Genomic DNA, 107,784 nt, shown 5'->3' with positions numbered 1-107,784 from the left:
CACTCCCGGCATCCGCTCCGCCAGGAGCGGATGCCGGGAGTGCGCCTCTCCGTCTACGGCCATGTCGGGGACGGCAACCTGCACTACAACCTCGTGGTGCCGGCCGGCCGGGATCGCCTCGACTTCACCCGCGCGGTCGAGGCCGGCTTCGCCCATGAACTCTACGCCGCCGCGATCGGACTCGGGGGCAGCTTCAGCGCCGAGTACGGCATCGGCCGGTTCAAGCGCGACCTGCTGGTGCGCTATTCCGATCCCGAGCGCCTGCGCCTGATCGAGACGGTGAAGCGCGCCCTCGATCCCGACGGGATCATGAACGCGGGCGCGATGCTCTGACCGGCGCGCCGCCCTGGCGAAGCCGGGCTCAAGGTCGCTCCGGTGGCTGAGACGCCTCCGCCCGTGCGGCAGCCTCGGCCCGGTCGCGGCGGATGCCGCGCTTGAGGACGATCAGCTGCCAGATGGCCAGCCCCAGGGCGAGCGCGAAGACGAGGCCGATATCGAAGGCGGCGAACAGCCCGTCGCTCACGGATTCGCCGTTGCGGCGCCCTCGCGCTCGCGCAGGGCCTCGATCAATTCGAGAACGCGGACCGCCTGTCCGGCGACGTCCCACCAGGGCCGGGACGCGGGTACGGGGCGGTTCTGGACGGCTTCCACCAGGAAGGCCGTCTCGGCCAGCGGCGGGTCGGCGCGGCCAAGCCGCACCGGCGCGGGCACGAGGGCACGCCCCAGGAGCGCGGCCTTGCGGCGGCCAGCGACGCGGGCGCGGGTCGCCACGGGATCGAGGCCGCCGCGCTCGATCTCCCGGCCGATCTCGGCATAGATCAGGCGCGCCGCGCGGATCGCCGGCCGGCAATCCAGGGGCAGGCCGGACAGCCCGGCTTCCGAGCGGGCATAGAGCCCGTCCGCCACCGCGAGGAGGCGCGCCACAAGGCCCTGGAGGGCGGGGCCGGCGACGGGCTCGGCCAGGAACGCGGCCGGATCGATGCCGGCCTCCCGCGTCCAGGCTAGGGGCAGGTAGAGCCGCCCGGCCCGGGCATCCTCGCCGATGTCGCGGGCGATGTTGGTGAACTGCATGGCGACGCCGAGGTCGCAGGCACGGGCCAAGACGGCGGGGTCGCGCACGCCCATCAGCACCGTCATCATGGCGCCGACGCTGCCCGCTACCCGCGCCGCGTAGGCGGTGAGGTCCGACAAAGTCTCGTAGCGCCGCCCCTGCGCGTCCCAGGCCAGGCCCTCGATCAGGGCCGCCGGCAGGGCATGCGGCAGGTGGTGGGCGGTCACGAGGTCGGCCATGGCCCGGTCGGCGGGGGCGTCGCAGGGCGCGTCCTCGTAGATCCGGGCGAGCCGCGTCGCGAGGCGCGCCAGCGCGGCGGGCCGGTCGCGCCCGTCGACCTCGTCGATGGCGTCGTCCGAGAGGCGGCAGAAGGCGTAGAGCCCGTAGGCCGGGCGCCGGACCCGGGCCGGCAGCAGCGCGGAAGCCGCGAAGAAGCTGCGCGATCCGTGCCGGATCGCGGCGCGGCAGGCCGCGTGGTCGGCCGCGTCGGCATGGGCGATCGCCCAGAGCGGCGGCCGGCTGGAGTCAAGCATCGACGCGCGCATCCGGAACCACCGTATCGAGGACCTTGGCCGAGGAAAGCACGCCGGGCAGACCCGCGCCCGGATGGGTGCCGGCCCCGACGAGGTAGAGGTCGCGGACGACCGAGGATGCGTTGTGCGGCCGGAACCAGGCGGACTGGGTCAGCACCGGTTCCAAGCCGAAGCCCGAGCCGCGGAAGCTCAGGAAATCGGTCTCGAAATCCGCCGGTGTGGTGACCCGCGAGGTCACGATCGACCCCGACAGGCCGGGCATCACCGTGGCCTCCAGGTGATCTGCGATGGCCTGCCGGTAGGGCTCGGCGAGGCGCGACCAGTCCTGGCCGCCCGCGAGATTGGGGACGGGGGCGAGGACGTAGAAGCCGTCGCAGCCGGGCGGGGCCAGGAGCGGGTCGGTGGCGGTGGGCCGGTGCAGGTAGAGGCTGAAATCCGGTGCCAGCACCTTGCGCTCGAAGATGTCGGCGATGAGCTCGCGGTAGCGCGGCCCCATCAGGATGGTGTGGTGGGCGATATCGGGGAATTTGCGGTCGGTGCCGAAGTACCAGACGAACAGCCCCATGGAGGAGTGCGCGGCCTTCAGCTTGGCCCGGCGCCAGGCCGCTCCCTGCCCCGCCAGCAGGGTCAGGTAGGTGTGGGCGGAATCCGCATTCGAGACCACGATGTCGGCGGCAATCGGCGTTCCGTCCGTGAGATTCACGCCCGTGGCGCGCCCGTCCGCCACCTCGATGCGGGCGACTTCGGCGCCGCAGCGCACGGCACCCCCCTGGCCGGCGATCAGGCCGACGAGGCCCTCGACCAGTCGCCCGGTCCCGCCCATGGCGAAATGGACGCCCCAGCGCCGCTCCAGATGCGCGATCAGGCAGTAGATCGCGCTCGCCCGGAACGGCGAACCGCCGATCAGAAGCGGATGGAAGCTGAAGATGGTGCGCAGGCGCTCGTCACGGATGTAGCGGGCCACGAGGTCGTAGACCGAGCGGTGGCCGCCGAGCCGCAGCAGGGACGGCATGATCCGCAGCATGTCGGAGACCGAAGAAAACGCGACGTGCCCGAGTTCTTCGAAGCCGACCCGGCAGATTGCGGCGCTGCGCTCCATGAACTGCTCGTAGCCGGTCACATCCTCGGGCGAGAACCGGGCCACCTCGGCCCGCATCGCCTCCGGGTCGCCGCTGTAGTCGAAGGTCGCCCCATCGGAGAAGCGGATGCGGTAGAACGGCAGCATCGGCGCCAGGGTGACGTCGTCGGCCATGCGCCGCCCGCACAAAGCCCACAATTCCTCGAACAGGAACGGGGCCGTGACGATGGTGGGGCCGGCATCGAAGGTGAAGCCGTCCTGCCGGTGCACGCGGGCCCGGCCGCCGGGCTGCTCCAGTCGCTCCAGCACCGTCACCCGATAGCCGCGCGCGCCGAGTCGCACGGCCGCCGCAAGCCCTCCGAAACCGCTGCCGATCACCACCGCGTGCGGCCGGTCCGGCATCCTGGTCGCTTGGCTCGGCGCGTCGGCGAGTGTCAACATAAACTGACACTATCCAGTGAAACGTTGTTTGCGCAAGCTCGGAATCGCGGTGGGTTCAAACGAGAGGTAACGGCTCGGCCAGGGCCGCTTCGGCGGCTTCGAGGATGAGCGCTGCCACTCGCTCGGGGGCCTCCTCGTGCGCGAGATGCCCGAGGTTGCGCAGTAGGCTCACCCGGGCATTCGGCAGCCGGTCCGCCAGCGCGAAGGCCGTCTCGGGGGCGATCGCCTTGTCGTCACCGCCCACCACCAGCAGCATCGGAGCCCGCAAACCCCCGATGGCCCGGTCGAGGCTCGCCAAATCCCAGTTCGCCATCATGCCGAGCGCCCCCGCCACGTGGCCGGGACAGCGGAATAGGCGGCGATACAGCTCGAGGGCGCGGGCATCGAGGCGCGAGCCGGTGCCCCGGATCAGCCGCTCGACTGCGGGCCGGTCGGCGGTCCAGGCGAAGACGCGCGGGGTGATCGGATTGAGGAACAGCGCCCGGGCAAGCCCCGGGAACAGCACCGAGGCGAGGCCCGGAAATGGCGTGAGGGCGCCGTTCAGGGCCACGAGCAGGCGGGGATCCAGGCCGTCGAGGCAAAGTCGCGCGAGGATCGCCGCGCCGGCCGAATGCCCGACCACGAGGGCGGGCGCGGCGCCGAGGTGCGCCAGCAGGTCATGAATCGCCACCGCCATGCCGGCTAGGGACAGGCGACCGGCGGGGAGCGGATCGGTGAAGCCATGGCCGGGCAGGTCGGGCGCCACGATCCGGAAGCGCTCGGCGAGGCGCGGCGCGAGACCGGCCCAGGAATGGGTGGCCGCCCCGGTGCCGTGCAGAAGCAGCAGGACCGGCGCCTCCGGCGGCCCCATCTCCTGCACGTGCCAACGCAGGCCGGAGGCCTCGACGAAGCGGCTCGCTGCGCGGTTGGGCCAGTCGGCGCCATCGCGCTCCCACTGGGGTCGGTCGCTCGGCGCCGGCATGGTCGGTCCTCTACCCAACCGCGCGGATCGCGCGACTCATGGCCGTCGCGTCGGCGTAGGGAAGCGGAAGATAGCGCGCACCCATTGCCTCGGCGAGGCGGCGGGCTGAATCCTGAGGCCGCGCGGCGGTGTCGATGAGGATGCTGCGGATGGCGTGCGCCCTCAGTAGGGCCGCCGCGTCCAGGGCGTCGGCACCCGCCTGGGCGCGGCCCGGCGTGCCCGAGCGGGTTACGTTGGCGCGTCCGTCGGTGAGCACCACGACGGTCGCGGCGCCCCCCGCCCGGATGACGGTGCGCGCCAGATCCGCGGCGGCGTCGAGGCCCGACGCCAGGGGCGTGCCCCCGCCCCCCGGCAGCGCCGCGAGGTCACGCCGGGCCCGGGCGAGCGCCCGCGTCGGAGCCAGGACGATCTCGGCGGCGGTGCCACGGAAAGCCACCAGGGCGACCCGGTCGCGCCTGATGTAGGCTTCCGCGAGGAGGAGCTCGATGGCGCCCTTGGCCTCTGCAAGGCGCTCCAGGGCGGCCGAGCCGGAGGCGTCCACGGCGAAGATCGTGGTGGTTTCCCCCCGCTGGCGGAACCGGGTGATGCGGACGTCGCTCGCCCGCACCCGGAAGGCGGGGCCGGCCTCGCCCTCCGCACGACGCAGGCGCTGCCAGGGCGCGGCGGCCCGCAAGGTGTCGATGAGGGCAAGGCGCCCCGCGCGGGGATGGCCCGGACGCGTGCCGGCCGGGCGACCGGAGCGGACGGATTTCAAGAGGGCGCCGGCCTTGCCCGCGCGCGGCGGCGGCGTGCGCGCCCCGGCGGCGGCGAACCCGGCGAGGAGCCCGGCCGGAATCGCCGCCCGCGCGGCCTCAACCACGCTCTCGGCCTGCGCATCCATCCTGCCGCCGTCTTCGGCGGTGTTGCCGGCCTCGGCGGGATCGGGAGCCGCCTCGCCCGGGGCGGTCTCCGGCGGAGCCTCGCGGGTCTCCTCCGCGACCGGGGGCATCCGCATCGCCCGGGGCGCCAGGACGAGACGTGCCGCCTCGCGGACATCCGCCCCCGCGAGCGTCGCCCGCCCCGCCTCGGCCGCGAGACGGTGCGCCACCCGCATGGCCAGGAGGGGCGCGCGCAGGGAGAGGATGCCGAGTCCGGCGGCCGCCCGGCAGAGGTCTGCCACGGCAGCGTCCACCGCCCGGGCTTCGTCAACCTCGGACGGATCGTGGTCGTCGATCGCCGCGCGGGTCTCCCCCCAGGCGATTCCGGCGAGGTCGAGATGGAAGGCGAGGCGGTCCGCGAGGGCATCGGGCGCGCGCTCGTCGTCGCCCGTGCCCTCGTCGAGCAGGATCAGGCCGAAACGTGCGGGCGCGCCGCCGGGGACCCGGCCGGTATCCAGGGCTCCGGCGAGGCGTGCGGCGGTGCCGGGGGTCAGGCGCTCGGCCATCGGCACGACGAGGAGGCCGCCATCGGCCTCGGCCAGGAGCCCGGCCTCGGTCACGGGGCGGCCGGCCGCCAGGGTCGCGGCGAGGTCGATCCCGCCGAGGAGGCGGTCGTCCGGGATCCCGGCGGGCATGCGGCGCAGGGGCGTGCCGGGGCGAAGCCGCCCGCGCAGGTGGTCGAGCCAGAGGTCGCGCACCGGCCCCGCGCCGGCCCGGACCACCACGCCGCCGCAACCCCGAGGTTCGGCGGCGACGAGGTCCGCGACCCGCAGGGCACGGGACCAGGGCGTGCTCATCGCGCCAGGAGGTCCTCGACCGCACGGGCGACCCGCGCGGTGGAGCCGGATTCGTCGAGGGGGTTGCGGCGCAGGCGGTGGCGTAGGGCCGAGGGCGCGATGCGGGCGAGGTGGTCGAGGTCCACCGTCTCGGCGCCCTCGTAGGCGGCGAGCGCCCGGGCTGTACGCATCAGTGTGAGTTCCCCGCGCAGTCCGTCGGTGCCCAGCGCCAGACAGAGTCTGGCCGCGGCCTCCAGGGTGGCGTCGGGAACGCTCAGGGCGGGCAGACGCGCACGGGCGGCCGTGAGCGTCCGGCGGATGGCGCGGTCGGCCTCCGCATAGGCGGCGCAGAACCCGGCCGGGTCGCGCTCGTAGGCGTCGCGCCGGCGGACCACGTCGATGCGGGTCGGCAGATCGGTGGGGGTCGTCACCTCGACGGCGAGGCCGAAGCGGTCGAGGAGTTGGGGCCGCAATTCGCCCTCCTCCGGGTTGCCGCTGCCCACGAGCACGAAGCGCGCCGGGTGGCGCACGCTCAGGCCCTCCCGCTCCACGGTGTTGACGCCGGAGGCCGCCACGTCGAGGAGCAGGTCGACGAGGTGGTCGTCGAGAAGGTTGACCTCGTCGATGTAGAGGAAGCCGCGATTGGCCCGCGCCAGCAGGCCCGGCTCGAAGGCCTTCTCGCCCCGGGTCAGGGCCCGTTCGAGGTCGAGGGCGCCAACCACGCGGTCCTCCGTGGCGCCCAGCGGCAGGTCCACCACCGGCACCGGGATCGCATGGGCCTTACGCGCGCCGGATGCACCGGCGCAGTGCGGGCAGCGCCCCGGCGGCTCCGCCGGATCGCAGGCATACGGACAGCCCGCCACCGCCGCCATCGGCGGCAGGAGCGCGGCGAGGCCCCGGATGGCGGTGGACTTGCCGGTGCCGCGATCGCCGAACACCAGCACGCCGCCGACGGACGGATCGACGGCCGCGATGAGAAGCGCGCGGCGCATCTCGTCCTGGCCGACGATCGCGGAGAACGGGAAGGTCGGCGGGCCGTCGTCGGCGCGCGGGGCCTGCGCGTCGTGCGCCAGCGGCCCCGCGATCTCGATGCTCCTGCCCGCGGGACGGCGCGGCTTGCGCGCGCCCGGGCGCGCTTCCGGGGGCGGTGAGGCCATCGGTCGGATCGATCCGTTGATCGGCATGGGGCCTCCTCGGACAAGTCGGTTCGGCACGGACGGCGCCGCCCGGCCGCCGGCGTTACTCGGCGGCGGCGCGCTGCACGCCCATCCGGCCCCAGATGAGGCTGAGCGCGTCGACGAGGTGGGCGATGTCGTCGTCCGAGTGCAGCGGCGAGGGCGTGATGCGCAGGCGCTCGGTCCCGCGGGGCACGGTGGGGTAGTTGATCGGCTGGACGTAGATGCCGAACTCGTCGAGCAGGGTGTCGCTGATCGCCTTGCACAGCACCGGGTCGTAGACCATCACCGGCACGATGTGGCTCTCGTTGGACAGGTAGGGGATGCCGGCGGCATCGAGGCGGGCCCGCACCGAGGCCACCTGCTCCTGATGCCGGGCGCGCTCGGCGCCGCTGGCCTTGAGGTGGCGGATGCTGGCGGCGGCGCCCGCCGCCACGGCGGGTGGCAGCGAAGTCGTGAAGATGAAGCCCGAGGCGAAGCTGCGTACGAAGTCGCAGAGCTTGGCCGAACCGGTGATGTAGCCGCCGTGGACCCCGAAGGCCTTGCCGAGAGTGCCCTCGATGACGTCGAGGCGATGGGCAAGGCCATCGCGCTCCGAGATGCCGCCGCCGCGCGCGCCGTAAAGGCCGACGGCGTGGACCTCGTCGAGGTAGGTGAGCGCGCCGTGCGCCTCGGCGACGTCGCAGATCTCGGCGATCGGGGCGATGTCGCCGTCCATCGAGTAGACCGATTCGAAGGCCACGATCTTCGGACGGGCGGGATCGACGAGGCGCAGCTTGCGGTCGAGGTCTTCGGGGTCGTTGTGGCGGAAGATGTGGCGCTCGGCGCGGGCAGCCTTGATACCCTCGATCATCGAGGCGTGGTTGCCCGCGTCCGAGAAGATCGCGCAGCCGGGCATCTGCGACCCGAGGGTGCCGAGCGCTGCCCAATTCGAGACGTAGCCGGAGGTGAAGAGCAGCGCGGCCTCCTTGGCATGGAGGTCGGCGAGCTCGCGCTCCAGGAGCACGTGGTAGTGATTGGTGCCCGAGATGTTGCGGGTGCCCCCGGCCCCGGCGCCGCAGCGGTCCAGGGCCTCGTGCATGGTGGCGAGTACGCTCGGATGCTGGCCCATGCCGAGATAATCGTTGGAACACCAGACCGTGACGGGCCGCGTGCCGGCCGGCGTGTGGTGGGTGGCGTGCGGGAAGCGGCCCGCCTGCCGCTCGAGGTCGGTGAAGACGCGGTAGCGTCCCTCGCGATGCAGGCCGGCCAAAGCAGAGCCGAAGATCTCTTCGTAGTTCATGCCCGTCCCCTTCCCTCGTTGAACGGCGGACTTTTCGAGCCCGCTCGCGTAGTTTGCCGCGCCGGCGGCGTGGTTCGAGCCGATCCGCGGAGGCGGAGCGGTCATTCAGCGGCCCTCGGCGTCGCTTTGCGCCGCGACCCGCGATGGCACCGCGCCGCGATCGGAGATCTTCGGCAGGCTCCATTGCCAGAGCGCGGCCGAGGGCAGCGGCAGCATCAGGAAGCCGTGCTCCAGGGTTGCCAGCGCCATCAGGGTGGCGAGAATGCTGAGGCCCGCGACCTCGTGAGCCGTGATGCCCTCGGCGAGTGCAGCCAGCACCAGCGCGGCGGTGGCGAGGCCGGCCGCCGTCACCGAGACCGGGAACAGCGGGTTCATGGCGCGCACGCGCAGATAGCTGCCGAGATAGGCGAGATGCTCGGGCAGGAACTCGGCGTTGAGGTTGCGCACCCCGAGGAACAGGTTGAGACGGGCCGAGAGGTTCATTCCCCACAGGACGAGGTAGGTCCACAGGGCGAAGAGGTTCGGCTGGCCCCAGGTCAGGGCCAGGATCGCGAGGCCGCCCGCGACGATGGCCGCCTCGTGCCAGAGGCTGGTGGCCGCCGCCGCCCGGAAGCGCGCGAAGCCCTTGGCCCCGGGCGGGCAGGCCCGGGTGCGCGGGCCGGAGACGAAGCCCATGTAGTAGCTCATCTCCTGCCAGCCCCAGACCACCAAGGCCGCCGTGAAGGCGACGTAGGCGCTTCCCGCGCTCGCATCCCCGGCCGAGGCGCCGATAGCCCAGAGGGCCAGGGCGAGGACGCCCGTGCCCGCCGCCATGCTCACACCGTGTGTGGCGCGCGGCCGATGGTCGAGGAGCAGGATCAGGCCGGTGGAGAACCACCAGACCAGAACCGCATAAAGGGCGGGAAGCGCGTAGGCCGCCATCCTACCAGACCGGCTCGAGGCGGATCTGCGCCGGCATCGGGTTGTCGAGGGTCGGCAGGGCGTAGAGCCGGGCGAAGTTCACCGCCGAGGCGGCGATCCAGAACCCGTGCTTGAGCTTGCCGATCATCCCGCCCTGTGCCTTGGCGTCGGCGATCTTCTCCGAGCAGACCAGCAGGCGGTCCAGCGCCTGCTTGAAGCGCGGATTGTCGAGATCGAGGGTCAGGGGGAAAGTCTGCTTCGAGATCTCCGAGGTGATCCGGAAGACCTGGAAATCGTAGTCGGTCGGATCGACGCCGAGGGCCTCGTGGAAGGCCGGGCGGCAATGGTCGCGGACATACATCGTCGCAAAGACCGCGAGCAGGAAGAACTTGATCCAGTACCGGTTGACGCCCGAGGTCAGCTTCGGGTTGGCGCGCATGAGGAGCGCGAAGGCCTCGCCGTGGCGGAACTCATCGTTGCACCACTTCTCGAACCACTTGAAGATCGGGTGGAAGCGGCGATCCGGGTTGCGCTCCAGCTCGCGGAAGATGGTGATGTAGCGGGCGTAGCCGATCTTCTCCGAAAGATAGGTCGCGTAGAAGATGAACTTCGGCCGGAAGAAGGTGTACTTCTTCGACTTCGTCAGGAAGCCGAGGTCCACGCCGATGCCGAAATCCTTCAGCACGTCGTTGATGAAGCCGGCGTGTCGCGCCTCGTCGCGGCTCATAAAGCCGAACAGCTCGCGGATGTCGGGGTTCTTGGCGCGCTTGCGCATCTCGGCATAGAGCACGCACCCCGAGAACTCGGCGGTGATCGACGAGACAAGGAAGTCCATGAACTCCTTGCGCAGGGCCGGGTCGAGCCCGGACATGTCGAGGTCGAATTCCTCGTTGCGGGTGAAGTGACGCTTGTTGGGATCGGCGCGCAGCTCGGCGATGAGCTTGTTCCACTCGGCCCGAACGGGCTCAACGTCGGTGCGGTCGAGTTCCTCGAAATTCGTGGTGTAGAAGCGGGGGGAGAGGAATGTGGTCTCCTGCGCGGCCTTGGTCGCCTCGTTCATGGGAAGCTTCGGGATGGGCTGCTGGATCGCTGCGGTCACAGGCGCCTCCTCTCGGAAAAGCTGACTTCGTAGAGTTCGGTGAGTTCGAGATGGCCGGCGAGCTTCGTCCAGAGCCGTTCCAGGCGGCCCGCACGGGTCACGGTCGCGGTACGCTGGACGACGAGGCGCTCACCGTAGGGTACTGAGGTGGGGGCGTCGTGCACCTGCACGGCGTCGCCGGGCTCGATCTCGAAATTGGCGTCGAGGACCACGTGGGCGTGCAGACTTTCCGAGGTCTGCTCGATCTCGACGGTACAGGGGACGTCGACGGTGCGGCGTCCGTTCAGCCAGGCCATCATGGTGCGGCTCCCATCGCGCCCTTCGCCGAATTCCTTACCGGTTCGGCGTTCGTGGGCGCTGTGCCACAAGACCCCGGAATACCGCCCGCTGGCAAGGCGGTCCGGCACACATCCTGGGCGGGCATGGGTTCGGTGGACATGGATTCGGCGGGCATCAAGCGAGCGAAGGCGGCGTAGTTCGAGGGGCCGAAGGCTCCGAAATCGACGCTGCGGCCAGTGAGGGAATCGTCGAGCCGCAAGGAGCCGTCGTCGAAGCGCGTCAACCGGAACGGCACCTCACGGGAGAGGCCGGCGCGCAGGCGCCCCTGCGCGAAGCCGCGTAGAGTGGCGCGAATGAAATTGTCCTCCCCCGGCCGGACCGTGGCGACGAGGGCGCCCCGCTCCGCATCCCGCAGCGTGAGCGCGCCGTCCGCCGCGTCGTCCACCCGCAGGGCGAGGCTCTGGACCGGGCGCGCCGGCTTCATTTGCGTCAGGCCGACGCTCTCGACGCGGCCGACCGTGACGGCGAGGACCACGAAGCCGACGAGGACGCCGACTCCGACGACGAGGCCCCGCGAGGTGCGGCCGGCGGTGCGTGCGAGGGGATGCGGGTTCATCGGATCAGCTCGCCGTCGCGAGGCGGGGGCCAGCTGCCACGCGCGGCCGCAGCACGACGGGGCCGGCCACCTCCTCCGGCACCGCCCGGTGAGCCGCGAGCGCGCGGGCCAGGATTCTGGCCACCTCGTCGCCCTCGGCGACCGTGCGCAGCATCGGCTCGGGCCGGTTGACGTGCCAGGGCCGGGCATGGGGCCAGAGATGGAGATAGGCGATGCGATTGCCCGGGCGAAGGCGCAGCGGAAGGTCGGCGCTGCCGTCGCGGTAGAGGCGGCACCCGGCCGATTCCACCAGCGCGAAGGGCAGGTTCAGGGTCATCGGCAGGGCGATGCCGACCCGCATCACCACGCGGCGGTTGGTGATGGTGTAGGTGGTGGTGCGGGCCGAGAGCCAGCCGAGGAGGCCCAGGAGCAGCAGCGCGCCGGTGCCGATCGCCAGGGTGGGCAGGGCGAGCCAGACGGCCTCCAGGGCTTGGCCGGAGAGGGCCGCCGGCAGCGCCGCCCAGAGGGCGAGGCCGACGAACCAGACACCCACGAGGGTCAGGTGCAGCGCCCGGAAGGCGATGCCGAAACCGCAGGGGCGGCCCTGCCAGAGGATGTGCTCGCCAGCCGGCAGCGGCGCCGGCAGGCCGGGGGGGGCATCGAAGGCGTTGGCGGGCAGGTGGGGCCCGGAGCGTTTGGCGCGGGAGGGTTTGGCGAGACGGCTCACAGGATGGCCTCCTGGCGGGTCGGGGTCGCGTAGAGGGTGCCGCCGCCGAAGAAGGCCATGATCCGCTCCTCCTCGTTCAGGGTGACCGAATCCGGGTCCTTGGTGGTAGGCACGTCGGCGAACTGGTGGGCCAGCAGAGCTTCGCAGGTGACCCGCTGGGAGAAGCGGCCGGTCCGGCAGAAGGTGGCGGGCATCAGCACCCGGCGCCCGCCCGCCCCGAGTTCGACCTCGTAGTAGCGGACCATGGATTCACCCCGGTCGACCCAGAGGTCGCTCACCGTGCCGGCCACCTGCCGGTCGGCGCCGAAGACCGACATGCCGATGGGGTTCGGGCCGAGCTCGTGAACCACGAAGTGGTCGGCGACCCGCAGGGGCACGATGCGCTTCTCGCGGTCCCAGGTCTCGTCGTGGCTGTCCTCGCGGTCGGCGTAGGAGCCAGGGCCGATGGCGTCGTGCAGGCCGTCCGTGTCGGGCTCGAGGGGGGCGCCCGGCCAGACCTCGTGCTTGTGGCCGCGGTAGTTCCAGGGGGTCCGCTCGCCGCGCTGGGGGGCGTGCTTCACGTGGCCGTTGGAGAGCAGGAACTCCTTGGGCGACGGGATCAGGAACGGATCCGGCGGCATCGCCCGACCGCGGGCGGCCTCGGATTCGAGCGGGTAGCCCTCGCGGCGGTCCTCGCGGCGCAGGTAGAAGATTAGGCCGGCGAAGAAGAGCCAGAACGCGTAGAGGACGACCTGTGCGACGTCGACGTAGCCCGTGATTTCACCTCTCGGCATGGCCGGTCTCCTTCAGGCTGAGCGGGGCAGGGATCGAGGCAGATGCGTGCGGCTCTCGGCGCGGACGAGCGGGCCGATGGCCAGCAGCGTCGCGAACAGCAGCGCGATCTCGATGTGGTAGACGATGAGGTATCCGGTGGAGGGCAGGTTCAGAGCCTCGCCGAGATGTCCGGATTCGGCGAGATGCGCGCCGAGATCCCGCAGGATGCCGCTCGCCGCGATGGCAAGGCCGGCCGCGCTCGCCTGTACGGCGCCCCAGGCCCCGAGGGCGAGGCCCGTATCCTCCGGCCCGGCCTTGGCCATGGAGGCCGTCAGCGTGCCGTGGGCGAACAGGCCGCCGCCGAGGCCGATCAGGGCGACGCCGACCGCGAACAGCCGGGCGGAATCCAGCGGCGCGGCGAAGACCACCGCCGAGAAGGCCGCGATGCCCACGACCGCCCCGGAGGCCGCGACCCGGAAGGCGTCGCCACCCCGGTCGAGCCAGCGCGCCGCGACGAGGAGGCCGATGCCGCCGCCAGCCGCCAGCAGCGCGGTCAGCGCCGTCGTGGCGGCCACCGACAGGTGCAGGATCTGTCCGCCATAGGGCTCCAGCAGGATGTCCTGCATCGAGAAGGCGGCGGTGCCGAGCCCGGTGGCGACGAGGCGGCGGCGCGCCCGCCCCTTGCCGGCATAGAGCGCCCAGGATTCGGAGAAGGACTGACGGGGCAGGTCGCGGGCCGTGCGGCCGGGCGAACGCGGCTCCTGCTTCCACAGGGCGATGCCGTTGAGCACGACGGTGACGAGGGCCGCGCCCTGGATCACCTTGATCAGGCGCAGCGCCGAGAAGTCGGCCAGCAGCAGTCCGAAGACGACGGCGCTGATCACCATGCCGACGAGCAGCATGGCGCAGAGGAGCGCGACGACGCGGGGCCGGGCATGGGCGGGTGCGAGGTCGGTGGCGAGCGCCAGGCCCACGGTCTGGGTGGTGTGGAGGCCCGCACCCACCATCACGAAGGCGAGCGCGGCCGCCACGTGGCCGGGCCAGGCCGGGCCGGTGGTGTCGCCCGACAGGATCAGCAGGGCGAAGGGCATGATGGCGAGCCCGCCGAACTGCAGCAGCGTGCCGAACCAGATATAGGGCACCCGGCGCCAGCCCAGCACCGAGCGGTGTGTGTCCGAGCGGAAGCCGACGAGCGCCCGGAACGGCGCGAAGATCAGCGGCAGGGACAGCATCACGGCGACGATCCAGGCTGGGACCGCCAGTTCGACGATCATCACCCGGTTCAGGGTGCCGATGAGCAGCACGGCCGCCATGCCGACCGTGACCTGGAACAGGGCGAGCCGCAGCAGGCGCCCCATGGGCAGCTCGACCGTCGCCGCGTCGGCGAAGGGCAGCATGCCGGGGCCGACGCGCTGGAGAGCGCGGGCCATGGAGGCGCCGAGGCGGGTCATGAGGCCCGCCGGAGTTCGAAGGCCTGCGAGAGGTAGAACCCGCTGTTGACCCGGTGCGCGCGGCCGATGCGGACGCCCGACAGGGCCGGCTCGGCCGCCACCCGGCGGCGCAGGTCCGCCTCACCGACGGGGACGATGGCGGGCGCCCGATCGCTGCGCGGAAAGGCGCGGCCGGCGATGTGCATCAGGGTCAGGAGCGGCGTGCGGGGCGCCACCGTGAACAGAACTCCGCCATCGGTCCGCGCCGCCAGAGCCGCGAGCGCCTGCACGATGTCGGGGGTGGCGTAGTGGATCAGCGAATCCATCGCGACCACGTGGTCGAAGCGACCGAGGCTCGGGTCGAGCATGTCGCCGACCCGAAAGTCGATGCGCCCCGGGCCGGACAGGGTTGTGCGCTCCCGCGCGAGGCCGATGAGGGTCGGCGAGACGTCGATGGCAACGACCTCCGCGCCGCGCCGCGCCGCCTCCAGGCTGAGCGCCCCGGTCCCGCAGCCGGCATCGAGCAGGCGTTTGCCCGTGAGGTCGGCGGGCAGCCAGGACAGGAGGTTGGCCCGCATGGCGTCGCGCCCGGCCCGCACGGTGGCGCGGATCTTGGAGACCGGCGCGTCCGAGGTCAGCCGGGCCCAGGCCTCGACCGCGGTGCGGTCGAAATAGGTGGTGAGCTGCGAGCGGCGGGCGGCGTAGCTGTGCGAGGTCATGGTGGGGCGCCCGCTCAATCGAAACCAAGGAATTCGAACAGGTCGCGGTCCTTCATGGGGATCGCGTTCAGTGGCTTGCCCCCGGCCCAGAGATGGGCGGCGAGCCGCATATACTCGGTGGTGACGGCGAGGAGTTCGGGCGTCTCCTCCATCTCGAACAGCGTCGCCTTCTTCAGGCGCGAGCGCCGGACCACGTCGAGGTCGGGGAAGTGGGCGATCCGCTCCAGGCCGGTCGCCGCGTTGAAGCGGTCGATCTCGTCGGTCTTGGCCGAGCGGTTGGCGATGACCCCGCCGAGACGCACCGGATAGTTCTTCGCTTTGGCGTGGATCGCCGCCACGATCCGGTTCATGGCGAAAATCGAGTCGAAGTCGTTGGCGGTGACGATCAGGGCCTGGTCGGCGTGCTGGAGCGGCGAGGCGAAGCCGCCGCAGACCACGTCGCCGAGCACGTCGAAGATCACCACGTCGGTGTCCTCGAGAAGATGGTGCTCCTTCAGGAGCTTGACCGTCTGGCCGACGACGTAGCCGCCGCAGCCGGTGCCGGCGGGGGGCCCGCCGGCCTCGACGCACATGACGCCGTTGTAGCCCTCGGCCACGAAGTCCTCGACGCGCAGTTCCTCTGAGTGGAACTGCACGGCCTCCAGGGCATCGATCACGGTCGGGGCGAGGCGCTTCGTCAGCGTGAAGGTCGAATCGTGCTTCGGGTCGCAGCCGATCTGCAGCACACGCTTGCCGAGCTTGGAAAAGGCCACCGACAAGTTCGACGAGGTCGTCGACTTGCCGATGCCGCCCTTGCCGTAGACGGCGAACACCTTGGCGGTGCCGATCTTCAGGTTCGGGTCGAGTTCGACCTGGACGCTGCCTTCGGGCCGGCGCGCGGCGACCGGATTGCGGATGGCGATGTTCATGCGGCGACCCCTGCGGTGATGCCTTCGACGCGGTCTTCCAGTTCCTCCTCGGCGCGGTCGAGCGCGTCGCGCGTCTCGGCGTCGGGGGTCCAGAAGCCGCGCTGGTGCGCCTCGATCAGCCGGTGAGCCACCTTGGCCGAAGCGGTCGGGTTGAGGGCCGCCATGCGCTCGCGCATGGCGGGGTCAAGGACGTAGGTCTCGGTGATGCGCTGGTAGACCCAAGGGGCGACCCCGTTGGTGGTTGCCGACCAGCCGAGCGTGTTGGTCAGGTGCGCCTCGATCTGGCGCACGCCCTCGTAGCCGTGGCCGAGCATGCCCTCGGTCCATTTCGGGTTGAGCATCCGGGTGCGGGTCTCCAGGGAGACCTGCTCGGTGAGCGAGCGCACCACGCCCTCGCCGCGGGTCTGGTCGCTGATGAAGATCGGCACGGCCTCGCCGCGGGCCTTGGCGACGGCGCGGCCCATGCCGCCGAGGCCGTCGAAGTAATGGTCCACCGAGGTCACGCCGACCTCGACGGAATCAAGGTTCTGGTAGGCCAGATCCACTGTGGCGAGCACCGCCCCCATCAGGGCACGCTGGGGGCTCGCCACGCCGGTGCGGCCGTAGGCGAAGGACTTGCGCCGCGCGAAGGTCTCGGAGATCTCGTCGCCATCCTCCCAGCGGCCGGATTCGACGAGCTGGTTGACGTTGGCGCCGTAGGTGCCCTCGGCGTTGGAGAAGACCCGGAGCGCAGCGGTCTCGAGGTCGATGCCGTGCTCGGCCTGGAGCGCCAGGGCATGCTTGCGGACAAAGTTCCGCTCCACCGGCTCGTCGGCGGTGGCGGCGAGGTAGGACGCCTCCGCCAGGAGCCGGGTCTGCAGGGGCAGGAGATCGCGGAAGATTCCCGAGAGGGTGACGACAACGTCGATGCGCGGGCGGCCAAGGGTCTCCAGAGGGATCAGGGTGGCGCCGCTGAGGCGGCCGTAGCCGTCGAAGCGCGGGGCCGCGCCGATGAGTGCCAGCGCCTGGGCGATGGGGCCGCCCTCGCTCTTCAGGTTGTCGGTGCCCCAGAGCACGAGGGCGATGCTCTCGGGCAGCGCCGCGCCCTCGTCGCGATAGCGGGCCAGCAGGCGCGCGGCCTGCCGCGTGCCGTCGGCGAGCGCGAAGGCGGAGGGCAGGCGGTAGGGGTCGAAGCCGTGCAGATTGCGCCCTGTCGGCAGGATATCGGGGTTGCGCAGAAGGTCGCCGCCCGCCACGGGGGCGATGAAGCGGCCGTCCAGCGCCCGGAGCAGGCCCTGGATCTCGTGATCCTGTGACAACAGGCGGTCCGTCTCGCGTAAACGCGCGAGGGCGGCGCGATTCGGTTCGGTCGCGGCGAGTTCGCTCAATGCCAGGGCCGCATCGAGGGTCGCGCCCGCCACGAGGGCGTCGAGGCCGGCCCGGGCGGGGGCGAGGCCGTGGGTGGCCTCGGCCAGCGCCAGAAGGATGTCGACGCGCTGGTCGGGCGGCGTCCCCTGGCCCACCACGTGCAGGCCGTGGGGGATCAGGCTGTGCTCCAGCTCGTGCAGGGCCGCGCCGAGGCGGTGGACGTGGCCGGCGAGGTCTACGGTCCAGGTGGGCTCGGCGGCCACGAGGTCGAGCCCGGCGCCTTGCGCCTGGATCAGCTCGGCCAGATCCCGGCGCTCGGCCACCGCCTCGGGCTCCAGGGCGCGCCAGCGCTCGATCGAGGCCTTGAGGTCGATCAGCCCGCGATAGAGGCCGGCCTGGGCGAGGCTCGGCGTGAGGTAGCTCACCAGGGTCGCGGCGGAGCGGCGCTTGGCCAGGAGGCCCTCGGACGGGTTGTTGGCGGCGTAGAGGTAGACATGCGGCGTGGCACCGATCAGGCGCTCGGGCCAGCAGGCGCCGGAAAGGCCGGTCTGCTTGCCGGGCATGAATTCGAGCGCCCCGTGGGTGCCGAAATGCAGCACCGCGTCGGCGCGGAAGTCCTCGCGCAGGTAGCGGTAGAAGGCCGAGAAGGCGTGGGTGGGGGCGAAACCGCGCTCGAACAGGAGGCGCATGGGGTCGCCCTCGTAGCCGAAGCCGGGCTGCACGCCGACGAAGACGTTGCCGAACTGGGCGCCGAGCACGAAGATCTGCGACCCGTTGCTGTTCTGGCGCCCGGGCGCCGGGCCCCACTGCGCCTCGATTTCGGCCAGATGCCGCTCGCGCCGGACATGCTCATCGGCCGGGATGCGGTGGTGGACGTTGGCGGGGGTGCCGAACCGGGCGGCGTTGCCGGCGAGCACGGCGTCCCGCAGGGCATCGACGTTCTCGGGCACCTCGACCGCGTAGCCCTCGGCCTTCATGGCGGTGAGCGTGTTGTGCAGCGAGTGGTAGACCGACAGGAACGCTGCGGTGCCGATGCTGCCGGCATTGGGCGGGAAACCGAAGAGCACGACGGCGACCCGGCGCTCGGTCCGCGCCTTGCGCCGAAGGGCGACGAGGCGCTCGATGCGGGCGGCGAGCATGTCGGCCCGCTCCGGGTGCACGACCATGTCGCGGGCGGATGAGCCCAGAGAGCGGCTGGAGCGTCCGCCGAACACCATCGGGCTGGTCGCGCCGTCGAGTTCGGGAATCGCCACCATCATGGTGGCCTCGACCGGCGAGAGGCCCCGGTCGGACGCCTCCCACTGCTCCAGGGTCTGGAACTCGAGAGCGTGGGCGGCGAGGTAGGGGACGTCGAGTTCGGCGAGCAGCGCCTGGGCACCCGCGGCATCGTTATAGGCGGGGCCGCCCACCAGGGAGAAGCCCGTGAGCGAGACCAGGGCGTCGATGGTGGGGCGGCCGTCGCGGCGGAAGAAAGCGTCCACCGCCGGGCGGTTGTCGAGCCCGCTGGCGAAGGCCGGCACCACGGCAAGACCGCGCGCCTCGAGTGCGGCGATGACGCCGTCGTAATGGGCGGTGTTCCCGGCGAGCACGTAGGAGCGCATGACCAGGAGGCCAACGCGGCCCTTCACGGGGCCGGACGGTGCGGGCACCCGCGCCACGTCCTCGCCGATCCGGCCGGCCATGCGGGGATGGTAGAGGCCGGTCTCGGGGTAGGTCAGGGGCGCGGGAGCGGCCGCGATCCGGCGCCAGCCCTCGCGTGGACCGGACGCGTAGCGCCCGACCAGGAAGCGCACCAGGTTGGCGATGTTCTCGTCCGAGCCCGAGAGCCAGTATTGCAGGGTGAGGAAGTAGGCCCGCACGTCCTGGGCCGAGCCCGGGATGAAGCGCAGGATCTTGGGCAGCTTCCGGATCATCGCCATCTGGCGGGCGCCGTTGCCCTGGGCGCCGGGCTTCCCGCGCAGCTTTTTGAGGAAGTCGAGGGCGCCGCGCTTGGTGCCGTCCATGTCGAAGCGGTTGAGGCGGGTGGTCTTCACGACCTCGCTGGCCGAGAGGCAGCCGATCATCGCGTCGCAATGCGGGCGCCGCGCCAGCAGAGCCGGCAGGATGGCGCGGACGTGCTCGTCCATGAAGAGCATGGTGGAGATGACGATGTCGCCCCGCGCGATATCGGCCCGGCAGGCCTCCAGCGACGAGGGATCGGTGTCCCACGCCGCGGCAGCGTGGAAGTCGAGGACGAGGCCGGGCAGGTCGTGGGCGAGCCTCTGGCGTGCGCGCTCTAAGGCGCTCGCCACATGGTTGTCCATCGTCACGAGGACGACCCGGAGCGCCGGGCGCTCAGCGTCCGAAATGCGCTTTGGCATCGTACAAGGTCTCGACGGTGATGAGCGGCAGGGCGCGTTCCCGCGCGAAGCGCTCGGTGTTCGCACGGGCCTTTCCCCGCACGAAGAACGGGATCTTCTTCAGTTCCTTCTCGGCGTCGGTCGCCCAGGTCACGAGGATCGGGTCGACCGACGCAGGTGCGGGGGCGGCCTCGACGGCGACCGGCGCCTCGACCCCGTGCCGGGGCAAGTGCGAGGGCGCGGCCGCGCCGTGGAATTCGGAATCCTCGCGGAACATCCCGAGCAGGTGTTCCTCGAGCCCCATCATCAGGGGGTGGACCCAGGTGTCGAACAGGACGTTGGCGCCCTCGAACCCCATCTGCGGCGAGTGGCGGGCGGGGAAGTCCTGCACGTGGATCGGTGCCGAGATCACCGCGCAGGGCAGCCCGAGGCGCTTGGCGATGTGGCGCTCCATCTGGGTGCCGAGTACGAGCTCCGGCTGCGCCGCCTGGATGGCCGCCTCGACGTCGAGGTAGTCGTCGGTGATCGTGGCCTCGATGCCGTGGAGTGCGGCCTCGGCCCGGACCTCACGGGCGAATTCGCGGGTGTAGGTGCCCAGACCCACCACCTTGAAGCCGAGTTCGGTGGCCGCGACCCGGGCGGCGGCCAGCGCGTGGGTAGCGTCGCCGAAGATGAAGACGCGCTTATCGGTGAGGTAGGTCGAGTCGACCGAGCGCGAATACCAGGGCAGCCGCGAGGGCGCGCCGGCGAGAACGGGCGCGGGATCGACGCCCGCGACGGCCGCAACCTCTTCGACGAACCGGATGGTGGCCTGGACGCCGATCGGCACTGTCTCGACCATTGCCTGGCCGAAGGTCTTCTGCAGGTGCAGGCCGGCGGCCCGTGCGATCTCGGGATAGAGGATCACGTTGAAATCGGCCACGCCGAGGCGTCCGAGATCGGCCGGCGTCGCGCCCAGCGGCGCGATCACGTTCACGTCGATGCCCAGCGCCCCGAGGATCTTGGTGATCTCGACGAGGTCGTCGCGGTGGCGGAACCCCAGTGCGGTCGGACCCAGGACGTTGCAGAGCGGGCGGCGCCCGTCACGGGGCGTCAGCGTGCCCCCGGCCAGGGCCCGGACGAGGCGGTAGAAGGTCTCGGAGGCGCCCCAGTTCTCTTTCTTCTGGTAGGCCGGGAGCTCGAGCGGGATCACCGGGATCGGTAGCTCGAGGGCGCGGGCGAGGCCGCCCGGATCGTCCTGGATCAGCTCGGCGGTGCAGGACGCGCCGACGATCATCGCCTCCGGGCGAAAGCGCTCGTAGGCCTGCGCCACGGCGTCCTGGAAGATCGCGGCGGTGTCGGCGCCGAGATCCCGGGCCTGAAAGGTGGTGTAGGTCACCGGCGGGCGGGCGTCGCGCCGCTCGATCATGGTGAAGAGCAGGTCGGCGTAGGTGTCGCCCTGTGGGGCATGCAGCACATAGTGCAGGCCCTTCATGGCGGTGGCGATCCGCATGGCGCCGATATGGGGCGGCCCCTCGTAGGTCCAGAGCGTGAGTTGCATCGCGTCAGACCTCCAGCCGGGCGCGCCGCTTCAGCGGCCGCGCGAAGAGTTCGGCGAGGTCCCCGGCCTGGTCGTAGCCCTGGATCGGGGTGAACAGCAGTTCGATCGACCACTTGGTCGCGAGACCCTCCGCCTCAAGCGGATTGGCGAGGCCGAGGCCGCAGACCGTGAGATCGGGTTTGGCCGCGCGGCAGCGATCCATCTGCGCGTCGAGGTTCTGGCCCTCCACCACGCGTGTGCCGGCGGGCAACAGCGCGAGTTCCGGGGCGAGGTGCTGGCGGTGGAGGTAGGGCGTGCCGACCTCGATCAGTTCGGCGCCCATCTCGCGCGATAGGAAGCGGGCGAGCGGCAGTTCGAGCTGCGAATCGGGGAAGAAGAACACGCGCCGGTTGGCGAGGCGATCGCGGTAGAGGTCGAGGGCGACGGCGGCCCGCGCCCGGCCCGGGGCGGTGACCCGCTCGAAGCGCTCCGCCGGCACACCGAACGCTTCGGCCGCGGCCCGGAGCCAGCCGGTGGTGCCCTCGGAGCCGAGGGGGAACGGCGCGGCGATCCGCTCGGCGCCCCGCGCCTCCAGGGCGCGGGCTGTGTCGGTCAGGAACGGCTGGGCGAGGAGGATGCGGGTGTCGGGCCCGACTGCCGGCAGCGCGCCGGCGCGCCGCGCGGGTAGGAACGCCACCTCAGCGATGCCGAGATCGGCGAAGAGCCGGGCGAACTGGTCCTCGACCACGTCGGCCAGCGCTCCGACCACCAGCAATGCCGGTGCGCCGATCTCGGGCGCACGGGGCATCTCGGGAACGAGGGCCGCGAGGCAGGCATCCTCCCCTTGCGTGAACGTCGTCTCGATGCCGCTGCCCGAGTAGCTCAGCACCCGCACGTCGGGGTGGAAGCTCCGCGACAGCCGCTGGGCAGCCCGCGACAGGTCGAGCTTGATCACCTCGGAGGGGCAGGAGCCGACGAGGAACAGCAGGCGGATGTCGGGACGGCGCTCGATGAGGCGGCGGACCACCCGGTCGAGTTCCTCGTTGGCGTCGACGAGGCCGGCGAGATCCCGCTCGTCCAGGATCGCGGTGGCAAAGCGCGGCTCGGCGAAGATCATCACCCCGGCGGCCGACTGGATCAGGTGGGCGCAGGTGCGTGAGCCGACGACGAGGAAGAATGCATCCTGGATCTTGCGGTGGAGCCAGACGATGCCGGTGAGCCCGCAGAACACCGCGCGCTGGCCACGCTCGTGGCGGATGTCGCAGCCCGCATCCAGGGTGGGGATCGGCGCGTGGGCGTTCATCGCGCGCCCTCCGCGACGAGGCCGGACGAGATTGGCTGGAGCCGGGCGGCGCGGAGTTTCAGCACGAACTGCGCGGCGTTGACGGCGTAGGAGGCGTAGGCGGCGAGGGCCAGAACCATCAGGCCGGCGGTGTCGAGGGCGCCGCTGGCCAGCGCCACCAGGTAGGCGGTGTGCAGGGCCAGCACCAGCATGCTGACCATGTCCTCCCAGTAGAAGGCCGGGGCGAACAGGTAGCGGCCGAACACGGCCTTCTCCCAGATCGAGCCCGTGACCATGATGGCGTAGAGGACCAGGGTCTTCAGCACGACGGAGACGTTGGCGGCGGCAGCCCCCTCCCCCGTCGCCAGGGTCCGCAACACGAGGCCGAGGCTGACGGCGAAGACCAGGAACTGAAGGGGGGCGAGGACGCCCTGAACCAGCGTCCAGCGGGTGGCGTCGCGTCGGGCGCGCTGGTCGGCGTCGTAGAGGGGGCGCCTGGCCTTGTCCGGTCTCCGGATCATGCTGTCCCCCTTCTCTTAAGTCCGTTCGAGCGGGTCGGACGGCCTCGTTGAAGGGAGGTTAGGAACCCCCTGAGAGAGTGTCAAGCTGGCTTTACGTCAAAACGAATTTACGCGCTGAATGCAAAATAGTTATACAATTTGCATTGATAACCCAGAACTGAAGCGTATCGTGCGACCGTCACGTGCACCGCGCCCGGGTTTGGCCCGCGCCCGATGGCGGACAGGCAGATAACGTCAGACGTCCGGAATTCGACACGCAAGATCGAACCGAGAATCACGCCGTCAGAATCATTGGGGAGGGACCAATGGATGATGTGAGGCAATTCGGTGATTGCTTGCGATACGAATTTTCAGGCCGCGATTTCAGTGAGTTGTTTGACATCGACCTTGGCGCCAAGCCGGTCGATGCCCGCCGGAAGCAGAGTCTTCAGAAAGGCCTCGCCTCACTCGTCGAGGCGGAGATCATCCCACGCCTGATGCTCGCGCACCGGCCCGAGCCCGCTGCACGCCAATGCAATATTTTGCCGGACTCGGATCAGATCGCCGCCTTCGCGGTACTGGTGCTGGCGCCGGGCGACGACGGTCTAGAGGCGGGGGTCGCGGAGCTCCTCGGCAGCGGTCTGTCCCTCGACAGTCTGCTCCTCGACCTGCTCGCCCCCACCGCGCGGCACCTCGGCATCCTCTGGGAAGAGGACCATTGCGATTTCGTGGACGTGACCCGCGCGATGGGGCGTCTACATCGGATTCTGCGGGACCTGACGCAGCGCATCGGCGCTGAAAATGATGCCTCTCCGCAGGCCCGCGCGATCCTGCTGCTGCCTTGCCCGGGAGATTCCCACAGCTTTGGCGTGGCCGTGGTGGAACGTTTTTTCGTGGCGGCCGGCTGGGACGTGACCTGCCCGGGAACGCGGCCGGACGGCGAACTCCAGGTCATCGCCCGGGACGGCTGGTTCGACGTGGTCGGCCTGTCGCTGGCCAGCGAAGTCCTGCTGCCGAAGGTGACCGAGACCATCGCGGCGCTGCGGCGCCATTCGCGCAACCCCGCACTCCGGATCATCGTGGGCGGAGCGGCGTTCGCGGGCAAACCCGACCTTTTCCGTCAGGTCGGGGCCGATGCGGCGTCCGACGATGCCCGTCGCGCCCCCGCGCTTGCCGAAAGCCTGCTTGATCTGCCGGCCAGACCCTGCTGAAAGACAGACCCGACCGAGACGGCCTGCCTGATCGAACAGTCCCGATCGCTCACAACGAGATCCGGTGACCCGTGGCCAGCTTGGCGCTTCCTGCCGCGAGCCAAGCGCTTGCGGCGCTTCAAAAGTCCCTCGGCCCACTCGACGCGCAGGCAGCCGGGCTGCTGGTGGCCGCCGCCACGGACCTTTCGCTGGTTATCGACGGCGAGGGCATCGTCCGGGACGCGACCTTCGGAAGTTCGGACCTGGCTGGCGAGGGCTGCGAGACATGGCTCGGCCGCCCCTGGATCGACACGGTCACTGTGGAGAGCCGGCCGAAGATCGCTGCGCTCCTCAAGGATGCCGCGCCCAACGCCGTGACGCGCTGGCGCCAAGTCAACCACGTCTCGCCCACCGGCACCGACCTGCCCATCCGCTACGCCGCCATGCGGCTGGCCCAGGACGGCCAGATCCTGGTGCTGGGTCGTAACCTGCGCGCCATGGCCTCCCTGCAGCGGACGCTCGCCGAGACGCAGCAGGCCCTGGAGCGCGACTACCTGCGCATGCGCGGCGCCGAGACCCGCTACCGCCTGCTGTTCCAGCTCGGCTCCGAACCCGTCCTGGTGGTGGATTCGGGCACCCGGCGCGTCACGGAGGTCAATCCGGCCGCCGCCCGCCTGATCGGCCGCGCGGACAAGCGCATCGTCGGGCAGGATGCGGTGGACCTCTTCGACGCCAGCAGCGCGCGCGATCTCGAATCGCTCTTCGCCGGCCTGCGCGTCACCGGCCAGGCCGCCGATCTCGAGGCCCGCCTCGGACACGGGCGCGGGCCGGTGCGGGTCGCCGCCTCGCTGTTTCGCCAGGAGAACGCCACCAGCGTGCTTCTGCGCCTGGCTGCCGCAGAGGCCCTGAATGCCGAGCCAGGCCCCGCCCGGGCCGGCGCCCTCGACGTCATCCAGCATCTGCCCGAGGGCTTCGTCGTCACCGATCCGGGCCGCCGAATCCTCACCGCCAACCCGGCCTTCCTCGATCTCGTCCAGCTCGCCACCGAGGAGCAGGTCCGCGGCCAGCGCCTCGACCGCTGGCTCGGCCGGGAGGAGACCGAGGCGACGGCTCTGTTCACGACCCTGACGCAGCACGGCTCGGTGCGCCATTTCCCCACCCACATCCGGGGGCAGTACGGCGGCGTGGAAGAGGTAGAAGTCGCCGCCGTCTCGGCGGGTGGCGGGGCGCAGGCCTGCCTCGGCTTCACCTTCCGGGCCGCTCCGCGCCGGGCCGCTCCGACGACGGGCGGGCGCGAACTCCCGCGCTCCGTCGAACAGATGACCGAGCTCGTCGGACGCGTCTCCATGAAAACCCTGGTGCGCGAATCCACCGATCTGATCGAACGCCTGTGCATCGAGGCCGCTTTGCGCATCACCCGGGACAACCGCGCCTCGGCGGCGGAGATGCTCGGCCTCAGCCGCCAGGGCCTCTACGCCAAGATGCGCCGCTACGGCATCGGGGACCTCGACGCGCCGGATGCCGGCGACGACGCGGTCTGAGGGTGCCGCCATCCGGCCTGCGATCGTAGGCAGAGCCTAAAGACGTCCGTTCACGGGCGTTGTGTGTAAATCAAACTTGACACTCAACGGCGTTAATCTAGCGTCGTACCCATGGCAACGCCCGCACCCAGCGCCCTCGTCGAGCTCCTGAAGCCGATCACATGGTTCGCGCCGATGTGGGCCTTCACCTGCGGGGTGGTCTCCTCCGGCGCCTCGCCGACGGGGCAGTGGCCCGTGATCGCCGCCGGGGTGATCCTCGCCGGCCCCCTGGTCTGCGCGACCTCGCAGGCGGTCAACGACTGGTATGACCGCCATGTCGACGCCATCAACGAGCCGCACCGGCCGATCCCCTCGGGGCGGATGCCGGGCCGCTGGGGCCTCTACGTCGCGGCGGGCTGGACCGGGCTCTCCCTCCTCGTCGCCGCCGCCCTTGGACCTTGGATCCTGGGCGCGGCCCTCTTCGGCCTGGTGCTGGCCTGGATCTACAGCGCGCCGCCCCTGCGGCTGAAGCGGAACGGCTGGTGGGGCAACTCCGCGGTCGCCCTCTGCTACGAGGGCCTGCCCTGGTTCACCGGCGCCGCCGTGATGGCCGCGGCTGTGCCTGACGGGCGCGTCCTCCTCATGGCGCTGCTCTATTCCATCGGCGCCCACGGCATCATGACCCTCAACGACTTCAAGTCGGTGGAGGGCGACACGCGCACCGGCATTCGGTCCCTTCCGGTGCAGCTGGGCACGCTCGGCGCCGCGCGCCTCGCCTGCCTCGTCATGGCACTGCCCCAGGTTGCCGTCATCCTGGCCCTGTTCGCCTGGCAGCGCCCCTGGCACGGCGCGCTCATCGGCGCGCTGCTCGTCGGGCAGTTCGTGCTGATGCGCCGGCTCCTCGCCGAGCCGCGCGAACGCGCCGCTTGGTACAACGGCACCGGCACGACCCTCTACGTCCTCGGCATGCTGGTGGCGGCCTTCGCCCTGCGGCCCCTGGCGGTGGGAGGCCTGTGATGGCGACGCTCCCCTTCGGCTGGGTCGCCATCGTCCGCCTCGGCCTCGTGCAGACGGCGCTCGGCGCCGTCGTGGTCCTGATGACCTCGACCATCAACCGGGTGATGGTGGTGGAGCTTGCGCTGCCGGCCATCGTACCCGGCGGCCTCGTCGCCCTGCACTACGCGGTGCAGGTGCTGCGCCCGCGCTGGGGCTACGGCTCGGACCGGACGGGGCGGCGCACGCCCTGGATCGTCGGCGGCATGGCGGCCCTGGCGCTGGGCGGCTTCGGCGCGGCGGTGGCGACGGCGCTCACCGAGACGCATCAGGCCGCCGGCCTCGCCCTGGCGGTCTTGTCGTTCCTCACGGTGGGCATGGGCGCGGGGGCGGCCGGCACCTCGCTCCTCGTGCTCCTCGCCACCGGGGTCGAGCCGCGCCGGCGCGGGGCGGCGGCCACCATCGTCTGGGTGATGATGATCGCGGGCTTCGCCATCACGGCGCCGATCGCCGGCCATTTCCTCGATCCGTTCTCCGGCGCCCGGCTGGTTGCGGTCTCCGGCACGGTCTCGCTCCTGGCTCTCGCGGTGGCGCTCCTCGCGGTGCGCGGGATCGAGCCGGCGTGCGGCGCACCCGACCGGAGCGCGGACGCGACGCCCAAGCGCCCCTTCGGCGAAGTGCTGGCCCGGGTCTGGGCAGAGCCCGATTCGCGCCGCTTCACGATCTTCATCTTCGTGGCGATGCTGGCCTACAGCGCGCAGGAGCTCATCCTCGAACCCTTCGCGGGCCTCGTCTTCGCGATGTCGCCGGGTGTCACCACCAAGCTCGCCGGTCTCCAGCACGGCGGCGTCCTGGCCGGCATGCTGACCGTGGCGGGCCTGACCATGGGCATCGGCGGCCCGATCCTCGGATCCCTCAAGCTGTGGACGACGCTGGGCTGCCTCGGCTCCGGCGCGGCGCTCCTCGGCATCGCGGGCGGCGGCCTGATCGGCGCGGACTTCCCCTTGCGCGTCCCGGTCTTCGCCCTCGGCCTGTTCAACGGCATCTTCGCGGTGGCGGCCATCGGCTCGATGATGGCGCTGGCGGGGGCCGGCGGCGAGGCCGAGCGCGGCACCCGCATGGGCGTGTGGGGCGCGGCCCAGGGACTCGCCTTCGGAGCCGGCGGCTTCCTCGGGACCGTCGCGGTCGATCTGGCCCGCCTCGTCACCCCCCGCGCCGTCGATGCCTATGCGGGCGTCTTCGCGGTCGAGGCCGTGTTGTTCGTGGTCGCCGCCGCCCTGGCGCTACGGATCGCCCACGCGCCCGCCACGCAAGTTCCGCGCGCCCGGCGCGCCGTCTCCGCCTTCGGGACTCCCCTGTCCGCCCGATGATTCCACGAGCGAGGTGACGTCATGTCGAGAGGTCTCGAGAGCCCGGCCGTTCGAACCGATGCGCCCGTGAACGGGGCCTTGCCGGAAACCTACGATGTCGTGGTGGTGGGCGGCGGCCCGGCCGGCGCCACGGCGGCCACCGACCTCGCCCGTGCCGGGCGGCGCGTCCTCCTCCTCGACAAGCCTGGCCGGATCAAGCCCTGCGGTGGTGCGATCCCGCCGCGCCTGATCCGCGACTTCGCGATTCCCGACCATCTCCTCGTGGCGCGCATCCGCTCCGCCCGCATGGTCTCCCCGAAGGACAAGCGCGTGGACATGCCCATCGGCGACGGGTTCGTCGGCATGGTGGACCGCGCCGATTTCGACCCCTGGCTGCGCGCCCGGGCGGCGGAGGCCGGGGCGGTCCTGCGGGCGGCGAGCTTCCGGCACATCGAGCGCGACGGGGACGGCGCCACGGTGCACTATTTGGAGGACGGGTTTCCGAGGGCCGCCCGCGCCCGCCTCGTCATCGGGGCGGACGGCGCGAGTTCCTCGGTCGGCCGGGCCGAGATTCCCGGGCACGCTGCGATGCGGCAGGTCTTCGCGTATCACGAGATCGTCAAGTTGCCCGAGACCGGTGCCCACGATGTCGAGGCGACCCGCTGCGACGTTTATTACCAGGGCAAGCTCTCGCCGGATTTCTACGCCTGGGTCTTCCCGCACGGCGAGACCGTGAGCATTGGCACCGGCAGCGCCCGCAAGGGCTTCTCCCTGCGCGGCGCCATCCGCGACCTGCGAGCCTCCACGGGCCTCGAGGCCGGCGAGACCGTTCGCCGCGAGGGCGCCCCCCTCCCCTTAAAGCCGCTGAAGCGTTGGGACAATGGCCGCGACGTCCTTCTCACCGGGGATGCGGCCGGCATCGTCGCCCCCGCCTCCGGCGAGGGCATCTACTACGCGATGCTCGGCGGGCGCCTTGCGGCCGAGGCGGCGGAAGCCTTCCTCGTCACAGGGCAGGCGAAGGCCCTCACCGAGGCGCGCCGCCGCTTCATGCGCTTGCACGGCCGCGTATTCCTGATCCTCCGGATCATGCAGGGAGTCTGGTACCGCAACGACGGTCTGCGCGAGCGCTTCGTCTCGATCTGCCGCGACCGCGACGTGCAGCAGCTGACCTGGGATTCCTACATGAACAAGGAGTTGGTGCGGGCGAAGCCGGTGGCGCACGCACGGATCTTCTTCAAGGATCTCGCCCACCTGTTCCGCTGGGTCTCGCCGTGAACGCGGCGCTGACGGGCGACTGGGGTCCGCCCCTGGTCGCGGCCGGGGTCGCCGTGGTGGTGGCCCTCGCTGGCGGCCTCCTGACAACGACCGGGCCCTGGTACCACGCCCTGCGGCGCCCCTCTTGGAAGCCGCCGGACTGGGCCTTCGGCCCCGTCTGGACGACGATCTTCACCCTGACGGCGATCTCAGCCGTGATGGCGTGGAACGCCGATTCGGGTCTGGCCTCCCGCACGGCCCTCGTCGCGACCTACGGGATCAACGCGGTCCTCAACATCGCGTGGAGCGGACTATTCTTCCGTCTGCGCCGGCCGGACTGGGCTCTTCTCGAAGTTGTGTTCCTCTGGATCTCGATCGCAGCGCTGATCCTCGTCACGGCGCGGGTTTCCGGTCTCGCCGCCACCCTGCTGCTGCCCTATCTCGTTTGGGTCGGGATCGCCGCGTGTCTCAACAGGGCGATCGTCCGGCTCAACGGGCCCTTCCGGAGCGCCTGACACCGATGGAATCGCTGTTCGCCGGCGGACGCATCATCGACGCGATCCTGGTCCTCGTCGCCTTCGAGGCCGTGGTCCTGTCCCTGATCCTACGGCGACGTGAGACGGCCCTGTCCCCCGTCCTGTGCAACCTCGCCTCGGGGGCCGCGCTGATGCTCGCCCTGCGCGGGGCGCTCACCGGTGCGCACTGGACCGCGATCGCCGGATGCCTCGCCCTGTCCGGGCTGGCCCATGGCGGCGAGATGGTCCTGCGCCTCGGCGGCCGCCCGCACCGGGCAGCGACGTCCGTTCGATTCGACCCGCACGCCTGACGTTTCGCGCAGATCCCAGATCCCAGATCCCAGATCCCAGATCCCAGATCCCAAGTCCCCAGACCCCAAGCACGGAGAGACGCCATGAGGAATCGCCGCACCGCTCTCCGCCTGGGAGCCGCGCTTACGTTCGGTTTCGGGGCGGGGGCCGCCTCGGCCCAAACCGTTGCGTCACAGGATGCGGACCTGATCAAGCGCGGCGAATATCTGGCGACGGCCGGCGATTGCGTGGCCTGCCACACGGCGCCGGGCGGTAAGCCCTTCGCGGGCAACTACGTGCTGAACACGCCGATCGGCAAGATCCGTACCCCCAACCTGACGCCGGACAAGGAAACCGGCCTGGGCAACTGGAGCGCCGACGACTTCTACCGCGCCTTCCACGAGGGCATCACCAAGGACGGGTCCTACCTCTACCCGGCCTTCCCGTTCGCCTGGTACACCAAGGTCACGCGGGCGGATGCCGACGCGATCTTCGCCTACCTGAAATCCCTGCCGGCAGTTCACGAGCCGCGCAAGGATTCCGAGATTCCCTTTCCGTTCAACATCCGCACCGCGCTCATCACCTGGCGCACGGCGTTCTTCACGGCGGGCGAGTTCCAGCCCGATCCGCAGGCCAGCGCCGAGGTCAATCGCGGGGGCTACCTCGTCGAGGGGCTCGGCCATTGCGGCATGTGTCACAACGCCAACAAGATCGTTGGCAACAGCGGCCTGGCCGGCAAGCTCGGCGGCGGCGTCATCGACGGCTGGTACGCGCCCAACATCACCCCGGACGACCACACCGGTATCGGCGCCTGGAGCGACGACCAGGTGGTGACCTACCTCAAGACCGGCGCGGCGCCCGGCAACCTGCCGGGGGTGGCCGCCGGTCCGATGCGCCAAACCATCGAGGAATCCCTCTCCAAGATGACCGACGCCGATCTCAAGGCGATGGTCGCTTACCTGCGCACGCAGAAGGCCAAGGAGAGCTACAAGTCCAAGGATCTGCAGGCCTTCAACGCCGCCGGGGCCCCGGGGGCCGCGACCTACCTGAGCTACTGCTCCTCCTGCCACAAGCCGGACGGCAAGGGCGTGGAGGGCGCGATTCCCGCGCTCGCCGGCAACACCTCGGTCCAGGCCAAAGGACCCGAGACGGTGATCCGGGTCATCCTGGGCGGCCTCTCCGCCCAGAACGGCTACGCGCCCATGCCCGCCATCGGCGCCGGAATGACCGACCAGGAGGTCGCCGACGTCACCGATTACGTGCGCAACGCCTGGGGCAATACCGCCCCGGTGATCGGCGAGCGCGGCATCGTGGCGACCGCACGCAAGGCGACGGAGACGATGCTGGCCGGATCCGCGCCCTGCGCAGAGATCGCGCAGCTAGAAATCGCGAAGGCGATCGCCGAATCCGGCGCCCCGCAGAAGCTCAAGGGCTTGGCCCAGGAAGACTTCATACCCGTCATCAACACCCTGCTGCCCCCGATCAAGGCGGCTGTGCCGGACGCCAAGGGCGACGACATCGTCAACGGGCTGACCACGGCGTTCTGTCAGGCGGGTCGCAACGATCCGGCCTACGAGAAGCTCGCCTGGCACGCAGTGATCGGAAGCTTCTCCAGCATCGTCTATAGCCAGATGAAGAACCCGGAGGTTCGGGCCTCCAAGGACGGCGCGATGCCGACGCCGTGACGGCGGCCGGGCTCACTCGGCGCCGGCCTGCACGGGAATGCAGAGCGGCACCGCGGGCCGGAGACTCCTGATGACACCCGGAAACCGGGCTGCTAAATGGCTTCTGCCGCATGACTCCGTAGCTCAGCTGGATAGAGCAGCCGCCTTCTAAGCGGCAGGTCGAAGGTTCGAGCCCTTCCGGGGTCGCCAGGCGGCTCGCTCCGACCGCTTTCTCGTTCGCGAGTGAACCGGCGCCTCGTTCAGCCATCCGTGAATCACTGCCGAAACGTCCGCACTCTGGTGTCGCGCGCCGGCTGCGCTATCGTGTCGGGGATACTTTACGGCAACCGCGCCGGTGGCCGTCCTTGAGGTGTCCGAGGGAGCACGCGCACCATGACCCGGTACGTCGGCGCCATCGATCAGGGCACCACCAGCAGCCGCTTCATCGTGTTCGACCGGGCCGGCCGCATCGTCGCCAGCCGGCAGCGCGAGCACGCGCAGGTCTATCCCCGCCCCGGCCATGTCGAGCATGACCCGGCGGAGATCTGGCGCAACGTCCAGGCCGTGATGGCCGAGGCCCTGGAATCGGCCGGTCTCGCCCCGGCGGACCTCCTCTCCATCGGCATCACCAACCAGCGCGAGACGACCGTGATCTGGGACCGTCGGACCGGCGCGCCCCTCCACAACGCCCTGGTCTGGCAGGACACCCGCAACGACCGGCTCGTGGCCGCCTATGCGGGCGACGGAGGGCGCGACCGCTTTCGCGCGCGCACCGGCCTGCCGCTGGCGAGCTACTTCTCCGGCCTCAAGCTGCGCTGGCTCCTCGATCACGTGGACGGCGCGCGAGAGAAGGCGGAAGCCGGGGACGTTCTGTTCGGCAACATCGATTCCTGGCTCGTCTGGAACCTGACTGGCGGCCCGGAGGGCGGCCTCCATCTCACCGACGCGACCAATGCCAGCCGCACGCAGCTCATGGACCTGGAGACCCTGGCCTGGGACGCGGGCATGCTGTCGGCCTTCGGCATTCCGCGCGCCATGCTGCCCGCGATCGTCTCGTCGTCCCAGGTCTACGGCGAGACGCGAGTGCCCTTCGCGGGCGTACCCATCGCGGGCATCCTCGGCGACCAGCAGGCGGCCCTTTTCGGGCAGACCTGCTTCCGGCCCGGCGAGGCCAAGAACACCTACGGCACTGGCTGCTTCGCCCTGATGAACACCGGCTCGACGCCGGTGCCCTCCGCCTGCGGCCTCGTCACGACCCTGGCCTATAAGCTCGACGGCCAGCCGGCCGCCTACGCCCTGGAGGGCTCGATCGCCATCACGGGCGCCCTGGTGCAGTGGCTGCGCGACAACCTCCGGATGATCCAGGACAGCGCCGAGGTGGAGCGCTTGGCCACCACGGTCGCGGACAATGGCGGCGTCTATTTCGTGCCGGCCTTCTCGGGGCTCTACGCGCCGCACTGGAACGAAGGCGCGCGCGGCCTCATCATCGGGCTGACCCGCTACGCGAATCGCGGACACATCGCCCGCGCCTGCCTGGAGGCCACGGCCTTCCAGACGCACGAGGTGCTGGAAGCGATGGAGAAGGATTCGGGTATCGCCGTGCGCGAGCTTCGCTCGGATGGCGGCATGGTCGCCAACGACACACTGATGCAGTTCCAGGCCGACATCCTCGACGTTCCCGTGGTGCGCCCGCGGGTGACCGAGACCACCGCACTCGGCGCGGCCTACGCGGCCGGCCTCGCCACGGGCTATTGGCGCGGCACCGATGACCTCGTGCGGAACTGGGGCATCGATCGGCGCTGGGAGCCGAACATGGACGCGGCCGAGCGCCGGCGCATCACCGCCACCTGGGGCCGCGCGGTCCAGCGCGCCGTCGACTGGGACGAGCCCGAGGCTTGATCCCAGTCGTTCCCGCACACGCCACGGCGGCACCGATCGCCCCGCGCCGGGTTGACATCGCGGCCTCACCCGGCCGCCGAGCAGGAAGCGCGACCCCATGGATAGTCAGGCCGGACCGCCGATCGTCGTTCTCGCGGGCCTCGGCGGCGACCTCGGCGGCCGGATCGCCCGGGCGCTCATCGCGGAGGGCGCCGAGGTGCGCGCTCTGGTGCGACGGGCGGGCAGCGGGGGGCCGCGCCATGCCCCCGAGATCGCCGGCCTCACCCGGCTCGCGGTCGACTACGCGGACGCGCCAAGCCTCCGTGCTGCCTGTCGGGACGCCGCCTGCGTCGTCTCGGCCCTGAACGGCCTCGAACCCGTGATCCTGGAGGCCCAGGGGCGCCTCCTCGACGCGGCCGTGGCCGCCGGCGTGCCGCGCTTCATCCCCTGCGATTTCGCCCTCGATTTCACGAAGACCCGACCGGGAGATAACCGCAACCTCGATCTGCGGCGAAGCTTCATGGCGCGCGTCGACGCCGCGCCGATCCGCGCGACCTCGATCCTCAACGGCGCCTTCGCGGAGCTTCTGACCGGCGAGGCGCCGATCATCCTGAGGCCACTGCGCCGGGTCCTGTACTGGGGCGATGTCGACCAGCCCCTCGACTTCACCACCAAGGACGATGTCGCCCGCTACACCGCCGCGGCGGCCCTCGACGCCGAGAGCCCGCGCATCCTGCGGATCGCCGGGGACGTGGTCACGCCGCGCGACCTCGCGGCGATGATGAGCACGCTGACCGGCGCGCAGTTCGGAACCTGGCGTGCCGGGAGTCTCGGCCGCCTGTCCCGGATCATCCGGGTCGTCCGGCGGCTCACGCCCGCGAGCGACGCGGTGTTTCCGGTCTGGCAGGGCCTTCAGTACCTGCGCGACATGGCGAGCGGCCTCGGCCGATTGCACCCCCTCGACAACGACCGCTACGGGACGCGGCCCTGGACGAGTACCCGGCAGGTCGTGAACGGCGAAGGCTGAAACGTCATCCGCTCGATCAAAGCGGATGACGTATCAGCAAGCCCGCGCGGCGCTCGAGCGAAGCCCAAATCCGCCATCCCGAACGCGATCCCGCGGGGATCGCCGGAAGGGATCAAACGGATTTGGTATGACACGGGGCGTCAACCCGGCGCGCCGCGAGGCGGAGCACCGGGATCTCACAAAACGCGGAGCCGGGCTTGCCCAGCGCGGTGGCGGCGTTGGCGTCAATACCCCTTGGCGGCGATCGCCTCGCGCCAGTTCACCGCCCGGCGGGCCATGCCGATGTGCTGGCGCTCGTACATGCGGCCCTCGATCTTGATCGCGCCGCGCTTGGCGTTTTCCTCGCGGTCGAAGGCCTCGATGACGAGGCGGGCGCGGCGGACCTCCTCGTCGGAGGGGGCAAAGCAGGTGTTGGCCGGCTCGAGCTGGTTGGGGTGGATCAGCGTCTTGCCGTCGAAGCCGAGGTCGCGGGCCTGCTGGCACTCGGCCCGGCACCCGGCCACGTCCTCGATGTCGTTCCAGACGCCATCGAGGATGGTGAGGCCTTCGGCGCGGGCGGCCGCGAGGGTGAACATCATCCAGGGCAGCATCGGCACACGGCCGGGGACGAGCTGGGCCCAGGTGTCCTTGGCCAGATCGTTGGTGCCCAGCACGAAACAGGTCAGGCGGGTGCGCCGGTCGCGCCGCGCCTTGGCGATCTCCTGGATGTTCAGGATCGCGGCCGGGGTCTCGATCATCGCCCAGACGGCGATGCTCTCGGGGGCGTCGAGGGCTTCGAGGTGGTTGGCAATGCTCTCCAGCACGGCCGGCGAGGACACTTTCGGCATCAGGATCGCGTCCGGACGCGCTTGGATCGCCGCCTTCAGGTCGGCCTCGCCCCAGGGCGTCTGGGGGGCGTTGACGCGGATGATGATCTCGCGCTCGCCGTAGCCGCCGCCCTTCACGGCGGCGCAGACCTGCTCGCGGGCAACCTCCTTGGCGTCGGGCGCGACCGCATCTTCCAAGTCGAGGATCAGAGAATCCGCCGTCAGGGTCTTGGCCTTGTCGAGGGCCCTCTGGTTCGAACCGGGCATATAGAGCACGCTGCGGCGCAGGCGGAGGTCGGACATGTCGCGTTCCTGTGATTTCCGCTGAAGCTTAATGCAACACGCCCGCGCGGACACCCCGACACGACCGGAATGCCGTGGCATTACAGAGATTCTGTTGCAACGCACGCGAACCCGCAGGCGCAGCCGCGAACTGCCGCCGGGGACCGGGAGGGATGGACGGGGTCCCGGATCGGAGACGGATGAGCGAGCCCTATGAGGTGATTCCGGAGGGCATCCGCCTCGCCCTGCGGCTGACGCCGCGGGCGAATCGCGACGGGCTGGACGGCCTGGTGGCGGATGCCGATGGGCGCGTCGCCCTGCAGGTGCGGGTAGCCGCGCCGCCCGTCGAGGGCGCAGCCAACGCGGCGCTGATCGCCTATCTGGTCAAGACCCTTAAATTGCGCCGGTCCGACGTACGGATCGTCTCCGGCGAGACGGCCCGGCTCAAGATCCTGGTCCTGTCCGGCGACGGACCGTCGCTCGCCGCGCGGCTGGCCGCGTGGACGAAAGGGTCCGCCCTGCGCCGCTGAGCGGGCTGCGGGTTAGTGGCGCAGCGGGGCGGTCAGGCTGAAGATCACGGTGTAGTCGGGGTTCTCGACCACCGGGTCCTCCGGCGTGAGCTGGTACGCGCCGGGATCGGCCGGCTCGATGGCTTCGAGGATCGGCACCATCGTGAAGGGCGCTGCGCCGTCGAAGGGCAGGATGGTGATGCCGGCCTCGGGATCGACCGTCTCGACCCGGCCGAAGACCTGCTCGCGCCGGATCAGGGTCCCGTCGTGGTCGAGGTAGGTGACGCCGACGAACAGAGTCGCGCCCAGCAGTTGATGGGCGAACCCGTCGTCCCATTCGATGCCGGAATCGTCCTGTCCGAGGTCGCTCATGCGGACAGGGATGGCGAAAAATCGCGCCCTCGGCAAGCGGCCTCTCCGCCCGGCCGGCCCTCAGAACAGGCGGCTGCCGTCCGGCACGGCGACATCGGGGCGGAACAGCACCACGGCGCCATTCGCGTCGGCGAAGCCGAGGGTCAGCACTTCGGACAGGAACTTGCCGATCTGGCGCGGCGGAAAATTCACCACGGCCGCGACCTGCCGGCCCGGCAGGTCCTCGGCCCTGTAGTGCTCGGTGATCTGCGCGCTGGAGCGCTTGGTGCCGATCGCCGGCCCGAAATCGATGACGAGCTTCAGGGCTGGCTTGCGCGCCTCCGGGAAAGGCTCCGCCGACACCACGGTGCCGATTCGGATGTCCACCGCCAGGAAGGCATCGAAGTCGATCGCCGGGGCGGCCGGCGCATCGGGGGCGTGGGTGACGTGCATGGGCTCAGGCCGTCCGGAGCTGCCGGCGCTTACCGGCGGATGAGACCTGCATCAGCGCGACCATGATCAGGATGGTGCCGAGATAGACCAGCACCTGCATGCCGCTGGGCCGGTCGGTGTAGCCGACGAGGGCGTGGAGGACGCGCCCCACGAGGCTGTCTTCGCGCAGGATCGCCGAAGTGTTCCAGAGTGGCCGGTCGAGCACGGTGATCAGGCCCGCATTGGTCAGGAACTGCGCGGCCTGCGCGGCCAGCCCCGCCGCCAGCAGGACGATGAGCCCGCTCGTCACCGAAAACACGTAGCGGGTCGGGATCGCCGCGAGGCCGAAATAGCTCACCGAGGAGGTGGCCGCGCCGACGGCGACGCCGGCCAGGGCACCGAACTGGATGTTCGGCCCGGAGGTGCCGGAGGCGACGAGGCCATAGAGGAACAGCACGAGTTCGGCGCCTTCGCGCAGGATCGCGGCACCGACGACGAGGGCGAGGCCGGCGGCTGTGCTCTGGCCGGTGCGTACCGCTTCGCCGGCGGCGCGCAGCTCGCCCGCGAGCTCGCGCCCGTGCTTGGCCATCCAGGTGTTGTGCCAGATCAGCATCAGCACGGCGACGATCAGCACACCGGCGTTGAGGATCTCCTGGCCCGCTCCCTCGAAAGCGTCGGAGATTCGCTCCGCGAACAGCGCCACGAGGGCGGCGCCCGCGAGGCCGCCGAAAACGCCGAGACCGATCCAGCGGCCGCGCCCGGCGATGCCGCGGGTGGCGGCGAGCACGATGCCGATGATGAGGCCCGCCTCGATGACCTCGCGGAAGGCGATGACGAAGGCTCCGATCATGCGGAGGATTCCTTTTTCACGTTCATGGGCGCGGCCGGGTTCGCGGCGCGCCCTACCAGATCCAGAACAGCAGCACCCAGCCAGAGACCGAGAGGGCACAGGCGGCGGCGATGCCGAGGGTCGCGCCCGCGCGGCGCAGGCCCCGCGCCGAGAGGCCGGCCACCGACCAGGCGAGCCAGACGCTCCACAGGCTGGTTCCGAGGAGCAGCGCGGCCCGCATCTCAGAAACATAGGGGATGAGGATGCCGTCGCCGCGCAGGAAGGTGACGGTCAGCGCCGAGAGGCCGAGGAAGACGCCGCAACCCGCCACCGGGATCAGCGTCTGCGTGAGGTGGTGGAAGCGAGCCCGCGACCATCCGAGCGCAAGGGTCGCGAGGGCCACGAGGCCCGAGAGGGAGAGCCCGAGGACGATCGCGGCGGCGGCGATGTAGCCGAGCAGCAGCCCTCCATCGAGGAGGCTGAGCACGTCGTTGTGCTCGGGGTAGTTCGTCAGGATGTACCAGGGCAGCGTGGTCTCGAGGGGCCAGGTCGTGCCGCGCTCGATCAGCCACGTCGCCAGCGCCTGCTTGACGTCGATGAACCAGGGGCTCGACGACCACTGGAATGCGCCAACGGCGAGGCCCATCATGCCGAACAGGATCAGCATTGTCTGGTCGAGGCTCGGCTCGCTGCCGGCCACATGAACGATCTCGTGGGTGGGCGAGCGCCGGGCGAGGCGCACGGCGCCGCGATAGCCCGAGCAGCGCCCGCACATGTGGCAGGCGCCCGCGCCGTTCATGGTCTTGACCGGCACCAGCGGCGCACAGTTGAAGCTGTCTCCGCGCGGCTTGGACGCGGTGGCCCCACGGGGCTTCGGCGAAGCTGCCCAAGCGGCGTAATCGACCTGGAAGCTCACCGGCGCGAGCTTGGCGAGGACCGCGAAGACACCGTTGACGGGGCAGAGATAGCGGCACCAGACCCGCTTGTTGCGGCCGTAGAGCAGCCCGACGAGGATCGCCGCCACGGTGGAGCCGCCGAGCACCGCCAGCACCGGTTTCGGGTAGCCGTACACGCTGACCATCTGGCCGTAGACCGTGGTGCCGGCGAAGGCCACGAAGGGCCAGCCGCCCCAGGTGATCCAGCGCGGCACGGCGCGGCCGAGGCTCCAGCGGCTGGCGAACTCGGTCAGCGCGCCCTCGGGGCAGAGGATGCCGCACCAAGCCCGGCCGACCACCACCATGCTGACCAGCACGAAGGGCCACCAGATCCCCCAGAAGGCGAACTGGGCGAAGACGGTCAGGTTGTTCCACAGGTGTGCGCTGCGATCGGGCAACGGTAGGAAGGCCGGCACCGCGACCAGCACGAGATAGACGGCGACCACCCCCCACTGGATGGTGCGGATCGTGCCGCCATGGCGCTGCATCCACTGCCCGAGATCGGCGAGCTTCGCGTCGATCCAGGCATCGCGGGCATCACGCGGCGTGACGGACGTCGAGACTGCCATTCCGGTTGGGTTCGCCAGGTTATCGAAGACGCTTCACTTCGCCACCAGGGTGGCCTTGGAATTGGGGTGGAAGTCGTCGAACACGTCGTAGGTGCCCGGATCGACGGTGCGGAAGACGATGGAGGAGGTCGCCCCCGCGGCAAGCGCCTTCTCGCGCTTCAGCTCCACGCTTTCGAACTCCACCGGGCTGGTGCCCGTGTTGGTGATCTCAAGCTTGAAGCGGGTGTTGGCCGGCACCTCGATGACGTTCGGGACAATGGTCCCGTCCTTCATCTCGACCTTGATGACCGGCAGTTCCTCAGCGCGGACGGGCGCCCCGATGCCGGCGAGGCCGGCAGCCAAGGCGGCGGCGGGTAGCAGATGGCGGAGGAAGGCCATGGCCTCAGTAGGCCCCCTTCTTGCCGATGCCCGCGAAGGTGAAGTCCTGGATCACGTCGAAGGGCTTGAACCACTCGGCGACGCCCGTCTCCTTGTCGACGTGGCGGCCGAAATGCCCATGCGCCCCGGGGGGCGCGACCGTGATCTTCAGGCGGTAGCGCCCGGGGCCGGACAGCTTGACGTTATCCCCGTAATGCGGCCCGTCATTGGCGACCATCGGCATCAGCCCGCCGCTGACCTTAGGCCCGGTTGCGGCCTCGCCCTCGAGCTTGGTGATCTCGAAGCTGACCGAGAGGGCCGGCACCCAGTCGCCCTCGGCAAAGCCGTTGCGGTTCTCCTTGGTGGCCCGGATGTCGGCCTCCAGGTGGATGTCGGACGCGGCCGCCGCGCGCATCATGTCCGGCGGGTCCATCTCGATCGGCTGCAGGTACACGGCGGCGATCTCCAGCCCGTTCTGGATGGTCGGCGGCCCGATCGGCGTCTCCTTGGCCTGGGCTGCGCTCCCGAGGGAGACGGCGCCGGTCAGCAGGAGGGCCAGGGCGAGGGAGGAGCGGAGATTCTTGCGCATCGTGGCTAGCGCGTAGACCAGGCGATTACACAAGCAAAGAGGCTTTTTCGTCACGTTTCTGAATAAGAACAATTCCAAACTGAGGATCTACCTGCGCTGGCAAGTACATCCGCCCTATTGTCCGGAGCTTTGCCTGGTCGGGTGCGAGAAAATGCCCGGCGGCGTCAGTGCCGATACGCTGCGACGTGCGATTCCGTCTTACGCCGGCGTATATGCGCCGGTCCGCTTATCCAGAGGGATTTCGCCCGCCGGGGCGAAGGTCCGGCGCGCGAGGCCAGGATAGGCCAGGGCCTGACTGATCCCGCGGCCGGCCAGCAGAATCAGGAACGACAGCCACAGGCCTCCATTGCCGAGGCCCGCCGCGTGGGCGGCCAGGAGGGCGACGCCGTACAGCGCGGTCGCGACGAGCATCAGGTTGCGCATCGCCCGCGTCCAGGTCGCACCGATGTAGATGCCGTCGAAGGCGAACGGCACGGCCGCCATAAGCGGCGCCAGGGCGGCCGGCAGCAGGTAGAGCCGAGCCATAGCACGCACCTCCGGGCTCGTCGTCACCGCGTCGACGAAGGCGTTGCCGGCGAGGAGGAACCCGCCCGCAATGGCGCCGCCGAAGGCGAGGCACCAGAGCAGGCTCAAGCGCGCGGCGCGTCGGAAGCGGGCCTCGTCGCGGGCGCCCACCGCCTGCCCGCACAGGGTTTCGGCGGCGGTGGCGAAGCCGTCGAGGAAGAACCCGCCGATCATGAACAGATTCCACAGGACGGCGTTGGCCGCCAGCACCACGTCGCCGGAGCGGGCGCCGAGCGCCGAGAACAGGGTGATGCAGCCGACCAGCAGCAGGGTCCGGATCATGACGTCGGCGTTGACGCTGAGCATCCGGGCGAGCGCCAGGGGATCGCGCACCACACGGAAGGGCACCGCGAAGGGCCGCGAGCCGAGCCGCGCCAGGAGCGCGAGCCCGAGCACCGCGCCGGCCGCCTCGGCGATCAGGGTCGCGAGCCCGGCGCCGGCGACGCTCATGTCCGCCCAGAGGACGAACATCAGGGTGAGGACGATGTTGGTGAGGTTGATGGCGACCTGCAGGATCAGCCCGAGGTCGGTCCGCCCGCGCCCCAGCACGGAGCCGAGGATGGCGTAGTTCGCCAGGGTGAAGGGCGCGGCGAAGATGCGGATGTGGAAATAGGCCGCCAGCGCGGCGATCACGGCCGGGCTCGCGCCGCTGAGCGTGAAGGCGGCCCGCCCGATCGGCCCCTGCAGGACCACGATGACCAGTCCGACGACCAGCGCCGCCGCCAGGGCGCGTGCCAGCGTCCGTTCGACTTCCGCCGCGTCGCGCGCCCCCACGGCCTGGGCGGTGAGCCCGGCGGTGGCCATGCGAAGCGAGCCGAACGACCAGAAGATCGCGTCGAAGATCACGGCGCCCAGCGCCATCGCTCCGAGGAGCGCGGCGTCGCCGAGCCGGCCGATCACGGTGGCGCCGACGAAGCCGAGGAGTGGCGTCGTCACGTTGGCGAGCGTCATCGGCAGCGCGAGCGCGAGGACGCGCCGGCTGGTCGCCGGGCTGGTCGAAGGCGTCATGCGGCGGCCTTTCGGGCGGCGGTCGATTCGGTCAGTGGCAGCCGCAGCCGCTGCCACAGCTTCCCCCGCCCTCGCTCGGCGTGGGAGTCGGCTTCGCGGCCCGGCGCACCGGATCGCGGCTCAGGCCCCGCTCCTCCAATTCGGACAGGTAGTTGGCCCAGCGGTTCCGGTACTCGCGCCCGAGGTCGTAGAGGTAGCCCCAGCCGTAGAGGCCGGTATCGTGCATGTCGTCGAAGGTCAGCTTGACCGCGTAGTTGCCGATGGGCTCAACCTTGAGGATCGCCACGTCGCGTTTGGCCCCGATCACCTTGCGCTCGGAGGGGGAGTGGCCCTGCACCTCGGCGGAGGGACTCGACACCCGGAGATACTCCGCCGGCAGGGCGAAGCGGCCGCCATCCTCGAAAGCGACGTGGAGGGTGCGCTTGTCGCCCGAGAGACGGATCTCGGTGGGCCAGCGCTCGGGAGCGGCGGATGCCGCGTGCGGATCGACAGCCTGTTGCGTCATGATGACTTCCTTCCGGCCGCGTCGGCCGTGTGGATCGCATGAGACCTGCCTTGCATGGCCCCTGCGACCGACGCAAACTTGCCCGCGACCGCGCCAGACCTCATATGACGTGTCATGTTAGGTTCGTCACGCGACCGCGCCAACGTTTCCTCACCCCAACAGAGCACAGAAACCCGCATGTGGGGTCCCCGCGCCACCGACGATGCCGCCCCTGTGGCTCCTGCGCCGCTGATCGACCCGTTCCAGCGGGCGATCACCTATCTGCGCATCTCCGTGACCGATCGTTGCGACCTGCGTTGCGTCTACTGCATGTCCGACGACATGCAGTTCCTGCCCAAGCGCGACCTGCTCTCGCTGGAAGAACTCGACCGGCTCTGCGCCGTCTTCATCCAGCGCGGCGTGCGCAAGCTGCGCATCACCGGCGGCGAGCCTCTGGTGCGACGTGACATCATGCACCTGTTCCGGCGCCTGTCCCGCCACCTCGACACGGGGGCGCTGGAAGAGCTGACGATGACGACCAACGGCACGCAGCTCGGCCGCTTCGCGCCCGAGCTCGCCGAACTCGGCGTGCGCCGCGTCAACGTCTCCCTCGACACCCTCGACCCGGACAAGTTCCGTGCCGTGACCCGCCGGGGCGACCTCAAGGTGGTGCTCGACGGCATCGAGACGGCGCGCAGGGCCGGAATCAAGGTCAAGATCAACGCCGTGGCGCTCAAGGGCGTAAACGAGGACGAGATCGCCGACATGATCGCCTGGGCCCACGGCGACGGCATGGACATGACGTTGATCGAGGTCATGCCGCTCGGCGAGATCGAGGGCGACCGCACCGACCAGTTCCTGCCCCTCTCGGTGGCCCGCGCCCGGTTGGAGCAGCGCTACACCATGACCCCCCTGCCCGACCGTACGGGTGGCCCGGCGCGCTACGTGCGCATCGCCGAGACCGGCGGCCGCCTCGGCTTCATCACGCCGCTGACTCACAATTTCTGCGAGAGCTGTAACCGGGTGCGCCTGACCTGCACCGGCAAGCTCTACATGTGCCTCGGCCAGGAGGACGCCGCGGATCTCCGCGCCGCCCTGCGCGCCTCCCCCGACGACGCCCTCGTGACCCAGGCGGTGATCGACGCCATTGCGCGCAAGCCCAAGGGCCACGACTTCGTCATCGAGCGGGCTCGCCCCGCCGCCGTGCCGCGCCACATGAGCGTCACCGGCGGATAAACCTCCGCCAGCGTTTGACCCTCGCCAGTATCGCTCCTAGACCCCGCTCGTATTCAGGATACGAGCGGAGATGATGATGGCGAAGGTCGCGTTTCTGGGCCTCGGCGGAATGGGCGGCCCGATGGCCCGCCACCTCGCCGCCAAGGGCCACGAGGTCACCGTCTACAACCGCACCACCGCCAAGGCGGAGGCCTGGGTCGCCGCGCATGGCGGTGCCTTCGCGACCACCCCGCGCGAGGCCGCGAAGGGCCAGGCCATCGTCTTCGCCTGCGTCGGCAACGACGAGGATCTGCGCAGCGTCACCCTCGGCGCGGACGGGGCCTTCGCGGGCATGGAGCCCGGCGCGATCTTCGTCGACCACACCACCGCCTCGGCCGAGGTTGCTCGCGAACTCGCCGACGCCGCCCAGGCCGCCGGCCTCGGCTTCATCGACGCCCCCGTCTCGGGCGGACAAGCCGGCGCCGAGAACGCGGCGCTCACCGTGATGTGCGGCGGCGAGGCCGAGACCTACGCGAAGGTCGAGCCCGCCATCCTGTGCTTTGCCCGCGCCAGCCGCCTGATGGGCCCGGCCGGCTCCGGCCAGCTCACCAAGATGGTCAACCAGATCGCAATCGCGGGCCTCGTCCAGGGCCTGTCCGAGGCGGTGCACTTCGCAAAGCGCGCAAACCTCGACGTCGACGCCGTGCTGGAGGTGATCTCCAAGGGCGCCGCCGGTTCCTGGCAGATGGAGAACCGCGGCAAGACCATGAACGCGGCCAAGTTCGATTTCGGCTTCGCGGTGGACTGGATGCGCAAGGACCTCGGCATCCTGCTGGCCGAGGCCCGGCGCAACGGCGCCCAATTGCCCGTCACCGCCCTCGTCGACCAGTTCTACGCCGACGTGCAGGGCATGGGCGGCAGCCGCTGGGATACCTCGTCCCTCATCGCCCGACTGGAGAAGTAAGCGCCGCCTGGGCCCGCCCGAGGGCCTCCTCTGGCGGCGTCCAAAGCCAGTCCGGGCCCATCTGGTGCCGGAACCAGGTGAACTGGCGCTTGGCGTAGCGCCGCGTGTCGCCTTGCCCGCGCCGGATCGCCTCCGCCCGCGAGAGCGTTCCGTCGAGATGGGCGATCAGGCCCGGCACGCCATGGGCGCGCATGATCGGCAGCAGCGGGTCGAGGCGCCGGTCGCGCAGGGCCTCGACCTCGCCGAGTGCCCCTTGAACGATCATCGCCTCGAAGCGCGCGTCGATGGCCCGGCGCAGGGTTTCGCGCTCGGGCGCCAGGAACAGCTTGAGGAGCGGCAGGCCCGCGAGCGACCCCGGCAAGCGCGCGCCGTGGAACTCCGCGATCGGCCGGCCGGTCGCCGCGAACACCTCGAGTGCGCGCATCACCCGCGCCCGGTCACTGGGGCGTAGGGTCTCCGCCCCCACCGGGTCGACTTCACGCAGTTCGGCGTGGAGATCCTCCGTCGCCAGCCCCTCGGCCCGCGCCCGCAGGGCCGACCGAATCGCGTCCGGCACCGGCGGCAGTTCGGACAGGCCCTCCTCCAGCGCTCGGAAGTACAGGCCGGTGCCGCCGACGAAGATCGGCAGTTGCCCCGCATCGCGCAGGCGCGCGATCAGCGGCGCGGCCTCGCGGGCGAAGTGACCTGCCGAGTAGTTCACCGCGCCGTCGACATGGCCGTAGAGGTGGTGGGGCGCCTGTTCCTCCTCGGCCACGCTCGGCCGGGCGGAGAGCCGGCGCAGGTCGGCATAGACCTGCATCGAGTCGGTGTTGATGACCGCTCCCCCGAGGTCGCGCGCGAGCGACAGTGCAAGGCCCGACTTGCCCGAGGCGGTCGGCCCTGCGATGAGAATGCCCGCCGGCAGGGTGGGCGCGTGCGTGCGTTGCGTGACCGGCGGCACTGGCGTGGAAAGCTCCCGGATGACCCTCGTCGCGATCCTGATAGCAAACGAGAGCCGCCCCGCCATCACCGATGCGGTTCTGGCCGAGGCCCGCGCGGTGATGCGTACGGAGCACCAGCCCCGAATCCTGCACGGGGAGGTCGCTGCCGAGGTGCTGGTGCCGGGCGCCGGAGCCGACGCGCCGGCCCTCGCCCGCCGCCTGCGCGCGGCTTTGGCCTCCGAGCCGATCGACGTCGCGGTGCTGAGCGCCGGGCCGCACCGGCGTAAGCGCCTGTTCCTGGCCGACATGGACTCGACCATGATCGAGCAGGAATGCATCGACGAACTCGCCGACACGATCGGCTTGAAGGACCACGTCGCCGCCATCACCGAGCGGGCGATGCGAGGCGAAATCGCCTTCGGGCCGGCCCTGCGCGAGCGGGTCGCCCTGCTGCGCGACGTGCCCGTGGACAAGATCGACGCGCTGATCGCCGAGCGCATCACCCTGACGCCGGGCGGACGCACCCTGGTGCAGACCATGAAGGCGCACGGCACCCACACCTGCCTGATTTCGGGGGGCTTCACCCTGTTCACCGGGCCGGTCTCGGCCCGGATCGGCTTCGACGAGGCCCACGCCACGACGCTCGGGGTCCGTGACGGCCACCTCACCGGGGAGGTCATCGAGCCGATCGTCGACAAGGAGACCAAGCGCGCGACCCTGATCGCCCTGCGCAGCCGCTTCGGTCTCGATGCCACTGACACCCTGGCGGTGGGCGACGGTGCCAACGACCTCGACATGCTCGGCGAAGCCGGCCTCGGCGTCGCCTTTCGGGCCAAGCCGAAGGTGGCGGCGGCCGCACAGGTTCGGATCGACCACGGCGACCTGACGGCCCTACTTTATCTGCAGGGTTATGCCTCGGCCGAATTCGTGGGCTGAGCGGCGCTTCGCCACCCGAGGAGGAGGGTCGCGCCCGATCGCATCTGCATTCCCTCTTCCCCGCAAGGGGGGAGAGGGGAATGCGCTCCCACCCGCCAAAACAAAACCGCCGCCCCTTCGGGCGGCGGCTTCAGATCGTCACATTCGCCAGCAGGATCAGTCGATCCCGAGGGCCACGAAGCGGACGTCGCCCGAAGCGCTGGCGACCAAGAGCAGCACCGATTTGCGGCCGTCCTTCTTGAGCTGGTCGATGCGCTTGCTGACGTCGGCCGGGGCGCTGACCGCCTCCTGCCCGACCTCGACGATGACCTCGCCGGGCTTGATCTGCTTGTCGGCCGCCGTCGAGTTGGGGTCGACGCGGGTGACGAGGACGCCCTTGAGACCGTCCTTGAGGCTGTAGCGCTTGCGTGCCTCGTCGGTGATGCCCGAGAGGTTGAGGCCCAGCACCTGACGCACCGCGCTCTCGGCCTCGGGCTGCTTGACGCTGGCCAGCGTCGGCTTCTCGGTGTCCTCGAGTCGGCCGAGGGTGACGGACTTCGTCGTCTCGGCGCCCTTGCGGATAACGAGCACGTCGACCGTCTTGCCGACCGGAGTGGAGGCGACGATGCGCGGCAGGTCGCTGGACGACTTCACCGCCGTGCCGTTGAACTTGACGATGACGTCGCCGATCTCGAGGCCGGCCGCCTTGGCCGGGCCCTTTTCGTCGACGCCGGCGACGAGAGCGCCCTTGACTCCGTCCTTCATATCAAGGGCTTCGGCCGTGGTCTCGTCGACGTTCTGGATGCGCACGCCGAGCCAGCCACGGCGGACCTCGCCGAACTCGCGCAGCTGGTCGATGACCTGGGACGCGTTGTTCGACGGTACCGCGAAGCCGATACCGACTGAGCCGCCGGTGGGCGACAGGATCGCCGTGTTGATGCCGATGACCTCGCCGTTCATGTTGAAGAGCGGACCGCCGGAATTGCCCTTGTTGATGGCCGCATCCGTCTGGATGTAGTTGTCGTAGGGGCCGGACTCGATGTTGCGGCCCCGCGCCGAGACGATGCCGGCCGAGACCGAGCCGCCGAGGCCGAAGGGGTTGCCGATGGCGATGACCCAATCGCCCGGTCGCATCTTCTCGGAATCGCCGAACGGGACGGCCTTCAGCGGCTTGCCCGCCTCGGGCTTCACCCGCAGCACTGCGAGGTCGATCTTGGCATCCTTGCCGATGATCTCGGCCTTCAGCTTGGTGCCGTTGTGCAGGATGACCTGGATATCGTTAGCGTCGCCGATGACGTGATTGTTCGTCACCACGATGCCGGAGGCGTCGATGATGAAGCCGGAGCCGAGGGAGTTGGATTTCCGCGGCGAACGCGGACGCTCGGCTTCGCTGCGGTCACCGCCGCCGCGCTGGCCGCGCTTGTTGAAGAACTCCTCGAAGAGGTCCTCGAACGGCGTGCCGGGCGGCAATTGCGGTCCCGAACGCGTGTTCGGGCGGGCCTCGACGGTGGTCGAAGCGGAGATGTTCACCACCGCGTCTGTGACCTGATCGGCGAGGTCGGCGAGCGATTCCGGGCCCTTGGCGTAGGCTGCCGACGGCAGGCCGGTCACGGCGACGGAGGTGGCCAGAGTGACGGCCGCGAGGGCGGAGCACAGGCTGTGACGGAGCGCTCGGGAACGTGGCGCCCGGACGGCGCTCGCAACGGGAACCATGTTCGACCTCTCCTGGTGCAACGATGCCCTTAGATCGTCCGCGTGCCGCGCCGATCAAGAGTCCGGCGGCGAACCAGGGTCCGCCGCCGGTGCGTCATGGGGCCCGCTCCGGCGGGCGCCGGTCGTCAGCGGGCGCTGTCGGTCGATCCGGTGGTGCCGGGCTCGGCCGGGCTGCGTGCGGGAGCACGGGCGGCCGGGGTACCGGGCTGGCGGCCCTGAGGATCGCTGAAGTACCGGAAGAAGTCCGACGAGGGGCTGATCACGAGCCGCGTATCGGAGCCCTTCAGGCCGGTCTCGTAGGCCTGCATGGAGCGGTAGAAGCTGAAGAAGTCCGCGTCCTTGCCGTAGGCTTCCGCCAGGATGCGGTTCTTGTCGGCGTCGCCCTGGCCGCGCAGGGTCTCGGCGGTCTGGGTGGCTTCCGAGATCAGCACCGTCACGTCGCGATCGGCCTTGGCCCGGATCGTCACCGCGGCCTGCTCGCCGTTGGCACGGATATCGGCCGCCTCGCGCTGACGCTCCGTCTTCATGCGGTTGTAGACCGCCGTGCTGTTCTGAGCCGGCAAGTCGACGCGGGTCATGCGCAGGTCGACGATCTCGACGCCGAGCTCCTTCGCCTGCCGGTTCACGTCGGCCTGGATCTGATTCATCAGCTCGGCGCGCTGGGTCCGCACGATGGCGTCGCGGGTCGAACGGGCGAGGAGGTTACGCAGGGCCGAGTTGGTGAAGCTCGCCAGCAGGGTGTTGGCGCGAGCCACGTTGTTGGCCGACTGGTAGAAGCGCAGCGGATCGGTGATCCGATAGCGCGCGAAAGCGTCCACCTCGAGGTTCTGGCGGTCTGTGGTCAGCAAGGTCTGAACCGGCAGATCGAGGTCGAGCACCCGCTTGTCGAACAGTACGACATTCTCGAAGAACGGGATCTTGAAGTACAGGCCGGGCTTGTCGGTGCCGGTCTGGTTCAGCACGGCGCGGACGCCGCCGAAGCGAAGCACCAGGGCCTGCTGCATCTGACCGACGGTGAAGACCGAGGCGTAGAGGCCGACGACCACGGCGGCGGCCGCGATCATGAGGCCTGTGCGGAGCGCTTGGTTGTTCATCGAGCGGCTCCACCGGCTGCATTGCGGGCGCCGAATTCGGCCAGCGGCAGCACCGGCAGCACGCCGGCGGCGCTTGCGCCCGCACCCGTGCCGGATCCGTTCTGATCGATGATCACCTTGTTGACCGAGCCCAGGACCCGCTCCATCGTTTCGAGGAAAATGCGCTCGCGGCTGATGACCGGCGCGATTTTGTAGGAATCGTAGACCTGGGTGAAGCGGGCGGCCTGACCGGTCGCCTCGGCGGTGGCCTGCGTCTTGAACGCTTCCGCCGACTGGACGATCTGCTGCGCCCGGCCGCGTGCCTGCGGCACTACGCTACTCTCGTAGGTGCGAGCATCGTTCTTGGCACGCTCCGCATCCTGCTGCGCGGCGTTCACGTCGAAGAAGGACGGGCGCACCTCCGGCGGGGGCTGCACGCTGACGAGCTGCACAAGCTCGATGCGCACGCCGGCCCCGTACTCGTCGAGCGCCTTCTGGGTGATCTCGCGGACCTCCTGGGCAACGCTCGACTGCTCGTTGGTCAGGATCGGCTGGATGTTGCGGCGACCCACGACCTCACGCATCGCGCTCTCGGCGATGGCCTTGATGGTGCCTTCGGGATTCTCGAGGTTGAAGACGAAGTCGGACGCCTTCAGGGGATTGATGCGCCACTGAACCTCGAAGTCGAGGTCGACGATGTTCTCGTCGCCCGTGAGCATCAGGCTTTCCTCGGGCTTGTCGGCGTTGCGGCTCTGAGAGCCGAGACCCGCGCGATAGCCGATCTGGACGCTGTTGACCTGGCCGACATTGGGCTTGGTTACGGCGCCGATGGGCGCGGGGAAGTTGTAATTCAGGCCCTGGCCGGTGGTGCTGGTGTAGCGGCCGAAGATCGTCTCGATGCCGACCTGCTGCGGCGCCACGGTGTAGAAACCGGTGAGGAGCCATCCGGCGACCACGAGGCCGCCCGCGATGAGGATGCCGCGACCGCCGCCCATCGAGCCGCCCGGGATCACGCCACGGAGACGGTCCTGGCTGCGCCGGAGCAGATCCTCCAGATCGGGCGGCGTCTTACCGCCACCGCCACCGCCGCCGCCCCAGGGGCCACCGCCATTGCCGCCGCCGCCTCGGCCCCAGGGCCCTCCCCCGTTGCCGTTACCGCCGCCGCTCTGATTGCTCCAAGGCATGCTCGCCGATCTCTCCTGTTCCCGCAGCGTCTTCGCCGCACACGAAGCCCACCCGCGCCGCCCGGTCCCACCCTCTCAAGAGGGCGGGCCGGATCTCTCCTGCGCGGACAAGAGTTTCGATCCCGTCGCGACCGGACACTCGCACCTGTGTGGGCGCGCGCAATCCTGTCAAGATTGCCACTTGGGCATCGGCAGACTGAAAGACAACCGTACGGGAACCCATTGCGCAATGGGTCGCGCCCGATGGTTTACGGCCTCAGTCCCGCCGCGCGAGGTCGACGAAGCTGAAGGCGCAGGCATCGTGCTCCCCGGACGGATGCGCTTCGCGATGCGTCTCGCGGTAGAGCGCCCGGTCGAAAGGCGGGAACACGGTGTCTCCCTCCGGCGCGAGGTCGACCTCGGTGAGGTGCAGGCGCTCGGCCTGCGGAAGGGCCAATGCGTAGATCTCGCCCCCGCCGGCCACCATGAGTTCCTCGGCGCCCTCGGCGGCGGCGAGCGCCCCCGACCAATCATGCGCCACGGCGACGCCGGACACCGCGAAGGCGGGGTCGCGGGTCAGCACGATGGTGTGCCGGCCCGGCAGAGGCCGCCCGATCGAAGCGAAGGTCTTGCGTCCCATCAGCAGGGGCTTGCCCATCGTCAGGGCCTTGAACCGGCGCAGATCGCTGCGCAAGCGCCAAATCAGATCATTGTCACGGCCGATGATGCCGTTGCGGGCGACCGCCGCGATGATCGTGATGCGAGGGGGCAAAATTTTCTCGATCAAACTTAAACTGCTACAGGCGCGCGGATGGCGGGATGCGCCTCGTATCCCTCGATAGTTATGTCTTCGAACCTGAACCCGTCGATCGAACGGACAGTTGGGTTAAGCCGCAGACGCGGAAGCGATTTTGGCTCACGCGAAAGCTGGAGATGCGCTTGATCGAGATGGTTTAGGTAGAGATGGGCATCACCTAATGAATGGACAAAATCACCGGGCTGGAGGCCGCAAACTTGCGCAATCATAGAAGTTAGCAGGGCATAGCTCGCTATGTTGAATGGTATGCCCAGGAATACATCTGCGGAGCGCTGGTAAAGTTGGCACGAGAGACGTCCATTCAGAACATAGAATTGAAATAAACAATGGCATGGAGCCAGTGCCATTTTATCCAGTTCTGCTGGATTCCAAGCGGTCACAATTAATCGCCGGGAATCTGGATTCCGCTTAATCTCTTCGACAACCCAACCAATCTGATCTATCGTTTCGTCGGTTGTGCCAGGTTTTTTCCAGGATCGCCACTGCTCACCATAGACTGGGCCCAAGTCCCCACAGGGACTTGCCCACTCATCCCAAATGGTAACACCATTTTGGTGAAGTTTTGATATATTTGTACTTCCAGAAATAAACCATAAAAGCTCATGTATTATAGACCGTAAGTGTAATTTTTTGGTTGTTACCAGTGGAAAACCCTCACTCAGATCGAATCGCATTTGATGTCCGAAAATGGACAGCGTTCCCGTCCCGGTCCGGTCATCCTTGCGGACCCCTTGCTCGAGGATCTTTCTGAGCAGAGAGTGATATTCATGCATAATTAAGAATCTCCACAGGCCATTAGACTGCCCGCGTCAAAACTTTCTCTTAAGAGAAACAACGGTGCGGCCGTCTCAATCTGGGATGCCGATTCTGAGACTCCGCTCGCCGAATTTAGAACTTTCGCCGGGAAGCAACAATAGCTCGGCAGAGGTTGGTCTTCTGCGGCAATCACGTCGGGGCGAGCACGTATGCGATCATCGCGAGGTTGCTCCAGGCATGGAGCAGGATTCCGGGCCAGAGCCGTCCGCTGCGCCAGCGCACCCAGCCCAGCACCAGGGCGAGCGGGATCAGCGAGAGCGGCCGGGCGATCCCGGCCGGTGTCAGGTGCGCGGCCGCGAAGAGCAGCCCGGTCGCCGCGATCGCCGCGCCGGGCGACAGGAAGCGGCGCGCCCTGTCGTAGAGGGCGCCACGTACGAGCAACTCCTCCGCGATCGGCGCCAGGATCAGCACGTAGGCGAGCCAGAGTGCCGCCGCCCCCGTGGTGAGCCCCGGTGCCAGGGAGGTGTGCCGCCGGATCGGCATCTGCAGGAGCTCGGCGGTGCCGGTAACCCAGGTGATGTGGATGAGGGGCCAGACCAGCAGGAGGAGCGCGAGGCGGTGCGGCGTCAGCCCGGGCGCAGACGCGGCTCCGGGGGCGGGGCGCGCCAGCGCGAGGGCGCGACGCCAGTCCGGCCCCGCGCGCCAGCGAACCGCCGCGACCACCAGGATCGCCAGCAGGGCCTGTCGGATCACATCGATGGCGAGTTCCCGCATGGCGAGCTGGCGCGGTTGCAGGCGCGGCCGGGCCGTCGTCCAGCTTCCCAAGCCGTCGAGCCAGTCGGCGCCGACGCGAACGATGACGAGGGCAAGGAGGGTCGCGAGCGCCAGGGCGAGGAAGCCCCAGAAGGCGAGACCCGCCAGACCGGCCGTCAGCCGAAGGGCCGATTGCAGCCTCGCGCTTCGTGGTGATCGCACGGGTCGAGGCGCGTCGTGCGAAGGCGCCACCTCGGCAGGCGCCGCCGCACCATCATCGGGCTTCAAATGAGCGCCCTCTCCCTATATGGTCGCGCCGTTGGCCGGCGTCCCTGGTAAAGGTCCGTGCCCCGGGCGCGTTCCCGTGCCGTGGCCCCGCCCCGAGACCAGGACGGTATCCGGGCGCGGCGCTTCGAACCACGGGCTTTTGGACGCAAGGCCCCGAGGCTCGACAGGCTCGGCGTTTTGACGGAAGCTCCGGACGTGCCATCGGGTGGCGGGCCAGCGATTCCGGCTTGAATCCGGGACGATGGGCGCGCAAGGCAAGTCCTGCGGGCTCGGGGCCCGCGCACGGCATAGTTTCTGGGAGCGCCGGGTCACGGCCGCCTCCAGTCGATTTTCATCCGACCCGGGGCGCCATCACGGCGCGCGACGGCGGGCAGGGACCGGGCATAAGCGACCGCAGATGGCAGACGATCTGATCCGCTACGATCTCCTGGTGCAGGATGCCCTGCGCGGCGTGGTGCGCAAGGTGCTGACCGACGCGGCCCGGGAGGGCCTGGCGGGGGAGCATCACTTCTACGTCTCGTTCCGCACGGAGGCGCCGGGCGTGCGCATGTCGCAGCGCCTGCGCGAAAAGTACCCGCAGGACATGACAATCGTCCTCCAGCATCAGTTCTGGGATCTCGGCGTCACCGAGCACACCTTCGAGGTCGGGCTCTCTTTCTCGGGCGTGCCGGAGCGTCTGCTGGTGCCGTTCGACGCGCTGACCGGGTTCTTCGATCCCTCGGTCCAGTTCGGTCTGAAATTCGACCTCAGCGAGAGCACGGAAGACGTCTCCGCCGAGGATGTCGAGGCGGATGGCGCGTCGGCCGGGAAGACCGCGCCGCGGGGTGCCGCGTCCGAGCCGACCGAGATGAAGCCGAAGGGGACGGGTCTGGCGACCATCGGAACGCCATCGGTGCCGAAACTGATTCCCGGCACGGCCGCGACGGCCTCGGCCACCAAGTCTGATGCGAAGTCGGAGGCGAAGGCCGGGGACGGCACCGATCCCAAGGTGCCGCCGGCGAAGAAGTCGGAGGACGGCCAGGAGAGCGGCGCCGAAGTCGTCAGCCTGGACGCGTTCCGCAAGAAGAGCTGAGGCGGCACGACCGGACCGCTTCCACGCCGCGCATCGCTCGTCAGTCAGCGAGGCCCTTGGCCTCGCCGCGCGGCCTCACCGTCATGTGAAGCCCGTGCTCGGGCCGCAGCGTCACCCGATGCAGCGGCATCACCGGCGCGTGGTCCTCGGCCAAGCTGAAGCGGGCCGCGCGTGTGATATGCGCGAGGACCACCACCGCCTCCTGGAGCGAAAAACTCTGGCCGATGCAGACGCGCGGCCCGGCCCCGAACGGCAGGTAGGCGAAGCGCGGGATATCGGCCCTGGCCTCGGGCAGGAAGCGCTCGGGCATGAAGGCCTCGGGCTCCTGCCAGAGGGTCTTGTGGCGGTGCAGCACGTAGGGTGCCACCATCACAAGCGAACCCTTCGGAATCTTGATGCGGCCGATCCGGTCGTCCGCGATGGCCTGTCGGCTCATGAAGGGCACCGGCGGGAAGAGCCGCATGGTCTCCTCCATCACGGCCTTCGTGAAGGGCAGCGCGTCGGCGTCGAAATCCACGCCCGGCGGGACGGCATCGACCTCCGCCTCCACTCGGGCGCGGGCCGCCGGGTCCTGCGACAAGCAGTAGAGCGCCCAGGTGAGCGCGTTGGCGGTGGTCTCGTGTCCGGCGGCGATGAAGGTGACGATGTTGGCCTTTACCTCGAGATCGGTGAGGCCCTGCCCCGTTTCGGGGTCCTGTGCCTTCAACAGCAGCGTGAGAAGGTCGCTCGGGGCGGCGTCGCGTTCGATCAGGGCGCGTCGGCGCGCGATGAGTTCGTCCACCACCTCGGCGAAGAATCGGATCGCCGGCCGCGCCCGCAGCCGACCGATGCGCGGGATGAAGCCGGGCAGGCCGAATACGTCGAGGGGGTCGATCGGCCCGACCGATTCGAGGAAGCGGGTGATGGCGCGCCCCAGCGCATCGGGATCGCTGGCGAGCCCCTGCGTGAAGATCGTCCGTTCCAGCACGTCGAGGGTGACGCGGGTCATCTCCAGGGCGACGTCGATGCTGGCCCCCTCGCGGCGTGCCAGCCGGCGCGCCATACGGGCGCCGGCGGCGTTCATGGCCACGTTGAAGCCGAGCACGTGCCGCGCCGAGAAGATCGGCGCGAGCGTCCGGCGCTGCAGCTTCCACTCCTCGCCCTCGGCGGTGAGCAGGCCGTTTCCGAGTCCCGGGGCGAGGACGCGCCGCTGCAGGTCGTCCTTGCGGTAGTTGGCGGCGTTCTCGACGTAGAGGTAGCGGATCAGGGCCGGATCGCTCACCACGGTGACTCGGCCAAGGGCCCCCTCGGCGGCCACGACCGGCTTCTCGAAATGCACGTCAAGCCAGGTCGTGAGCGGATTGGCGCGCGCCGCTCTCAGGAACCCGAACAGCCCCGGCTGCTCACGCAGGGGCTTCGGGACCACCGGCCGGAAGCGCACGGGCGCGACGGGTTCAACGAGGGCGGCACGCGACATCGAGGACAACTCCGGGCCCGATGAGGGCTGATAAGGCATGACATTTCAGCGCCGGGCACACGGCCCGCTGAGGATGCGCCATCGCGGTTTGAATGCGTGCGGTTTAAGTAGGGTCCGCTTTAGCCAGACGAAGAGGCCACGATGTCGCCCACCGAGACGCCCGCCACCCGCACCGAGTCCGACACCTTCGGCCCGATCGAGGTTCCGGCGCATCGCTACTGGGGCGCGCAGACGCAGCGCTCGATCCAGAACTTCAAGATCGGCACGGAGCGGATGCCGGCGCCCCTCGTCCACGCCCTCGGCATGGTCAAGCAGGCCGCCGCCCTGGTGAACCAGGACCTCGGCGCCCTCGACCCGAAGGTGGCTCAGGCCGTCGCGGCCTCGGCGGCCGAGGTGGTCTCCGGCGAGCACGACCAGGAATTTCCCCTGGTGGTCTGGCAGACCGGCTCCGGCACCCAGTCGAACATGAATGCGAACGAGGTGATCGCCAGCCTCGCCAACGAATTGCTGGGTGGTAAGCGCGGCGGCAAGTCGCCGGTCCACCCCAACGACCACGTCAATCGCGGTCAGTCCTCGAACGACGTGTTCCCAACCGCGATGCACATCGCGGTCTCGCGCGAGATCAACGATCGGCTGCTGCCGGCCCTGAAGCACCTGCACGACGCGCTCCATGCCAAGTCCGAGTCCTTCGCCTCCATCGTCAAGATCGGTCGCACCCATCTGCAGGACGCGACCCCGGTCTCGCTCGGCCAGGAATTTTCCGGCTACGTCGCGCAGGTGGCGCTCGGCACCGAGCGCGTGAAGGCGACGCTGCCGGGCGTGCTGGCGCTCGCCCAGGGCGGCACGGCGGTGGGCACCGGCCTCAACGCGCATCCCGAGTTCGCGGAAAAGTTCGCCGCCAAGGTCGCGGAGCTGACCGGCCTGCCCTTCACCTCGGCTGCCAACAAGTTCGAGGCGCTGGCGACCCACGATGCCCTGGTGTTCACGCAAGGCGCGCTGACCGCCCTGGCCTCGGGCCTGTTCAAGATCGCTCAGGACATCCGATTCCTCGGCTCGGGCCCGCGCTCGGGCCTCGGCGAACTCTCGCTGCCGGAGAACGAGCCCGGCTCGTCGATCATGCCCGGCAAGGTCAACCCGACCCAGTGCGAGGCCCTCACGATGGTCTGCGCCCAGGTGATCGGAAACGGCACCACCGTGAGCTTCGCCGGCAGCCAGGGCAATTTCGAGCTGAACGTGTTCAAGCCTGTCATCGCCAACGCGGTGCTGCAGTCGATCCGCATCCTCGCCGACGCGGCGGTGAGCTTCACCGACAACTGCGTCGTCGGCATCAAGGCCAACGAGGACAAGATCGCCGATCTGATGAGCCGCTCGCTCATGCTGGTGACCGCCCTCGCCCCCTCGATCGGCTACGACAAGGCCGCCGAGATCGCCAAGACCGCGCACAAGAACGGCACCACCCTCAAGGAGGAGGCCCTGCGCCTCGGCTACGTCACGGCCGAGGAGTTCGAGCGCGTGGTGCGTCCGGAGACGATGCTGGCGCCCAGCGCCGAATAAGGGAGCCGACCGGCATGGCGGAGATCATCAACCTGCGCCAGGCCCGCAAGGACCGGGCGCGGGTGGAGAAGGAGGCGAAGGCGGCGGACAACCGGATCGCCTTCGGCCGCCCGAAGAAGGCCAAGACTCTGGCCGAGGCAAAGAAGGCGATCGAGGTCTCGCGCCACGAGGGCCACAAGCTGATGGGGCCGGATTCGGAGGGGTGATGGGGGACGCGACGCGTGACCCTCCCCCGCAGAGGGGGGAGGGTTGGGATCGGCGATGACCACCGGCGTCACCAAGCGCTCCGTAATGATCGCCGGCCACCGGACCAGCGTGTCCCTGGAGGACCCGTTCTGGGAGGCCCTGCGGGCGATCGCTGCGGCGCGCGGCCAGTCCGTCCAGGCCCTGATCGGCGCCATTGATGCCGGGCGGGAAGGCCAGAACCTCTCATCCGCCATCCGGGTGTTCGTACTGGCGAGCGTGCGGGCGCAGGCCTGACGGCCACGCGGTCGTCGGGCGGCGGATGTCCAGCAGGCTGTAGGAGGCCGGCGCGCCGAAGGTCCGGCGGAACGCGTTGGCGAAATGCGCCTGGTCGGCGAACGCCGCTTCGTGCGCGGCCCGTGTGAAGTTGGCGCCCTGCACGACGGCCTCGATGGCGCGCCGCATGCGCAGCCAGCCCCGATAGCGCCGGAACGGGACGCCCATGGCCGCGCTGAACAGGTGCTGCATCCGGGAGGAGGACAGGGACGCCGCCGTGGCGAGCCGTCCCGCGCTCAGTTGGGCGTCCGGCCGGGCGCGCAGTTCGACGAGTATCCTCGCGATCCGGGGATCGACCGGCAGATCGGTCCGCCGGCCTGCGAAATCGGAGAGGTCGGCGATGGCTGCGCCGGCCCAGTCGCAGGCGTCGCGCCGCTCGAACAGCGCCCGCAAGGCGCCGACCTCCCCGCTCCGGCCCACGAGGGCGCTGCCGACCGGATCGGCCGGGCCCATCAGCCCGGCGAGGGCGCGTGCTCCGGCATCGGGCTCACGGTAGAGGACGCCGAGGGGATCGCCGCCGCAGCTGAGTTCGTGCGGCATCCCGGCCGGGACGAAGGCCGTGCGGCAGGTGATCCAGTCCCCCGGCTGGAAGCGGATGCGGAAGGTGCCGTAGAGCCCCGCGAGGTAAACCGGGGCGCCGTGCTGATGGCTCGCGTTGTAGGCGAGCGGGCCGGCGAAGAGCGTGTGTCCCCCCTCCACATGCCAAATCGGGCCGGGTGACGCGCCGGCCGGCGCAGCACGTTCGTTCAAGCCGGGCCCCTCCCGCCGCGATAGACCCGTTGGCAACCGGTCCCGCGAGCATCTTGACGGAACCGGGCTCCTCGGGAAACACCCAGCGATGACCGAACTCACCCGCCGTCATCTCGCCGCAACCCTGGCCGCCGGCCTCGTCCTGCCGAGGTCCGCGCTCGCAGCCATGCCAACGCCGCCGCTGGCCGCCGGGCTGCACCAGATCTCCCTCGGCGCCTTCACCGTCACCACGTTTCGCGACGCCGACGTCGCCATCGACGGGCCCTGGCCGATCGTGGGCGAGGACCGCCCGAAAGCCGAGGTCGAGGCCCTGATGCGGGAGAACGGGCGTCCGCCGGACCGCTTCAAGCCCGGCTTCACGCCGATCCTCGTCCGGACCGGCCGCCAGACCGTCCTGTTCGACAGCGGCAACGGTGAGGTCGGGTTCGTGCCGCGTCCGGCCGGTGGACAATTGGCGCGCCTCGTGCGGCAGGCGGGCCTGTCGCCGGACGCGATCGACCTCGTGGTGCTGACCCACTGCCACACAGACCATATCGGTGGGCTTCTAGAGGACGGACGGCCGCTCTTCCCCAGAGCTGGGTACGTGCTGGGGGAACGGGAATTCGCCTTCTGGCGGAGCGACGACCGTCTCGCGGGCGCGCCGGACGACAACGAATTCAAGTCGGCCCGCGTCTTCCGCAGCCACCTGCTTCCACTGGCGGAGCGTATCCGCTTCATGGAGCCCGGGCAGAACGTGGTCCCGGGCATCGATGCGGTGGCGGCCTTCGGCCACACGCCGGGCCACCTCGCCTTCCACGTGGAGAGCGAAGGCCAGCGCATGCTGGTCTGGGGCGACTGCGCCCATCACGAGGTCGCCTCCCTGGCACGGCCCGACTGGCACGCCCTGTTCGACATGGACAAGGCGGCCGGCGCCGCGACTCGCCGGACGATCTACGACATGGCCGCCACCGATCGCATCCTCGTCGCCGGCTACCACACCGCCTTTCCGTCCCTCGGCCATGTCGTCCGCGACGGCGCCGGGTACCGCTGGATTCCGATGGCGGACCCCATCCAGCGCTAAAGCGACGGCCTATTCCGCCGCCAGCAGCGTCCGCTCGGGCAGTCCCTCCAGAGCCACCGGCTTCGGGCCGCCGGTCGCCCAGTCGAGCAATTCCGCGGTGTGGACGATCGGGATCGCCGTGCCCTTACCGATCTGGGTGGCGCAGCCGATATTGCCGGTGGCGATGACGTCGGGGCGCATCCGCTCGATATTGGCGACCTTGCGGTCGCGCAGGCGGTTGGCGATCTCGGGCTGGAGGATGTTGTAGGTGCCGGCCGAGCCACAGCAGATGTGGCCCTCGGGCACGTCCTTCACGATGAAGCCCGCCGACTTCAGGAGGTTCTTCGGCTCGGTGCGAATGCCCTGGCCGTGCTGCATCGAGCAGGCCGAGTGGTAGGCGACCACGAGGTCGGTCTCGACGATCGGCGGCATCAGACCGATGGTGGCCACGTACTCGGTGACGTCCTTGGCAATGGCGGAGACGCGCTTGGCCTTCTCCGCATAGGCCGGGTCTTCGCGGAACATGAAGCCGTAATCCTTGATCGTCGTGCCGCAGCCCGAGGCGGTGACGAGGATTGCATCGAGGCCGGCGCCATCCATCTCGGCGATCCAGGCGTCGATGGTCCGCTGCGCTTGGGCGTGCGACGCGTCCGCCTTGCCCATGTGATGGGTGAGCGCACCGCAGCACCCCTCCCCCTTCGCCTGGACCACCTCGACCCCGTGCCGGGTCAGCAGACGGATCGCCGCCTCGTTGAAGTCGGGGCGCAGGACGCTCTGGGCGCAGCCGCGCAACAGCGCGACCCGGCCGGTCCGGGCGGGCGCGGTTTCGCCGTGCAAGGCCGCGCTCGCTTCCAGGGCGCGCGTCTCGGGCGGGAAGGTGCCAGGCCGGTCGGTCGGGTTGCGGTTCGGCAGGTGGGTCGGGGCGAGGTCGAGCATGGCCGCAAGGCGGTTGCCGACCCGCGGCAGCCGCGCCACCAGGGGCCGGAACGGGGCGCCGAGCTTCGCCCCAAGGAGGGCGAGGCGGAAGCGGTTCGGGTAGGGCAGCACGAAGGCCAGCACGCTGCGGAGCAACCGGTCGCTCAAGGGACGCCGATAGGTTTCCTCGATATGCGCCCGGGCATGGTCGACGAGGTGCATGTAATGCACCCCTGACGGACAGGTCGTCATGCAGGACAGGCACGAGAGGCAGCGGTCGACATGCTTGACCACTTCCGGCACCGCCGGCTTTCCACCTTCGAGCATGTCCTTAATCAGATAGATCCGCCCGCGCGGGGAGTCGAGTTCATCGCCGAGGAGCAGATAGGTCGGACAGGTCGCGGTGCAGAAGCCGCAATGGACACAGGTCCGCAGAATCTTCTCGGACGCCGCCATGGCCGGATCGGCGAGCTGCGTCAGGCTGAAATTGGTCTGCACGGCGTGTCCTCGGGTCCACCCTCGCGCCGTCCATCGGGTCCGGCTCGCGGCGGGCCCGTGGCGGCATCGTCGTTCTTGAACCGTCAGTCTAGAGCGTCTTGCAGCCGTTGCCGAGCCTTGGAATCGCTCCGAACAGCGCCGTCGGCGCGGCCTTGTCCCGCAGCGCCCGGCCGGGTCCCGTCTCAGATGCCGGCATACATCCGGCCGGGATTGAACAGGCCCTTCGGATCATGCGCCGCCTTGATGCCGGTGGTGATCCGCATCAGCGGCTCGGAGAGCGGTTCGAACACCGGCACGGCGGCGCGGACGGCATCAGGCGCGCGCACCAGCGTGGCGTGGCCACCCTCCGCCCGCACAGCCGTCCGAATGATCTCCGCGCCGGCATCGCCGGACGCATCCGTCGCGAGCCAGATCAGGCCGCCGCCCCAGTCATAGAACCAACGGGCGTCGCGCCGGGCGCCGATCGCGGCGGTCACGGCGGGGCCGCGGGTCGGCGCGGTCGAGATGCGCCAGATCGCGGAATCGCGGGGCTCGGCGAAGGCGACCGCATCGCGGATGCGCGCCCAGAGCACAGTCCCGGCCTCGCCCTCGACGATCTCGGGCTGGCCGAAGCGCTTGAGCAGGCGGCGCAGTTCCTCAAGGCGGTAGTCGATCGACTCCGAGAAGCCCTCGATCCGCATCAGCGTGCGCGGGCCGGCCCCCTCGATCCCGCCGGGCAGGTGAGCGGCACCGGTGAGTTCGAAGGGCGAACCCAGGGCCGCGCTCAGGGCCGCGATGGCGCGGGCATCGTCCAGGTCCGCGAACACCAGGGTGGCGACCCGCTCCTGGACGGGCAGCACCTTGAACGTCACCTCGGTGAGGAGGCCGAGGGTGCCCCAGGAGCCGGCCATCAGCTTCACGAGGTCGAGGCCCGTGACGTTCTTCATCACGCGGCCCCCCGACTTGATCGCCTCGCCGCGTCCGTTGACGAAGCGTACGCCGATCAGGCTGTCGCGCGCGGCACCCGCGTTGATGCGGCGCGGCCCGGAATTGTTGGCCGCCGCCACAGCACCGAAGGTCGGCTCGCCGGTGGTGCCCATCAGGGGGCGGTGGTCCATGGGCTCGAAGGGCAGCATCTGCCCGCGTGCGGCCAGCATCGCCTGGACCTCGGCGAGCGGCGTCCCGGCCCGGGCGGCGACGACCATCTCGGCGGGCTCGTAGAGGGTGATGCCGGTGAGGCTCGCGCCGGAGAGCGTGGCTTCATCCTGGGCCGGCCGGCCGATACCGCTCTTGGTCCCGCCGCCGACGAGGCGAAGCCGCTCGGATGTGGCGGCTGCCGCGCGGACGATCTCGGCCGCCGCACCCTCGTCGTGAGGCTCGTACGAATGCATGGTTTCCTGCCCGATCCGGGATGCTCTGCGGCATCCGCGACCCTGTCCCTGAGGGCGCCACCTTAGAACAGGATCAGGGCGATGACATCTGCCGATGCAGGCCTAATCGGCGCCCGCCGGCTTCGCCGCACCGGAGACGCCGCGCCCGAAGCGCGCCTCGGCATGGGCGCGCAGGCCGGCGATGTCGAAGATCCAGACCAGGGCGGCGTAGATAAGCATCCCGAGGGGGATGCTTAAGGCAAGGCACCGGGCCGGCTCGATGTGGCGCAGGGGCTGGAGGCAGAGCGCCATCGCCAGGGATGCGATTCCGGCCGCCAGGATGTCCCACCACGGCAGGGCCAGCCGGTCCCGGCCGGTGAGCGCGCGCAGGGCAAGGAGCAGCGTCGCGGCGGCGAGGCCCAGCGTCTGCGCGATCGCGACTCCCTCGGAACCGAGGTGCTGCGGCAGGACCCAGAGCCCGGCGGCGTTGACGAGGAGCCCGACGAGGGCGGCGGCGATGACCGGCCGGGTGCGCCGCCGGATCTGGAAGATCGGGTTCAGGGCGAAGTTCATCATCGCGAGGCAGAAGAAGCCGGGGACCATCAGGCCCGCATAGGCCGCGAAGGGACCCCGGAAGGCCTCCGGTACCACCAGGGCCTGGAGCGCCGGAAGGACGACCCAGAACCCGACCGCGCAGGGCAGCAGAAGTGCCACCACCACGCCGGTGTTCCGGGCGACCTGACGCTCGGCGGCCTCTCGGCCCTCGTGCTCCTCGACCCGCACGGCGAGCTGGAACAGCAGCAGATCGAGGGCGGTGCCGAGGGTGCCGATGCTGCGGGTGGTGACGTCGGCGGCCAGCGCGAAATACCCGGCCTCCGCAAGCCCGCCATGCGCCGCGATGCTGCCCCGGTTGATGAAGGGGAGGAGCTGGTAGATCGCGTTCGCAGCGATCAGCGGCAGGCCATAGGCAACGAAGAGCCGCCAGGTCTCGCGCAGGCGCACCCGCTGGCGGGGCGCGACGGGGTCGCGCAAGGGGCGGTGCAGGAACGCGATCGCGAGGGCTTGGCTGATCCCGGCGGCGGCAAGCACCCAGACCGGCTGCGGAAAGAACCAGGCCGCACCCGCCATCATGACGAAGGAGAGGACGTTCTTCACGGCGACCAGCCGGAAGTAGAGGCCGCCGTCGAAGCGGGCGCGGGCGAGCGCCGCATGATAATCGAAGATGCCGATGCCGATGGCCGCGAGAGCAGCACCGGCCGCAATCGCGAGATGCCCTTCGGGCCCCGGCTCCACGACGATGCCGAGGGCGGCCGAGAGGAATGCCGCCCCGAGCAGGCCCAGCGTCAGCACCGCGTAGGCCCGGTCGAGCCCCTGCCGGATCCAAGGCTCATCGTGGCGGACCCGGGTGGAGTAGAACCGGGTCGCCGAGAGGCGCAGCCATTCGAACAGAACGGTGTTGGCCACGATGGCGCCGGCCGTCGCCAGGGCGAACAGGCCGAAATCGGCCGGTCCCAGCAACTGGGCGATGAGCAGGCCGAGGACGAAGTTTAGTCCGGCATTGAGGACGAAGGCAGCGATCACGGCCATGGCGCGGACGAATCATCCTCGGGCGCCGGCTTGGGGATGCCGCCGCGATGCGCGGGTCTAGCGCGGGCGAGCAAACATTCCGTCAACCGGTCACAACCAGCCCCGAATCCGAAAGAAAACGATCGGAATGATGGCGCTGATCAGGATCAGCGCGAGGCCGTAGGGGTACCCGTAGGCCCATTCGAGCTCGGGTATGTGCTTGAAGTTCATGCCGTACATCGAGGCGATCAGAGTCGGGGGAATGCCGACGACGGAGGCCACGGTGAGCACCCGGAACGTGTTGTTCTGCTCGATGCTGATCAGGCCCAGCGTCGCGTCGAGGAGGAACTGCACGTTCTCCGAAAGCCGGATCTCGAACTCGTCGAGGGAGGCGATGTCACGGCGCACCGCCTCGAAACGCGGCACCTGTTCCTCGCCCAGCATCTGCTCGCACTCGTTGGCGACGAAGGGCACGATCCGCTCGAGGCCGAGGAGGCTGGAGCGGATCTTGCCCAGCGCCTTGCCGCGCCGCCCGATGCCGCGCAGGATCCGGCGCAGCGCCAGGTCGCGGCGGCGCGGCGTCTGATTGGGCGGGCGGACGTCGCCCGCTGCGGTGCTGCGCACGTCGAAATCGAAGATCCGCGTCGAGAGGGAGTCCAGATCGGCGCCCATCTCCTCCAGGGCATCCGCGAGGCTGTCGACCAGTTCCTCCATGAGCAGGAGGAAGATCTCGGTGCTGGTGGTGCCGGGTCCGTCCCCCTCGTCGATCCGCTTCCGCACCTCCGCGAAGGCGCGCAGGTCGTGGAAGCGCACGGTGACGAGGCGATCCTTCGTCAGCACGAAGCCCAAGGGTTTGAGCTGCGAATCGAGCTTGTCGAAGGTGATCATCGGTGTGGACAGCGAGAAGCCGTGCTTCAGGCGCCGCAGCCGGCTCGAGTTCTCGACCTCGCTCAGGGCCTTTCGCGAGGGAACGCGGATCCCGGTGGCGGCCTCGACCCGTTGCGCCTCCTCGGCGCTCGGATCTTCGAGATCGATCCAGACCACGTGGGGCGGATAGGCGGTCCCGGGCGCGTCGGCGCCTGTCGAAGAAGCCTCTGTCTCGACCGCGCCCTGCGGACCGTGGAGCTTGATCATCCGCGAAGGACTTTCCGTCGGGCTGGAAAAAACGAGAACGAACCCGTCGTCGAACCGTCGCCAGACCCTGCGACAGTCTTGACTCGACGGCCCCATACGCCTAATTCGGCGCCAGCGTTAGCACTCACCCAAAGAGAGTGCTAACGGCTCGGGTTGAGCGCGCTGCCGCGCCGCATCAACGCCATCCACGAATTTGAAGCAAGAGGGCAGCTCATGAAGTTCCGTCCGCTGCACGACCGTGTCGTCGTCCGCCGCATCGAAGGCGAAGAGAAGACGAAGGGTGGCATCATCATCCCGGATACCGCCAAGGAGAAGCCGCAAGAGGGCGAGATCGTCGCCGTCGGCCCCGGCGCCCGTGACGAGGCCGGCCGCGTGAACCCGCTCGACGTCAAGGCCGGTGACCGCGTCCTGTTCGGCAAGTGGTCCGGCACCGAGGTGAAGATCGATGGTCAGGACCTCCTGATCATGAAGGAATCCGACATCATGGGCGTCGTCGCTTAAACAGCGGCCTGCCCTCTTCCTTCGTCCCCCATCCAAGCCCTTTGAGCGCGCTCTCCCCTTGAGCGCCTCGGGGCTTCCCACAGCATGAGGAATTAAACATGGCAGCGAAAGAAGTACGCTTCGGCTCCGATGCCCGCGAGAAGATGCTGCGCGGCGTCGACATCCTGGCGGACGCCGTCAAGGTGACGCTCGGCCCCAAGGGCCGCAACGTCGTCATCGAGAAGAGCTTCGGCGCCCCCCGCATCACCAAGGACGGCGTCACCGTCGCCAAGGAGATCGAGCTCGCCGACAAGTTCGAGAACATGGGCGCCCAGATGGTGCGCGAAGTGGCCTCGAAGACCAACGACATCGCGGGCGACGGCACCACCACCGCCACCGTCCTGGCCCAGGCCATCGTCCGTGAAGGCGCCAAGTACGTCGCCGCCGGCATGAACCCGATGGACCTGAAGCGCGGCATCGACCTCGCCACCACCGCCGCCGTGAAGGACATCACGAGCCGCGCCAAGAAGGTCGCCTCGTCCGAGGAAGTTGCCCAGGTCGGCACCATCTCGGCCAACGGCGACAAGGAAATCGGCGAGATGATCGCCCACGCCATGCAGAAGGTCGGCAACGAGGGTGTCATCACCGTCGAGGAGGCCAAGACGGCCGAGACCGAGCTCGACGTCGTCGAGGGCATGCAGTTCGACCGCGGCTACCTCTCCCCGTACTTCATCACGAACGCGGAGAAGATGGTCGCCGAGCTCGAGGACCCCTACATCCTCATCCACGAGAAAAAGCTCTCGTCGCTCCAGGCGATGCTGCCGGTTCTCGAGGCCGTGGTGCAGACCGGCAAGCCGCTCGTCATCATCGCCGAGGACATCGAGGGTGAGGCGCTCGCCACGCTCGTCGTGAACAAGCTGCGCGGCGGCCTCAAGGTCGCGGCCGTCAAGGCTCCGGGCTTCGGCGATCGCCGCAAGGCCATGCTCGAGGACATCGCGATCCTGACCCAGGGTCAGATGATCGCCGAAGACCTCGGCATCAAGCTCGAGAACGTCACCCTCCCGATGCTCGGCCGCGCCAAGCGCATCCGCATCGAGAAGGAGACCACCACGATCATCGACGGTCTCGGCGAGAAGGCGGACATCGAAGCTCGCGTGGGCCAGATCAAGGCGCAGATCGAGGAGACCACCTCGGACTACGACCGTGAGAAGCTGCAGGAGCGCCTGGCCAAGCTCGCCGGCGGCGTCGCGGTCATCCGCGTCGGCGGCGCGACCGAGGTCGAGGTCAAGGAGAAGAAGGACCGCGTCGACGACGCGCTCAACGCCACCCGCGCTGCGGTGGAAGAGGGCATCGTCCCCGGCGGCGGCACCGCTCTGCTCCGCGCCCGTGAGGCCGTCCGCGCCCTCACCAGCGACAACCCGGACGTCCAGGCCGGCATCAAGATCGTGCTGAAGGCCCTTGAGGCCCCGATCCGCCAGATCGCCGCCAACTCCGGCGTCGAGGGCTCGATCGTGGTCGGCAAGATCACCGACAACACCTCTTCGATCACCTACGGCTTCAACGCCCAGACCGAAGAGTATGTCGACATGATCCAGGCCGGCATCGTCGACCCGGCCAAGGTCGTGCGCACCGCCCTGCAGGACGCCTCCTCGATCGCCGGCCTCCTCGTCACCACCGAAGCCATGATCGCCGATGCTCCGAAGAAGGACAGCGCCGGCGGCGGCATGCCGGGCGGCGGCGGCATGGGCGGCGGCATGGGCGGCATGGACTTCTAAGAAGTCCGGCTCTTGCCCCACTGACTTCCTGGACGATGTCCGGACCCGCGCAAGCGGGCCCGGACGGCGGGAGAGTCAGGCGGCTGCCATCCTCGACACGACGAAAAAGGGGTCGCCGGAAGGCGGCCCCTTTTTCATGCTCCATGCGGCCGCGATGCCCGAGCGGGCCCGGTGGCTCTCGCGAAAACCCGTTGCGATGGCCACGCCCAAGCGGGAACCGTCCGCGACCGGGCGTCGTGTGAGGTCCGCCTAAGCCTTGCCCTTGGCCTTGGATTTGTCCTTGCGGGGAGGCGGATCGTGGTCCTGTCCGTCCCAGCGCGCGGTGAAGGCGGGGCTTCCGATGGCCCGGACCACCGGGGCGGCGGCCGGAGCCGACGGGCGGGGCGTCCGGACCGTCTTTCCACCGGCGCACGGTTCGGCGCCGCCCGCCAGAACCACGATCTGGCGGCGCAGCCAATGGGGCGGGGCGGTCATGCCGTCGGGATGGCGTGGATCGAATCGGGCCACGAGGGTCCGCGCCTCGGCCTCGGTGAGGTCGTCGGCCACGAGGGTGAAGACCTCGTGGCCGAGGCATTCGTACATCCGGCGCAGACCGGACAGGGTGAGGGTCTTCGCCTTGAGCTGCCGGATCACGAGGGCGCGGGCCGCTCTGGCGGCTTCCCCCACGATGTCGGGAAATGCGTCCGGCGCCGCCATGATCGCCTTGAGGAGGGCAAGGCCATCCACGTCAAGCGGCACGGAAGATATCCTTCACTTCACCGATCAGCGGGCTGAGAATAGTGGAGACGTGCGCCCCGTACTTGGCCGAGAAGGTCGGCGATACGGCGCGCGGCATCAGAGCTTGCGCCAGGGAGGCGGCCTGCGGGATCCGCGTCGCGAGCAGGCGGAACCCGGCATTGTCCGCTGCTGCCTCGGTCTCCAGCCGGGCGAGGATCGTCTGGTGCTGACGAATCTGCCGCTGGAAGCGCGTCACCAGGACGTAGGGCGGACGCGGAGGGGCGGACACGTCCTTGTCCCGCGCCTGCTCCCAGATGATCTGGATGAAGGCGTCCAGGCCATAGGTCGAGAGATAGTCGGGAATCGAGGTGACGAGCACGAGGTCGGCGCCACGGATGGCGACCTCGGTCATCGGCGAAAGTCCGGGCGCGCAATCGAACAGAACGTAGTCGTAGGCCCGCGCCAGGGGCCGGAACTCCTCCGCGAAGATCCTGCGCAGCTTGGCGTCGATCTCCCGCATCGACAGGTTCCGGGCGGTCAGCGAGTAGAGGATCTCCCGTTCGACCAAGCGCAGATGCGGCCCTGCCGGCAGCAGGACGAGGGCGAGGGGCTCGCCCCGATGCATCGTCATGCTCACGCCTGCACGGATGCGGGGCTGAAGCAGAGGTTTTTCGCGGGCGATGAGCTTGAGGGCGAGGTAGGCTTCGAGAGTTCGCCCGTGCGCGATCAGCTCGGCCAGAAGGACCTCGCCCGCGAGACAGACCGACACGCTCGCCTGCGGATCGAGATCGACAACGAGTACGCGGGCACCGTCGGCGGCCAGGGCCTCCGCCAGCATGAGGACCGTCGTGGTCTTGCCAACGCCGCCCTTCATGTTGGCGACCGCAATCAGCTTGCCGGTCATGCCCACGCCCCCTCCCGCGCTCGTCTCCCAAGAACCCGGCCTGCTCTTGCTATGTCAGGCGCTTTATCGGATTTCGGAGAGACGACGTAGGCTAGTTCGTTGCGTGAGTCTTGCCTGAACAGTCCAGGCGGTCGAAAAACCCTGTGGTTATCGAAGTCCGGTCATGTCGCCGGATCGTGGCGATCGCCTCGCGGGGACGCGCGGGACTCAGCGCCCGAAGATGCCCTTCAAGAACTGGGCGGTGCGATTGCGCTTCTTCTTGCGCTCCAGTTCGTTGGCGTCCTTGACCCAGGCGACCTGCACCACCCGGCGCTCGCCCTCGAACGGCTCGTGGCCGTGCCAGGAATTGTCGGCCCTCAGGAAGGCGAACATCGTGCCCATGGTGGGCGGCACCTCGACGGCGAAAGGCTCGTAGTTCTTGCCGTCGTAGAGCACCCGCAGGCGCCCGGCCGCCGGCGCGTCCCAGGCATCGTTCATGTAGATCAGCATCGTCATCACCTTGGACGGGCCATCGGTGTGGATCGAGCCGTATTTCGGCTGGCTCTTCTTCATGATGGTGGTCAGGCGCGGGCAGGAGACGAGATCGATCCCGAACTTCTCGCCCATGATGCGTGAGAACTCGTCGCTCTCCAACTCGTCGATCAGCGCCTTGAAGCGGCCCTTCAGCGCCACCTCGTCGACGGTGAGGTACCCGGGCTTGGCGATGGCGGGAAAGTCCTGGCGGATCTCGTCGACGGCCTCGGGCTTGAGAACGTCGTTGCCGAGAAAGAAGCTGTAGGGCTCGCGCGACACGGGGGCGGCGCGCACGGCATCAAGGTTGAGGATCGACAGTCCCGTCATGGCTCGACGTTCGTCCGTTCGGGCGGACCGGGCCCGCAGCCTGGGGTCGCGCCGGGTGGAGCGCCCCGAGGGACGCAATCCCGGTGGATAGACCGCGCGATTGCGGCGAGCGGACGGCAACCCCTTTCCGCGCCACACGGAAACTGCCATGCTTAAGCGTATTGAAACGCTAAGGGCAGCGCCGAGCATCGTGACGAGACGCCTCGCACTCGCCCTCTGCGCCGTCCTGGCGACGCCGGCCGATGCTCAGAGCCCCCTGACCTCGCTCCAGCGGATGACCTGTGCCGACGCCATGGCCCTGGTGAAGGCGAAGGGGTCGATCCTGTTCGGCCCCGGTGGCGGCCCGGCCGAGCGCCTCGTGCGGGACCGCGGCCAGTGCAACCTCACCGAGATCGCTGACTTGCGCTTCGTGCCGACCCGCGACAACCCTGAATGCCCGATCGGCTATCGCTGCCGCGAGCCCGAATTCGGCGACTGGGACTGGTAGCGCGCCCTCGCGGATCGGCCGCAGCCGGGCGCCACGTTCTCGCCACGACCCGCCTGCAATGCCGGTTCGACGCGTGCCCTTCGGCACGCCGACAGAACGATCAAGACGACAGAGGGAGACGCGCGTGGCCGCTTTGAGGACGGGCCTCGGCCTGCAGGCCGTGGTGACGGCGCTCTTCGCGCTGGTGCTGCTGATCGCGCCCGGCGATCCCTCGCCACCCCTCTACGTTTCCCTGAGCGGCTTCGCCATGGCGGGCATCCTCCTCGCCTCCGGCAAGCTCTCGTCGTACCTCAAGGTCTTCGTCTCGGTTTACGGCATCGGCTACCTGTTCCTCGCCGGGGCCAAGCAGGCCGCGGCCATGGGCCTGCTGCCGCCGACCCTGGCCGCTCTGCTGCCGCCGAGCTTCGCCGCCACCGGCGCGGTGGTCTTCGCCGGTATCGTCCTGGCGGTCTCGCACCTGGAACCGATCCGGGCGATCACGCTCATCGCGGACCCGTACTTCGCCACCAACGACAAACCGACCCGGGAGATCGGGCCGTTCCGGTTGTTCGGCAGCACCGAGGGCAAGGTCGGCCAGCGACTCGTCGCGCTGTCGATCTTCATCACCTTCGCGCAGGTCGCCCTGCAATTGCGGCTGAACTTCTGGTTCCGCGACCTCTTCAACGCACTTCAGGAATATAACGCCGACGCGTTCTGGTATCAGCTCGTCTGGGTCTTCGTGCCGCTGGCGACGATTTGGGTCGTTGTCGGCATGTTCGACACCTTCGTGGACGCCACCCTTCACATCCGCTGGCGGACCTGGCTCACCCGCAGCTTCTACGGCCGCTGGCTCGACGCCGGCACGCATTACCGGGTGCCCTTCACCGACGAGCACGCGGACAACCCGGATCAGCGCATCCAGAGCGACGTGAACCTGTTCATCTCGCAGACGACGACGCTCTCGATCCGCCTGTTGTCGCAGGCCGCGACCCTGGTCTCCTTCATGGTCATCCTCTGGGGGCTGTCGCGGGACTTCGTGCTGCCCTTCACCGACACGGTGGTGCCGGGCTTCCTGGTCTGGCTGGTGGTCGGCTACGCCGTCGTCGGCACTTGGCTGACCCACATCATCGGACGCCCCTTGATCGGGCTCGACTTCCGGCAGGAAAAGGTGGAGGCGGATTTCCGCTTTTCGCTGGCCCGCACCCGCATCTACGGCGAGCAGATCGCGCTGCTGCGCGGCGAGCGCGCCGAGACGGTGCGGCTGGGCACCCTCTTTCACGCGATCATCGACAACTACCTCGGCATCATCGTCCGGCGGATTAAGCTCGGCAGCTTCACCCTGTCCTACAGCCAGATCAGCGTGGTGTTCCCCTATATCCTGGCCGCCCCGTCCTACTTCCTGAAGAAGATCACCCTGGGGCAATTCCAGCAGACTGGCGACGCCTTCGGCAGCGTGCAATCCTCGCTGTCGTTCTTCATCAATTCCTACGTCACCATCGCGGCCTACCGGGCCAACACCAACCGCCTCTCCTCCTTCAAGCGGGCCATGACCAAGGCGGAGGCGATCGGCGGCACCGGCGAGGGCCTGTTCCAGGGCAACGAAACGCGGGGCGACGTCACCGCCTCCAAGCTCAGCCTCAGCCTGCCGGACGGGCGGGAAATCGTGACGGCCGATACGCTGACCATCGCCAAAGGTGGCGCGACCCTGCTCACCGGTCCGTCCGGCTCGGGCAAGTCGACGCTCTTCCGCGCGATCGCGGGCATCTGGCCCTTCGGCAAGGGCCGCATCGATCTGCCCAAGGGCCAGTCGGCCCTGGTGCTGCCGCAGCGGCCCTACATTCCCCTCGGCACCCTGCGCGGCGCGGTGGTCTATCCCAACACAACCGACATGTTCTCCGACGAGGCGATCCGCGACGCCCTCATGGCCGCGCAACTGCCTGGCCTGGCCGACCGCCTCGACGAGGTCGATGCCTGGGACCAGCGCCTTTCGGGGGGCGAGCAGCAGCGCCTCGCGGTCGCCCGCGCGGTGCTGGCCAAGCCGGATTGGCTCTTCCTCGACGAATCCACCGCCGCCCTCGACGAGCCGAGCGAGGCCGCGATCTACCGGATGCTGCGCGAGCGCCTGCCCGGCACCACCATCGTGTCGATCGGCCACCGCTCGACCCTGCACGGCCTGCACGACCGGCGCCTCGACATGCAGCCGGCCAACGAGGGTCGCTTCGTGCCTCGCGAGGTGCCCTCCCCCGTCGCGGCGGAGTAGCCGACCGGCGCCGGTCCCGGCTCCTCGGCCGCCTCAGCGCAGGAAAGTCACGGCGATCGGTGCCAGGATCGCCGTGAGGAAGGCGTTGAAGCCGAGGGCGATTCCCGCGAAGGCGCCCGCCACCTCGTTGACCTGGAAGGCGCGCGCGGTTCCGACGCCGTGCGCGGCGAGGCCCGCCGCGAAGCCCCGCGCCCGCATGTCGCGTATGCGCAGCGCGTTCATCAGGGGCGTCACCAGGATGCCGCCGGTCATGCCCGTCAGCATGACGATCACCGCCGCCAGCGTCGGGTCACCCCCGAGGGTCTGGGCGATGCCCATGGCGACGCCGGTAGTCACCGATTTCGGGGCGAGCGAGACGATGACGTCCCGAGGAATCCCGAAGGTTCGGCCGAGCAGCAGCGCCGAGGACAGGGCCACCACGGACCCGACCACGAGGGCGGCCAGCATCGGCACGAGGGCGCGCAGCACCGTGGCGCGGTACTCGTAGAGCGGGATCGCCAGGGCCACCGTGGCGGGCCCGAGCAGGAAATGCACGAACTGGGCGCCCTCGAAATAGGTCGCGTAGGGCGTCCCCGTGGTTTCCAGCACGGTGGCCGTCAGCGCGATGGCGATCAGCACCGGGTTGGCGAGGGGATGGCGTCCCGTGGCCTGAGCGATCCGATCCGCGATCACGTAGGCCAGCAGGGTCACGGTCAGCCACAGCAGCGGCGTCCGCGAGAGATAGACCCAGACGGCGAAATCGCCCGTCACGATGCGGCCCCGGGCTTGGTCCCGGGCTTCGCCTTGGCGAGCCAGCGGGACACCGCCACGAAGGTGAGCGCGGTGGCGGCCAGGGTCGACAGGGTCGACACCAGCACGATGACCGCCAGGGCGACGCCGTGCGCTTCCAGCACGTCGAGGCGACCGATGATGCCCGCACCCGCCGGCACGAACATCAGCGAGAGGTTGGCGAGCAGGCCCTTGCCGGTGCCCTCCAGGCGCCCGTCCACCAGGGCCGGCGGCAGGACGCGCGGGGCGAGGCGCGGCGCCCGGTCCCGCAGCACGAGGAAGAGGAGCAACAGGGCCAGGCCGATCAGGGGCCCGGGCACCGGCAGGTCGGTTGCCCGTGCGAGCACCTCTCCGATGAGTTGCGCGAGGAGAATCAGGGTGAGGCAGAGGATCATCGCGTCGGCGCGGTCAATTCAGCGTCACCCGCCCCTCGGCGGCGTTGCGGCGCGCCTCGCCGATGGCCGCCTCGTCGAGGCCGAGCAGGCCGCCCAGGCGCCAGACCAGGGCCTCCTCGAATTCGTGGACGCTGCCGTCGGCGCCTGCCACCGACCAGGCCATGGCGAGGAGACGGGCACGCCGGTCCGGCCCGACCTCGTGGCCGATCATCTCGACCAATTGCGCCATGTCGCGGGTCTGCGCGTCGAACGCGGCGGCCCGCGCGATCAGGGCCTCCGCCTCGGCGCGGGTCTCGGTGAAGCGCCCGACCACCAGCCGGCCGAGCCGTTCCGTCTCCTCGGGCGCCAGCACGCCGTCGGCGCGGGCCACGTGGACGAGCAATGCGATCGCCGCGAGGCGCTCGTCCGCCTCGATGGCGACGGTGTCGGTCCCGCCGAGCCCGAAGGCATCGGCGGCGTAGGCACGAAGGCGGGCGATCAGCGACATGGCGATCCTCGGGAGACCGGGCAAGCCTTCGGGGCGGGGCACCATGCCGTCAAGGAACGTGATCACCCTGTCGAACCGATCCGTCGCCACCGTGACCGGGATGCATCGATCTGGACGGCCACGCGACTAACCATGTCGCGTGATCCAGCTTGCCATTCCCCGCGCCGCCCGATATGACCCTCCCCCGAACGGGACCTGCCGGAACACGGCGTCCGGGCCCGGTTCGTGCCGCAATAGCTCAGCTGGTAGAGCACCTCATTCGTAATGAGGGGGTCGGGGGTTCGAATCCCTCTTGCGGCACCACCAATCCCCCACTAACGCGCCCGTCCGGGAACGCCGGCTCGCCGATCAGTTCGGACAACCGCCCGCGGACCTCGACCTCGAATCCCTGGCGCGGCGCACCAGGATGAATCGTTACGGTTTCGACCAAGGCGCGGAACGAGGCGACCAGCGTCTCGCCCGCTTCGCCTTCATGCCGTCCGTAATCCGACAGCGTCTCCCGCAGGGCTTCGACGTGCCGCAGGTAATCCGCGACCAGGGTCGGATGCAGCGCGATCACCTGGGGCGACCCTTCGATCGCGGAAAGCTCGGTCTCGAGCCTGGCTCGCTCTTCACGTAGCTTCGGGAGCAGGGCCTCGGCGTCGGCGTCGGATAGAATCCCCTTGGTGAAGGCTTGGAGCAGCCGGTCGTACTCACGGCGGCAGGTTTCGAGTCGGGCCTCGGTCTTGGCGCGATCGCGATCCGCCGTGCTGGCGAGGCGGCGCCGCTCGGCGTTGTAGCGCTTCACGAAGACCTCGATCATGCGAGGGTCGCGCAGGTGCGTCCGCATACCGTCGATCACGGCCGCTTCGACGGCCGGCAGGTAGATGATCCGCCGGTTCTCACAACTACCACTCTCGCGGTGTGCTGAGCACCTGATACGCACCTTCCCGGTTTTGTCGCGGTCGTGCACCGTGTAGCCGGACCCGCAGCATCCGCAGCGCAGCAGCCCGGACAGGAGATGTTGTGGCCGCCGGCTGTGGTGGGGGTGAGCTTTCGACCGTTTGGCCCGCATGGCCTGCACGGCATCCCAAAGGTCCTGCTCAATGATCCGCAGGGCCGGGACTTCGGTGGTCTCCCGCTCCACGGTCGGGTTCACGCGCGGGACCCGGCGCCCGGTGTAGGGATTGCGGGCCTTCGAGACCTTATTCCAGACGATTCGGCCGACGTAGTGCTCGTTGTTGAGCATGCCGTTGCCGCGCGCCGACGATCCGTTCAGCGTCGAAGCGTTCCAGAGGAGGCCGCGCGGCGGGTCGATGCCTTCGCGGTTCAGCCCGGCGGCGATCCGGCGCGGGACCGAGCCGGCCGCGTACTCCTCGAATACCCGGAGAACGATCTGCGACTGCCTCGGATCAATCTCGCGCTCGCCTGGGCGGCCGGGCACAACCCGATATCCGTAGGCCAAGCCACCGGCGATTCGGCCTGACCGGACCACGCCCGAAAGACCGCGCTTGATCTTCTTGGCGCCGTCCTCGCGGAAGAGTTGGCCGACGAGGCCGCGGAGGCCGACGAGAACGGTCGACGCAACGCCCTCGTGCACGGCGCGGATCTCGACGCCATGAAAGGTCAGTCGCTTATGGATGCCGGCGAGGTCTTCCATGTCGCGTGAGAGGCGGTCGAGCGCCTCCACCACCAGGACATCGAACGGGCGCTGCGGTGACTGCGCCTGGGCCAGGAGGGCGAGGAGGCCGTCGCGCTCGAACATGGACCCACCGGACCGCGCCTTGTCCGAGAACCGGGACACAACGCTCAGCCCTTCGCGGACCGCATAGGCGCGGCACAGCTCAAGCTGATCCTCGACGGAGCGCTCGTTCTGCATGTCGGTGCTGTAGCGGGCATACAGAGCTGTGCGCTTCATTTTCTCTTGGCTCTGGCCTCGTCGCGTTGTGCGAGCGCGGCGCGATGATCACGGCGGGCGACAGCTACGGCAAGCGCCTCGACGAGGCGAACCATGTCGGGGTCGAGCGGGGGCAGAGTATCGGGCTGGCTGCTGGTGCGAGCCTTAGCCATGGCGCACCTCCGGCATGCCGTTGTGCTCCACGCCGTCGAGGAGCTGGCCTGATGACGGATCTCGCCTGGTAGCCAGATGCCGATGGTCGCCCGGGCTTACGGGCCCACCCTGCTTTGGGCGTCGTTCGCCGCGCACGATCTTCGAGACCGTCTGATGCCGTACACCAAAGCGCGCTGCGAGCTGCTCCATCGTGAACCCACCTTTGTCGTAGGCGAGTCGGATCTGCGCAACCTGACTGTCGGTCAGCTTTGCCGATGGGTTCTTCTGCCCGTGCTGGTCAATCAGTCCGCCTCGGTGAGCATGTTTCACGTTCTCTCCGCCGGTCCCGCACAGCAGGTTCCTCGGCCGATTGTCGTCCTTCAGGCCGTTGTCGTGGTTGATCTCGAAGCCTTCCGGAATGTCGCCGTGAAGGTGCTGCCAGACGAGGCGATGAGCGCCGCAGTGAATGCGTCGACCTTCGATCATCGCACGAACCTGCAGATAGCCTTGAGGCGTCCGGTGCTCGATCCGCCGGCGTTCACAGGGCACGAGATGGCTGCCTCCAGCCTTAAGGCCTCGGCGATCGGCGACGCACCAGATGCATCCCTGGTCGTCGATCTCCCACTGTCCTTCCCGGACGAGCGTGATCAGGATGCGCTCATGGAGCGAGGACGCTCTACCCATGGCAAGCACCCGCGTCGGTCCATTCGATGGTGCTGTGCTCGGCCATTACGCGGCGGCTCCCTGGCGGTGACGCAGGCGGATGGACTGAGCCCTCCGCACCATCGCGTTGGCCGCGATCCGGCCGGCGGGGATGGTTCGGAGGGACGTGGGGCGGCCCGCGATGACGCCGACGGCCTCGGGCTGGTAGACCTCGATTTCGGCGTCGGTGAACCCGGCCGCGCGCAGGTGCACGTCGGTGCAGGGCGCGTATTCGAGGTCGCGCATGACCCTCGCCATGGCGATGATGCGGTCGCGCCGATCGTGCGCGTGGCGGGCGGCATGGAGCAGGGACGGGGCGGTCATGCACACATCTCCCAATGGTTGATCTCGTACTCGCGAGCGACGATCCGGGCCGCGTCCTCGTCCCAGGCGAAGCCCGGGTCTCCGAACTCGACCTCGCAGCCCTCCTCGAAAGCGCGGTAGGCTGCGCTCGCCAGCGGCACGGCCCGGCGTGCAGGCAGGTTGCCGGCGACGCCGATCTCGACGGCCATCGCCACGATGAACTGCGTCCGCGTCATGCTGCGGCTCCAATGTCGAGGGCGTCGGCAGGGGCGAGCGGCGTCCAGCAGATCACCACGCCCGTGAAATCGAGGGTGTCGCCCTCCTCCGGCGGGTGCTCGGCCCACCAGCAGCGGTTCATGGCGTCGAGGCTGTCGAAACCGTCGGCGTGGGCGAAGCGAATCATCTTGCGCGGGCTGAGCGGCGTGCCGGCAATTTCGAACAGTTCCGATGGACCGCGCCGGCTGAAGACGAGGCGGACCGGCTCGACGGCGATGCACGGCACCCGCGCGACCAGCCGACAGTGCTTCGTCCGCATCCCGGTGTAGAGCTGCAACTCCTCGCCCGGGCGCGCGTGGCGTTTCCGGTCCGCGCGGATCGTCTGCGCCTTGGTGCCGGCTAGGATCGGCGGGCCGAACTGCTTCTTGAAGCTGTAGGCAACCATCAGGCGGCCTCGTTCGCGATGAGGGCGACGAACGCGAGCTTGTCGACCTTCCGGATGTCGATCCGCTTTAGGTGGTCGAGCACGTACCGGCGCAGGTCCTGGGGTTCGATGGCCCAGGCGTCGCCGCCCTGCTGCGCAAGGCGTTTCGAACCACGCCGCCCGGCCACCAGATCGCCGGCGATGCACAGCGCCGTGACGTGCTTGTCGTCGACGCCAAGGATCTTTGCGGCCGCACGGGCGGACAGGGTCTCGTGGGTCCGGCGGGAGATATCCAAGCGCTTCGCCCGCACGACGATGGCGGTGGGGGATCGGTTGAACCCGTGCTCCCGGAAGATCTTGGCGCAGCGGTCTGGGTCGTGCAGCGGCACGTTCCGCATCAGAGCGTTCTCAGCTTCGGTCCAGGCCGGCTCCTTTTTGTGCGGCATGGTGAGATGCAGCTTGGTCGCGCGCTTCGTCAGCCACCAGCGCGGCACCTGCAGAGTGTCGGCGAGCGCCGCGACCGCGCCCTTCCCCTTGAGGGTCGGCCACGCCGCCCGGATGCGCTCATCGAGTTCGGGCGAATACTCGTGGCGGGTGCGCTTCTCCGGCTGCTTCGGTGCCGACAGACCGAGCTTGCCGGCCTGCTGGAAGATCGTTGTGATGGACCGATTGGGTAGGCGCGCCTGGCAGGCCTTCGCGCCACCGGTGGGGTAGTGCTCGCGCAGGACAGCCTTTTCGTCGTCCGTCCAGAAGCGTTCGCTGCGGCGGCCGGGGACGTAACGGGGCGAGAGGCGGGGCTCGCTCACGCGGCCCTTCTTGAAAGAAACGGGGGTGAGACTGGTCACGGGCGCAATTCCTTGGCGATGTGCTCTTCGACGCGGACGGCCCGGGTCGCCCCTTCGCCGGTGAACTCCAGCACGCCTTGGGCATCGAGGAGCGCCAGGCCGGCAGCGAGGTCTTGGGCGGGGACCTCGAGGAAGGCGGCAAGCTCGGCGACGGTCGCGCCCTCCGGAGCGAGCGGGAGAAGCGCGCCCCAAGCCTTGCCAGCGGTGGCGAAGGCGGGATCGCGGATGAAGCCGCGCACCGCCTTGAGGCCCGGTGCCATCGCGGCGGCCGCACGGGTCTCGGCGTCGGCGGCCGAGACGCCGGCGAGATGTTCCAGGTCGAGGAGGCGCGCCGCAGCGTTCGCATCGAGGGGCGCTGGTGCGGCGAGCGTTGGCGCCGCGCCGCGGTGCTGCGTCTGCACCGGGCCGACATGGGTCACGGCCGGGCTGCGCGAGAACGCGGAGCCAACCGCCACGAACTCGCCCGGCTTGAGCATCGGCAGGCGGTCGAAGGCACGGCGTGCGTCCCAGCCGATGGTCTCGGCCGCGCGACGGATATCGAGGTCGAGGGTGTTGAGCCCGATCAGATAGTTGTGGGCCTCGGAGATGACCGACTTCGACAGCCGGTTGAGGCGCTGGGTCGCGAGGATTCCGGCGAGACCTCGCTTGCGCCCCCGGCTCATGAGGTCGGTGACGGCCGCGATCGAGGCGTTGCGGACCGATGCTGGCGCCGACGAGTGGCCGCCGAATGGCGCGAACAGGTGCGCCTCGTCGACGGCGACGATGGTGGAGTTCCAGTGCTCCGGGGGGCTGTCGATCAGGGCGCCGAACAGCGCAGCGATCGCGATCATCTGGCCTTCGCGGTCCAGGTCGGAGAAATCCACCAGGATGGAAAGGCGGTGCTCGCGGACGCGGTGCGCCAGCGTGGCCATGGCGGCGGCGTCGAGGTGGTGGGCATCCACCCGAAGATGCCCGTATGACTCCGCGAGGCTGCTGAACTCGCCCTCGGGATCGATGACGACCTGCTGCACCCGGCCGGCCGTCTGCTCGAGGAGCCGACGCAGTGTCCAGGACTTGCCGGAGCCAGAGGCGCCCTGAACGAGGAGCCGACCCTCAATCAGGGCCTGCAGGTCGATCCCGATGTTGCCGCCGGTGTCTGCCCGCCCGAGCACGATGTCTCCGGTAGGCGTTGCCGGAAGTGGCGGCGCGGCCGGCTTCAAGCTGGACGTGACCAGGCGCAGCGCCGCTTCCTCGCCGCGCCGATCGGCGGCGACCTTGCGGGCGTGCATTTCCTGAAGGGTGCGGGGTTCTACGGTTGCGAGCATCACAGCCTCCGCAGGTCGGCGCCGACCCGCACGACGCGGTGCGCGGCGAGGTGGGCGACGTTCGCCGGCAGCGGGAGGCGCGTTTCCAACCCCTCATGCTGAACCGCGAAGCGCTGAGCGTCATCGAGGAGGCACATGCCCTCCCGCGTGTCACCGATCGCGAACGCTGCAACGGCGGCGGTCATGGCGTTCGCGAGGTGACCGTGCGCCATCCGCAGCCGACGCGTCTCGGCGATGGCCGTGCCCAGCGCCATCGCCTCCAGGCGCGCGCCAACGGTGTCTTGCCAGCGCGCAAGGTTCTCGGCCTGGGCGGAGTAGGTTGGGAGGCCCGCCATCGCGAGGTAGTGGTCGCAGATCGCGATCACGTCGTTCCGGTCGGGGTCTGCGAAGGTGTAGGGCTCGACGAGATCGGTCATGGACGGATTCCTCGCGTGGGGCGGCTCGGGGGTGCGGGCGGTGGGGAGAGGGGCGAGCCGCTCAGGCGGCTTCGCTGCGGTCGTCGGTCAGGCCGTAATCGCCAGCCTCGCGGGCGTCGGCCGCGTCCGCGATCTGGTCGAGCTCTTGGGTGATCTCGTCGAGGGCGGCCCTGGCGCGCTCCGGGAGTTCGAACCGCCAGGCGTTCAGGGCGAACGAGCCCTCCTCCGCCTTGGTGCGTGCGTCGGCGAAGAGGGCGTCCTTGCCGCGGCGGGTGACCGGAGGCTCAGGGCGCACGACCTTCGCGTGATCCCCGCACGCCCACCGGGCCAGCGCAGCGCCGTGCTCCTCGCTGATCCGCTCGCCGTGCTTGAAGATCTCCTGGTGTGCGCCTTCCATCTTCCAGGATTTCGGGTCGGACAGGTCGACGTAGCCCTTGCGGTCCGACTCCAGCCGGAACGAGACGGTCACCTCGAACGGGAACTGCTTGTTGGTGATCGCCTTGAAGAGCTTCGTGTTGGGCGGGACGAACGTTTCCTCGCCCCGGATGGAAAAGATGATCGGGATGCGCCGCTGGAGGAGCGCGTAGACCATGGCCTTGTGGGCCATCTTCGGCTTGATCCAGGACGTGCCCTTGGTGCTGTCCTTGTTGCCCGTCTTGGCGTGCTCCTCGGCCTGCCAGTCGAGCACACCGCCCAGGCCGGCCCACTCCATCGAGAAGCTGTCGATCACCAGGGCGTCGTAGCCGGCGTCCTCGGCGGCCTTGGCGGCCTCGGCGAAGCGGATCGGCCGGAAGGGCGGGTCCATCACGTTCGCGTCGAACGCGAAATCGCCCTTCAGGTGGAGCGTCCGGCCGCCTTCGGTGTCGAGCACCGCCACCTTACCGGTCGGGCCGGCGATGCCGCGCGCGAGGCGCAGCGCCGAGAACGTCTTGCCGCTGTTGGTGCCCCCGGTGAGGGATACGAACAGGCCGGCGCGCTCCTTGAAGCGCTCTGCGGGGACGAACGAGAAGCTCACGCTGCGTCCTCCCAATCCAGGGGCCGCCACGGGCTCTTGTTCAGGTCGAAGTTCTGGACCTCCTGGGAGAGTTCGAGCTCCTCGCGCTCGGCCCAGCGCTTCTGCGCCCACTCGGGGTAGTCGACGCGGACGATCTGCGTCGGGTAGCCGGTCCATGTCCCGGATTTGAGGCCCTTGTTCCAGCGGGTGAGCGCGAGGGTGACCTTGTGGGCGCCGATGTGCAGGCCGGCGGCATCCGCCTCGGCGACACACAGGCCATGGGGCGCGTCGTTCTCGATGAAGATCCACCGGAAGGCGATGCGGCCTTGCAGGTGCGGGAACAGCAGGCCCAGGACGTGGATGTAGAACGCGGCCTGCACCTCCATGCCCATCTGCTCGACGCGGCGGCCGAGGGTCTGGGGCGCGGCGGACTGGTCGCCCGTCTTCACGTCCCAGATGATGGCGTGGTCCGCGTGGATCTCGACGCGGTCCATCATGATGCGCAGCCAGGCGCCGGACACGTCCCGGGCGATGGCGACGACCTCGGCCGGCGCGCCCTGGAAGCCCTCGCAGCCGGGGATGCGGGCCAGCCGGAGCGCGACCTGCGAGGCCAGCGTCTCGGCCTTCTCGCAGTCGGGGCGCAGGATCGGCGCATCCCCGGCGGCGTAGGCGGCGGCCCGGGAGGCCTTGGCGGCACCGCCCTTGTAGTCGGCCGCGTCGATGATCACGAGGTCTGCGCCGTGCCCCAGGATCAGCTTGTGAGCCGCCGTACCGATCTCCATCGGCCGGGTCGGGTCCCGCTCTGCGTCCGGGGCCTTGCCCAGGCGCGGGTGCTCGCTCCAGGCGTGCTCCTGGCTCTGGGTGATGAGCACCTTCGCGATGGACGAGGACAGCGAGGGCTCGGGGGCCGGGTCGGCGTGATAGACCCGCGCCGGCATTTGGTAGAGGCCGGGCGCCGACACGCGCCCCTCTTCGTGGTTGAGGATCTGCATGACGGTCACTCCGCTGCTTCGGTGGCGACGACAATCGAGCCGGCAACCGCGCCGTCCTCGATGACGATTCCGACGGTGCTCCCGGCGCCGACGCGCTCGATCCACACCTGGTAGTCGGCGGCCTGCGCCATCTCGGCGAGGATCCGCATGGCCTCCTCGTCGAGGAGCGAGCCGTCCTGGATGCGGATGACCCGGAGCTTCGGGTTGGCCGCGATCGCGATGGCGACGGACGTGCGCAGCTGCTCGGCGCTGGACGCCTGGTCGAACGGGACCTCGTTCAGCAGGATCTCGTCCTCGCCGAACCCGATGCCGGGCACGGGCAGGTCTGCCTTGGCGATGGCCTCGCGCTTCTGGGTCGCGCGGTCCTCGATAGCCTTTGTGAGGGCGGCAGCTTCGGTCTCAGCGGCCCGGACCTGCGCCTCGATCCGCTCCCGCTGTTCGCGCTGGGCGACGGCGGTGTTGGTGCGGCCGGCTTCCGCGATGCGCTCGCGCAGGTCGAGCGTGTCGATGGGCTCGGGAAGGGCCTCGGCGTCGGCGAGCTTGCCCCGCGTGACGACCATGCGGGCGTTGATCTTGTCTGCCTCCGCGTCGGCCTCGTCGGCATCATGCCGGAGCTGCTTCGCTCGAGCCCGAAGGGTCCCGATGGATGCTTCCTGCGCCTCGACCTCGTCCTCGGCCTGCTCTCGCCGGATACGGCGGCGCTCAAGGTCGGTGTTGAACTCGCCCGCCTCCTCCAGCTTCGCGACGAGGGCTGCATCGTCGATGCGCTCGGCCGGCGTGCCGGCGGGGACCTCGATGCTGACGGACTGCGAGCGCAGGGTGCGGATCGTGCGGTTCACCTCGGTGCGACGGTCGAAATCGGCCTTGCTGGCCTTCTCGATCGCGGCGAAGTCGACGCCCGGCACGAAGCGCTTCAGCGTCTCAAGCTGCGCCTTGCCGTCCATGCGGGTGAAGGCGAGCGGGTCGAACGTCAGCGCACCGAGGAGGCCGTCGAGCATCCGCTGCGGGGATTGGTACCGCGCGCCCTCCCCGTTCTCGACGATGAGATTGGTGGTGTGGGTGCCGTCCTCCCGGGCCTTGAAGGTGCGGATCACCTTCAACTCGCCGAGGTCGACGCTGATGCGCGCCTCTTCCTGGCCCTTCCGGATCGGCTTGGCCTGGATGTTGGTGGTGCCGGACAGCGCCCACCAGATCGCGTCCAGGACGCTGCTCTTCCCCTGCCCGTTCCGGCCGGAGATTTCGACGATGTTCCCCTCGGGCGAGATCGTGACGGCGCGGAGCCGCTTCACGTTCTCGGCCTGCAATTCGATGATCTTCATGGCGGCGGTCACTCGGCGGCTTGAGGAAGGGCGGCGTCGGCGTTGCGGCGCTCGATCTCGGCGTTGGCCATCTCGGCCCAGGCCTGCGCATCGGCGCGGCGCTGCTCGGGGAAGTGCTGGGGCTCAAGGACGACGAAGGCGGATTCGCCGTGCCGATCCTCGACGGTGGTGTGGCGGCCGGGCCGGACGCTGAAGGGTCCGCGCGCAAGGAGTGCTGCGAGGCTCACCGGGAGGCCTCCATCCAGGCGCCAAGACGCGACAGGGCGCGGTCGACGCGGGGGAACAGGAAGTCGAGGACGGCCTCGACGGCGTAGGCGAGCAGGCAGGCCACCCGCAGCGCCAGGAAGGGTGGAACGCCGATCAGGAGGCGGACGGGGCGGCTCACGGGCGGACCCTCCGGCCGAAAGCGAGGGCCAGGGCGCCGGTCACCAGCGCGGGCACCAGGACGGCGACGCGCACGGCGTGGCCCGCGATGGCGCGCAGGGTGTCGCCGGGCTGCGGGGCCGGCGTGAGGGTGGCGACGTGGCCGACGAGGTCCCCGAGGGCCCATAAGGCGCCGACGAACACTATGGGCGCGGTGACGACGACGCAGGCGAGTTGACCATCGGACAGCATCACGCGGCCTCGGACAGGTTCAGGGTTGCGGGGGAAGCGGGGAGCGGCGCGCTCAGGAAGGCGCAGAGCTCGGGGAGCGCGGCGAACTCGTAGGTCCAGCGCTGGAAAGGGGCCGGGAGGGCGGCGCGGTCATCGAACCGCACGGCGTCGGCGGTGAGCAGCCACTCGCCCGTCTCGAGGTCGCGGTACGTGAACCCGATCGGGTCGCCGTCGCGCTCGACGCGGAAGGCGTGCGCGGAGTGGCGCATCGGGATGAGCCAAAGGGCCATCACGCGGCCTTCCCGTAGCGGCCAGCGCGGGCCGGGGCGGCGGCGATGTCGAGCTCGGCGCGGACGGCGTTCTGGGCCTCGGCGTAGCGGCGGCCGGCGTCGGCGGCGACCGCGAGCGCGGCCTTCATGGCGGGGCTGTCTTCCAGCACCGGGCGGGGCGCTGGGGTCGGGTGCTTCGCCTTCATACGGGCGGCCCACTCGGCGGTGGTCTCGCGGGCCTTCGCCTGCTGCTGCTGGACCGGCTGGGCGACCATCGCGAGGCCCGCCTCGATCGCGGCGATGGCCGCGTCCGGCGATACGGGGCCACCAGTCAGGGCGAAGCGCTCGGCCGCCCGCAGGTTCTCGTTGACGACGCGCTCGGCGTCACGGCGGGAGGCGTCGGCCTCAACCGGGAAACGGGTCAGCCCGGCGAGCCGGACGGTGGCGGGGGGCTTGGTGGTCGGCTGGCTGGGCACCGGAGGGCTCCATCGGCTGGCGATGGAGCTACCTTGCCAAATGGCAAAACGCTGGTCAAGCGCTATTTGCCATATGGCAAGAAGACGATTTCACACGAACTGAATCAGTGGGTCGGGTCCTGCTGCTGGACGCTGATGAGGGTGGCAATCGTGTTGTCGCACTGTGCGCACCCGAAATTCTGCCGGCTCAGCCAAGCGCTTTCGAGTAGTTCGTCGACCGTGGCGGGCGCATCCTCGATGTTCGGGGACTCGATGGTCCGCGAGGTCATATGGTGGCAGTTGTGACACCTCAACCGCATCGTGAAACGAGCCCGGACCGTCGGAACCTCAAGGAACATCATCTTCTCCCGATTGCGCCAAGTTCACTATTTGTTCTCACATAAATCCGAGAGTCGAGGGGGATACGAGGCAGCGCCCACCCCCTGTGGATGACGGGGATAACCCCGCCCCTTCAGCCCGTCCTCTTCCCCTTCGACGGGCGGACGCGAATCGACACGTCCCGAACCAGCCCCATCACTTCCATCGAGTTCCAGTGATCCGCCTTAGGGTCGGCGGGCACCTTGATCGGCTTGTGCTTCGGGTTGGTTGAGCGTGGGCAGAACCAAACCTCGTCGTCGTGCAGTTCAATCTCCTTCACGGACCACTCGCGGAGGTGGCCGCCCTCCCGGACACGCTGGATCACGACAACCATGCCGTCCGTGTAAGGCTGGCCGGTCTGCTCGAAGTCGACGCAAATTACACGAGCACCATCCGGCATCGGCGGGTCGGCAGCGTTCATGCTGTCCCCTTCAACCGTAAGCGCGAAGCGCCTGGCCTTCGGGAAATCTTCGTCCTCAGGCTCGAACACGTACTCTGGCTCGGCCTCCTCGAATTCCACGACTTCGCGGAACACCCCAGCCGCTGTCCTGCCCACGACGGGGACCGGCAGAAGATGGCCGCGCTGCGGCTGGACCGGTACAGGCACGGCCCCCGGCATAAGGTCGTCGCGTGTGCAGCCAAGGGCAGATGCGATCCGCTCCAAGTCGATGACGCGCGGCTCGCGCTTTCCGCTCTCGAACCTCGAAATCTGAGAGGTCGACAGGCCGACCATCTCGGCCAGCGCCTCGAGAGATAGCCCACGCTCCCGACGGATGCGCTTCAGTGCTTCGTTCGCCATACGGCAAGGATCGCGGTCACCCAGCAGCCCAGCCAGAGCCGAATGGCAAATCACGCTTGACTTTTCTTGCCATATGGCAAAATGCTCAGGCATGGATCTCGCAGCCTACCTCTCCGAGCACAAGATCAAGCCGGCGAACTTCGCTGCGAAGATCAACGTGCCGCCCTCGACCATCACGCGCATCCTTCGTGGTGAGCGTGATCCGCGAGGCGCGACCATTCGTAAAATCGTCGACGGGACTGATGGCTTGGTCACTGCCGGCGAGCTCCTTAGGGGCTGTGCCCCCGCCGCCTCCGAGCAGGCCGCGTGATGCGCCGCCTCCTCGCCCCCCTGTCGCGCTGGCTCGACCGACGCATCGACGCGCGGATCGCGGCGGCGACCAAGGATCTGCGCTCGGCGAACGATGTCCTGTTCGGCCAGCTTTGTGAGCTTCAGCGCCGGACAGTGGTTTCGCGCGAGCACACGGTGCCGTCCGATAGGACTGTCTACGGACTTCGCGACGCGCCGGCCGTTCGGCGTGAAGGGGAGCACCATTTCGGCCACGCCCCTGCGCATCACCATGCCGGCACCCGGTGGGTGATCTAGATGCGCGTCATCCTCGCCCCCCGCCGCGCGGCCGCGATCGCGCTCCGGAACCCCGAGGCGCTCGTCGTCGACTACGACGGCCAGTGCATCCGACGCGGTGCTGATCGCATCGTCCTGGGCAAGGGCCGGAAGCCGACGCAGCTCTTCCGCATCTGCGTGGCGATGTGCTGCTCGGTCGGGCGCTCGATCAGCCGGGAGGACCTGCTCGACGCCATGTTCGGGGACGACCCGTACGGCGGCCCGCTGCACGCCGAAAGCGTCCTTGCCAAGAACCTGACCCACACGCGGCCCTTCCGCGCCTGGGCAGGCCTGACGATCGCCCGTTCGATCATGGGCCGCATCGAGGTCTCCGAGACCGCGCCGCGCCGGCATGCGCACGGCGCCTCCTTCCGCATCTCGCTTCACGGCGTCTGGCCCGTGGGAGTCGCCGCATGAACGCCGAAGCGCTTGCCCATGCGGCGAAGGCCTGTCGCGAGTCTGCGGACGTGCTGACGAAGGCGGCCGACGACGCCGACGTTTTCCTGCACCGCTGCCCCGACGCTGGGCGCGGGATGCACGATGTCTCGAAGGAGATGCGCGACCGGGCCATCGGTCTGAAGGTCGCCTCGTCGTTCCTGGGGCGGTGCGTCCGCGATCCTCGTCTGGTCGAGGTCCTGGTCGCCCTCGAGACCGGCGATGACGTCTACTGGGCGCCGGCCTCCGCGCCGGTTGTCGTTCGCGACGATCAGGATCCGGCCGCGCCGCTGACGCTGCGGGAGCGGGTCTGCCGCCTCCTCTGGTGGCGCGCTCCCGCGAGGGCCGCCTGACATGGGCTGGCTGGTTTCGCTCATCTTCGCTGGTCTCGCTGTGATCGGTTTCGCCGGGGCGTTCGCTACCGGCTCCGGCCGGGCGCTCGCCTTCGGCTTGGCCGACTGCGCCATCGGCCTCGTGGCCTTCTGCATCTGGGCGTGGTCGCTATGAGCGCCGCGCCCTCCTCCCATCGTGCCGAGCTGAAGCGGCCGATCGCCGGGCCCGTTACGAGCCCCCTCGTTTCGACACGCGGGCCCGGCGCCAAATTCCGAGATCACGCCCGTCGAGCCTGCGCGGCTCCGGTGCGTGAGTGCGTGGGCCGGCTCAACCATCCCTGGGAGCCGGCCCGCGCATCCTTCAATTCGCGTGCTCGTCGTCGCCGCCAAGCTGCCGATCACGCGTCTGTACTGCGTACCCCGTTCAACCTCCTCAAGCATATCTGCCCGTCCTGTCCGTGCCCCTCAATAAACACGGATGGATTTGCGCATGTGCAAAAGGTCTTTGCGGAAAAAGCAAATGCCTGACGCTGATATCTCACGCGCTCAGCTTTTTGCCGACGACCTGCTCCGCTGGGAATCCCGCGGCCCGGGCGACACGGCCAACGCCATGCGGCGGGTCGCGCACCGTGCGGCCCTGCCCTTCTCCAAGCTCTGGGCCCTCCGCTACCGGCCGCCCAAAGCCGTCGCCTCCAACGTCCTTTCGGCCCTGGAAGCCGCCCACGCCCGCGAAGTCGAGCGACAGCTGAGGAAGCTCGCCCATGAAGTCGAGACCACCGCCCGCATCGCTGGCCCTTCGGACCCTGCTGTTGCTGCGGCTTCGGCTGCTCTTCGCACGGCTGAAGGCGCGCATCCGCGCGTGGTGGGACCGCCTCTGGCGTCGGCTGCATCCCTGGCGAAGCCGGTGATCCCCCCTTGCGACCTGCCGCTGTGGCGGGCGTCCCAGCAGGAGAAGTGACCATGGTCGACGGCACGGAACAGGCGAAGGGATTCCTCAACGGCCCGGGCGGCGACACGCACCTCGGGTTGCCGGTCTCCGGCTACCGGCCGCAGACGGCCGACAAGGTCGAGACGGTGAACGCGAACAAGGAAGCCGAGGAGCAGATCCTGCGCATCCTCGACGGCCTCGCCGGGCGCCCCGAGGTCGACAAGCGCTGGCTCGCGATCGGCCGCACGCACATCGAAACCGGCTTCATGGCCGTGAACCGCGCTGTCTTCCAGCCGGGGCGTGTCTCGCTACCCGGCGATGTACCGGCGCTCGCGGCCGAGACCGTGACCGACACCGCGCCCCAGGACCTGCGCTCGCGCGGCGAGCCCCGCGTCCCGCGCCGCGATGAGCCGCTCCCGAACGGCCGCCCGCACCCCTGACCCCCGAAACAACACCGCCCGGAACCCTACGCGGCAAGCGGGGTCCGGGCGGTTCGCAATCGGGCGTGTAGCCCGTGCTGTGGAGAGTGAAATGGAAGCCACAAATACTGTCGAGATGCAAGCCGAGACGCTGTCCGGCGACATCCGAGACCAGTACCTCGACATCCTGCGAGGGATGGACGAGCCCTGGACCAAGCTTAGCGAACATCAGCAGAAGCGGATCATCGGCAACGTCGAGAAGCTCTCGCGCGATGTGGTCCGGGGTTCGGTCGACATCGTCGCCCACACCGGCTTCGTCCACATGCTGGTCACCACCGGCGAGTGGACCGTGAAGGACGGCATTAAGCTCAAGGTGGCCGCCTCGGGCTCGGTCGAGGACATCACCAAGCTCGCCGAGCACGGTGGCGGCTCGGCCATCCTCGTGTTCGCCGATGCCGCCTCCTACTTCGGCCAACGCGCCGAGGCCAAGGCCGACAAGGATCAGCCGGACCTCCCGATTCACGACCACGACGGCGTGATCCAGGAGACGGAGCTCGAATTGAACGAGCTGCGTACCGAAGGCGACGACCAGGACGAAGGTGCCGAGACCGATGAGGGCGTGAGCTACGAGGCCGAAGCTTCCGGCACCAAGCCACGTCGGCGCCGTCGCGCCGCCGCCGGCGGCGATGCCCCGCCCCCGCCCGAGATGCCGGCCGACACGACCCGCACCTCTGTCGAAGCCTGAGCCGGAGCGCGAGCGGTGCCAGATCCGATCATCATCCGCCTTCCCGGCCCCCCGCGTGGGAAGGGCCGGCACCGCTCGCGTGTCGTGAACGTCCCCGGCCGTGCGCCGCGGACGCAGCAGTACTCCGACGCCGCGACACGGGAATACGAGGCCAACCTGCGCGCGGTGGCCACGGCCGAAATGCTGGGCGTTGCGCCGCTCACCGGCCCGCTGTCCGTGGCGGTCTACGCCTACATGCCGATCCCGAAGAGCTTCTCGAATAAGAAGCGCGCCGAGGCGCTCGCGGGGTTGATCCGGCCCGAGGTGAAGCCCGACTGGGACAACATCGCGAAGTGCTCGGACGCCTTCAACGGCATCGTCTGGGGCGACGACGCGTCCGTAGTCGAGGGGTTCGTCCGCAAGGCCTACGCGGAGACCCCTGCCCTGGTGTTCCGCATCGAGCCGGCCGCGCCGCTGACGCAGGACCTCGCGTCATGAAGGCCCCCGTCACGTTCCGCCCGAGCGAGCTGCACGCCATGGCGCTCGCCCTCCTGGACCGCGAGCGGTCCGAGGCTCGCGACCGGATGGCCCATGGCCGGAAGGGTGCGAAACTTTCGCAGCCTGCGCGCGTGCTGGATCGGGTCGGCGCCAAGTTCGGCATCTCAGGGCGCCAGGTCGAGAAGATCGCGGACGTCTGCCGCGCCGCCGAGGCCGACCCCGTGCGGTTTGGGCCCCTCCTCGAGGAGATGGACCGCACCGGCAAGGTGAACGGCCCGCACACCAAGCTGCTGCGCGCCCGGGATGAGGAGCGCGTGCTCAGCCTCGTCCCGGTGCAGGGCCGGTTCCGCACCCTGGTGTTCGACCCGCCGTGGGCCGAGGACAACATCTCGGACGCGGCCGGGCACGACTACGCCCTGATGCCTTTCGCGGACATCCTCGCCATGCCGGTCCACGATTGGGCCGAGGACGACGCGCACCTCTACCTCTGGGTCACGAACAACACCCTGTCGCTGTTCCCGCAGCTGCTCGCGGCCTGGGGCTTCGAGCACAAGACGGTGCTGACCTGGACCAAGCCGGACATCGGCTTCGGCCGGTACTTCCGGAACAGCACCGAGCACGTGATTTTCGCCACGCGCGGCACGCTGCGCACCCGGTCGGCGGCCCGCTCGACCCGCACCGACCACGACTGGCCGGTCGGTGCCAACTCCGAGAAGCCGGACGCCTTCTACGACCTCGTCCGCGCCTGCAGCTTCCCGCCCTACGGCGAGGGCTTCCAGCGCACGCCCCGGCCCGACTTCGTGAACCTGTACCAGCCGGCGCCCGCGCCCGTCCTCCAGGCGGCGGAGTAGGGCCATGAGCGGCATCGCGCTCCGCTGGGCTCACGCTCAGACCGCCGGCAACCTGACCCTGAAGGCTGTCCTCCTGGCGCTTGCCAGCCGGGCCCATGACGACGGCTGCACCTGGGTCTCGCAGGGCACGCTCGCCACCGACCTGGAATGCGACGTTCGCACGATCCGGCGCTCACTCCAGGCCCTCGAAGACAAGGGCTTCCTCGTCCGTGAGGACCGAATCCGGGATGACGGCTCGCGCGCCTCGGACATGATCCGCTTAGTTCTCTACGCCCCGGACAGAGAGTCCGGGGGTAGGGACAGAGAGTCCGGGGGGGAGGACTCACGACCCGAGGGGACCCGGACAGAGAGTCCGGGGGCCCCGGTCACAGAGTCCCCCCTCACTACGTTTGAACAAAAACCTACCCAACAGGAATCACAAAACTCTCTCGACTCGACCTGCGCGTGGCCGGTCGATTTTCGGGAGCAGTTCCAGGAGGCCTACCCGCATTGGGTCAAGGGCCGGGTCGCCTTCGCCGAGCTGGACCGGCTGCATCGTGACGGTGACGTCCCGTTCGAGGCCATCCTCGACGGCGTCGCCCGCTACGTCGCCAGCAAGCCGCCCGACCGAAACTGGATGGGGCCCGACCGCTTCCTCGCCGATCGCCGGTTCGAGGATCGCCCCGCCCCCGTGACGCCGCGCCTGGTCCGATCTGGCGGCGCCTCTCCTCCCCGCCAGCCCACCGGCAACGTCGCCCGCAGCCTCGAAATCCAACGCCTGCTCCAGGAGCGCGAACATGGGAACCGTGAATCAGACCAGGGCCGTGGCGACGATCAGCCCGGCGCAGCTCGAGGAGACGATCACGGTGTTGCATGGGCGGCTGGCGGAGGTGGAAGGCCAACCGAACCGCTACTGCGTGCCGCGCGCGCTGGCGGCTACGACAGTCGAGCGTCGACAGCTCTCCGCCGCCTGCGCGCACCTCGAGGCGCGGCTTGAGCCCTGCCACGACAAGCTGCTGATCGAGGCGGTGATCTCGCAGTTCCTGATCCCGTACGACACAGCTCGGGAATCGGATGCGGTGAGCACCGAGACCCGGAACGAGCGCTTCGTGAACGCGGTCCTGGGCCAGCCGCTCGGCGCGATCCAGGCCGCAGTCGAGCGGTTCGACAGCGCCAGCACGATCCTGCCCGTGAGCGTCTCCTTCCGCCCCAAGCCGGCCGAGTTCGCGGCGGAGGTGAAGGCCGGCCTCACCAGCCTGCGCAAGAAGCTGGTCCACGTCCGCCGCATCCTCGCCGCCGAGGTCTACGACCCGCCGACGGCCGAGCAGCGCGCCGAGGTCGAGAAAGCCCGGCAGGCGGCCGCGGAGTACCTCACCCGCCGGATGCCCCAGGCCGACGCGCGCCCGGTCCTGGCCGAGCCCGAGGAAGGGCCGCGCACCGGGTCGGACATCGTCGCCCCGCTGAAGGGTCTCGACGTCTCGCACCTGATGGCGAACCTCGACCGCAAGCGGGTGTTGGCGTGAGCCTCGGCCACGCCCGGCCCAAGCTTGAGGCCATGCCGCACCTGATTGACCGGCGCGAGCAGGCCTCGGCAGCAAAGCTCCGGCAGCTCCAGGCCGGAGTCACGCCCCCGAGCCCTTGCGAGGTCTGCGGCCAGCCCGGCCCGTTCGGCTTCAACAACTTCCGGACCGCGCCCGAGCTCGCGGTCTTCGCCTGCCTTGAACACCGCGCCGAGGTCGAGGCCTCGCTTCTCTGAAAGAGACCTGTGCTGGCTGAAAACCCGTTGCGTCGTATCGAAGGCCCTGACCCGCCGAATCCATATCCGCCCGCGCGCGTCCGGCTCTGGCTCCTCGCCGCTTGGGCAGGGCACACTGATGCCGACGCACAAGCCGGTCCGAAGCCGGGTGACGTGCGGGTGCAGCGCTGGCCCGAGATGTACGTCGCAGACTGGCGCATGAAGGCGCAGCTCAAGGCTTGGCTCAACGCCCAGGTCGGCCGCGAGCCAAGTTTCCGTCAGGCCTGTGTGATTAATGGCTGGAATCGTGACAGCGCTACTCGTGGTGTCGATATGGCGGTCGAACTAATTTCAATAGGCCTCAATTCGATAAAGTAAGGGCTTATTATTGGAGTAAATATGCACTCACATTTTGAAAGATGCTTCAAATCTCTCCACGACCCCAAATATAACAACATAACTCAGTAGGCTGATTAGTAAGCTGACTCCAACAGCCGCACCGCGCGGCGCAGATGGAACAAATAACCATTTTAGGAAAAAGCCCTCCAGCCTACTAATTAATTCGACCAATAGGATCATTCCCAAGCAAAAACTCGTAAATAGCAAAACCCAACTATTGGTCTTGCTTGCCGCATATGATAGTGTTGCAACTACAACGATATTATTTACGAAATCAAACACGAGCTTGGATGTTTTTACCCAGAATTCTTCTGTAAACTTTAGCATCTCCTCCTGATTAGTCGTTTGATATTCGCGAAACTGCTCAAGTAGGGACAGCAGTGAGATTTTTAATTTGTGTCTATCCACAGCATGCCTCTAAACTTTTTAAGTATGCATCCAATTGAAGTGCATTTCCATGGTCCTGGGCCCAATTCGGCTTGGGGTGGCGCAGCTTCTGAGACATCGTAGCACCGAATCGAAGATTGACATCCGGGCCATGCTGGCTCGACCCACAATTTAGGCCCGGCGTTAAGGACTGGACCTGCACAGGGGCACCACCGTGACCGCGTCGGCCAAGAAGTCGTCCAGCACCACCCACACCGCTCGCTCGCAAGCCACCTGCGGCCGCCGTCGCAAGGTCGTCAGCCTCGCGCGCGTCACGGCGCGGGACGTCGAGATCCAGCCCGGTACCGCCTCGGTCCGCGATCCCTACGACCCGTCGACTTTCATCACCGCCACCGTGAATCGCCGGGTCGACGTGCTCGCCGCCGAGCGCTCCGCCGGCCGGATCACCGAGGCGCAGTTCCTCGTCGGTCGCACCCTGCAGATGCTGTGGGAGAAGCAGCTCGGCGTCCGCACCTCGGGCTCGACATGGGATAGCACCATGTCGTCCGGCGGCTTCGCCTCGCACAGCACCTCGCACGGCTTCACCATCGAAGATATCCGGATGCTCGGCCGCATCGAGACCGCCCGGGCCGTGAAGGCCTCGAACGAACGGGCCGCCCGCGTGATCGGCGACAGCGGCGTCCGCTTCCTCCGCGCCATCCTGGCCGAGGGCTTCACCTTCGGGGCCTACGCCGAGGCCCGCGGGCGCGGCAGCAGCGAACGCGCCTCCTCCGACATCGCCGGCCGATTCCGCTGGCTCCTCGGCGAGCTCACCGAGGCGCAGCACACCGCCCGGGCACCCGGCGCAGCCCCGACCCGGGACGAGTACGCGTCCCAGGCCGATGCGATCCCGGAGCGGCTGGAGCGGTCGGCGGCGCTAATTACGGAGCGGGAGGCGAGCGAAGAGGCCTAGGCTAGATGGGCCACCCCTGGTTAAAAGGTAGGACCAGTGGGCCTACAGAGCATCATGACGGACGATATCCCTTTCCGTAGCACGGCTGATTCAATGACGCCTGAGGAGTACCGAGAAACCATCGGCCTCCTCGGCCTGACGCAAGGCGGCGCGGCCGCGCTCCTAGGTGTGGATGCGCGCACCTCCAGGAAGTGGGCGAACCGCGAGCGCGAGATCCCGCCCACGGCGGCCCGCTTCCTGCGCTACCTCCTCCGCGCGAAGGTTCGGCCGGAGGACGTGATACGGCTCCTCGCAAATCCTTGACCCGACGGGCGTTCCGTTGCAGAACGTCACCGTCGCACGACACGCGCCCGGGGCTCATCGCCGCCGGGCGCTGTGCGTTTAACGCCCAGTCGGGGGAGGTCAGCCATGAAGCTGTGACCCGCCCCGCCTGACTGAACAGAACGGACCATAGCGGCCACACAACGCCTGCCGGGCTTAGCCTTTCCGGACCCGAAGCCGGCGCGCCGCACATATCCCCCTCCCGCACCGGGGCTCAGCGCCCCACCGACAGCGCCTCGCGCGCTTTCGATGATGCTACGGCCGGTCACCGGTCTCATCATCACCTATCCCTGACGGGCACCTTGCCAGGTGAACTATGGCCCGCGCGTCGTCCGGACTGACGATGCCGTTCGCCGGGCGACGAGAAGCCCCGGCCCCCTTTCCACCTGCACCGCGAACCAGCTCAACAGCTTAGGCGTTTCGAGCACAGGACGCGGCCGGGCTTTCGTGACATGATCGGCACCCGATGATGACGGATCGCCAGCACGCCGAGCGGGTCGCCGACCTGCTCCGCAAGGCCGACCGCCTCCGGGTTCCGGGGCATCGGCACACCGTCGAGACGTTCCTCGGGGAAATCGGCGAGATCCGCGAAGGCCTGCGCCGGCTCCACCGCGACCTGACCGGCGCCGAGCTGCCGCGCGAGGCCGCGCCGCGCCGGTCCGCCGTCGCCTCGTTCCAGGCCGGCGCGATCGCCGGGACCCGCGCCACCGTCGCGTTCCGGGGTCGGTCGAGAGTGGTCGCGGCGCGGGCCTGATCGGCTCCGAAACGCAGCGATTTCCGAATTACCAAGACAATTCGGAATTTATATCATCCGAAGTCGGCGACGGCCGAAATAACTGAGCAATTCGAGGAGCTTAGTTATGTTGGCTGGCTCCAAGCGCACGTCTCGCATCCGGGCCAGAATAAAAACCCAAGAGGCCGAAAAGGCGGTGATCGCCACCCGTGCGGTGGCCTACCTTCGGGTCTCGACGGACGAGCAGGCCTCCAACGGTTTCGGCCTCGAGACGCAGGAGCGGGCCCTTCGCGCCTTCGCTGAGTCGCAGGCCTACGAGCTGGTGGAGTTGGTCACCGACCCGGGCGTCTCGGGCGCGACCCGGCCAGCGGAGCGACCCGGCTTCGGGCGCATCCTGGAACTGGCCGAGGCGAAGGCCTTCAGCATCCTGCTGGTCTACAAGTTCGACCGGCTCGCCCGCGAGATCCGGTACGCGGTCACCACCGTGGCCGACCTCGCCGAGCAGCACGACATCGGCATTCGGTCGGTGACGGAGCCGATCGACACCGCCACTCCGATGGGCCGCACCGTCTTCGCGATCCTCGCTGGCATGGCCGAAAGCGAGCGCTTCACGATCCGGGACCGGACCGCCGGCGGCAAGCTGTCGAAGGCTGGACGCGGCGGGTTCGCCGGCGGCCGGGCGCCCTACGGGTACGAGACCGACAAGGCCGGCCACCTGGTGATCGTGCCCGATCAGGCCGCGGTGGTCCGCAGGATCTTCCGCGAGCGCGGTCCGGCTCATCGGACCAAGCGCACGCTCCAAGCCATCGCCGACGGCCTGAACGCCGATCGCATCCCTTCACCCACGGGCAAAACGTGGACGGCCGGCGGCGTCGGCTACCTCCTCGACAACCCGAAATACCGCGGCGCGGTCGAGTACCTGTTCTCGTGGACAGGGACCGAACAGCACGTCCTCCAGCCAGGCGCACACGCCGCGATCATCGGCTGAACGAAGGTCCCCAGCATGAACCAGTACAGCCTCTCGGCCCTTCACCGGGCCCGGGTCGATGCCGCGTGGAATGCGATCGCGCCGAAGCGCGTCGCCGGCCTTCGCTACGAGGCCGACGCCATCATGGTGCTGCACCCGACCAAGGGCTGGCGCCGGATCTCGCACAAGCGACTCGGCCTGTGACGGCGCGGCCGGACTGGACCGCAGCGCAGGCCGACAAGGCGCGCCGCGACCTCCAGCGCGACCCGGCCGCCTCCGCCTACTGGATTTGGCTCAAGGCCTGCCGCGAGGCGGACGCACGGAAGGCGCGGACCGCATGCGCATGAACGCCGTCGTCCTCGCCCGGCGCCTCGCCGGCCTCGCCACCACCATCCACCAGGGCCGGCCCACTGCCGCGCACTGGGTCGCCGCCCTCGCCCTCGCCGCCCAGGCCGATCCGGTCCCGGGCCAGTACCGCGAGGTCGCGTTCACCGCCGGCCGCGCGTCCGTCCGCCTCCATCCGCTCAGGACCCACGCATGACCCCCTCGGACCTCGTCGACCAGGCCGTCGAGCTGCTCGCCCCCATGGTGGGCCAATCGAGCGACAGCTTCGGCACCGCCGCCGACGCCTTCGACGCCTACGCGGGGTCCGCCCCCTCCGCGATGCACGAGCGCATCGCCTCCGTCATCGCCAGCGAGTGCCGCTCGGCGTCCGAGTGCGTCCAGGTGCGGCGCGCCTTCCTCGAAGGATTCCGGCTGTGAAGTACTTCGCCCTGCTCCGCCGCTTGGTGGCCAAGCCCGCGCCCGTCCCGCCGGTGGCGACCACGGTCGTCTATCGCGGCGAGACCATCCTCTCGAACGGGTGCGGCCGCTGATGCCCCGCGCCTGCGCCTTGCTTCTCCTCGCCGGCATCGCGCTGGCGGCCCTCCAGCGTCGGCGTCCGGTTGCCGTCCACGCCGAGTGCGACCTGAGCACGTGGACCCTGCCCGACGGCACCACGCTTCACCTTTCGCCCACGGTGCACTGATGGCGAACACGGCCGCCCCCTCGCCGCCCCCGATCATCGAGGCTTGGCGCGTCGCGCTCATGGTGGCGATCGTCGGCGCCATCGTGCTGTGGGTCCATCTGCTGCCCGCGCCAGCGCACGCCGACGAGGCCGGGTTCCGCGCCGTGGTACTGGTCTGCCCGGCCGGCGTCGCGGGCCGGGACTGCTCGCGCGACAACGCCCTCGACATGGCCGTCCAGCCCGTCGCGATGGTCACCGCCTGCGCCCAGGTCGGCGCGGTGCTCGCCACGCACCTGAGCCTCGCCCCGGGTGAGACGCACAAGATCTCCTGCGAGCGTCGGAAGGGCTGATGCTGGTCCGGCCGCGCCCGCCCGAGGACCTCGTCGGCGATGCCGCCATCGACACGCTCACCCCGGTTCGCCCGGCCCACGACCTGCTCGCATGGATGCGCGCGACCTTCATCGATGAGGACGCGCCGCTTCTGAACGAGGACCACGTCCACCTGCGCAGCGCGCGGCTCGGCGTGCTCTGGTGTGCCGTGCCGAACGCTCGCCAGGGCAACGCCGTGGTCGGCATGTGCGAGACGACCGCGTTCATGGGGAATCGCTGGGCCAAGGCCCGGTTCGAGCAGCAGGTCACGGGCTGGTTCGGCTGGATGCCGCACTTCCTGCTGACCTTCGACGCCGATTACGCCGACCAGTGCAGCGACGCGACGTTTTGCAGCCTCGTCGAGCACGAGCTGTACCACGCCGGCCAGGCCAAGGGCCGGTGGGGCGCGCCGCGCTTCTCGAAGATGACCGGCGAGCCCGTGTTCGAGATCCCGGGCCACGACGTCGAGGAGTTCGTCGGTGTGGTGGCGCGCTACGGCGCGGGCCACGCGGCGGGCCAGACCGCCGCCCTGGTCGAGGCCGCCAACCGGGCGCCCATCGTGTGCGAGGCGGAGATCGCGGGCGCCTGTGGCACCTGCGGGCGCTCCCTGACCGGACATTGACATCGCCATGGCGCAGAACGGCCTCCCCGACGAGGTGAAAACCTTCGTCGTTCAGCAGCTTGCGTGCTTCGAGACCCCCTCCGAGGTCGCCAAGTCGGTCAAGGAAGAATTTGGCCTCGAGGTGTCCCGGCAGGCGGTCGAGGCGTACGACCCTGGCAAGCGCGCCGGGGCCTCGCTGTCCGAGGAATTTCGCGCTCTGTTCGCGATCACGCGCGAGGCCTTCCTCGCGGACACGGCGGCGATCGGCATCTCGCATAAGGTGGTCCGGCTGCGCACGCTGGCCCGGCTCGCCGAAAAGGCCGAGCGGGCCGGCAACATGGTCTTGGTCGCCTCGCTCCTCGAGCAGGTCGCCAAGGAATGCGGCGACGCCTTCACGAACAAGCGCCAGGTGGAGAACACCGGCAAGGATGGCGCCCCGCTGATCGACGGTGGAATCACCGTGACGTTCGTCCGGCCGGCGCCGGTGCCCGATGCAGGTTGAGTTTCCGGAGAAGCTCGACTTCCTCTTCGAGCCGGCCCGCTACAAGGTCGCCTACGGGGGGCGAGGCGGGGCGAAGTCCTGGGGCTTCGGCCGCGCCCTGCTGCTGCTCGGCGCGCAGCGGCCCTTGCGCATCCTCTGCGCCCGCGAGTTCCAGAACTCGATCGCGGAGTCGGCGCACGCCCTGCTCGCGCAGCAGGTCGACCTCCTCGGCCTGTCCGACTACTTCGACACCCAGGAAAAGCGGATCCTCGGGACCAACGGGACCGAGTTCATCTTCAAGGGGCTCCGGCACAACGTCGCCTCGGTGAAGTCGACCGAAGGCGTGGACATCTGCTGGGTCGAGGAGGCCCGCACCGTTTCGAAGGCCTCCTGGGACGTTCTGGTCCCGACGATCCGCAAGCCGGGCTCGGAAATCTGGATCAGCTTCAACACCGAGCTGGCGGAGGACGAGACCTACAAGCGGTTCGTAAGGACGCCGCCGACCGGGGCCCGCGTGGTCAAGATCGGCTGGGAGGATAACCCCTGGTTCCCCGACGTCCTGCGCCAGGAAGCCCTCGACCTGAAGGCGCGCGACCCGATCGCCTACGAGACGGTCTGGGGCGGCAACTGCAAGCAGGTCCTCGACGGCGCGATCTACGCGAACGAGATCCTGGCCGCCAGCGGTGCCAGCCCCAGCCGCTTCGGCAAGGTGCCGTTCGATCCGTCGAAGCCCGTGCACACGTTCTGGGACTTGGGACGGGCGGATAAGACCGCGATCTGGTTCGCCCAGGTCGTCGGGTTCGAATTCCGGCTGATCGCCTATTACGAGAACCGTGGCCACGCGCTGCAGCACTACATCGACTACCTGCGGACCGTCGCCGAGGAGCGCCAGTACGTCTACGGCGAGCACTGGCTGCCGCACGATGCACGCAACGAGCTCCTCGCCTCGAAGCGCACCATCGAACAGCAGATGTGGGACGCGGGTCACCGGGTCCGCATCGTCCCCAAGCTCACCGTGGCCGCCGGCATCGACGCGGCGCGCCTCCTGTTCGCTCGGTGCTGGTTCGACGAGGACCTGTGCGCCGACGGCCTGCAGGCGCTGAGGAACTATCGCTACGACGTCGACCCGGCCACGCAGCAGTTCTCCAAGAACCCGCTGCACGATTGGGCCAGCCACGGCGCCGACGCCTTCCGGTACTTCGCGGTCGCGATCGCCGAGCCGCAGGCCCCGCCGAAGCCGCTGGACGGCCCGAACGACCGCTACGCGCGCCGACGGCGCAGCGACGCCAAACCATCAGGATCGGCATGGGCAGCATGACGGACACAGACGCCGATCGCAGCGCCGTGGCCGGCGACGAAACCGACGCCCGCGAGAAGCAGGACCTCGACCGCGAGGCCCTCTATCTCCGGCTCAAGGGCTGGTTCCGCGTGGACCGCGACGCCTCCTCGAAGTGGCGCGAGGAGGCCCGCATCGACTTCGACATGACGGCCGGGCGGCAGTGGTCGGCGGCCGATAGGGCCGTCCTCGAGGAGCAGGGCCGCCCGCCGATCACCTTCGACCGCACCCTGCCGATCATCAAGGCCGTGGCCGGCTCCCAGGTGAACAGCCGCCTCGACATCCAGTACCTGCCCCGCGAGATCGGGGACACGGCGCTGAACGAGGTCCTGACCGAGGGGTCGCGCTACCTCGCCGCCGAGGCCGAGGCGGAGGACGAGGAATCGGACGCCTTCATCGACTTGGTGACGTGCGGCATGGGCTGGGTCGAGATGCGGCTCTGCTACGAGACCAACCCGGACGGCGCCTACGTCGAGGACCGGGTCAACCCGCTTGAGATGATTTGGGACGCCTCGGCAACAAAACGCAATCTCTCGGACGCCCGCCGCTTCTTCCGGGCCAAGTCGATGGACCGCGCCGAGGCCGAGGCGATGTTCCCCGACGCCGACCCGGCCGACCTCGATGCGGCCTGGGCTGAGGACCGCGACGGCGACGGCCCGCACGCTCAGATCCAGCCCGGCCAGCGCCGTTCTGACCGGCCCGCCTCCGCCGACGAGGGCACCGCCCGCGTGACGATCGTCGAGGCGGTGTGGTGGGAGCGCAAGCGCGTCGCCACCGTCACCGACCCGGGCACGGGCGAGACCGTCGAGATGGACGACGCGCAGGCCTCCACGCTTGAGCGCCGCGCCGCCGCCCTCGGCATGGAGATCCAAGTCCAGCGTCGGATGAAGCGGGTGTACCGCCGGGCCTTCCTGGGCAACGTCATACTGGCCGAGACGCCCTCGCCTGCCGGCGACCGCTTCCATTACGCCTGCATGACGGGTGACCGCGACCAGAACCAGAACTCGTGGTTCGGCATCGTGCGGCCGATGCGTGATCCGCAGCGCTACGCGAACAAGTGGCTTAGCCAGACCCTCGATATGCTCAACCGCCAGGCCAAGGGCGGGCTGCTCATGGAAAAGGGCGCCGTCTCGGATCAGGCGCAGTTCGAGGAAAGCTACGCTAAGGCCGGTGCCATCTCCTGGGTCGAGGATGGCACGCTGATGAGCGGCCGGATGAAGGAGAAGCCGCTGCCGACCCTGCCGGCCGGGCACTACCAGCTCATGGAGTTCGCGATCATGTCGATCCGCGATTCCTCAGGGGTGAACCTGGAGCTGATGGGCCAGAAGCAGCAGGAGCAGGCCGGCGTGCTGGAGTACCAGCGCAAACAGGCCGCCATGACGATGCTGGCCAGCCTGTTCGACTCCCTGCGCCGGGCCCGCAAGCACATCGGGCAGGTGCGCCTCTACCTGATCCAGAACTTCCTCTCGGACGGGCGCTTGGTGCGCATCATGGGTGACGGCGTGACGAAGGTCGTGCCGATGCTCCGTGATCAGACGGCCGGCGACTACGACGTCATCATCGACGACGCACCGTCCGCGCCGAACCAGCAGCAGGTGGTGTGGCAGACGTTCACCTCGGTGCTGCCGATCATCAAGGACATGATCACGCCGCAGGTTCTCCTCGAGGTCCTGCCCTACTCGCCCTTCCCGGCCTCGTTCGTCGCGAAGATGCGCGAGCTGCTCGCCCAGGCACCGACCGATCCGCAGGCCGAACAGCAGCAGCAGATAGCGGTCCAGACCGCCGTGGCGAAGATCCAGGACCTCACCGCCGGCGCCGCGCTCAAGAACGCCAAGGCCGGGCGCGAGGCAGCCCTGACCCAAGGCGACCACATCGACGGCTTCGCGAAGGTGGCGGCCCTCGCCGCTCCGCCCGAGCAGCCCGCATCGGCCTTCGCGGCCTGATCCCTCTCCCGCGCGGCCGGTAGCGCTCCACCGGCTTTCGTACCCTTCACGTCACGAGGACACCCATGAACGACGGTTTCACCAGCAGCGACGACGCCTTCACCGCCGACGAGGAGGCCGCCTGGGGCGCCATGTCGTCCGGCGAGGCCGCTCCGGAGCCTGCCAGCGCCCCTGCGCCGGCCGCCGGTGGCGAAGCCGCTCCGACGCCTGCGGCGCCTGCTGCTGCCCCTGCTGGCGAGGCTGCGGCCCCCGGCGACGTCGTCGATCCGGACCTCGAAGAGGGCGGCGCCGATGAGAACAAGGGCAAATTCGTCCGTCATGGCGCATTCCACCAGGAGCGTGAGCGTCGGAAGGCCGTCGAGCGCGAGCGCGACGAGTTCCGGGTGACGCTGGCGCGCATGGAAGAGCGCTTCCGCATCATGAGCGAGGGTGGACAGGCCCCGGCCCAGCCCGGCGCCGCAGCGCCCCAGCCGCCGGCCGAGCCCGAGACGCCGCCCGATCCGAACGAGGACATCTTCGGCTATGCGAAGTACCTGGAGAAGCAGATCCAGGACATTCGCGCCGGCCAGACCCAGCTCACCGAGGCGCAGAAGACCGAGCAGGCTCAGCGCGTCGAGGCGACCCAGCGCAACGAGGTCCTGACCGCCTATCGCGGCGACGTGCAGCGGACGATCGCGGCCCAGCCCGAGTTCGCCCAGGCCTACGAGCACCTGTTCTCCGGCCGTATCGCCGAACTGCAGCTGCTCGGTGTGCCCGAGGCGGACGCGGTACAGGCCGTGCGCGAGGAAGAGTTCGGCATCGTGCAGGCCGCGATCCAGGCGGGCCAGTCCCCGGCCGCCCGGCTGATGCAGCTCGCCAAGCTGCGCGGCTTCGCGCCGAAGGCGGCAGAGCCGGCCGCGCCCGCCGCCCCGGCCGAAACGCCGGCGGAGAAGTCCGCCCGCATCGCCAAGGGCCAGGCCGCCTCGCTCTCACTCTCCTCGGCGGGCGGCACCCCGGCCGGCGAGCTCACCATTGAGATGCTCGCCAGCATGTCCGAATCTGACTTCGCCAAGATGGAGAAGGCCAACCCGGCGCGCGTCCGCGCCCTCATGGGGGGCTGATCCGATGCGGCGCGTCCTCGCAGCCGTCGCGTTGGCGGCATGTCTCCCGGCGCTGGCCCTCGCGGCTGGCCCGATGGAGACCAACCTCCTCGTTGACGGCGCGGGCGCGCCGATCGGGACCGGAGCGAACCCGCTCCAGGTCGGTGCGATCCCGTTCACGCGCTCGGCGAAGGCGTTCGCGCTTCCGGTCAGCACGACGCCCCAGACCTACGCCATCCTACAGCCGGCGGGTTCGTCCGCCTATCGCGGGATCAACCCCTGCACGGTCGACGTCGTGATCACCTCGGTTGCGGCCACGGTGCCGGTGACGACCCAGCCCGTCACGATGGGCGGCGCGACCATTCCGAACGTCCTGCGCGTCACCTCGCCGACGGATTCGGTGAACCAGTTCGAGGACACGCTCTTCCTGTCGCGGTCCGGGCGCACGCTCAGCAGCACGGCGAACCCGATGGGCGGGCAGGTCCGCTACGTCTCCATCATGGCCCTGGCGGACCCCGGCACGACCCCGTGCGCGTTCCGGCTGCACTACGGGAACAACAACTAATGCGCCTCCTGCTTGCCCTGGCGCTCGCGTCCGGGCTCGCCCTCGCGCCCGCATTCGCGGAGGACGAGGGTTCGCCGGGTATGGGGCCGATGGGCCCGATGGGTCCGACCGGTGCCGTTGGTCCGGCCGGCCCCAAGGGTGAGGCAGGGCCCAAGGGCGACCAGGGCGCCGTCGGTCAGGCCGGTCCGAAGGGCGATGCGGGCTCGGCGGGTTCGCCCGGCGCGGCCGGTCAGCAGGGCATCCAGGGCGTCCCCGGCAAGGATGGCGCGGCGGGTGCGGCTGGCGCGAAGGGCGAAACCGGCCTCCAGGGCGCCACCGGGGCAGCCGGCGCCAGTATCACGGGTCCGCAAGGACCGTCCGGCCCGGCCGGTGCCCCGAAGCGCGTCGAGCGCTACACCGCCACGACCAACGCCAGCGGCTCCGCCTCGTACACCTGGACCGCCTGCACCTCGGCGCCCGACGTCGATGTCATTCTCGGCTGGACCACCGGCACGCCGGCTCAGATGATCACCGGCGCGATCACCGCGTCGACCAACGCGAGCGCCACCGCTGCCGTGAAGGTCAGCCAGGGCACCGTTCTCCTGTCGGGCAGCGCCTTCGCGACCGCGCCGGCCGGCACACCTCTCGCCATCCGCGTGATCTGCAACTGATCACGCGCGACAACCTCTTGACCCGACGGGCAAACCGCGCGCATTAGCTAGCCTGTCGCCAGCGCTGTGACGGTCCGCCCTCGGACCGCCCGTCGGCTCTTCCCAACGCCCCGATCCGACGCTCGTCCAAGGCCCGCCTCACCGCGGGCTTTTTGCGTTCGCCGGACCGGTTCGCCCGATCGCACGTCACGCGATCCGCCCGGCCGCGTCACAGCCTTCGCCTGACCCACGGCACGGGTCCCGTCCGACCACCGTCCCCAGCGGCACCATGGGGCCCGGCTTCCGTCCGCGCGGCGACGCACAGCCCGCAGAACCCCTCCCCCACGGAAACCTCAAGCCTCGAAGGCACCCCCATGTCCGTCACCCAGTATCCGCTGAACGACGCCCTCGCCGTGAAGCTGTGGTCGAAGAAGCTCGCCACGGAAGCCACCAAGGCCCTCGATATCGCCCCGCTCTTCGGCGAGGGCGACAAGGCCGTGATCCAGGTCAAGACCGAGACCCAGAAGGGCGTCGGCGACAAGATCACCTTCGGCCTGCGCATGCAGCTGAACGGCAACGGCTTCACCTCCTCGGACCGCGCCGAGGGCAACGGTGAGCAGCTGACCACGAACTCCGACGCGATCACCATCGAAGAGCTCGGCAATGTCGTCGGCATCCGCTCGAAGAATACGATCGACCAGCAGCGCGTGCCCTTCGACCTTCGCGAGCAGGCCCGTGCCGGCCTCGCCGACTGGTTCCAGCTGCGCACCTCGGTCTCGTTCTTCAACCACGCCTGCGGCTTCACCCCGGCCAACTTCGTCCAGGTCGACGGCTCGGGCGGCGTGAAGTTCACCGCCAACAACGCCGTGACGCCCTCGACCCGCGTCGTGCGCCCCAACGCCCGCGCCAACGACGGCGCCCTCGTCACCGGAGACATCTTCTCCCTCGACCTGATCGACTCGGCCGTCGAGATCGCGAAGACCGGCGGCAACGCGGGCGACGTGAAGATGCGTCCCGTCAGCGTCGACGGCATGGACGAGATGTGGGTCATGTACCTGCACCCGACCCAGGTCACGCAGCTGCGCCGCAACACCGGCCAGGGCCAGTGGCTCGACATCCAGAAGGCCGCGATGCAGGGCGGCGAGGTCACCAAGAACCCGATCTTCACGGGGGCCCTCGGCGTCTACAACAACGTCGTCCTGCGCGAGTCCCAGCAGGTCACCATGGGCGTTGCGCCCGACGGCAAGACGATCCTCCCGACCGTGCGCCGCGCCGTCCTGATGGGCGCCCAGGCGGCCACGGCGGCCTTCGGCAAGGGTGGCGGCACCGACAAGTACCGCTGGAACGAGGAACTGTACGACCACAAGCGCGAGCTCGAGGTCTCGGCCTGGGCGATCTGGGGTCTGAAGAAGACGACCTACAACAACCGCGACTTCGCGGTGATCGTCATCCCGACCTACGCCGTCAACGCCGGCTGATCGCAGCCCTGACCGATCCTGACCGATCCTGATGCGCGGGCCGGCCCCGGCCGCCTGCGCGTCTCCCCCTCCATCCTGATCGAAAGGGGCCCGCCATGGCCACCAACACCAATCCGACCAAGCCGCCCGTCCGCTCTCTCCTGCACGGTCAGGTCGGCGAGCTTCGCGCTCGAGTGCGCTTCGACGACCTCCTCGCCTCCGGCGTGCCGATGAAGAACGCCTTCCCGGCCGGCGCCATCATCACCCGCACGACCATCGTGGTGACCCAGGCCTTCAACGCCGGCACGACCAACCCCCTCGTGGTCGGATCGACGCCCGGCGGCAATGACCTCGTCGCGGCCACGGATTCGGTCGCCCAGACCGTCGGCGTGAAGCGGCCCGACACCGCCACGGCGCTCGGCCAGCTTACCGCCGACACCGTGCCGTACGTCGCCTACGTGCCCACCGGCGCCGCGCCGACCGCGGGCGTGGCCGACATCGTGTTCGAGTACGTCGCGCCGCGCGCCTGAGCGGCCCGGTGAACCTGACCTACTGGACCCTGCACGCCGCGGCGGTCCTGGCGGCGGAGCCTGAAGCCCCGCCGTCGCCCTCCCCATCCGCTGATCCGAGGCCCGCCGATGCCGAACGCGCAAGGGAAGCCGACGTTCGGCGACCTCCTCGACGAGATCGCGAACGACATCGCCCGGGCGGATCTCGACGCGCAGATCGCAACCGCGATTGACCGGGCCATCCGGCACTACCAGCCGGAGCGCTTCACCTTCAACGAGCGGATCCTGACCTTCCAGACGATCCCCGGCGCCGACGTCTACGGGGGCGGGGATGCGACGGAGATCCCAGCGCTGCTCGCGATCGACAGCGTGATGCGCATCGAGAACGAGCAGACCTATCCCCTAACGCGCATCGCCGAGACCGCGATCGAGCGCCTCGACGATGCGCGCAGCGCCTCGCAGCCCTGCGCCTACTCGTACTTCGACCGCGCCATTCGGCTTTGGCCCATGCCCTCCGAGGCATGGACCATCCGCCTTGCCGCGCATGTCGAGGTTCCGGCACCGACCGACCGCGACGAGACCTCGCCGTGGGTCGATGAGGCCTCCGACCTGATCGCGGCCCGCGCCAAGCGGCACCTCGGGTTCAACGTCCTGCGCGACGTCGCCATGGGCAAAGTGCAGGAAGCCCTCGCCGACGAAGCCTTCCGGTCCCTCCGGGGCCGAGCCAACCGCATCGCCTCGTCCGGACAGGTCCGGGCCTACCACCTCTGACCCGGAGCCTGCACAATGGCCGACCCGACCCGCATCACCGACTATCCCTCGCTGCTCACCAACGTCGAGAACTACCTCGCGCGTGATGATCTGCAGTCCTTTGCCGCGACCTTCGTGCAGATGGCCGAGGATCGATTCAACACCGACCTCAAGGTCGTGGACATGCACAAGGCGACGGGCGACGTCACGATCAACGATGACGGTGTCGCTCAGCCTGCCGACTTCGTGGATTGGGTCGCGGTGCGCTGGAAGCCGGTTGCCGGCTCGGTACAGCGCCCGCTCTATCTGGCCTACCGCGAGCCCGACAGTCCGGAGTTCCGCCATCGCCATCGGCCGTCCGGCGTGCCGCAGTTCTACACCCTGCTCGCGGGGCGGGTGGTGGTTACCCCGCCGATCCCCGGCACGCTCAACCTGACCTATTACGCGCGCCTGCCGTCACTGACCGTAGACACGCCGACCAACTGGCTGATCCAGAAGGCGCCGATGGTCTACCTCTACGGCACCCTGCTGGAGGCCATGCTCTTCCAGAAGGACGAGGAGCGCGCGGCCCAGTGGTTCGGCTTGCTCGACAAGCGCCTCGCCGCGGTGTTCGGCGCGGGCGACACGCAGAAGACGGCCACGCGCACTGCTCGCACGGCCACCGATGTCGCCGAGGCGACGGCCGCTAAGGCGATCAACTAAGCCATGGCCGAGGCCGCCCGCGTCGCCCTGGCCCCGTTTGCCCCGGACGTGGCCACGCTCGACGCCTCGGTCTCGGCCGTGGCGCGCAACGTGATGCCGCGCGCCGATGGCTGGGGCCCGTTCGCGTCGCCCGTGGCCATCTCTGCCGCGCTTCCGGCCGGATGCCGCGGCGCAATCGAGGTGAAGTCGCCCGCCTTCGGGTTCTCCAGCTACTTCGCCGGCACGGCCACGCAGCTGTTCCGGTACAACGCTGGGACGGGCGTCTGGGATGACGTCTCCCGCGAGGGCGGTACCTATTCGGTGCCGCCGGGCGATTACTGGTCCTTCGCGATCTACGGCAACCGGCTCCTGGCGTGCAGCCTCGGTACGCCCGTGCAGGTCATCAACATCGACAACGGCCGGCGCTTCGCGGCGCTGGACGGCAACCCGCCCCGGGCCCGGCACATGGGCGTGGTGGGCGAGTTCGTCGTGCTGGCCGGCCTCGCCTCCGACCACTGCACCGCGTTGGGGTCGGAGGCGAGGCCGGC

126 protein-coding genes, 2 tRNA genes and 3 pseudogenes are annotated in these 107,784 nt (G+C 69.4%); 62 read left to right on the top strand and 69 right to left on the bottom strand.

The genetic code is table 11. The annotated features are described in order from the left end of the window. Positions 1-333 (top strand): FAD-binding oxidoreductase (locus tag MFF30_RS04560; RefSeq protein ID WP_283205858.1); only part of this gene is annotated, 333 nt, incomplete at its 5' end. 28 nt (positions 334-361) lie between these two features. Here the strand turns inward: MFF30_RS04560 and MFF30_RS04555 are convergent. The 20 genes from MFF30_RS04555 to bchF form a co-directional block, all read right to left on the bottom strand. Continuing rightward, complete coding sequence (locus MFF30_RS04555; RefSeq protein WP_238277127.1) at positions 362-523, bottom strand: hypothetical protein; 162 nt, start codon at positions 521-523, stop codon at positions 362-364. Continuing rightward, the gene (locus MFF30_RS04550; RefSeq protein ID WP_238277124.1) at positions 520-1,584 is read right to left on the bottom strand and encodes a phytoene/squalene synthase family protein; all 1,065 of its coding nucleotides are present in this window, start codon (positions 1,582-1,584) and stop codon (positions 520-522) included. Before MFF30_RS04550 ends, MFF30_RS04555 begins: the two co-directional genes overlap by 4 nt. Beyond that, a complete protein-coding gene (locus MFF30_RS04545) occupies positions 1,577-3,103 on the bottom strand; it encodes a phytoene desaturase (protein WP_238277122.1) in 1,527 nt (508 codons plus the stop codon). The genes MFF30_RS04550 and MFF30_RS04545 overlap by 8 nt, the downstream gene beginning before the upstream one ends. A 55-nt stretch (positions 3,104-3,158) precedes the next feature. Next, positions 3,159-4,064 (bottom strand): alpha/beta fold hydrolase BchO, encoded by a 906-nt coding sequence (gene bchO / locus MFF30_RS04540; protein ID WP_238277120.1) that lies wholly within the window; start codon positions 4,062-4,064, stop codon positions 3,159-3,161. Between the two features lie 10 nt (positions 4,065-4,074). Then, complete coding sequence (locus MFF30_RS04535) at positions 4,075-5,778, bottom strand: magnesium chelatase subunit D (RefSeq protein ID WP_238277118.1); 1,704 nt, start codon at positions 5,776-5,778, stop codon at positions 4,075-4,077. Next, on the bottom strand, positions 5,775-6,914 hold the full coding sequence (gene bchI / locus MFF30_RS04530) for a magnesium chelatase ATPase subunit I (protein WP_283205857.1): 1,140 nt from the start codon (positions 6,912-6,914) through the stop codon (positions 5,775-5,777). Before bchI ends, MFF30_RS04535 begins: the two co-directional genes overlap by 4 nt. An 82-nt stretch (positions 6,915-6,996) precedes the next feature. Continuing rightward, complete coding sequence (gene hemA, locus MFF30_RS04525) at positions 6,997-8,214, bottom strand: 5-aminolevulinate synthase (protein ID WP_238277108.1); 1,218 nt, start codon at positions 8,212-8,214, stop codon at positions 6,997-6,999. Between the two features lie 105 nt (positions 8,215-8,319). Further along, complete coding sequence (gene puhE, locus MFF30_RS04520; RefSeq protein WP_238277098.1) at positions 8,320-9,135, bottom strand: putative photosynthetic complex assembly protein PuhE; 816 nt, start codon at positions 9,133-9,135, stop codon at positions 8,320-8,322. Position 9,136: 1 nt separating this feature from the next. Then, the gene (gene acsF, locus MFF30_RS04515) at positions 9,137-10,174 is read right to left on the bottom strand and encodes a magnesium-protoporphyrin IX monomethyl ester (oxidative) cyclase (protein ID WP_238277137.1); all 1,038 of its coding nucleotides are present in this window, start codon (positions 10,172-10,174) and stop codon (positions 9,137-9,139) included. Between the two features lie 35 nt (positions 10,175-10,209). Then, complete coding sequence (locus tag MFF30_RS04510) at positions 10,210-10,509, bottom strand: O2-dependent cyclase accessory protein (protein ID WP_238277135.1); 300 nt, start codon at positions 10,507-10,509, stop codon at positions 10,210-10,212. Beyond that, positions 10,509-11,108 carry a photosynthetic complex assembly protein PuhC gene (puhC, locus tag MFF30_RS04505; RefSeq protein ID WP_238277096.1) on the bottom strand — a complete coding sequence of 200 codons (600 nt, stop codon included), beginning with the start codon at positions 11,106-11,108 and terminating at the stop codon, positions 10,509-10,511. The genes MFF30_RS04510 and puhC overlap by 1 nt, the downstream gene beginning before the upstream one ends. A gap of 4 nt (positions 11,109-11,112) precedes the next feature. Further along, positions 11,113-11,814, bottom strand: a complete 702-nt coding sequence (gene puhB / locus MFF30_RS04500; protein WP_238277094.1) for a photosynthetic complex putative assembly protein PuhB — start codon at positions 11,812-11,814, stop codon at positions 11,113-11,115. Continuing rightward, complete coding sequence (gene puhA, locus MFF30_RS04495) at positions 11,811-12,587, bottom strand: photosynthetic reaction center subunit H (RefSeq protein WP_238277092.1); 777 nt, start codon at positions 12,585-12,587, stop codon at positions 11,811-11,813. The genes puhB and puhA overlap by 4 nt, the downstream gene beginning before the upstream one ends. Before the next feature lie 12 nt (positions 12,588-12,599). Then, complete coding sequence (locus MFF30_RS04490) at positions 12,600-14,018, bottom strand: MFS transporter (RefSeq protein WP_238277091.1); 1,419 nt, start codon at positions 14,016-14,018, stop codon at positions 12,600-12,602. After that, positions 14,015-14,716, bottom strand: coding sequence for a magnesium protoporphyrin IX methyltransferase (bchM, locus tag MFF30_RS04485; protein ID WP_238277088.1), 702 nt, complete (start codon positions 14,714-14,716; stop codon positions 14,015-14,017). Before bchM ends, MFF30_RS04490 begins: the two co-directional genes overlap by 4 nt. Positions 14,717-14,730: 14 nt before the next feature. Next, positions 14,731-15,624: a ferredoxin:protochlorophyllide reductase (ATP-dependent) iron-sulfur ATP-binding protein gene (gene bchL, locus MFF30_RS04480; RefSeq protein ID WP_238277080.1), complete on the bottom strand. Its 894-nt coding sequence runs from the start codon at positions 15,622-15,624 to the stop codon at positions 14,731-14,733. Beyond that, positions 15,621-19,331 carry a magnesium chelatase subunit H gene (locus MFF30_RS04475; protein ID WP_238277073.1) on the bottom strand — a complete coding sequence of 1,237 codons (3,711 nt, stop codon included), beginning with the start codon at positions 19,329-19,331 and terminating at the stop codon, positions 15,621-15,623. The genes bchL and MFF30_RS04475 overlap by 4 nt, the downstream gene beginning before the upstream one ends. Next, positions 19,306-20,850, bottom strand: a complete 1,545-nt coding sequence (bchB, locus tag MFF30_RS04470) for a ferredoxin:protochlorophyllide reductase (ATP-dependent) subunit B (protein WP_238277063.1) — start codon at positions 20,848-20,850, stop codon at positions 19,306-19,308. The genes MFF30_RS04475 and bchB overlap by 26 nt, the downstream gene beginning before the upstream one ends. Before the next feature lie 4 nt (positions 20,851-20,854). Beyond that, entirely contained in the window at positions 20,855-22,132 is a 1,278-nt protein-coding gene (locus tag MFF30_RS04465; protein WP_238277061.1) for a ferredoxin:protochlorophyllide reductase (ATP-dependent) subunit N, read from the bottom strand. Next, the gene (gene bchF / locus MFF30_RS04460) at positions 22,129-22,632 is read right to left on the bottom strand and encodes a 2-vinyl bacteriochlorophyllide hydratase (protein ID WP_238277059.1); all 504 of its coding nucleotides are present in this window, start codon (positions 22,630-22,632) and stop codon (positions 22,129-22,131) included. Before bchF ends, MFF30_RS04465 begins: the two co-directional genes overlap by 4 nt. 305 nt (positions 22,633-22,937) lie before the next feature. On the opposite strand from bchF, the gene MFF30_RS04455 reads away from it, so the two are divergent. The 11 genes from MFF30_RS04455 (at position 22,938) to MFF30_RS04405 (ending at position 34,292) form a co-directional block, all read left to right on the top strand. Continuing rightward, positions 22,938-23,822: a cobalamin B12-binding domain-containing protein gene (locus MFF30_RS04455; protein WP_238277057.1), complete on the top strand. Its 885-nt coding sequence runs from the start codon at positions 22,938-22,940 to the stop codon at positions 23,820-23,822. A 71-nt stretch (positions 23,823-23,893) separates the two neighbouring features. After that, positions 23,894-25,342, top strand: a complete 1,449-nt coding sequence (ppsR, locus tag MFF30_RS04450) for a transcriptional regulator PpsR (RefSeq protein ID WP_238277055.1) — start codon at positions 23,894-23,896, stop codon at positions 25,340-25,342. 111 nt (positions 25,343-25,453) lie between these two features. Continuing rightward, positions 25,454-26,338, top strand: coding sequence for a chlorophyll synthase ChlG (gene chlG, locus MFF30_RS04445; protein ID WP_238277053.1), 885 nt, complete (start codon positions 25,454-25,456; stop codon positions 26,336-26,338). Further along, entirely contained in the window at positions 26,338-27,684 is a 1,347-nt protein-coding gene (locus tag MFF30_RS04440) for a BCD family MFS transporter (RefSeq protein ID WP_238277051.1), read from the top strand. The genes chlG and MFF30_RS04440 overlap by 1 nt, the downstream gene beginning before the upstream one ends. 21 nt (positions 27,685-27,705) lie before the next feature. After that, positions 27,706-28,938 carry a geranylgeranyl diphosphate reductase gene (locus MFF30_RS04435; RefSeq protein ID WP_238277042.1) on the top strand — a complete coding sequence of 411 codons (1,233 nt, stop codon included), beginning with the start codon at positions 27,706-27,708 and terminating at the stop codon, positions 28,936-28,938. Continuing rightward, complete coding sequence (locus tag MFF30_RS04430; protein ID WP_238277040.1) at positions 28,935-29,432, top strand: TspO/MBR family protein; 498 nt, start codon at positions 28,935-28,937, stop codon at positions 29,430-29,432. The genes MFF30_RS04435 and MFF30_RS04430 overlap by 4 nt, the downstream gene beginning before the upstream one ends. Before the next feature lie 5 nt (positions 29,433-29,437). Beyond that, positions 29,438-29,743, top strand: coding sequence for a hypothetical protein (locus MFF30_RS04425; protein ID WP_238277038.1), 306 nt, complete (start codon positions 29,438-29,440; stop codon positions 29,741-29,743). Between the two features lie 84 nt (positions 29,744-29,827). After that, on the top strand, positions 29,828-31,408 hold the full coding sequence (locus tag MFF30_RS04420) for a c-type cytochrome (protein WP_238277036.1): 1,581 nt from the start codon (positions 29,828-29,830) through the stop codon (positions 31,406-31,408). Positions 31,409-31,520: 112 nt separating this feature from the next. Continuing rightward, positions 31,521-31,597: transfer RNA gene (locus MFF30_RS04415), tRNA-Arg, on the top strand. Positions 31,598-31,780: 183 nt separating this feature from the next. Continuing rightward, positions 31,781-33,286 (top strand): glycerol kinase GlpK, encoded by a 1,506-nt coding sequence (glpK, locus tag MFF30_RS04410; protein WP_238277035.1) that lies wholly within the window; start codon positions 31,781-31,783, stop codon positions 33,284-33,286. 97 nt (positions 33,287-33,383) lie between these two features. Beyond that, on the top strand, positions 33,384-34,292 hold the full coding sequence (locus MFF30_RS04405; protein ID WP_238277033.1) for an NmrA family NAD(P)-binding protein: 909 nt from the start codon (positions 33,384-33,386) through the stop codon (positions 34,290-34,292). A gap of 224 nt (positions 34,293-34,516) precedes the next feature. Here MFF30_RS04405 and MFF30_RS04400 read toward each other — a convergent pair whose 3' ends face one another. Continuing rightward, positions 34,517-35,401: an HpcH/HpaI aldolase/citrate lyase family protein gene (locus MFF30_RS04400; RefSeq protein WP_238277031.1), complete on the bottom strand. Its 885-nt coding sequence runs from the start codon at positions 35,399-35,401 to the stop codon at positions 34,517-34,519. 179 nt (positions 35,402-35,580) lie between these two features. On the opposite strand from MFF30_RS04400, the gene MFF30_RS04395 reads away from it, so the two are divergent. Continuing rightward, a complete protein-coding gene (locus MFF30_RS04395; RefSeq protein WP_238277029.1) occupies positions 35,581-35,910 on the top strand; it encodes an ACR/YggU family protein in 330 nt (109 codons plus the stop codon). 12 nt (positions 35,911-35,922) lie between these two features. On the opposite strand, the gene MFF30_RS04390 is transcribed toward MFF30_RS04395, so the two are convergent. From MFF30_RS04390 to MFF30_RS04355, 8 genes are all read right to left on the bottom strand, one after another. Then, positions 35,923-36,261, bottom strand: a complete 339-nt coding sequence (locus MFF30_RS04390) for a hypothetical protein (protein ID WP_238277026.1) — start codon at positions 36,259-36,261, stop codon at positions 35,923-35,925. 60 nt (positions 36,262-36,321) lie between these two features. Then, a complete protein-coding gene (locus MFF30_RS04385) occupies positions 36,322-36,693 on the bottom strand; it encodes a tRNA-binding protein (protein WP_238277024.1) in 372 nt (123 codons plus the stop codon). Positions 36,694-36,697: 4 nt separating this feature from the next. Then, on the bottom strand, positions 36,698-37,522 hold the full coding sequence (locus tag MFF30_RS04380; protein ID WP_238277022.1) for an FTR1 family iron permease: 825 nt from the start codon (positions 37,520-37,522) through the stop codon (positions 36,698-36,700). A gap of 52 nt (positions 37,523-37,574) precedes the next feature. Continuing rightward, positions 37,575-39,005 carry a 4Fe-4S binding protein gene (locus MFF30_RS04375; RefSeq protein WP_238277020.1) on the bottom strand — a complete coding sequence of 477 codons (1,431 nt, stop codon included), beginning with the start codon at positions 39,003-39,005 and terminating at the stop codon, positions 37,575-37,577. 33 nt (positions 39,006-39,038) lie between these two features. Further along, the gene (locus MFF30_RS04370; protein WP_238277018.1) at positions 39,039-39,383 is read right to left on the bottom strand and encodes a cupredoxin domain-containing protein; all 345 of its coding nucleotides are present in this window, start codon (positions 39,381-39,383) and stop codon (positions 39,039-39,041) included. A 4-nt stretch (positions 39,384-39,387) separates the two neighbouring features. Further along, positions 39,388-39,951, bottom strand: a complete 564-nt coding sequence (locus tag MFF30_RS04365) for an iron transporter (protein ID WP_238277016.1) — start codon at positions 39,949-39,951, stop codon at positions 39,388-39,390. A gap of 198 nt (positions 39,952-40,149) precedes the next feature. After that, positions 40,150-41,523 carry an MATE family efflux transporter gene (locus MFF30_RS04360; protein ID WP_238277013.1) on the bottom strand — a complete coding sequence of 458 codons (1,374 nt, stop codon included), beginning with the start codon at positions 41,521-41,523 and terminating at the stop codon, positions 40,150-40,152. Between the two features lie 31 nt (positions 41,524-41,554). Further along, positions 41,555-42,028: a gamma-butyrobetaine hydroxylase family protein gene (locus MFF30_RS04355; RefSeq protein WP_238277011.1), complete on the bottom strand. Its 474-nt coding sequence runs from the start codon at positions 42,026-42,028 to the stop codon at positions 41,555-41,557. A 177-nt stretch (positions 42,029-42,205) separates the two neighbouring features. Here MFF30_RS04355 and moaA point away from each other — a divergent pair, with 177 nt between their 5' ends. Beyond that, positions 42,206-43,243 carry a GTP 3',8-cyclase MoaA gene (moaA, locus tag MFF30_RS04350; protein ID WP_238277009.1) on the top strand — a complete coding sequence of 346 codons (1,038 nt, stop codon included), beginning with the start codon at positions 42,206-42,208 and terminating at the stop codon, positions 43,241-43,243. Positions 43,244-43,319: 76 nt separating this feature from the next. Then, positions 43,320-44,186, top strand: coding sequence for an NAD(P)-dependent oxidoreductase (locus MFF30_RS04345; RefSeq protein WP_238277132.1), 867 nt, complete (start codon positions 43,320-43,322; stop codon positions 44,184-44,186). Here MFF30_RS04345 and miaA read toward each other — a convergent pair. Continuing rightward, a complete protein-coding gene (gene miaA, locus MFF30_RS04340) occupies positions 44,164-45,126 on the bottom strand; it encodes a tRNA (adenosine(37)-N6)-dimethylallyltransferase MiaA (RefSeq protein WP_238277007.1) in 963 nt (320 codons plus the stop codon). The two genes, MFF30_RS04345 and miaA, sit on opposite strands and share 23 nt — an antisense overlap. Before the next feature lie 19 nt (positions 45,127-45,145). Between miaA and serB the strand changes: the two genes are divergently transcribed. After that, on the top strand, positions 45,146-46,042 hold the full coding sequence (serB, locus tag MFF30_RS04335; protein WP_238277005.1) for a phosphoserine phosphatase SerB: 897 nt from the start codon (positions 45,146-45,148) through the stop codon (positions 46,040-46,042). 156 nt (positions 46,043-46,198) lie between these two features. Here the strand turns inward: serB and MFF30_RS04330 are convergent, their stop codons facing one another. From MFF30_RS04330 to MFF30_RS04305, 6 genes are all read right to left on the bottom strand, one after another. Further along, positions 46,199-47,734 carry a DegQ family serine endoprotease gene (locus MFF30_RS04330; protein WP_238277003.1) on the bottom strand — a complete coding sequence of 512 codons (1,536 nt, stop codon included), beginning with the start codon at positions 47,732-47,734 and terminating at the stop codon, positions 46,199-46,201. Between the two features lie 125 nt (positions 47,735-47,859). Then, complete coding sequence (hflC, locus tag MFF30_RS04325; protein ID WP_238277001.1) at positions 47,860-48,828, bottom strand: protease modulator HflC; 969 nt, start codon at positions 48,826-48,828, stop codon at positions 47,860-47,862. After that, positions 48,825-49,991: an FtsH protease activity modulator HflK gene (gene hflK / locus MFF30_RS04320; protein ID WP_238276998.1), complete on the bottom strand. Its 1,167-nt coding sequence runs from the start codon at positions 49,989-49,991 to the stop codon at positions 48,825-48,827. Before hflK ends, hflC begins: the two co-directional genes overlap by 4 nt. A 256-nt stretch (positions 49,992-50,247) precedes the next feature. After that, a complete protein-coding gene (locus MFF30_RS04315; protein WP_238277131.1) occupies positions 50,248-50,745 on the bottom strand; it encodes a dihydrofolate reductase in 498 nt (165 codons plus the stop codon). Positions 50,746-50,759: 14 nt separating this feature from the next. Next, entirely contained in the window at positions 50,760-51,560 is an 801-nt protein-coding gene (locus MFF30_RS04310; RefSeq protein WP_238276997.1) for a thymidylate synthase, read from the bottom strand. Positions 51,561-51,732: 172 nt separating this feature from the next. After that, a complete protein-coding gene (locus MFF30_RS04305; RefSeq protein ID WP_238276995.1) occupies positions 51,733-52,518 on the bottom strand; it encodes a CPBP family intramembrane glutamic endopeptidase in 786 nt (261 codons plus the stop codon). Between the two features lie 463 nt (positions 52,519-52,981). Here MFF30_RS04305 and MFF30_RS04300 point away from each other — a divergent pair, with 463 nt between their 5' ends. Further along, positions 52,982-53,656 carry an SspB family protein gene (locus MFF30_RS04300; protein WP_238276993.1) on the top strand — a complete coding sequence of 225 codons (675 nt, stop codon included), beginning with the start codon at positions 52,982-52,984 and terminating at the stop codon, positions 53,654-53,656. Positions 53,657-53,696: 40 nt separating this feature from the next. Here MFF30_RS04300 and MFF30_RS04295 read toward each other — a convergent pair whose 3' ends face one another. Further along, entirely contained in the window at positions 53,697-55,112 is a 1,416-nt protein-coding gene (locus MFF30_RS04295; RefSeq protein ID WP_238276985.1) for a cytochrome P450, read from the bottom strand. Positions 55,113-55,253: 141 nt separating this feature from the next. On the opposite strand from MFF30_RS04295, the gene fumC reads away from it, so the two are divergent. The 3 genes from fumC to MFF30_RS04280 are packed head-to-tail and all read left to right on the top strand — an operon-like array spanning position 55,254 to position 57,146. Next, positions 55,254-56,666, top strand: coding sequence for a class II fumarate hydratase (gene fumC, locus MFF30_RS04290; RefSeq protein WP_238276983.1), 1,413 nt, complete (start codon positions 55,254-55,256; stop codon positions 56,664-56,666). A 14-nt stretch (positions 56,667-56,680) separates the two neighbouring features. Beyond that, positions 56,681-56,872, top strand: a complete 192-nt coding sequence (locus MFF30_RS04285; RefSeq protein ID WP_238276981.1) for a DUF4169 family protein — start codon at positions 56,681-56,683, stop codon at positions 56,870-56,872. Between the two features lie 55 nt (positions 56,873-56,927). Next, the gene (locus MFF30_RS04280; protein WP_238276979.1) at positions 56,928-57,146 is read left to right on the top strand and encodes a ribbon-helix-helix domain-containing protein; all 219 of its coding nucleotides are present in this window, start codon (positions 56,928-56,930) and stop codon (positions 57,144-57,146) included. Here MFF30_RS04280 and MFF30_RS04275 read toward each other — a convergent pair. Beyond that, entirely contained in the window at positions 57,096-57,935 is an 840-nt protein-coding gene (locus tag MFF30_RS04275) for a helix-turn-helix domain-containing protein (protein ID WP_238276977.1), read from the bottom strand. The two genes, MFF30_RS04280 and MFF30_RS04275, sit on opposite strands and share 51 nt — an antisense overlap. Positions 57,936-58,023: 88 nt before the next feature. Between MFF30_RS04275 and MFF30_RS04270 the strand changes: the two genes are divergently transcribed. After that, the gene (locus tag MFF30_RS04270) at positions 58,024-58,995 is read left to right on the top strand and encodes an MBL fold metallo-hydrolase (RefSeq protein ID WP_238276975.1); all 972 of its coding nucleotides are present in this window, start codon (positions 58,024-58,026) and stop codon (positions 58,993-58,995) included. Between the two features lie 9 nt (positions 58,996-59,004). On the opposite strand, the gene MFF30_RS04265 is transcribed toward MFF30_RS04270, so the two are convergent. The 4 genes from MFF30_RS04265 to MFF30_RS04250 all read right to left on the bottom strand — a co-directional run bounded on the left by MFF30_RS04265 (position 59,005) and on the right by MFF30_RS04250 (position 64,436). Continuing rightward, positions 59,005-60,387: a heterodisulfide reductase-related iron-sulfur binding cluster gene (locus MFF30_RS04265; protein WP_238276973.1), complete on the bottom strand. Its 1,383-nt coding sequence runs from the start codon at positions 60,385-60,387 to the stop codon at positions 59,005-59,007. Between the two features lie 182 nt (positions 60,388-60,569). Continuing rightward, entirely contained in the window at positions 60,570-61,757 is a 1,188-nt protein-coding gene (gene glcE / locus MFF30_RS04260; protein WP_238276971.1) for a glycolate oxidase subunit GlcE, read from the bottom strand. Between the two features lie 102 nt (positions 61,758-61,859). After that, on the bottom strand, positions 61,860-63,323 hold the full coding sequence (locus tag MFF30_RS04255; RefSeq protein WP_238276969.1) for a polysaccharide biosynthesis C-terminal domain-containing protein: 1,464 nt from the start codon (positions 63,321-63,323) through the stop codon (positions 61,860-61,862). 90 nt (positions 63,324-63,413) lie between these two features. After that, positions 63,414-64,436, bottom strand: coding sequence for a magnesium transporter CorA family protein (locus MFF30_RS04250; RefSeq protein WP_238276967.1), 1,023 nt, complete (start codon positions 64,434-64,436; stop codon positions 63,414-63,416). Positions 64,437-64,649: 213 nt separating this feature from the next. Here MFF30_RS04250 and groES point away from each other — a divergent pair, with 213 nt between their 5' ends. Together groES and groL are read left to right on the top strand one after the other, a co-directional pair. Beyond that, on the top strand, positions 64,650-64,937 hold the full coding sequence (gene groES / locus MFF30_RS04245) for a co-chaperone GroES (protein ID WP_018042554.1): 288 nt from the start codon (positions 64,650-64,652) through the stop codon (positions 64,935-64,937). Positions 64,938-65,035: 98 nt separating this feature from the next. Then, positions 65,036-66,691: a chaperonin GroEL gene (gene groL, locus MFF30_RS04240; protein WP_238276965.1), complete on the top strand. Its 1,656-nt coding sequence runs from the start codon at positions 65,036-65,038 to the stop codon at positions 66,689-66,691. Between the two features lie 249 nt (positions 66,692-66,940). Here the strand turns inward: groL and MFF30_RS04235 are convergent, their stop codons facing one another. The 3 genes from MFF30_RS04235 to MFF30_RS04225 all read right to left on the bottom strand — a co-directional run bounded on the left by MFF30_RS04235 (position 66,941) and on the right by MFF30_RS04225 (position 69,152). Further along, positions 66,941-67,429: a hypothetical protein gene (locus MFF30_RS04235; RefSeq protein WP_238276963.1), complete on the bottom strand. Its 489-nt coding sequence runs from the start codon at positions 67,427-67,429 to the stop codon at positions 66,941-66,943. Then, entirely contained in the window at positions 67,419-68,312 is an 894-nt protein-coding gene (locus MFF30_RS04230; protein ID WP_238276961.1) for a ParA family protein, read from the bottom strand. The genes MFF30_RS04235 and MFF30_RS04230 overlap by 11 nt, the downstream gene beginning before the upstream one ends. A gap of 207 nt (positions 68,313-68,519) precedes the next feature. Next, a complete protein-coding gene (locus tag MFF30_RS04225) occupies positions 68,520-69,152 on the bottom strand; it encodes a 2OG-Fe(II) oxygenase (RefSeq protein WP_238276960.1) in 633 nt (210 codons plus the stop codon). A 190-nt stretch (positions 69,153-69,342) separates the two neighbouring features. On the opposite strand from MFF30_RS04225, the gene MFF30_RS04220 reads away from it, so the two are divergent. Both MFF30_RS04220 and MFF30_RS04215 read left to right on the top strand, forming a co-directional pair. Then, entirely contained in the window at positions 69,343-69,639 is a 297-nt protein-coding gene (locus MFF30_RS04220; RefSeq protein ID WP_373320838.1) for a hypothetical protein, read from the top strand. Positions 69,640-69,763: 124 nt separating this feature from the next. Beyond that, a complete protein-coding gene (locus MFF30_RS04215; protein WP_238276958.1) occupies positions 69,764-71,878 on the top strand; it encodes an ABC transporter ATP-binding protein/permease in 2,115 nt (704 codons plus the stop codon). A gap of 33 nt (positions 71,879-71,911) precedes the next feature. Here the strand turns inward: MFF30_RS04215 and MFF30_RS04210 are convergent, their stop codons facing one another. The 3 genes from MFF30_RS04210 to MFF30_RS04200 are packed head-to-tail and all read right to left on the bottom strand — an operon-like array spanning position 71,912 to position 73,528. Beyond that, complete coding sequence (locus MFF30_RS04210; RefSeq protein WP_238276956.1) at positions 71,912-72,628, bottom strand: LrgB family protein; 717 nt, start codon at positions 72,626-72,628, stop codon at positions 71,912-71,914. Beyond that, entirely contained in the window at positions 72,625-73,041 is a 417-nt protein-coding gene (locus MFF30_RS04205; RefSeq protein WP_238276948.1) for a CidA/LrgA family protein, read from the bottom strand. Before MFF30_RS04205 ends, MFF30_RS04210 begins: the two co-directional genes overlap by 4 nt. A gap of 13 nt (positions 73,042-73,054) precedes the next feature. Next, positions 73,055-73,528 (bottom strand): tellurite resistance TerB family protein, encoded by a 474-nt coding sequence (locus MFF30_RS04200; RefSeq protein ID WP_238276946.1) that lies wholly within the window; start codon positions 73,526-73,528, stop codon positions 73,055-73,057. A 227-nt stretch (positions 73,529-73,755) separates the two neighbouring features. Between MFF30_RS04200 and MFF30_RS04195 the strand changes: the two genes are divergently transcribed. Continuing rightward, a tRNA-Thr gene (locus MFF30_RS04195) sits at positions 73,756-73,831 on the top strand. Positions 73,832-74,201: 370 nt separating this feature from the next. Further along, positions 74,202-74,438: a hypothetical protein gene (locus MFF30_RS26070; RefSeq protein ID WP_306424558.1), complete on the top strand. Its 237-nt coding sequence runs from the start codon at positions 74,202-74,204 to the stop codon at positions 74,436-74,438. Here MFF30_RS26070 and MFF30_RS26065 read toward each other — a convergent pair. From MFF30_RS26065 to MFF30_RS04100, 19 genes and pseudogenes are all read right to left on the bottom strand, one after another. After that, positions 74,415-75,386 (bottom strand): annotated as a pseudogene (locus MFF30_RS26065) (recombinase family protein); the annotation flags it as partial. The gene MFF30_RS26070 and the pseudogene MFF30_RS26065 sit on opposite strands and share 24 nt — an antisense overlap. Before the next feature lie 35 nt (positions 75,387-75,421). Further along, positions 75,422-75,577: a hypothetical protein gene (locus MFF30_RS04185; RefSeq protein WP_238276944.1), complete on the bottom strand. Its 156-nt coding sequence runs from the start codon at positions 75,575-75,577 to the stop codon at positions 75,422-75,424. Further along, positions 75,570-76,241: an HNH endonuclease gene (locus MFF30_RS04180; RefSeq protein ID WP_238276941.1), complete on the bottom strand. Its 672-nt coding sequence runs from the start codon at positions 76,239-76,241 to the stop codon at positions 75,570-75,572. Before MFF30_RS04180 ends, MFF30_RS04185 begins: the two co-directional genes overlap by 8 nt. A 45-nt stretch (positions 76,242-76,286) precedes the next feature. Continuing rightward, positions 76,287-76,583 (bottom strand): hypothetical protein, encoded by a 297-nt coding sequence (locus MFF30_RS04175; protein WP_238276939.1) that lies wholly within the window; start codon positions 76,581-76,583, stop codon positions 76,287-76,289. Next, positions 76,580-76,798 carry a hypothetical protein gene (locus tag MFF30_RS04170; RefSeq protein ID WP_238276937.1) on the bottom strand — a complete coding sequence of 73 codons (219 nt, stop codon included), beginning with the start codon at positions 76,796-76,798 and terminating at the stop codon, positions 76,580-76,582. Before MFF30_RS04170 ends, MFF30_RS04175 begins: the two co-directional genes overlap by 4 nt. Next, a complete protein-coding gene (locus tag MFF30_RS04165) occupies positions 76,795-77,223 on the bottom strand; it encodes an ASCH domain-containing protein (RefSeq protein ID WP_238276935.1) in 429 nt (142 codons plus the stop codon). The genes MFF30_RS04170 and MFF30_RS04165 overlap by 4 nt, the downstream gene beginning before the upstream one ends. Continuing rightward, entirely contained in the window at positions 77,223-78,008 is a 786-nt protein-coding gene (locus MFF30_RS04160) for a hypothetical protein (RefSeq protein ID WP_238276932.1), read from the bottom strand. The genes MFF30_RS04165 and MFF30_RS04160 overlap by 1 nt, the downstream gene beginning before the upstream one ends. A 35-nt stretch (positions 78,009-78,043) precedes the next feature. After that, a complete protein-coding gene (locus tag MFF30_RS04155) occupies positions 78,044-79,351 on the bottom strand; it encodes a helicase HerA domain-containing protein (protein WP_238276930.1) in 1,308 nt (435 codons plus the stop codon). Beyond that, entirely contained in the window at positions 79,351-79,767 is a 417-nt protein-coding gene (locus MFF30_RS04150; protein ID WP_238276921.1) for a hypothetical protein, read from the bottom strand. The genes MFF30_RS04155 and MFF30_RS04150 overlap by 1 nt, the downstream gene beginning before the upstream one ends. A gap of 61 nt (positions 79,768-79,828) precedes the next feature. Next, on the bottom strand, positions 79,829-80,782 hold the full coding sequence (locus tag MFF30_RS04145) for an AAA family ATPase (protein ID WP_238276919.1): 954 nt from the start codon (positions 80,780-80,782) through the stop codon (positions 79,829-79,831). Beyond that, the gene (locus MFF30_RS04140; RefSeq protein WP_238276917.1) at positions 80,779-81,753 is read right to left on the bottom strand and encodes a PD-(D/E)XK nuclease family protein; all 975 of its coding nucleotides are present in this window, start codon (positions 81,751-81,753) and stop codon (positions 80,779-80,781) included. The genes MFF30_RS04145 and MFF30_RS04140 overlap by 4 nt, the downstream gene beginning before the upstream one ends. 5 nt (positions 81,754-81,758) lie before the next feature. Beyond that, positions 81,759-83,072: an ATP-binding protein gene (locus MFF30_RS04135; RefSeq protein WP_238276915.1), complete on the bottom strand. Its 1,314-nt coding sequence runs from the start codon at positions 83,070-83,072 to the stop codon at positions 81,759-81,761. A gap of 8 nt (positions 83,073-83,080) precedes the next feature. Then, complete coding sequence (locus tag MFF30_RS04130; protein WP_238276913.1) at positions 83,081-83,299, bottom strand: hypothetical protein; 219 nt, start codon at positions 83,297-83,299, stop codon at positions 83,081-83,083. Next, positions 83,296-83,457 (bottom strand): hypothetical protein, encoded by a 162-nt coding sequence (locus MFF30_RS04125; RefSeq protein WP_238276911.1) that lies wholly within the window; start codon positions 83,455-83,457, stop codon positions 83,296-83,298. Before MFF30_RS04125 ends, MFF30_RS04130 begins: the two co-directional genes overlap by 4 nt. Then, positions 83,454-83,687 carry a hypothetical protein gene (locus MFF30_RS04120; protein WP_238276902.1) on the bottom strand — a complete coding sequence of 78 codons (234 nt, stop codon included), beginning with the start codon at positions 83,685-83,687 and terminating at the stop codon, positions 83,454-83,456. Before MFF30_RS04120 ends, MFF30_RS04125 begins: the two co-directional genes overlap by 4 nt. Beyond that, positions 83,687-83,956 (bottom strand): hypothetical protein, encoded by a 270-nt coding sequence (locus MFF30_RS04115; protein ID WP_238276900.1) that lies wholly within the window; start codon positions 83,954-83,956, stop codon positions 83,687-83,689. The genes MFF30_RS04120 and MFF30_RS04115 overlap by 1 nt, the downstream gene beginning before the upstream one ends. Beyond that, positions 83,956-84,411: a hypothetical protein gene (locus MFF30_RS04110; RefSeq protein ID WP_238276898.1), complete on the bottom strand. Its 456-nt coding sequence runs from the start codon at positions 84,409-84,411 to the stop codon at positions 83,956-83,958. Before MFF30_RS04110 ends, MFF30_RS04115 begins: the two co-directional genes overlap by 1 nt. Before the next feature lie 104 nt (positions 84,412-84,515). Then, complete coding sequence (locus MFF30_RS04105; protein WP_238276896.1) at positions 84,516-84,680, bottom strand: hypothetical protein; 165 nt, start codon at positions 84,678-84,680, stop codon at positions 84,516-84,518. 182 nt (positions 84,681-84,862) lie between these two features. Beyond that, a complete protein-coding gene (locus MFF30_RS04100) occupies positions 84,863-85,660 on the bottom strand; it encodes a LexA family transcriptional regulator (RefSeq protein ID WP_238276894.1) in 798 nt (265 codons plus the stop codon). Here MFF30_RS04100 and MFF30_RS04095 point away from each other — a divergent pair. From MFF30_RS04095 to MFF30_RS26135, 11 genes and pseudogenes are all read left to right on the top strand, one after another. After that, entirely contained in the window at positions 85,659-85,877 is a 219-nt protein-coding gene (locus MFF30_RS04095) for a helix-turn-helix domain-containing protein (RefSeq protein ID WP_238276891.1), read from the top strand. The two genes, MFF30_RS04100 and MFF30_RS04095, sit on opposite strands and share 2 nt — an antisense overlap. After that, the gene (locus MFF30_RS04090; protein WP_238276889.1) at positions 85,874-86,152 is read left to right on the top strand and encodes a hypothetical protein; all 279 of its coding nucleotides are present in this window, start codon (positions 85,874-85,876) and stop codon (positions 86,150-86,152) included. The genes MFF30_RS04095 and MFF30_RS04090 overlap by 4 nt, the downstream gene beginning before the upstream one ends. Next, complete coding sequence (locus MFF30_RS04085; protein WP_238276887.1) at positions 86,153-86,587, top strand: hypothetical protein; 435 nt, start codon at positions 86,153-86,155, stop codon at positions 86,585-86,587. Further along, positions 86,584-86,958: a hypothetical protein gene (locus MFF30_RS04080; RefSeq protein WP_238276885.1), complete on the top strand. Its 375-nt coding sequence runs from the start codon at positions 86,584-86,586 to the stop codon at positions 86,956-86,958. Before MFF30_RS04085 ends, MFF30_RS04080 begins: the two co-directional genes overlap by 4 nt. A gap of 1 nt (position 86,959) precedes the next feature. Then, a complete protein-coding gene (locus MFF30_RS04075) occupies positions 86,960-87,112 on the top strand; it encodes a hypothetical protein (protein WP_238276883.1) in 153 nt (50 codons plus the stop codon). Between the two features lie 345 nt (positions 87,113-87,457). Further along, positions 87,458-87,895, top strand: coding sequence for a hypothetical protein (locus MFF30_RS04070; protein ID WP_238276881.1), 438 nt, complete (start codon positions 87,458-87,460; stop codon positions 87,893-87,895). A gap of 2 nt (positions 87,896-87,897) precedes the next feature. Beyond that, positions 87,898-88,305, top strand: a complete 408-nt coding sequence (locus MFF30_RS04065) for an Acb2/Tad1 domain-containing protein (RefSeq protein ID WP_238276879.1) — start codon at positions 87,898-87,900, stop codon at positions 88,303-88,305. Between the two features lie 91 nt (positions 88,306-88,396). After that, entirely contained in the window at positions 88,397-89,029 is a 633-nt protein-coding gene (locus MFF30_RS04060; RefSeq protein ID WP_238276877.1) for a hypothetical protein, read from the top strand. A 15-nt stretch (positions 89,030-89,044) separates the two neighbouring features. Beyond that, entirely contained in the window at positions 89,045-89,506 is a 462-nt protein-coding gene (locus MFF30_RS04055; RefSeq protein WP_238276874.1) for a RusA family crossover junction endodeoxyribonuclease, read from the top strand. After that, positions 89,503-90,357 carry an MT-A70 family methyltransferase gene (locus tag MFF30_RS04050; protein WP_238276872.1) on the top strand — a complete coding sequence of 285 codons (855 nt, stop codon included), beginning with the start codon at positions 89,503-89,505 and terminating at the stop codon, positions 90,355-90,357. The genes MFF30_RS04055 and MFF30_RS04050 overlap by 4 nt, the downstream gene beginning before the upstream one ends. A 4-nt stretch (positions 90,358-90,361) precedes the next feature. After that, positions 90,362-90,550 (top strand): annotated as a pseudogene (locus MFF30_RS26135) (helix-turn-helix domain-containing protein); the annotation flags it as partial. Positions 90,551-90,772: 222 nt separating this feature from the next. On the opposite strand, the gene MFF30_RS04045 reads toward MFF30_RS26135, so the two are convergent. Beyond that, entirely contained in the window at positions 90,773-91,135 is a 363-nt protein-coding gene (locus MFF30_RS04045; protein WP_238276870.1) for a hypothetical protein, read from the bottom strand. Here MFF30_RS04045 and MFF30_RS04040 point away from each other — a divergent pair. Genes MFF30_RS04040 through MFF30_RS04030 form a run of 3 tightly spaced genes read left to right on the top strand, consistent with a single transcriptional unit; the run spans position 91,134 to position 92,449 of the window. Then, a complete protein-coding gene (locus tag MFF30_RS04040) occupies positions 91,134-91,859 on the top strand; it encodes a hypothetical protein (RefSeq protein WP_238276868.1) in 726 nt (241 codons plus the stop codon). The two genes, MFF30_RS04045 and MFF30_RS04040, sit on opposite strands and share 2 nt — an antisense overlap. Beyond that, entirely contained in the window at positions 91,856-92,092 is a 237-nt protein-coding gene (locus MFF30_RS04035; RefSeq protein WP_238276866.1) for a hypothetical protein, read from the top strand. Before MFF30_RS04040 ends, MFF30_RS04035 begins: the two co-directional genes overlap by 4 nt. A 9-nt stretch (positions 92,093-92,101) precedes the next feature. Then, complete coding sequence (locus tag MFF30_RS04030; protein WP_238276864.1) at positions 92,102-92,449, top strand: hypothetical protein; 348 nt, start codon at positions 92,102-92,104, stop codon at positions 92,447-92,449. A gap of 27 nt (positions 92,450-92,476) precedes the next feature. Here the strand turns inward: MFF30_RS04030 and MFF30_RS04025 are convergent, their stop codons facing one another. Then, complete coding sequence (locus MFF30_RS04025) at positions 92,477-92,878, bottom strand: hypothetical protein (RefSeq protein ID WP_238276862.1); 402 nt, start codon at positions 92,876-92,878, stop codon at positions 92,477-92,479. Between the two features lie 193 nt (positions 92,879-93,071). Between MFF30_RS04025 and MFF30_RS04020 the strand changes: the two genes are divergently transcribed. The 21 genes and pseudogenes from MFF30_RS04020 to MFF30_RS03920 form a co-directional block, all read left to right on the top strand. Continuing rightward, entirely contained in the window at positions 93,072-93,809 is a 738-nt protein-coding gene (locus MFF30_RS04020) for a hypothetical protein (RefSeq protein ID WP_238276860.1), read from the top strand. 54 nt (positions 93,810-93,863) lie between these two features. Continuing rightward, positions 93,864-94,112, top strand: a complete 249-nt coding sequence (locus MFF30_RS04015; RefSeq protein WP_238276858.1) for a helix-turn-helix domain-containing protein — start codon at positions 93,864-93,866, stop codon at positions 94,110-94,112. Between the two features lie 484 nt (positions 94,113-94,596). Then, positions 94,597-94,884: a hypothetical protein gene (locus MFF30_RS04010; protein ID WP_238276856.1), complete on the top strand. Its 288-nt coding sequence runs from the start codon at positions 94,597-94,599 to the stop codon at positions 94,882-94,884. Between the two features lie 175 nt (positions 94,885-95,059). Then, positions 95,060-95,851: a recombinase family protein gene (locus MFF30_RS04005; protein ID WP_238276854.1), complete on the top strand. Its 792-nt coding sequence runs from the start codon at positions 95,060-95,062 to the stop codon at positions 95,849-95,851. Between the two features lie 15 nt (positions 95,852-95,866). Then, entirely contained in the window at positions 95,867-96,034 is a 168-nt protein-coding gene (locus MFF30_RS04000) for a hypothetical protein (RefSeq protein ID WP_238276852.1), read from the top strand. A gap of 139 nt (positions 96,035-96,173) precedes the next feature. Beyond that, positions 96,174-96,371 (top strand): hypothetical protein, encoded by a 198-nt coding sequence (locus tag MFF30_RS03995; protein ID WP_238276850.1) that lies wholly within the window; start codon positions 96,174-96,176, stop codon positions 96,369-96,371. Continuing rightward, positions 96,368-96,592 (top strand): hypothetical protein, encoded by a 225-nt coding sequence (locus tag MFF30_RS03990; RefSeq protein ID WP_238276848.1) that lies wholly within the window; start codon positions 96,368-96,370, stop codon positions 96,590-96,592. Before MFF30_RS03995 ends, MFF30_RS03990 begins: the two co-directional genes overlap by 4 nt. Positions 96,593-96,704: 112 nt before the next feature. Continuing rightward, positions 96,705-96,857 (top strand): hypothetical protein, encoded by a 153-nt coding sequence (locus MFF30_RS03985; RefSeq protein WP_238276846.1) that lies wholly within the window; start codon positions 96,705-96,707, stop codon positions 96,855-96,857. Continuing rightward, entirely contained in the window at positions 96,857-97,186 is a 330-nt protein-coding gene (locus tag MFF30_RS03980) for a hypothetical protein (RefSeq protein WP_238276844.1), read from the top strand. The genes MFF30_RS03985 and MFF30_RS03980 overlap by 1 nt, the downstream gene beginning before the upstream one ends. Then, a complete protein-coding gene (locus MFF30_RS03975) occupies positions 97,186-97,827 on the top strand; it encodes a putative metallopeptidase (RefSeq protein ID WP_238276842.1) in 642 nt (213 codons plus the stop codon). The genes MFF30_RS03980 and MFF30_RS03975 overlap by 1 nt, the downstream gene beginning before the upstream one ends. Positions 97,828-97,834: 7 nt before the next feature. Then, a complete protein-coding gene (locus MFF30_RS03970) occupies positions 97,835-98,308 on the top strand; it encodes a DUF2280 domain-containing protein (RefSeq protein ID WP_238276840.1) in 474 nt (157 codons plus the stop codon). Further along, entirely contained in the window at positions 98,298-99,605 is a 1,308-nt protein-coding gene (locus tag MFF30_RS03965; RefSeq protein WP_238276832.1) for a PBSX family phage terminase large subunit, read from the top strand. Before MFF30_RS03970 ends, MFF30_RS03965 begins: the two co-directional genes overlap by 11 nt. Further along, on the top strand, positions 99,602-101,566 hold the full coding sequence (locus MFF30_RS03960) for a portal protein (RefSeq protein WP_238276830.1): 1,965 nt from the start codon (positions 99,602-99,604) through the stop codon (positions 101,564-101,566). Before MFF30_RS03965 ends, MFF30_RS03960 begins: the two co-directional genes overlap by 4 nt. Positions 101,567-101,631: 65 nt before the next feature. Beyond that, entirely contained in the window at positions 101,632-102,666 is a 1,035-nt protein-coding gene (locus tag MFF30_RS03955) for a hypothetical protein (RefSeq protein ID WP_238276829.1), read from the top strand. 4 nt (positions 102,667-102,670) lie between these two features. Then, positions 102,671-103,210: a hypothetical protein gene (locus MFF30_RS03950; RefSeq protein WP_238276828.1), complete on the top strand. Its 540-nt coding sequence runs from the start codon at positions 102,671-102,673 to the stop codon at positions 103,208-103,210. Then, positions 103,210-103,860, top strand: a complete 651-nt coding sequence (locus MFF30_RS25910; protein WP_283205856.1) for a collagen-like domain-containing protein — start codon at positions 103,210-103,212, stop codon at positions 103,858-103,860. The genes MFF30_RS03950 and MFF30_RS25910 overlap by 1 nt, the downstream gene beginning before the upstream one ends. Before the next feature lie 353 nt (positions 103,861-104,213). Continuing rightward, positions 104,214-105,317, top strand: a complete 1,104-nt coding sequence (locus MFF30_RS03940) for a N4-gp56 family major capsid protein (protein WP_238276827.1) — start codon at positions 104,214-104,216, stop codon at positions 105,315-105,317. A gap of 95 nt (positions 105,318-105,412) precedes the next feature. Then, entirely contained in the window at positions 105,413-105,826 is a 414-nt protein-coding gene (locus tag MFF30_RS03935) for a hypothetical protein (RefSeq protein WP_238276825.1), read from the top strand. A 108-nt stretch (positions 105,827-105,934) separates the two neighbouring features. Beyond that, on the top strand, positions 105,935-106,576 hold the full coding sequence (locus tag MFF30_RS03930; RefSeq protein WP_238276823.1) for a phage adaptor protein: 642 nt from the start codon (positions 105,935-105,937) through the stop codon (positions 106,574-106,576). 15 nt (positions 106,577-106,591) lie between these two features. Next, a complete protein-coding gene (locus MFF30_RS03925) occupies positions 106,592-107,257 on the top strand; it encodes a phage adaptor protein (RefSeq protein WP_238276821.1) in 666 nt (221 codons plus the stop codon). A gap of 3 nt (positions 107,258-107,260) precedes the next feature. Further along, a pseudogene (locus MFF30_RS03920) lies at positions 107,261-107,784 on the top strand (hypothetical protein); the annotation flags it as partial.

Source organism: Methylobacterium goesingense (assembly GCF_022179225.1).
Lineage (GTDB): Bacteria > Pseudomonadota > Alphaproteobacteria > Rhizobiales > Beijerinckiaceae > Methylobacterium > Methylobacterium goesingense.
The sequence above is the reverse complement of the archived record's forward strand: the minus strand, read 5'-3'. Positions and strand labels throughout refer to the sequence as shown.

What these genes read in the sequence shown, in the direction of transcription:
- MFF30_RS04550 (WP_238277124.1), bottom strand. Translation starts at nt 1,584, where the DNA reads ATGCTTGACTCCAGCCGGCCGCCGCTCTGGGCGATCGCCCATGCCGAC.
- MFF30_RS04545 (WP_238277122.1), bottom strand. Translation starts at nt 3,103, where the DNA reads ATGTTGACACTCGCCGACGCGCCGAGCCAAGCGACCAGGATGCCGGAC.
- bchO (WP_238277120.1), bottom strand. Translation starts at nt 4,064, where the DNA reads ATGCCGGCGCCGAGCGACCGACCCCAGTGGGAGCGCGATGGCGCCGAC.
- MFF30_RS04535 (WP_238277118.1), bottom strand. Translation starts at nt 5,778, where the DNA reads ATGAGCACGCCCTGGTCCCGTGCCCTGCGGGTCGCGGACCTCGTCGCC.
- bchI (WP_283205857.1), bottom strand. Translation starts at nt 6,914, where the DNA reads ATGGCCTCACCGCCCCCGGAAGCGCGCCCGGGCGCGCGCAAGCCGCGC.
- hemA (WP_238277108.1), bottom strand. Translation starts at nt 8,214, where the DNA reads ATGAACTACGAAGAGATCTTCGGCTCTGCTTTGGCCGGCCTGCATCGC.
- puhE (WP_238277098.1), bottom strand. Translation starts at nt 9,135, where the DNA reads ATGGCGGCCTACGCGCTTCCCGCCCTTTATGCGGTTCTGGTCTGGTGG.
- acsF (WP_238277137.1), bottom strand. Translation starts at nt 10,174, where the DNA reads ATGAACGAGGCGACCAAGGCCGCGCAGGAGACCACATTCCTCTCCCCC.
- MFF30_RS04510 (WP_238277135.1), bottom strand. Translation starts at nt 10,509, where the DNA reads ATGGCCTGGCTGAACGGACGCCGCACCGTCGACGTCCCCTGTACCGTC.
- puhC (WP_238277096.1), bottom strand. Translation starts at nt 11,108, where the DNA reads ATGAACCCGCATCCCCTCGCACGCACCGCCGGCCGCACCTCGCGGGGC.
- puhA (WP_238277092.1), bottom strand. Translation starts at nt 12,587, where the DNA reads ATGCCGAGAGGTGAAATCACGGGCTACGTCGACGTCGCACAGGTCGTC.
- MFF30_RS04490 (WP_238277091.1), bottom strand. Translation starts at nt 14,018, where the DNA reads ATGACCCGCCTCGGCGCCTCCATGGCCCGCGCTCTCCAGCGCGTCGGC.
- bchM (WP_238277088.1), bottom strand. Translation starts at nt 14,716, where the DNA reads ATGACCTCGCACAGCTACGCCGCCCGCCGCTCGCAGCTCACCACCTAT.
- bchL (WP_238277080.1), bottom strand. Translation starts at nt 15,624, where the DNA reads ATGAACATCGCCATCCGCAATCCGGTCGCCGCGCGCCGGCCCGAAGGC.
- MFF30_RS04475 (WP_238277073.1), bottom strand. Translation starts at nt 19,331, where the DNA reads ATGCCAAAGCGCATTTCGGACGCTGAGCGCCCGGCGCTCCGGGTCGTC.
- bchB (WP_238277063.1), bottom strand. Translation starts at nt 20,850, where the DNA reads ATGCAACTCACGCTCTGGACCTACGAGGGGCCGCCCCATATCGGCGCC.
- MFF30_RS04465 (WP_238277061.1), bottom strand. Translation starts at nt 22,132, where the DNA reads ATGAACGCCCACGCGCCGATCCCCACCCTGGATGCGGGCTGCGACATC.
- bchF (WP_238277059.1), bottom strand. Translation starts at nt 22,632, where the DNA reads ATGATCCGGAGACCGGACAAGGCCAGGCGCCCCCTCTACGACGCCGAC.
- MFF30_RS04455 (WP_238277057.1), top strand. Translation starts at nt 22,938, where the DNA reads ATGGATGATGTGAGGCAATTCGGTGATTGCTTGCGATACGAATTTTCA.
- chlG (WP_238277053.1), top strand. Translation starts at nt 25,454, where the DNA reads ATGGCAACGCCCGCACCCAGCGCCCTCGTCGAGCTCCTGAAGCCGATC.
- MFF30_RS04440 (WP_238277051.1), top strand. Translation starts at nt 26,338, where the DNA reads ATGGCGACGCTCCCCTTCGGCTGGGTCGCCATCGTCCGCCTCGGCCTC.
- MFF30_RS04435 (WP_238277042.1), top strand. Translation starts at nt 27,706, where the DNA reads ATGTCGAGAGGTCTCGAGAGCCCGGCCGTTCGAACCGATGCGCCCGTG.
- MFF30_RS04425 (WP_238277038.1), top strand. Translation starts at nt 29,438, where the DNA reads ATGGAATCGCTGTTCGCCGGCGGACGCATCATCGACGCGATCCTGGTC.
- MFF30_RS04420 (WP_238277036.1), top strand. Translation starts at nt 29,828, where the DNA reads ATGAGGAATCGCCGCACCGCTCTCCGCCTGGGAGCCGCGCTTACGTTC.
- glpK (WP_238277035.1), top strand. Translation starts at nt 31,781, where the DNA reads ATGACCCGGTACGTCGGCGCCATCGATCAGGGCACCACCAGCAGCCGC.
- MFF30_RS04405 (WP_238277033.1), top strand. Translation starts at nt 33,384, where the DNA reads ATGGATAGTCAGGCCGGACCGCCGATCGTCGTTCTCGCGGGCCTCGGC.
- MFF30_RS04400 (WP_238277031.1), bottom strand. Translation starts at nt 35,401, where the DNA reads ATGTCCGACCTCCGCCTGCGCCGCAGCGTGCTCTATATGCCCGGTTCG.
- MFF30_RS04395 (WP_238277029.1), top strand. Translation starts at nt 35,581, where the DNA reads ATGAGCGAGCCCTATGAGGTGATTCCGGAGGGCATCCGCCTCGCCCTG.
- MFF30_RS04390 (WP_238277026.1), bottom strand. Translation starts at nt 36,261, where the DNA reads ATGAGCGACCTCGGACAGGACGATTCCGGCATCGAATGGGACGACGGG.
- MFF30_RS04385 (WP_238277024.1), bottom strand. Translation starts at nt 36,693, where the DNA reads ATGCACGTCACCCACGCCCCCGATGCGCCGGCCGCCCCGGCGATCGAC.
- MFF30_RS04380 (WP_238277022.1), bottom strand. Translation starts at nt 37,522, where the DNA reads ATGATCGGAGCCTTCGTCATCGCCTTCCGCGAGGTCATCGAGGCGGGC.
- MFF30_RS04375 (WP_238277020.1), bottom strand. Translation starts at nt 39,005, where the DNA reads ATGGCAGTCTCGACGTCCGTCACGCCGCGTGATGCCCGCGATGCCTGG.
- MFF30_RS04370 (WP_238277018.1), bottom strand. Translation starts at nt 39,383, where the DNA reads ATGGCCTTCCTCCGCCATCTGCTACCCGCCGCCGCCTTGGCTGCCGGC.
- MFF30_RS04365 (WP_238277016.1), bottom strand. Translation starts at nt 39,951, where the DNA reads ATGCGCAAGAATCTCCGCTCCTCCCTCGCCCTGGCCCTCCTGCTGACC.
- MFF30_RS04360 (WP_238277013.1), bottom strand. Translation starts at nt 41,523, where the DNA reads ATGACGCCTTCGACCAGCCCGGCGACCAGCCGGCGCGTCCTCGCGCTC.
- MFF30_RS04355 (WP_238277011.1), bottom strand. Translation starts at nt 42,028, where the DNA reads ATGACGCAACAGGCTGTCGATCCGCACGCGGCATCCGCCGCTCCCGAG.
- moaA (WP_238277009.1), top strand. Translation starts at nt 42,206, where the DNA reads ATGTGGGGTCCCCGCGCCACCGACGATGCCGCCCCTGTGGCTCCTGCG.
- MFF30_RS04345 (WP_238277132.1), top strand. Translation starts at nt 43,320, where the DNA reads ATGGCGAAGGTCGCGTTTCTGGGCCTCGGCGGAATGGGCGGCCCGATG.
- serB (WP_238277005.1), top strand. Translation starts at nt 45,146, where the DNA reads ATGACCCTCGTCGCGATCCTGATAGCAAACGAGAGCCGCCCCGCCATC.
- MFF30_RS04330 (WP_238277003.1), bottom strand. Translation starts at nt 47,734, where the DNA reads ATGGTTCCCGTTGCGAGCGCCGTCCGGGCGCCACGTTCCCGAGCGCTC.
- hflC (WP_238277001.1), bottom strand. Translation starts at nt 48,828, where the DNA reads ATGAACAACCAAGCGCTCCGCACAGGCCTCATGATCGCGGCCGCCGCC.
- hflK (WP_238276998.1), bottom strand. Translation starts at nt 49,991, where the DNA reads ATGCCTTGGAGCAATCAGAGCGGCGGCGGTAACGGCAACGGGGGAGGG.
- MFF30_RS04310 (WP_238276997.1), bottom strand. Translation starts at nt 51,560, where the DNA reads ATGCATGAATATCACTCTCTGCTCAGAAAGATCCTCGAGCAAGGGGTC.
- MFF30_RS04300 (WP_238276993.1), top strand. Translation starts at nt 52,982, where the DNA reads ATGGCAGACGATCTGATCCGCTACGATCTCCTGGTGCAGGATGCCCTG.
- MFF30_RS04295 (WP_238276985.1), bottom strand. Translation starts at nt 55,112, where the DNA reads ATGTCGCGTGCCGCCCTCGTTGAACCCGTCGCGCCCGTGCGCTTCCGG.
- fumC (WP_238276983.1), top strand. Translation starts at nt 55,254, where the DNA reads ATGTCGCCCACCGAGACGCCCGCCACCCGCACCGAGTCCGACACCTTC.
- MFF30_RS04285 (WP_238276981.1), top strand. Translation starts at nt 56,681, where the DNA reads ATGGCGGAGATCATCAACCTGCGCCAGGCCCGCAAGGACCGGGCGCGG.
- MFF30_RS04280 (WP_238276979.1), top strand. Translation starts at nt 56,928, where the DNA reads ATGACCACCGGCGTCACCAAGCGCTCCGTAATGATCGCCGGCCACCGG.
- MFF30_RS04270 (WP_238276975.1), top strand. Translation starts at nt 58,024, where the DNA reads ATGACCGAACTCACCCGCCGTCATCTCGCCGCAACCCTGGCCGCCGGC.
- glcE (WP_238276971.1), bottom strand. Translation starts at nt 61,757, where the DNA reads ATGCATTCGTACGAGCCTCACGACGAGGGTGCGGCGGCCGAGATCGTC.
- MFF30_RS04255 (WP_238276969.1), bottom strand. Translation starts at nt 63,323, where the DNA reads ATGGCCGTGATCGCTGCCTTCGTCCTCAATGCCGGACTAAACTTCGTC.
- MFF30_RS04250 (WP_238276967.1), bottom strand. Translation starts at nt 64,436, where the DNA reads ATGATCAAGCTCCACGGTCCGCAGGGCGCGGTCGAGACAGAGGCTTCT.
- groES (WP_018042554.1), top strand. Translation starts at nt 64,650, where the DNA reads ATGAAGTTCCGTCCGCTGCACGACCGTGTCGTCGTCCGCCGCATCGAA.
- groL (WP_238276965.1), top strand. Translation starts at nt 65,036, where the DNA reads ATGGCAGCGAAAGAAGTACGCTTCGGCTCCGATGCCCGCGAGAAGATG.
- MFF30_RS04230 (WP_238276961.1), bottom strand. Translation starts at nt 68,312, where the DNA reads ATGACCGGCAAGCTGATTGCGGTCGCCAACATGAAGGGCGGCGTTGGC.
- MFF30_RS04225 (WP_238276960.1), bottom strand. Translation starts at nt 69,152, where the DNA reads ATGACGGGACTGTCGATCCTCAACCTTGATGCCGTGCGCGCCGCCCCC.
- MFF30_RS04205 (WP_238276948.1), bottom strand. Translation starts at nt 73,041, where the DNA reads ATGATCCTCTGCCTCACCCTGATTCTCCTCGCGCAACTCATCGGAGAG.
- MFF30_RS04200 (WP_238276946.1), bottom strand. Translation starts at nt 73,528, where the DNA reads ATGTCGCTGATCGCCCGCCTTCGTGCCTACGCCGCCGATGCCTTCGGG.
- MFF30_RS04185 (WP_238276944.1), bottom strand. Translation starts at nt 75,577, where the DNA reads ATGGCTAAGGCTCGCACCAGCAGCCAGCCCGATACTCTGCCCCCGCTC.
- MFF30_RS04180 (WP_238276941.1), bottom strand. Translation starts at nt 76,241, where the DNA reads ATGGGTAGAGCGTCCTCGCTCCATGAGCGCATCCTGATCACGCTCGTC.
- MFF30_RS04175 (WP_238276939.1), bottom strand. Translation starts at nt 76,583, where the DNA reads ATGACCGCCCCGTCCCTGCTCCATGCCGCCCGCCACGCGCACGATCGG.
- MFF30_RS04170 (WP_238276937.1), bottom strand. Translation starts at nt 76,798, where the DNA reads ATGACGCGGACGCAGTTCATCGTGGCGATGGCCGTCGAGATCGGCGTC.
- MFF30_RS04165 (WP_238276935.1), bottom strand. Translation starts at nt 77,223, where the DNA reads ATGGTTGCCTACAGCTTCAAGAAGCAGTTCGGCCCGCCGATCCTAGCC.
- MFF30_RS04155 (WP_238276930.1), bottom strand. Translation starts at nt 79,351, where the DNA reads ATGCTCGCAACCGTAGAACCCCGCACCCTTCAGGAAATGCACGCCCGC.
- MFF30_RS04150 (WP_238276921.1), bottom strand. Translation starts at nt 79,767, where the DNA reads ATGACCGATCTCGTCGAGCCCTACACCTTCGCAGACCCCGACCGGAAC.
- MFF30_RS04140 (WP_238276917.1), bottom strand. Translation starts at nt 81,753, where the DNA reads ATGCAGATCCTCAACCACGAAGAGGGGCGCGTGTCGGCGCCCGGCCTC.
- MFF30_RS04135 (WP_238276915.1), bottom strand. Translation starts at nt 83,072, where the DNA reads ATGAAGATCATCGAATTGCAGGCCGAGAACGTGAAGCGGCTCCGCGCC.
- MFF30_RS04120 (WP_238276902.1), bottom strand. Translation starts at nt 83,687, where the DNA reads ATGCTGTCCGATGGTCAACTCGCCTGCGTCGTCGTCACCGCGCCCATA.
- MFF30_RS04115 (WP_238276900.1), bottom strand. Translation starts at nt 83,956, where the DNA reads ATGGCCCTTTGGCTCATCCCGATGCGCCACTCCGCGCACGCCTTCCGC.
- MFF30_RS04105 (WP_238276896.1), bottom strand. Translation starts at nt 84,680, where the DNA reads ATGACCTCGCGGACCATCGAGTCCCCGAACATCGAGGATGCGCCCGCC.
- MFF30_RS04095 (WP_238276891.1), top strand. Translation starts at nt 85,659, where the DNA reads ATGGATCTCGCAGCCTACCTCTCCGAGCACAAGATCAAGCCGGCGAAC.
- MFF30_RS04100 (WP_238276894.1), bottom strand. Translation starts at nt 85,660, where the DNA reads ATGCCTGAGCATTTTGCCATATGGCAAGAAAAGTCAAGCGTGATTTGC.
- MFF30_RS04085 (WP_238276887.1), top strand. Translation starts at nt 86,153, where the DNA reads ATGCGCGTCATCCTCGCCCCCCGCCGCGCGGCCGCGATCGCGCTCCGG.
- MFF30_RS04080 (WP_238276885.1), top strand. Translation starts at nt 86,584, where the DNA reads ATGAACGCCGAAGCGCTTGCCCATGCGGCGAAGGCCTGTCGCGAGTCT.
- MFF30_RS04075 (WP_238276883.1), top strand. Translation starts at nt 86,960, where the DNA reads ATGGGCTGGCTGGTTTCGCTCATCTTCGCTGGTCTCGCTGTGATCGGT.
- MFF30_RS04070 (WP_238276881.1), top strand. Translation starts at nt 87,458, where the DNA reads ATGCCTGACGCTGATATCTCACGCGCTCAGCTTTTTGCCGACGACCTG.
- MFF30_RS04065 (WP_238276879.1), top strand. Translation starts at nt 87,898, where the DNA reads ATGGTCGACGGCACGGAACAGGCGAAGGGATTCCTCAACGGCCCGGGC.
- MFF30_RS04060 (WP_238276877.1), top strand. Translation starts at nt 88,397, where the DNA reads ATGGAAGCCACAAATACTGTCGAGATGCAAGCCGAGACGCTGTCCGGC.
- MFF30_RS04050 (WP_238276872.1), top strand. Translation starts at nt 89,503, where the DNA reads ATGAAGGCCCCCGTCACGTTCCGCCCGAGCGAGCTGCACGCCATGGCG.
- MFF30_RS04040 (WP_238276868.1), top strand. Translation starts at nt 91,134, where the DNA reads ATGGGAACCGTGAATCAGACCAGGGCCGTGGCGACGATCAGCCCGGCG.
- MFF30_RS04045 (WP_238276870.1), bottom strand. Translation starts at nt 91,135, where the DNA reads ATGTTCGCGCTCCTGGAGCAGGCGTTGGATTTCGAGGCTGCGGGCGAC.
- MFF30_RS04015 (WP_238276858.1), top strand. Translation starts at nt 93,864, where the DNA reads ATGACGGACGATATCCCTTTCCGTAGCACGGCTGATTCAATGACGCCT.
- MFF30_RS04010 (WP_238276856.1), top strand. Translation starts at nt 94,597, where the DNA reads ATGATGACGGATCGCCAGCACGCCGAGCGGGTCGCCGACCTGCTCCGC.
- MFF30_RS04000 (WP_238276852.1), top strand. Translation starts at nt 95,867, where the DNA reads ATGAACCAGTACAGCCTCTCGGCCCTTCACCGGGCCCGGGTCGATGCC.
- MFF30_RS03995 (WP_238276850.1), top strand. Translation starts at nt 96,174, where the DNA reads ATGAACGCCGTCGTCCTCGCCCGGCGCCTCGCCGGCCTCGCCACCACC.
- MFF30_RS03990 (WP_238276848.1), top strand. Translation starts at nt 96,368, where the DNA reads ATGACCCCCTCGGACCTCGTCGACCAGGCCGTCGAGCTGCTCGCCCCC.
- MFF30_RS03985 (WP_238276846.1), top strand. Translation starts at nt 96,705, where the DNA reads ATGCCCCGCGCCTGCGCCTTGCTTCTCCTCGCCGGCATCGCGCTGGCG.
- MFF30_RS03980 (WP_238276844.1), top strand. Translation starts at nt 96,857, where the DNA reads ATGGCGAACACGGCCGCCCCCTCGCCGCCCCCGATCATCGAGGCTTGG.
- MFF30_RS03975 (WP_238276842.1), top strand. Translation starts at nt 97,186, where the DNA reads ATGCTGGTCCGGCCGCGCCCGCCCGAGGACCTCGTCGGCGATGCCGCC.
- MFF30_RS03970 (WP_238276840.1), top strand. Translation starts at nt 97,835, where the DNA reads ATGGCGCAGAACGGCCTCCCCGACGAGGTGAAAACCTTCGTCGTTCAG.
- MFF30_RS03965 (WP_238276832.1), top strand. Translation starts at nt 98,298, where the DNA reads ATGCAGGTTGAGTTTCCGGAGAAGCTCGACTTCCTCTTCGAGCCGGCC.
- MFF30_RS03960 (WP_238276830.1), top strand. Translation starts at nt 99,602, where the DNA reads ATGACGGACACAGACGCCGATCGCAGCGCCGTGGCCGGCGACGAAACC.
- MFF30_RS03955 (WP_238276829.1), top strand. Translation starts at nt 101,632, where the DNA reads ATGAACGACGGTTTCACCAGCAGCGACGACGCCTTCACCGCCGACGAG.
- MFF30_RS03950 (WP_238276828.1), top strand. Translation starts at nt 102,671, where the DNA reads ATGCGGCGCGTCCTCGCAGCCGTCGCGTTGGCGGCATGTCTCCCGGCG.
- MFF30_RS25910 (WP_283205856.1), top strand. Translation starts at nt 103,210, where the DNA reads ATGCGCCTCCTGCTTGCCCTGGCGCTCGCGTCCGGGCTCGCCCTCGCG.
- MFF30_RS03940 (WP_238276827.1), top strand. Translation starts at nt 104,214, where the DNA reads ATGTCCGTCACCCAGTATCCGCTGAACGACGCCCTCGCCGTGAAGCTG.
- MFF30_RS03935 (WP_238276825.1), top strand. Translation starts at nt 105,413, where the DNA reads ATGGCCACCAACACCAATCCGACCAAGCCGCCCGTCCGCTCTCTCCTG.
- MFF30_RS03930 (WP_238276823.1), top strand. Translation starts at nt 105,935, where the DNA reads ATGCCGAACGCGCAAGGGAAGCCGACGTTCGGCGACCTCCTCGACGAG.
- MFF30_RS03925 (WP_238276821.1), top strand. Translation starts at nt 106,592, where the DNA reads ATGGCCGACCCGACCCGCATCACCGACTATCCCTCGCTGCTCACCAAC.